The sequence below is a fragment of the Embleya sp. NPDC001921 genome (genome assembly GCF_053594475.1).
Genome location: NZ_JBSFEO010000048.1, coordinates 1 through 90,462 on the forward strand (window position 1 = coordinate 1; position 90,462 = coordinate 90,462).

Here is a 90,462-nt window from a genome sequence, read left to right on the forward strand (position 1 = left end):
TCCAGGCCATGATCGCGGCCGAGCACCCCTTCTTCGCCGAACTCGCCAAGGCCGAGTCCATCGACACACACGCCCTGCCCACCGGCCACTGGCCGATGTTCTCGCGACCCACGGAACTCGCGGCACTGCTCGACGAGATCGCCGGCTGACACCGTCGGCGGAGCCCGCCGGCGCATGGGGGTGGACCAAGCCCACCTGCAATCGACGGACCCGAAGTCCTGCCCGAACGCCTCGTCGGCCGCGGCCCACCCCACCGGCATCCCGGCGGCCAGGGTCCGCGCGAGCATGACGCGGGCGATCTCGGGTTCGGTCGCGAAGGTTCTCTCGGCGGGATCCGCGCCGCCTCGCACCGATCCCGGTCGCCCGTCCAGGATTTGGGCAGGTAGAGCTCACGGTCGATCAACGCCCGTCCCCGGCGGGAGGCGTACACGGCGAACACGCCTGTCCGGCAGTTGTCGATCTTTCCGGACGTGCCGGTGTATTGACGTCCGACGCCGGCGGACGTTACGCCATCTTGACGAAGCCCGTGTCGTCGACGATCCGGACTCCGTCCGGCTTCCCGAGACGTTCCGCGACGAACTCCTCCACGTCGTCGCGGAGTTCGACCGGTCCCCACGGCGTGGATGCCAACGTGGTGGCGCCCGGAGGCCTGGCCCGGGAAGCCGTACCGTCGCGCCGACGAACGGGGCGCCGTACGCACTACCGAACGCACGTCCGAGGCCTTGCCCGAGCGTTCCCCAGCCCCTGCTCGACCACCGGCCCGCGTTCGAACACGCCCACCTCGAATGCCCACGGGTCGCGGCCACCGACGACACCGGGGCGCTGGAGCACGCCCGGGCGGCGCGGACGAGCGCCATGTGAACCCTGCTCACCGCCCGTGAGGAAGCCGGCGCCGCCGGGGTCGAGGACCGCGACGCCCTCAAGAAGGCTGCCCTGGCCGTCCTGGCCTGGCTCCGCTCCTACCGGCCGACGTCACCTCCGGCCGACGTCACCTCCGGCCGCCGCATCCCGGCGCCGTCCGGGCCGTCTTCGGGTGCCCGGATCGGTCGCGGTCACCGGCTCCGGGCGTAGTGCGCTCGGGCCTTGGCCCGGTTGCCGCACTCGGCCATCGAGCACCACCGCCGCCGCCCGTTCTTCGACACGTCCGCGAACCAGAGCGTGCACTCCGGGTTCGCGCAGCGCCTGATCCGCTCCGGATCCGCGGTGCGGAGCAACTCCAGGTAGGCGCGCGCCACTTCCCAGGCCGGCCGCCATGCCGGGTCGACGACGTCCACCTGCTCGGTCGGGCCCTGCGCGCCGAGTCCGAGGCGGACCGTCCCGCGCGCGAGGACCGCGTCCAGGTCCTGGTACGCCCCTTCCTCCAGCGCGGCGCGGATCGCCTCCCGGGTGGCGACGAGTGCGTCGCGCACCGCGTCGAGGACCGTCTCGGACGTGGTGTCGGGCGTGGTGTCGGGGTGTCCGTCCAAGGCGTGTTCGGCCAGCCAGACCCGCAGCAGGGCCGGGTCGTCCAGGTGGTCGTGCAGGGCGCCGTGTAGCGGCAGGCGGGTGTTCACGAGGTCAAGCGCCAGGGGTTCGCCGGTCAGCGGCCTGATATCCATGCCGACCAATCTAACCGATGAATGGGTGTTGACAGGTTAGATTCTCGCAATCTAATGTCTAGGCATCGCGCTAGACGTTAGAAATGAGGGGGGTGGCCGCAGTGCCGCGCATCGGCAGTACCGGAGCAGGGCTGGCAGCCATGACCGTGTCGTTCGGCCTCAACTTCTCCGCCGGGGTGTTCTTCGCACCGGTCGCGGAGGACTACGGCATCGGCGCCGGGACACTCGCGGTCGCGGCGGCGGTGTCCACGGCGGTCACCGGCGCCGCCCAGCCGCTGGTCGGCGTCCTGCTCGACCGGCTCGGCGCGAAGCGGGTGATCGTCGCGGCGCTCCTGCTGCTGTCGGCGAGCTACCTGGCGCTCGGCGCGGCGCGCGGCGCCGGGCAGTTCGTGGCGGCGTACGTGGTTCTCGGCGGCCTCGGCTTCGCGGGTTCCTCCAGCCTCGCCGTCAGCACCCTGATCGCCCGGGCCGAAGGCGACCGTGCGGCACCGGCGTTGGCCCGCGCCGCGATCGGCATCAACCTCGGGCAACTGGTCGTCCCGTGGGCGGCGGCCGGGCTGTTCGGACCGTTGGGGACGCGCGGTACGTACGTGGCGATCGGAGCGGCGGGGCTCGCCGCCACCGCGGTGCTCGCGGCGGCGGTCCCGACGGACCGTCAGGCCGCAGCCGTGCCAGGTGCTTCCGGCGCTTCCGGGGCTTCCGGCGCTTCCCCCGCGACCGGGCAAGCGGGGCCGGGCCTACCGAAGCCGAAGCGGCAATCGCTGCGCGGCCGCGGGCGCATCCTCGCCGCGTTCGGGCTGCATGCCGCGACCTTGTACGCGATGGTCCTGCTGCTCCCCAAGCACGCCGTCGAACTGGGCTGGTCGGCCGCGGCCGGCGGCAGCCTGGTCGCGGTGGCCGCCGCCGCTGCCGCGGTGTCGTCCGCGGTGACCGCGCGCCTTGTCGGCCACACCGCGCCCGAACGCCTGCTGCCCGTCATGCACGTGCTGCGCGCCGCTTCCCTCGTGCTCGCGGCGGCGGCTCCCGACCCGCGGCTGCTCGTCGTCGCCGCCGTGCTGTTCGGTGCGGCGTCGTTCACGGTGATCCCGCTGACCATGGCGGTCGTCACCCGCGGCCTCGACCCGGCACGCCTGGGCCGCACGCTCGCCCCCGCCTGGATGGTCCACCAGGGCTCGGCCGGACTCGGCCTCGCCCTGGCCGCCGCCGGACATGCGGCCACCGGCGGCTACCGCGCCTATTTCGCGGCCGGCGTCGGGCTCAGCCTGCTCGCCGCCGTCCTGACCTCGACTGCCGAGAGCGCGGCGCGTACCGCCGCGCGCACCACCGCTTCAACCGCATCCCTCGCATCCTCCGCATCCACTTCGTGACCCGGAAAGGGACGATCCCCATGAACGCCGTGACCACCCCCGCAACCCCCGCCACCCCCACCGCCGCCGACCGCGCCATCCGCCACGCCACCGTGGAGATCGACGGACTGAACGTCTTCTACCGCGAGGCCGGCGACCCGGCGAACCCCACGCTGCTCCTGCTGCACGGCTTCCCGTCCAGTTCCGCGATGTACCGCGACCTGATCGGCGAACTCGCCGACGCGTACCACCTGGTGGCCCCCGACCACATCGGTTTCGGACAGTCGGACGCGCCGGCCGTGGACGCCTTCCCGTACAGCTTCGACAAGTTGACCGAGGTCACCCTCAAGCTCGTCGACCACCTCGGCCTGGACCGGTTCGCGCTGTACATCCAGGACTACGGCGCCCCCATCGGCCTGCGGATCGCCGCCGCGCACCCCGAGCGGATCACCGCGCTGGTCAGCCAGAGCGGCAACGCCTATCTGGAGGGCTTCACCCCGTTCTGGGACGTGCTCTTCGCGCACGCCAAGGACCGCGAGACGCACGAGCCCGCAGTGCGCGAGCTGCTGACCGCCGAGGCCACCAAGTGGCAGCACACGCACGGCATCCCGGCGGACCGCCTGGCCCGGGTGGCACCGGACGCCTGGGTCCTGGACCAGGCGTACCTGGACCGACCCGGCAACAAGGAGATCCAACTGCAGCTGTTCTGGGACTACCAGTTCAACCTGGACGGCTACCCGGCCTTCCAGGAGTACTTCCGCACCCACCGGCCGCCGACGCTGGTCGCGTGGGGCGCGGGCGACGAGATCTTCGGCCCGGACGGGGCCCGCGCGTTCGCCCGCGACCTGCCCGACGCGGAGATCCACCTCCTCGACGCCGGACACTTCGCGCTCGCCACCCACACCCCGGAGATCGCGGCCCTGATCCGCGACTTCCTCGGGCGCACCATCTCCTGACCGGCACGCACACGCACATACCCACGCACACGGCGCCGCGTCCGGCCACCCAGGCCGGACGCGGCGCCGCATCGCGCCAGGACGCGTCCGGGGGACCTTCGCACCACTCACGGCACCACTCACGGCACCCGGCACGTCACCTCGCGGCGTTACCGGACCCCGCGAATACGACCGAGAGCACGAACCTCGGCCCCGCACCCTGCGATACGACGCACCAGGCACGCGAGCGACACCAGAATCCCCCAGACACGCCCTGGCCGGCCAACGAGCGCGCCTCGACCCGACCGAACGCCGACGCACGGGACGGGTGCGGCCGTCGCAGAATCGACGGTGGACAGGCCCGGAGCACACGCCTGCCTCGAACTCGCCGACAGCACCGGCGCCGAGGTCACCGTCGTCCCGTTCGACCCGCCGGACCCCGCAACGGCATGCCGGTGGCCTGAACCGCGGTCGTCGACGACGGGCCACCCTGCCCGAGGGCACCGAGGACACCCTGTACCCGGACGAGGAGAGCCCCGGACGGGGAGAGCCCCGGACGACGGCCACCTGTTCGCCGTGATCACCTCCGCCGGCAACGTCTCACAACTCCGCGGCCACGAACCCTGACCAACCCGCGAGACGCGACACCGGGCACGGGCGCCTCCCGGGTGCGGTCGGGCGCCTCCTCCCCCGCCGGAAGGAGACGCCCACCCACCACACGCCATCCCTCCCCGGTCGGGAACAGGAGGAACGGCGCGCCACCATGCCTGCCCCACCCGCAACGACCCGCACGCGCCCAACCGGGTGAAACCCCGACACCATCGCCCGGGCCCGCGTCAGCCCGCAGCCGGCCGAGCCCCCTCGCCGAACAAGGGGCACAGGGCCCGCGGCGGGCCCAGGGGACGGTCGGCGACCAGGTCCACCAACGCGGCGCGGCGGGCGGGGTACGGCACGCCGGCCGTCGAGCGCATCGATCACAACTCCACGCGGGGCCCGGTCGGGGCGCCGAGCGCGCCGACGGCGTAGGCGATCAACGCGTCCGCAGTCTCGGCGGTGGTTTCCTCGGGGCTGTCGGCGAGGGCGGTCACGACGGTGAGGGCGACCCAGCCGAAGCGGACGCGCCGCAGCGGGACGGGCAGATCGGCCAGCGCGCGGCCGAGCTCGGCGTCGAAGGCGGCACGGTGCAGAGCGGCCTGCCGGGCGAGCAGGCCGCGCCAGGGCTCGGTGGCACGCGCCAGGGCGGCGAGGAATCTCAAGTACGTCGGACCCCAGCTCTCCTGGCTGCGGACCTCTTCGAGCGGGCGGACGAACGCCTCCACGACCGCGTGCAGCGGCGGCGTTCCGGCGGCGGAGTCCAGCGCCGCGAGGTGGCGGTCGCGCCGCGCCGCGAGCGCTGTCATGCGGTGTGCGAGCACCGCTTCGACCAGGGTCAACTTCGACCCGAAGTGGTAGTGCGCGGCGGCGACGTTGACGCCGGCCCGGGCGTTGATCGCGCGCATCGAGGCCGCCTCGACCCCGGCGGCGGCGATGGCGTGCTCCGCGGCCTCGATCAGCCGCTCCCGGGTGGCGGTCCTGTCGGGGGCCGCCTCGGACGGCTCGGAGGGCCCGGCCACTCCCGCCGTGGAGTCGGGTCGGTCCGCCCGCTTCTGCCTGGTCATCGATGTCGCTCCCGCTCTGACGTGCTTGCCGACGTCCGACGGACATGCTAGACCATCACCTGTTTCCATCAGGTGATGGAAACAGGTAATGGAAAGGAAGCGTCCATGCAATCCGATCCGACAACCGAGCCGCCGCCGCGCGGCGGCCACCGCACACCGACGTCCACCATGGGCAGGCTCTACGACGTGTGGTCCGAGCCGAAGGGCCGTGCCATCGAAGTGGCGCCGCGCACCTGGCAGGTCACCGCGGGCGTGGTCAACAGCGCGGTGGTCGAGACCGACGCCGGCTTGGTGGTGGTCGACACCGGTATGCGCCACGACGGGCCGGAGCTGTTGCGGCTGATCCGCACCGTCACCGACGCCCCGCTGCACACCGTCGTCTACAGCCACGCGCACATCGACCACGCGTTCGGCCACGGCCCGCTCCTCGCCGAGGCGGCCGAGCACGGGAACCCTCGCCCGCGCGTGGTGGCACACCGAGCGACGCTGGACCGGTTCCGTCGGTACGTGCGCACCGCCGAGTTCAACACCACGCTCAATGCCCGCCACTCCGGCGGGTCGCGCACCTGGTGGCCGCGCGAGGACTCCGACGTCATCTGGCCGGACACGCTGTACGACGACGCCCTGACCCTGCGCGTCGGCGGCGAGGACCTCCATCTGCACCACGCCCGCGGCGAGACCGACGACGCGACATGGGTATGGATCCCCGGCCGCCGAGTCGTGTGCGTCGGCGACCTGTGGAACGGCGTCTGCCCCAACGCCGGCAACCCGCAGAAGGTCCAACGCTACGCCGAGGAATGGGCCGACGCCTTCGACCGCATCGCCGCCCTCGACGCCGACGCCCTGATCCCCGGCCACTCGATGCCGCTGCTCGGGGCCGACACGATCCGGGAGCGCCTGGGACACGCCGCCGACCTCCTGCGCCACATCGTCGGGCACACCCTCGCCGGACTCAACGCGGGACTACGCCCGGACGCCATCCTGGACGGCCTGCGCATACCCGAGCACCTGGTCCGTCGACCGTACCTGCAACCCCTGCACGACCGGCCGGAGTTCATCGCGGCCAACGTGGTCCGGCAGTACGGCGGCTGGTGGAACGGCTACGCCGCCGACCTGCTGCCCGCCCCGCGCGAACACATCGCCGCCGCGATCGCGGAACTCGCGGGCGGAGCGGACATCCTGGCGGCCCGCGCTCGGCAACTCCTGGACAGCGATCTGCAACTGGCCTGCCACCTGGCCGAGTTGGCGGTACTCGCCGCGCCGGACAACACCGGCGCGCACCAGGCCGCCGCGGACGCGTTCACGGCCCGTTTCACCATCGAACCCTCCTTCATGGGCCGCGGCATCTACCGGTCCGCCGCCGACGCCTCCCGCCGAGCCCTCGGCGACCTCGGCGCGACGGCGCCCGACGGCGCAGCCGGCGAGGAGGACACCGCATGAACCCCGCCCACGACCTCACCGGACACGTCGCCCTGGTCACCGGCGCCGCGAGCGGCATCGGCCGCGCAACCGCGGTGCGTCTCGCCGACGCGGGCGCCACGGTGACATGCGCCGACCTCGACACCCGCGGAGCTGCGGAGACCGCCCACGCGATCTGCGCCGCACACGGCTCCGGTCGGGCCCGCTCCCACGCGATCGACGTCACTGCCGCCGATTCCGTCGACGCCCTCGTCGACGGCACGGCCGCGCGCCACGGCCGCCTGGACGTCATGGTCAACGTCGCCGGCATCTCGCACGCCCGCCGCGTCCTCGACACCGACGAAGCCGACCTGGACCGCGTACTCGCCGTCAACCTCAAGGGCGTCTTCTTCGGCTGCCGAGCCGCCGCCCGCGTCATGACCACCCAACGCGGCGGCAGCATCATCAACGTCGCCTCCAGCGCCATCGACACCCTGCGCCCCAACGTCGCCTGCTACGCCATGTCCAAAGCCGCCGTCGCCCAACTCACCAAAACCCTCGCCATCGAGGTCGGCCCCGAGGGCATCCGCGTCAACGCCGTCGCCCCCGGCGTCATCGACACACCCATGACCGCGGGCATCCCCCACGACCGCAACATCGAAGCCGCGGCGCTGCGCCGCATCGGGGAACCCGACGACGTGGCATGGGCCATCTGCTACCTGGCCTCCCCCGCCGCCGCTTTCATCACCGGCCAGGTACTGCGGATCAACGGCGGCACCACCATGCCGGGGTGACCACCCGCCCGAAGGCTTGGAGCGCGCCGCGCGAAGCCACCCCGTTCGATCGGGGCCCGTCGGAAGCCTCGCCGTCCCACCTCGGACGCCGACCCCGAACCACCCCCGACCCTCGCCCGGCCCCTGGCCCTGGACGACGCGGAAGAGAACCTCGACCCCGCCACCGGCCCGAACGGCGGCGGGGTCCGGCCGAGACGTGGGACAACGAAGAATCATGGTCGGCGGGCGGGATCTCCCCGCCCACCGACCATGCGAGGCGCCGAATGGGCGGCCAGGGCCTGTGCGAGCCCCCGCGCCGGGTGCGCGACGCCGGGCCCGGTGGGGGCTACATCCGCCACTCCTGGCTCGCCGCGCCGTTGCAGTCGAGGATGACCAGGCGTGTCCCGTTGCCGATGGTGGGTGCCGTCAGACAACGGTTGGCGGTGGTGTTGCGGATGCGGTGGATCGCGTAGCGGTGGATGTCCCAGGAGGTGACCTCGACGACCCAGCGCTGGCCGGCGCGGCGGGTGTCGCACGGCTGCTGGACGAGCGTGGCACCTGGTGCCGTCGAACCGCCTTCGAGGTCGAGGCACTTGCGGGAGTGGGTGGCCACCAACTGGGAGGCGTAGCCGTCGGGCAGGGTGTGGGCGTACCACTCCTGGTGGGGGCCGGCCACGAAGTCCCACAGCCAGACCGGCACCGCGGAGTCGGTGGACGCGAACCACACGTCCATGACCCTGCCGCTCAGCGGGTTGCTCACCGGGCGGGTCATCGACCACTCCTGGGCGCTCTTGGCGGCGCACGGCGCCTGGTGCACAGACGCGCCTTCCGGGAGCGTGCCGGCGGCTTCGAGGCACAGGTGGCTGTTGCCGTTGACGAGGCGGTACAGGGGCCGGCCCCAGCCGTCGTGGCGGACCACGAACGGCTCCCATGCCTGGCTGGAGCCGTTGTGACACGGGGTCTGCCGGACGCGCGCGCCTGGGGCGCGGCTGCCGCCCTCGACGTCCATGCACATGCGGCTGTGCGAGGCCATGATCTGCCACGTGTAGCGGTTCGAGGGGCGTGGGAGGAACTGCCAACGCTGGTTCTGCCCACCGTGGAAGGGCCAGAGCCGCACCCCGGCGCCGGATGCCATCGACGAGTTCTCCACTTCCGCGACCGCGCTGGAGCCTGGGCTCCCGAGATAGCCGGCGGTGGGCCAGAGCGGCTGGTCTGCCGCGGAGGCGGGGAGTGCGCCCGCCGTCGTCATCAGGGCGAGGAGCATGGCCATCACTGCCGCCCACAGGCAAGCGGAGCGCGGTGCGCGACGCCTCCGCCGTAGTTGTTCGTTCATCGGCCGTCCCTTCGGCGAGGGGCCGCCGAAAGCGGCCCGTTCGGAGGGGACGTGGACCGGCGAAGCAGGATCTCTCCATGTCCACCGGAAATTTTTTCCCGGGCTCTATCGCCGTCACCGAGTGAACCCGACCAAGCGCTGCCGGATACCGAGCTGCGGGTCGCCGAGTACCTCACCTGCGATGTGCGCGGCGAGCCTCCCGGCTCTGGGCAGGTCGCCCCATCGGACCCCCCTCACCGCCGAGATGAACCGGAACGGCGCGGGCACAGACCCACCGAGTAATCGAACGCCACCGCCCGCGGGCGCGGGGGGTCGCCGAGCGTTGCGGGCCCCGGCAACAACAGGCATCGAATGTGGGTTCCAGGGGTCGCTCGCCGCGGCACCGACTCCGCATCGTGACGCCGCCGCCTGTCGGCTACATCGTGTTGCCGTCGTCAAGGCCGGCGATGACGCTGACGTCCGCTTCGGACAGGCCCAGGGCCCTGGCAATCTCCCAGGTGAGAGACGGCTCCGGGTTGTGCCTTCCGTTGCGAAGCATGTGGATGGTGGACATCGATCGTGCGGTTTCCCTCGCCATCACCCCGACCGGAATCCCGCGCAGGTCCATCAGCCCGGTGAGCACCCTTGCGAACGGATGTGGCTCCAGCCGCCCGGCGGGGGCAGCGGCAGGACCGAGGACCACGTCGCCGATCTTGGCCTGGAATCGGACCAGTCGGTCACCCGCAAACCCGACCTTGGCGACAAAAGGCAGGCTCTCCCCACCGCCGGAACCGACCGTGCCCGGCACCGACACCTCGGTGAAGCTTGAAGGGTGACCGTGGTGATCACTCTCGATCTCCAGGGGAAGACCCGGCTCGACGTGGCCGACCTTCCAGTCGCGGTTCCACCAGGGAAGGTCCTGCAACACCTCGTTGAAGAAAGGGGGCAGAACGGTGAGATCCACCGGGTCCGGAGGGTTCTTGTGACCTCCCCGGATGACGTCGGGCCAGTACGTCAATGCCGCGATCACGTCCACCGTCAGCGTGCGGTTGGCAATCTCCATGGCCGCACTCTCCCACCGGTCGACCGAGCACTAGCCAGTACATGGTCGAGACCGACAGTCTGTGGGCTGCGGAGACGATCCGGAGGCGAGGTCGCGAACGGCCGGCCGGCCCACGATTTCGCCGCGGGCACGACATCAACCGCCGGGTCGGCGCGAGTTGCGACGCCGGGCAACGTGGGGCGAGCCCCTCGCGGCGATCCTCGACTCACTCGATTCCGGAGTCATTTGGTGATCACCCGGTCCACGAGTGTCGACCGGAAACGACGGCGTTGCCGAGGGGGTGGCGAGAAAAATGGAAGGCGGGTGCCAACGGGTTGTTGACAGGATGTCCGCGCTCAACTCCCGATGGGAAAGGACCCGACGACCGTGGCTCGTGCCATCACGCTGATCCGCTCCGCCTCCCTGTCCGACATCGCCGAGTATGCCTATGCGGCCACGGCTCCCGCCGACTCCCGCCTGATCTTCCTCGCAGGGGCGTGTCCCCTCAACGACGACGGCTCGACGGCAGCGATCGGGGACTACGCGGGTCAGGCGTTGAAGGCAGTCGAGAACATGCAGGCTGCTCTCACCGCCTCCGGCGCGTCGCTCCAGGACGTCATCAGTACCAGGGTTCTCGTCGCATCGGCCCGGCGGGAGGATTTGGTGGCTGCCTGGGAGGTAGTCCGGGACTCGTTCGCTGACCATGACGTCCCCAGTACCTTGATGGGCGTCACCGTGCTCGGCTACAAGGACCAGCTCGTCGAGATCGAGGCCGTAGCCGCCGTACTCGACTCTTGAGGCCCATTGCCACGCCGCGGCGACCGAGCCGGCTGGACCGGAAGTACGTGCTCAGCCGGATCGCACCGAGTCGCGGTTGGTGCGGACCGGGATCCGGCCGTGGCGATCGACCCGCGGCGTCGACAACCGTCCCGTCCCCAACGGCTTCTCGGGCGGGTATCGGCAGCGGCTGTTCCCACGCCGGAATCGCATACGCCCCACGATCACGGCGCGGTGGGCGGAGTGCGTCCACGTGACGGACCACGGTCGCGTTTCGCATGCGGGCAGGCGCTCAGGGCGTCCAGCCGGTACCGCGACGTCACTGTCGACACCGTCGTAATCGCCTGCGTGCCACCCGCATCGGACCCGGAAGGGTGTGCGCGGATGAGCGATGCGAGGCGTCACGGCGCGGCCCCGTCGTGAACTCCCCTTCGAGCCTTAGTTGTTGCGGCCGCCCGATGGGTGGCTGTGACGGAGCGGCGCCGGGCGGCGGGCCGGCGATCAACGTGTTCACCGACTCGCCCTTGTCGGGCGCGAACGCGGCGATGTAGACGAGCCGGGCGACCTTGTCGTGGTTGCCCGCCTCGGTCACCACGACGCCGCCGTACGAGTGGCCGACCAGGGTGACCGGGCCCGGCATCGCGTCGATGACCGTCCGGGTGGCGGTCACGTCGCCCTCGAGCGAGAGGGTGGGGTTTCGCACGACGGCGACGTTGTGGCCGTCGTCCTTGAGCGCCTCGTACACCCCCTGCCAGCCGGAGCCGTCCACGAAACCGCCGTGGACCGGCACGACGTCTCCGCGCGCTGCGTTGTCGCTCATCATTCCTCCCGGTGTCCTTCGGGCCGGCAACCGCGGCCCGTGTCGGAACACTGGGAACGAGCGCGTTCCCCAGGCTTCCGTCATGTGACGTAGATCCGGGAAATCACCCGTCCGGCAGACGTTCCAGGGCGTCTCGCAATGCCGCGCGGGAGGTCACGCCGAGCTTCGGGAACACTTGGTGCAGGTGGGTGGAGACGGTGCGGGGCGAGAGGAACAACTTCTCGCCGATCTGCTTGTTCGTCAGTCCTGCGGCCGCCAGGCTCGCGACTTCCCGCTGCTGCGGCGTCAGTGCGGCTGCGTCGGGACCGGCCGGGGCGCGCACCGGTTCGCCGCAGGCGCGCAGTTCGTGGTTGGCGCGCTCGACCCACGGGGCCGCGCCGAGGCGTTCGAACGCTCCGACCGCTCCCCGCAGTTGCGCGCGGGCCTGGACCGGGGAGCGGCCGCGCCGCAGCCGCTCGCCCCGGTACAGACGGATGCGTGCTCGAAGGGCCGGCGTTCGGCGTTCTCGACGGCGAGCGCTTGGCGGAACAAAGCCTCGGCGGCCTCGTCGTCCTCGGTGCCCAGCCCGGCGGCAGCCAGGAGCACCATGCGCAGCCGGGGCGAGGAGCTGTCCAGGCCGGCCTCCTCGGCCGCCCTGACATGGGCGCGGGCCTGGTCGCGTCTGCCGGTTCGGGCGGCGGCCTCCGCGAGGTCGAGGAGGGTCCACAGTGCGTGCGGGACGCACGGAGGCAGTTCGCCGGGCGGGGCGATCATCTTCGCGAGCTGGTAGGCGTCCTCGAAATCGCCGTGCCCGAGGGCATACAGGGCTTTGGCGTGCAGGATGTAGGACCGGACGCTTTCGGCGCGGCGGGGTACCGACCACAGTTCCATCCGGTCGGTCAGGTCCTGCAGCGCCGCGTGGTCGCCGCACGCCGCTGCGGTGCAGGCGAGCAGGAAGTGCCCCGGGCAGGCCAACATCGAGTAGTCGTACCGGTCGCACAGGTCCAGGGCCTCGCGGGCGATCCGGCGCAGCTCCGGCCACTGCCCGGTGTGCCAGGCGTGGTTGCCGAGGAGGAACAGCGCGTCGATGGCGGCGGTGATGTTCTCGCCGCGGCGTCCGGCGAGTGCGACGCGGCGCAGCGCCTCGGCACAGCCGTCCAGCCGGTCCAGGTAGGCGCCGGCGATGGCGACGCGGACGATGTGCAACGGGTCGGTGTGGTGGGCGAGTTCCGCGATCGCCGTGTCGAGCCGGGCCAGGTCCGCGGGGGACGTGCGGGCGGGGTCGGCGAATGTGCCGCGTGTGGTCGCCAGGAGTGCGGGGACGGCGGTGTACTTGGCGGCAGCGGCAGCGGCGTCGAAGCCGGCCCACAGCTCGGGGCGGCCGCCGAAGAAGCACATCAGCAGCAGGGTGTGCATCGCCTCGGCGAGAGTGGCGTCGGTCGGGTCGTACGGCTCGGGTTGCAGGTCGATGGCGCCGACGAGCAGGCGGTGCGCGGTGTCGATGTCGCCGGAGCCGTTGAGCAGGTACGCCGATGCCGCGATGGCGGCGGCGAGCGAGTCGTGGCCCGGGGCGGCGTGGCGGGCGTCGTCCAGCAGGCGCGGGACGTCGCGCAGGTCGCCGGTGAGGTTGGCGCCGAGGTAGGCCGCCTTGGCCGGCCGCCGTGCCCGCTGTGGCGCGGCCGGGCTGAGGCCGGCGGAACGCAGGAGCGCGGCAATGGCGTTGGGGCCGTCGCCGCGGCGGGCGCTGATGTTCGCGGCCTCCTCGAGCAGGTCGGCGACGTGTGCGTCGGGTTCCTCCGCGGCCTGCGCGAGGTGCCAGGCGCGCTGTTCGGGGACGCCGGTCCACGCGTCGGCGAGCGCGCGGTGCACGCCGCGCCTCTGGTGGCTGGTGGACAGGTCGACCACGACCGAGCGGATGAGCGAGTGCCCGAAGGCGAGGCGTCCGGTCGCGTCGTCGACGTGGACGAGGCGGGCGCGCTCGGCGGGCGCCAGGTGCTTGAGGTGGCAGCGTCCTGCGACCGCCCGGCGCACGACCAGCAGGTTTCCGGTGCCTTCCAGTGCCGCGACCAGGAGGAGGTGTCGGGTGGCTGCGGGGAGCGCGGTGATCCGGGACGCGAACGTCGCTTGAAGACGTTGGGTCAGCGGGATGCGCACGGGCAGGGGCTGGGCGGCGGCCCGCTGGGAGTCGGTGAGGGCGGCCGGGAGTTCCAGCAGGGCGAGCGGGTTGCCCTCGGCGTCGGCCATCAGCCGTCGGCGTACGCGTGGAGCCAGGGACGGGAAGCGCAGCCGGAGCAGTTCGTCGGACGCCGCCTCGCTGAGCGGGCGCAGTTCGTGCGCCGGAAGGCCGCTGTGGTCGAAGAAGGACTCGTGTCCCAGCCGAACCGACGCCACCATGGCCGCACGGGTGCCGGTGAGCCGGCGCGCGACCTGCCCGAGGACCACGGCGCTCGCCGGGTCCAGCCATTGCGCGTCGTCCAGGACCAGCAGGGTGGGCCGGTCCCGCGACAGTGGGACGACCAGGGACACCACGGCGTCGGCGACCGCATCGGGTCCGGGCGCGGCAACCCGTTCGAGGTCCGGGGCGGCGGCGGGCACGGGTACCACCGGCGCATGCGACCACGCTTCGGGGGACGCCGCGAGCAATTGGCGCAGCGCGCCGTAGCCCGTCCGGGCTCGGTACTGCACGCCCACCGTGTGCAGCACCCGCATTCCCGCTGCTTCGGCGTCGCGTGCGAGCGCCGCGAGCAGCGCCGTCTTGCCGATGCCCGGGTCCCCGAGCAGCACCAGGGCGCCACCGGAATGCGGGACGTGTGCCAGGAAGGCGCCCAGGCGCGCGCTGTCCGCCTCGCGTCCGACCAGTGCTGCCTCGCTTTCGCGCTCCGTCATCGCCCCTCCCCGACAGTCGCGAACGCGCGGACCTCCCCGGCGAACAGCCCGGGTTCCTCAAGATGCCCGAAGTGCCCGCTCCGCTCCAGTACCAGCAGCCGCGACGCCGGGATCAGGTTGTGGAGATCCTCGGCCCACCGTACCCCGCACACGACGTCGAACCGCCCGGCGATCACCAGCGTGGGCACGGTCAGGCCGGCCAGGGCGGCGTGGTCGTCGACGACGTCGGGGGCTCCGTGCTCGTCCGGCCCGGAGATGTACGTCGCGCGCAGCCCGTCCCGGAAGGGAGCCCACCGTTCGGCGTCGTCCCAGTAGCCGGCGATGTAGGCGGGCAACACGCCCTTGGCGGCCGCGAGCATGTCCGCGTCGGAGGCGATGGCCGGGACCCCGGCGAACGCGTCCAGCACCGGACCGAGTTCGGGTGGCACCAAGCAGTGCAAGGGAGCGGACCAGGCGGCCACGCACGGTCTTCCTCGGCATGAGCGTTCCCGTGCCCGTCCGTCCTCCGTTGTCGTGGGGAGTGTCAGGCAGTCGGGACACTACGACCGCTGCGGAGCACCCACCAGCACGAACCTTCCGGATGCACGCGATGCCTAGGAAGCCTGCACTCGCTGCGGACCGAACCCGACGGTGTGGCGCGCCATACGGCGGGCCGTATGGGCCAGTTGGCAGCCGACCGGCGGCGCACCGGGACCCCACCACCCACGGGAAAGCCCTTGACTCCGGATGACCCGGCCTGGAACGTGTGCCGGCTACACTGCGCATCGACGCTACATCGACTGGCGGCGGTTCCTGGTGAAAGCGCCGGGGTGTACGGAGACGCCGACGAGGCCATGGCGGTCCAACGTCCGCCTCGCCCCGTAGGACACGGTCCGAATCCCGTTACCGCGCAGACGAGGCTGGAGCCAACTCCTGGCAAGCACTGTCAGTCGTGGAATGTCGTGGTCTCCCCCAGCGCGGCACGTCCGGTGTCGATGTGGTTCACCGGTGCGGAGTCGTCGGCGTATCCGAACGAGATCCCGACGAGCAGTTTCCCCGCGGCGGCGCCGAGTTCGGTGCGTACGTCGTCGGCGTAGAAGCTCAGTAGCCCCTGCGGGCAGCTCGCCACGCCGTACGCGGTCATCGCCAGCAGAAGCGTCTGCATGTAGGCGCCGACGTCGCCGGCCAGCCGTGCGTTGTCCTGTTCGGCGACGAAAAGGAACGCGACGTGCGGTGCGCCGTAGAAGTTCAGGCTCTCGGCGTCATAGGCCGTGCGGGCCGCGTGGTCGTCTTGGTCGATGCCCAGGGTCCCGTAGAGCCGGCTGCCGAAGGCGGCCCGTCGCTCCTGCTGTACCGGCGAGTAGATGTCGTCGTCGTACGGAAAGTCGACCGATGTGCGTCGCGCGGCGTGAGCCATCCGAAGGGACGCCGCCAGGCGGTCGCGCGGTGCGCCGCTGACGACCTCCACCCGCCACGGCTGGGCGTTGGAGTTGGACGGTGCCGCGCCGGCCAGCGAGAAGATCGCGCGCATCGTCTCCTCGGGCACAGGCTCGGACCGAAAGGCGCGCGTGGCGCGTCGGCTGCGGATCAACTTCTCCGCGTAGCTGCTCAGTTCGGTGCGGTCGGTCCGGGTCATGGGACTCCTCCGGGAGAATCAAGGTAAACGTAAGCGTTTCCTTCGAGTCGACCGTAGTCCCACGCGCGGAGCAAAGTAAACGCGACCGTATGCTTTCCTCATGGATGTGACGAGTGACACGACGAGACGACCGGGTCGCGGGGCGAGGGAGCGCATCCTGGCCGCCGCCGCCCGGCTGTTCGCGGAACAGGGGATCTCCGCTACCGGCATGGAGCAGATCGCCGGGGAGGCGCCGGTGTCCAAGCGCACGCTCTACGCCCATTTCCGCTCCAGGGACGAGCTGGCGATTGCCCACCTGCAGGCGCTCGTCTCGTCGGGGAACACCATGGAGACCGTGTTGACCCGTGAGGACCTCAGTCCTCGCGAACGGATCCACCACCTGTTCGATCAGCCGATCACGGACACGTCCGCGGTGCGCGGGTGCCCGTTCATCGACGCGGCGGCGGAGTTCCCCGACCCGAGCCATCCGATTCACGCCTACGCCCGCGAACAGAAGCTCCGGATGGTGCAGTTGGTCACCGATCTGGTGGCGGAACTGGGCTGCCGCGAACCCGTCGCACTCGCCGAGCAGTTGGTGACCCTCGCGGACGGAGCGGCGAGCCGTGCCATGGTGCTGAACCAGGCGGACTACGGCCGGCACGCCCGCGCGGCCGCGGCAACCCTTCTGGAACATGCCCTCACCTTGCCGTTCGGCCTCTCTGAATCCGCCCCGCTCAGGTAGGACGCGACGTACTGGTCGACCGCCGGCGCTCGAGGCCGCGAAGGCATCGGGGGCCGAGGCAGGCGACATGTCGGTGGTGCAGTCCGGCGGCGTGGGTGCGCGCCTCTTCCCGCGCTTCGGTCGGGTCGACGTCGTGGACCACCGTGCGGGATGCGGGCCGCCGTCCGGAACGGCGACGACACCGGTGATCCATTCCCCGTTGGCGCAGCACGTACCCGGAAGGGGTTTCCACGTGGCGGGTGCCGAAGAAGGCGCGAATGCGGCTCTCAGGCGCGGGCCGGGTAGCCTGTGCGGTGTCGCCGCGGGGCCGCGGGGTCGACCCATGGCCAAGGGCCCGACCCGGGTGCCACCGGGTCAGGCCCTCGCGATGCAATCGGTGAGCCCGGCCGTCCGGACATCGGCCGGGCTCACGATGTGAGCGGCCGAAACGTCCGGGCCCGTGCGGCTACTGCATGAACGTCCCTACACAGGCGACGATCGCCACCAGTAACCCGCTCAATCCGAGCGCGACCTGCCATCTTTCGAATCGGGACCAACGCTCCCGGCGCGATTCCACGCCGTGATCCGTCACTCATTCACCTCCGTCCGGGCATGGCGACGCCGGGCAGCCCCCGGGGGTGGCTGCCCGGCGTCGAGTCGTCGCTCCGACGGGGGATGCGGAGCCACCACTATTCTGACAGAGGCCAGGCGGGCCGACGCCTCGAAATACATTCCGACGGCATCTCCCGCTGCCGTCGGTGTGATGTCGCGAACCGAGGAGCGATGTCCACGGTCCACGACGGCCCGGTCCGGGTCGTCGTACGCGGGGCACGCGCGTAAGTCGGTGGCTCCCTGTCGGCGCGTGGCCGCTCGATCGGTACCCTCGACGCACGGGACCCTGCTGTGCGCCTCGCCTTCCGAGCCGCCGGGACCGCGCCCGCGCCTGCCGCACGCACGCGCGTTGGGAAACCGGCGAACGGATGACTCCCGTTCCGTGCGCAGCAGCATCGCAGCACGCTCGACCTCGATGCTGCAGCACCCGCCCGCTTGTCAAGCCAACTCCCCCGCCGTGAAACGAAGTCGAGCACTCTGTGGCGTGTGGGAGCGTGGCCCCGTCCGCGCGCGGATGGCTCGCGTCCCTGTACGGGACCGGCTCGGGCCCTGGATTCGCGGGATGTTCCGCCAAGGGTCGCCAGTGGAGCCGAAGCCTGGCGCGCACGCTGCGAACGCGCGTTCGTCGTGTGAAGCTGGAGGTGGGCGACGGCGTGAAGTACTCGAGCGGTGGTACGGCGTCGATGGCTGTGACTGCCCCTCGAGGCGGTACCAGCGCTTCTCCGAACAAGGAGGCGGCCATGACGAAGCAGCGCAGCAGGAGCAAAACCATCCCGGAGGAGTTCGACGGACTGATCGTGGAATTTCGCGGTCTGCTCGACAAGTACCCCAGCGCGGCCCGGCACTTCTCGCTCGCGTATTACCCCGAAGGTGACATAGGGGATTCGGGGACGACAACGACGGCGGGGATCTCTCAGCCCGTTTTCGAATGCACGAAAGACGCGGACGGATTCGTCGTGTGCAGGCGCGTCCACAAGCAGTGACCGTACCTGATGTTCGCGACGGCGCCGATCCCGCGAGTTTCGCGTGAGCGGACCCCGGCGGTGGGGCGAGGTGGCGACCGGGCGTCCGTCGCCCCAACGCGAACTCCGGCCGCGCATCCCCCTGTACGGCCCGCCGGGGACGCCGGCGACACCGCCCCGCGCGGCCGGAGCAGCCGGCTGATCGTCACGCACGGCGGACGGGTCGAGGGCGATCGTGTCGAGGGCGGTGGCCGGCCTTCGGCCGATCGCGGTCGTGTCGGACCTGGTGCCCGACATGTCCCTGTCACGCACGTGGACGTGGACGTGGACGTGGACGTGCAAGGGTTCACGGTTGCGCAACCGCTTCACGGCCCGGGCGAGTGAGCGGACCCGGCCGGCGACGTCCGCGAGACCGCACCACGTTTCGGCTTCTTCATTGCCAACCTCCCACCCCGACTCGGACGACACGACCCGGTCGACATCGCCACGCGAAGCCGTGGGGAAACCACACGGCGAGACGATCTTCGCGTCTCCTGCCCGTCGAAGATGCCATGGGTGGTCGGGACTTCGAGCACCTCGTGGCATACCCGCGCCGCCCGTCGGGTGTTCCCTCGTTCCCGCACAGTGTGGTCATTACGGTGTGCGCCATTCCCGCATGGTGTGCGTCATTTCCTCACGGTGTGCGATTCGTTCGGAAGGCGGCGTCGAACGAGGCGTCGGGCGGTTGGATGGCGGCCAGGGAGCGTACGAACGCGAGCGCGTCGGGTGCTCCGATCAGACGGTCCATACCGGCGTCCTCCCACTCGATCGAGATCGGTCCGGAGTAGCCGACCGAGTTGAGTGCCCGGAAGCAGTCCTGCCAGGGCACGTCGCCGCGGCCGGTGGAGACGAAGTCCCAGCTCCGGCGCAGGTCTCCCCACGGCAGGTGGGAACCCAGACGACCGCGTCGGCCGTCGCCGCCGCGCAGCCGGGTGTCCTTGCAGTCCACGTGGTAGAGGCGGTCGCGGAAGTCGACGATGAAGGCGATCGGGTCCAGTCCCTGCCACAACAGGTGGGAGGGGTCCCAGTTCAGGCCGAGGGCGGGCCGGCGGTCGACCGCCTCGAGCATGCGCGCCGTCGTCCAGTAGTCGTAGGCGAGTTCTCCCGGGTGCACTTCGGCGGCGAACCGCACGCCGGTCTCGTCGAAGGTGTCCAGGATCGGGTTCCAGCGGTCGGCGAAGTCGGTGAAGCCCTCCGCGATCTGCTGCGGGGATACCGGGGGGAACATCGCCACGGTGTGCCAGATGGCCGAGCCGGTGAATCCCACCACGGTCTCGACGCCCAGTCGGGCGGCGGCTCGCGCGGTGTCCTGGATCTCTCGGGCGGCCCTGCGGCGCACCCCCTCGGGCGAACCGTCGCCCCACACGTGCGTGGGCAGGATGGCGCGGTGGCGCTCGTCGATGATCGCGTCGCATACCGCCTGTCCGACCAAGTGGTTGGATATGGCCCACGTCCGCAACCCGTACTTGTTCAGGATCGCCAGGCGGCCGTCCACGTAGTCCTCCTCGGCGAGGGCTCGTCGGACATCGAAGTGATCGCCCCAGCAGGCGATTTCGAGGCCGTCATAGCCCCAGTCGGCGGCGAGTCGGCACACCTGCTCGAAGGGCAGGTCCGCCCATTGACCGGTGAACAGCGTGATGGGGCGAGGCATGGTCGTCCTTCCCGGGGGCGCGTCGCGGAGTCCGCGTCGCGCGGGAGCGGGCGGGTGCGGGGTGGCCGCGCGACGGGGCCGGTGCATCCGACGCCCTCCCGCTCTTTCGGTGGATTCGAGGGCAGCAGCCTCCACTCGACCGCTTAGTTTGTCCATAGACAGGAATAAGTTTGTTTTCATTCGTGAAAACTCTTCTTGGCAGAAGCGGAATCCACTACATTCCTGGCGGAACACGGCTGTCGGAACCCGACGAAGGCGGGAAGGAACGTAACGCCGTGTTCACGCACTCCCACGACCCCACCGGCCCCCGATGCCGCGCGCGCACCTGCGGGACGCGTGGCGTTCGATCCCGATGGCGGCGTGCCGAAGCCGTCGAGCGAGTGACCGCGTCCACGACGTCGTCGACCCCGCCGGCGCCACGTACGAACGAGGAGATGTGATGACGGGACTGCCCGAACCGGGGAGCGAACGCAGACCGAAGGCGCGTCGACGGGTCGAGCCCACCGGGCCCGAGGCGCCCGCCCCGGATCACGCCCCGAATCACGCGCCGTCCACGTCGCCGATATCTGCGGCGCCCGAGCACGCGGGTCGAGTCGGGGTGTGGCTGGTGGGTGTTCGCGGGTCCGTCGCCGTGACCACGATCTGCGGGGCGCTCGCGGCCTCGGCCTGCCACGCGCCGCCGCTGGGGTGCGTCACCGCCACCACGCCCTTCGCGCGATGTGCCCTGGTCGACTTCCGTGATCTGGTGTTCGGCGGGCACGACGTGGACACGATCGGGCTCCGCGCCCGCGCACAGCGGCTCGTCGCGGACGGGGTGCTCCCGCACGGCTTGCCGGACCGGGTGGGGGCCGGCCTCGACGCGATCGACGCGCGCGTGCGTCCGGGCGTGGCCGCCGCCGACCCGCGGCCCCAGGCCGATCAGATCGCGGAACTGGTCCGCGATATACAGGAGTTCGCCCGGGCGCAGGACCTGACGCGGGTGGTCGTGGTACATCTCGCGTCCACCGAGCCGCTGCCGAGGCCGCACCCCGCCCACGCAAGCGCGGCCGCGTTGGGCGCTGCCCTGGAGACCGGCGTCGACGTGCTGCCGCCGAGTGCGCGCTACGCGTGGGCGGCCGCGCTGGCGGGCTGCGCGTTCGTCGACTTCACGCCGTCGGCGGGCGCGCGAATACCGGGCGTCGCCGAGCTGTTCGTCGCGCGCGGCCTGCCGTACGCGGGAAGCGACGGCAAAACCGGGGAGACCCTGCTCAAGAGCGTCCTGGCGCCCATGTTCGCCCAGCGCGCCCTGCGCGTCACGTCATGGTCGGGCACGAACCTCCTCGGCGGAGGCGACGGCGAAACCCTCTCCTCGCCCGAACGGGCCGCGGCGAAGGTCGAGTCCAAGGACCGGGCGCTGCGTTCGCTCCTGGGCCGGCCGGTGGGCGGCGGGGTGCACATCCACAACGTGCCGGAGCTGGGAGAGTGGAAGACCGCCTGGGACCACGTGAGCTTCGAGGGCTTTCTCGGTACCCGGATGAACCTCCAGTTCACCTGGACCGGTTGTGACTCCGCGCTGGCGGCGCCGCTGGTGCTGGACCTCGTCCGCCTGGCGGCGCGCGCCCACGCGGTGGGTTGCGCGGGACCACTGCGCGAACTCGCCTTCTACTTCAAGGACCCGGTCGGAAGCGACGAACACGCGCTGTCCGCGCAGTACGAGACCTTGCTCTCCTGGGCCCGGGAACGGCTGGCGACGGGCCGAAAGGCGACGCGATGAGCGCGGCCGAGCGCCCACGCGCGCGTATCGGCGGCCCGGGCGACGGCATCCCGACCGAATCCGCCGCGGACGACACCACGCCCGGGGCGGGCATACCGCCGAACGCACGCTTGGTGCCCGCCCCGGAACCGGCGGCAGGATCGCTCGCCGACCGCGCCGACGGCGGCGACCGCGGCGACCGACCGGGGATCACCGCCCGGTTGCGAGCCTACGCGGAACTCGTCCGGGTGTCGGCCGCGCTGAGCGTGCCCGGCGACGTGCTGGTCGGCGCGGCCGCGTCCGGCCGCCTGCCGCACGGCCGAACGGCGGCCCTGCCGCTCGCTTCGGTATGCCTGTACTGGGCGGGAATGGCGCTCAACGACTACGCGGACCGCACCTCGGATGCCGACGAACGACCGCATCGCCCCATCCCCTCGGGCCGGGTCGCGCCCGGGGGCGCGTTGGGGGCGGCCGTCGGTCTCACGGCCACGGGCCTCGCCCTGGGATCGTGGGCCGGCGGACGGCGTCGGCTGCCGGCGCTGCTGGGCCTGGCGGGCGCGGTGTGGACGTACGACCTGATCTGGAAGGGCACGCCGTTCGCCCCGGCGGGCATGGCGCTCGCGCGCGGGCTGGACGTGCTGGTCGGCGCGGACCCGGCGCGCTGCGCGCTCGCCGCCCCGAGCGCCGCGGTCGTGGCCCTGCACACGTACGGCCTGACCGCGTTGAGCCGCCACGAGGAACACGGCACGACACCGGAGCCCCCCGCCCGTGCCCTGGCCACCGCCGCGGCGACCGCGATCGCCGCCGCCGGGATCGGGCACGGCCGTCGCACCGGCGACGTGAAACCGGCGGACCGGGGCGGGGCGACACCCGCGTCGGCCGCCGCGCTGATCGCGTACGCGGCCACCTACGGCCGTCCACTGCTGCGGGCGAGCGCCACCCCCCACGCCCCGGCGATCCGGGCGGCCGTCGGCGGCGGCGTCCTGGCCCTGATCCCGCTGCAGGCCGCCCTGTTGTCCCGACTCGGTCGACCCGGCGCCGCACTCGCGCTGTCCGCGTCCTGGCCCCTCGCCCGCGCCCTCACCCGACACGTATCACCCACCTGAGCGAGGCGAACCCGCCCGTCGCCGGCCCGAACCCGGACCCGAACCCGGACCCGAACCCGAACCGGGACCCGAACCCGAGCCCGAACCGGGCCCCGGACCACACCCGATCCCAGCGGAGGAGGAAGTCCCCGTGAGATTCGCCTACGGCACCAACGGTTTCGCCGACCATCGCATCGGCGACGTGCTCGAGATACTCGCCGACCTCGGCTACGACGGGGTCGCGTTGACACTCGACCACCACCACCTGGACCCCTTCACCCCCGGATTGGCCTCCCGCGTCGCGGGAGTGGCCGCGAGGCTGGACCGGCTCGGCCTGTCGGTCGTGGTCGAGACCGGCGCACGCTACCTCCTCGACCCCTGGCGCAAGCACCGGCCCACCCTGCTCGACGACACCGCCGGGGCGGACCGACGCGTGGACCTGTTGGCGCGCGCGGTGCGCGTCGCGGCCGAACTCGGCGCCCCCGTCGTGTCGTTGTGGAGCGGCCGAGCCCCCCGCGACGTCGACCCGCGGGCCTGTTGGGAGCGCCTGACCGCGGGCTGCGCGCGGGTCCTGACCCAAGCGCAGGCACACGGCGTGAGCCTGGGCTTCGAGCCCGAACCCGGAATGTTCGTCGACACCCTCGACCGCTACGAGGAACTGTGGCGGCGCCTGGGCCGCCCCGAACACCTCGGCCTGACCCTGGACATCGGACACTGCCGCTGCCTGGAGCCGCTACCGGTGCCCGACTGCGTGGCACAGGCCGGCCCACACCTGGTCAATGTACAGATCGAGGACATGCGCCGCGGCGTGCACGAACACCTGGAGTTCGGGCAGGGCGACATCGACTTCCCGCCCGTCCTGCACGCCCTGGCGAACACCGGCTACGACGGGCTGGTCGGCGTCGAACTGCCGCGCCACAGCCACGCCGCCACCGAGACCGCCCGCCGCTCGATCGCCTTCCTGCGCGCGGTCGAAAAGGAGATCGCCGGATGAGGCACCCGGAGCACCGCGAAGCGCACACCGGTACACCGACCGCGACGCGGCCGGCGGCCGACCCTCGACCGCCCGAACCGCACCTCGACGCGCTGCGCGCGGCGTTCGAGGCCGGCGTCCGCCCCGAACGACGGGACTGGCCCGCCCGAACGGCGGCGAACCCCGCCCGCCTGGCCGCCGGTTTCGCCTCGGCGGGCCGAGCCTGCGGACGCGCGGACCTCGCCGGGGTCGCGGGCTGGACCTGCGACGACGCCGCGCGCGTCCTGCTGCTGCACGCCGTCGCCCGCGGCCGGGACGGCAGCCCCGCGCCCGTCGACCCGACCGCCCTGGTCCGCGCTCTGTACGACCGCGGCGACCCGTGCGAACGCCGCGCGGTGCTGCGGGCCCTGCCCTACCTGCCCGACGTCGACCCGGCAACGGCGCGCGACCTGGTCGAGGACGCCCTGCGGACCAACGACCACCGTCTGATCGCCGCCGCGATGGGTCCCTGCGCCCGGGTCCTGGACGCCGCCGCGTGGCGGCACGGAGTCCTCAAGTGCCTCTTCGTCGGCCTCCCCCCGACCCCCACCGTCGCCGACCTGGCCCAACGCGCCGACGCCGAACTCGCCCGCATCCTCCGCGACCTCGGCCGAGAGCGAACCGCCGCCGGACGGCCCTCACCCGCCGGCCTCGAATCGATCGCCACCGCCTTCGCACCGTAGCCGAGGAGCCTCACCGATGCGCGTCTTCGACCCCCACATCCACATGACCTCGCGCACCACGGACGACTACCGCGCCCTGCGCGACGCCGGCATCCGGGCCCTGGTCGAACCGGCCTTCTGGCTCGGCCAACCCCGCACGTCCGTCGCGTCCTTCGTCGACTACTTCCAGAGCCTCCTGGGCTGGGAGCCGTTCCGCGCCGCCCAGTACACGATCGAGCACTTCTGCGCCATCGCCCTCAACCCGAAGGAGGCGAACGACCCCCGCTGCGCACCCGTCCTGGACCTCCTCCCCGAGTTCCTCGCCAAGGACCGCGTCGTCGCCGTGGGCGAGATCGGCTTCGACTCGATGACCGACGCCGAGGAGCACGCCTTCACCCACCAGCTCGCCCTCGCGGTCGAGTTCGAACTGCCCGCCCTGATCCACACCCCCCACCGGGACAAGCCGGCCGGCGTCCGGCACACCCTCGACCTGATCCGCGACAGCGCCATCGAGCCCGGCCGCGTCCTGATCGACCACCTCAACGAGATGACCGTCGAACTCGTCGCGGACACCGGCTGCTGGATGGGCTTCTCCGTGTACCCCGACACCAAGATGACCCCGCAACGGGTCGTGGAGGTCCTGCGCGCCATCGGCCCCGACCGCGTGGTGGTCGACTCCGCCGCCGACTGGGGGCACAGCGATCCCCTGTCCACCGTGCACACCGGCCGCGCCATGCTCGCGGCCGGCTGGAGCGCGGACCAGGTCGACCAGGTCCTGTGGCGCAACCCCGTCGCCTTCTACGCCCAGAGCAACCGCCTCGACCTCCCCGCCCCGGACGCCCTCGTCCGCGCTCGACCCGGCGACACCCACGAGGGCAACTCCATCCTGCGCGGAGCGCGCGCATGAGGTTCCGACACCACGACGGCACCCTCGTCCACGCCGCCTACTGCACCAACGTCCACGCCGCCGAGGACCTCGACGGCGTCCTCGAACAACTCGGCCGCTTCTGCGAACCCGTACGGACCGAACTCGACCTCGACACGCTCGGAGTCGGCCTGTGGCTCGCCCGCCCCGTCGCCACCGCGCTGACCCGGGACCACGCCGCGATCGAACGCCTGCGCCGCGAACTCGCCCTGCGCGGGCTCGAAGTGGTCACCCTCAACGCCTTCCCCTACACCGGTTTCCAGCACGACGTCGTCAAACACACCGTGTACAGCCCCGACTGGGCCGACCCCGCCCGGCTGGCGTACACGCTCGACTGCGCCCGCATCCTCGCCCACCTGCTCCCCGACGACGCCGCCCGAGGCAGCGTGTCCACGCTGCCGCTCGCCTGGCGCACGCCGTGGCCGGCCGAACGCTCCGCCGCCGCCCGACGCGCCCTCGACCAGCTCGCCGCCGGCCTCGAACACATCGAATCGCGCCACGGCCGGCGCATCCGCGTCGGCCTGGAACCCGAGCCCGGCTGCGTCCTGGAGACCACCGACCAGGCCGTCGCCGCACTGCGCGGCACCGACCCCGATCGGATCGGCGTCTGCCTCGACACGTGCCACCTCGCCGTCGGCTTCGAGGATCCGCACACGGCCCTGGCCACGCTCGAGAACGCCGGCATACCCGTGGTCAAATCCCAGGCCTCGTGCGCCCTCCACGCCCAGGCACCAGCCCCCGACATCCTCCGCCCCTACGCCGAACCACGCTTCCTCCACCAGACCCGCGAAGCCGGCACCCCACCGCTCGCGGTCGACGACCTGCCCCGGGCCCTCGCCGGCGGCCTTCCCGGCAACGCGCCCTGGCGCGTCCACTACCACCTCCCCCTCCACGGCCGACCGCGCGCGCCGCTGACGGCCACCCACGACGTGCTCGACCGCGCCCTGGAAGGTCTGTTCGCCGGCTCCCGCGCGCGCACCGACCACATCGAGGTCGAGACCTACACCTGGCCGGTCCTGGACGACACCGGGCCGCCGGCCCCCCGGGCCCTGGTCGCCGGCATCGCCGCCGAACTCGCCGCACTGCGCGCGGCCCTGCTCGACCTGGGCCTGAAACCCGCCGACCGGAAGGGAACCTGATGCCCCGTCTGCTGGTCCTGGACGTCGTCGGACTCACCCCCCGCCTGCTCGCCCACATGCCCGCGCTGCGCCGCATCGCCGACAGCGGCTTCCAGGCCCGCCTGGACCCGGTGCTGCCCGCGGTGACCTGCTCCGTGCAATCCACCTTCCTCACCGGCGACCTCCCGCGCGAGCACGGCATCGTCGGCAACGGCTGGTACTTCCGCGAACTCGGCGAGGTACTCCTGTGGCGGCAGCACAACCGCCTCGTGGCGGGCGAGAAGATCTGGGAGGCGGCCCGACGCGTACGCCCCGACTACACCGTCGCCAACATGGGCTGGTGGTACGCCATGGGCGCCGACGTCGACTGGACGCTCACCCCCCGGCCGATCTACTACTCCGACGGCCGCAAGGAACCCGACTGCTACACCGATCCGCCCGAGCTGCACGACGAACTCACCGCCCTCCTGGGCACCTTCCCCCTCTTCCACTACTGGGGACCGACCGCCTCCATCCGCTCCTCGCAATGGATCGTCGACGCGACCGCATACGTGCTGCGCAGGCACCGGCCCGATCTGACCCTCGCCTACCTGCCGCACCTGGACTACGACCTCCAACGGCACGGCCCCGATGCCCCCGAGGCGATCCGGGCCGCGCGCGAGATCGACACCGCGCTGGCCCCACTCCTGCGCCGGGCCGCCGAGAGCGGCTGCACCGTCGTCGTGCTCAGCGAATACGGCATCACCCGCGCACGCCGGCCCGTCGACGTCAACCGCGTGCTGCGCCGCGCGAGTCTGCTGCGCGTGCACACCCAGGACGGCATGGAGTACCTGGACCCGTGGACCTCGCGGGCCTTCGCGGTGGCCGACCACCAGATCGCCCACGTGTACGTCCGCGACCCGGCCGACCGTCCCCGCGTCGCCGCCCTGCTCGCGGAACAACCGGGCGTGGCCGAGGTCTTGGACACCGACGGCAGACGCGAGTACGGGCTCGACCACGACCGGGCCGGCGACCTGGTGGTGGTCGCCGAGCCCGAGGCATGGTTCACGTACTACTACTGGCTCGACGACGAGCGTGCCCCCGACTTCGCCCGCCAGGTCGAGATCCACCGCAAACCCGGCTACGACCCGGCCGAACTGTTCTGGGACCCCGCCGACCCCCACGTCAAACTCAAGGCGGGCGTGGCGCTGGCCCGCAAGCGACTCGGGCTGCGCTACCGCATGGCCGTCGTCCCGCTCGACCCCGCCCCGGTACGGGGAACCCACGGACGACTCCCCACCGACGCGGCGGACGCCCCGCTCCTGCTGTGCAGCGACCCCACCGCCGAACGCGACACGGTGCACGCGACCCAGGTCAAGGCCCTGCTGCTCGAACTGGGCCTGGCGAACCCGTAGGCGACGGGTCGCCGGCACACGGGTCGGCAACTCCGGCGTGGTGGTGCGACTTCGTGAGCTCTCGCCCCCGGCGGCATCACCACGACCACATAGTTTGTCCATCATCTGGAAGAAGTTGGATTTCTTCTGGGAAAACTCTTCTTCACACAGGAAGAACGCACTACATTCCTGGCCAAGCACCGGCCGTCCGGGCCGGACCATGCGAAGGGACGCATCCGTGACCACGCAGTTCGACGGTCCGAGCGCAAGCGCAGGCATCGGGGTCGGCATGGTCGGCTACTCGTTCATGGGTCGTACGCACTCCCAGGCGTGGCGCACCGTGAACGCCTTCTTCGACCTGGCGCGGGCACCGACGATGGTCGCCCTCGCCGGACGCGACCGCGCCGCGGCGACGACCGCCGCGCGACGCCTGGGCTGGAACGCCGCCCTCACCGATTGGCGCGCGCTGATCGAGCGCGACGACATCGAGATCGTCGACATCTGCACCCCCGGCGCCTCGCACGCCGAGATCGCCGTCGCCGCCCTCGCCGCCGGCAAGCACGTCCTGTGCGAGAAGCCGCTGGCCAACACGGTCGCCGAGGCCGAGGCCATGGTGGCCGCCGCCGACGAGGCCGCCACCCGCGGCGTGCGCGCCATGGTCGGGTTCAACTACCGCCGCGTACCCGCCGTCACCCTCGCCCGCGATCTCGTCGCGGAGGGACGCCTGGGCGAGATACGCCACGTGCGTGCCCAGTACCTCCAGGACTGGATCGTCGATCCCCAACACCCACTGGTGTGGCGGCTCGCCAAGGACGAGGCGGGCTCCGGCGCGCTCGGCGACATCGGCGCGCACATCATCGACACCGCCCAGTTCGTCACCGGCCAACTCCTCACCGGGGTCAGCGCACTCACCGAGACGTTCGTCCGCCGACGCCCGGTGGCCGAACTCACCGCCGTCCACGGCGACGTCGACGTGGACGACGCCGCGCTGTTCATCGGCCGGCTCTCCGGCGGTGCCCTGGCCTCGTTCGAGGCCACCCGCTTCGCCACCGGGCGCAAGAACAGCCTGCGCATCGAGGTCAACGGCTCGGCCGGCAGCATCGCCTTCGACTTCGAGGCGATGAACGAACTGTGGTTCGCCGACCGCACCGACGACGCCCGCACCGCCGGCTTCCGCCGCATCCTGGTCACCGAGCCCGAACACCCCTACGCCGGCGCCTGGTGGCCGGCCGGCCACCTGCTCGGCTACGAGCACACGTTCACGCACCAGGCGGCGGACCTGCTCACCGCGATCACCGAAAGGCGCGACCCGACCCCCACCTTCGCCGACGGACTCCAGGTCCAGCGGGTCCTGGCGGCCGTCGAGGCCAGTGCCCAGGGCGGCAACGGATGGGTACCGATCCCGACCGGTCGGCTCGCGGCATCCGTGGGAGGTCTTCGATGACGCTGCTGTCGGTGACCGGAATCCGCAAGGAATTCACCGGTGTTCGCGTCCTGCACGACGTCGACCTCGACGTGGGGGCCGGCGAGGTCCACGCGGTCGTGGGGGAGAACGGCGCGGGCAAGTCGACCCTGATGAAGATCCTCGCCGGCGTGCACACCCCCGACGCCGGCACCATCGCCGTCGACGGCACACAGGTCGCCTTCTCCCATCCCGCCCGCGCCCAGGCCGCCGGCATCGCGATCATCCACCAGGAGTTCACCCTCCTGCCGGAACGCACGGTCGCCGAGAACGTCTTCCTCGGTCGCGAACCCACTCGGCGCGGCCTGGTCGACCGTGGCGCCATGGAGCAGGCCACCACCCGACTCCTGGCCGAACTGTCCGAGACCTCGTTCGGCCCGCGAACGCCCGTCCGCCGCCTGTCGGTTGCTCAGCAGCAGGTCGTCGAGATCGTCAAGGCGTTGTCCACCGACGCCCGCGTGCTGATCATGGACGAGCCCACCGCCGCACTCGCCGACCACGAGGTCGAGCGGCTCTACGCGCTCGTGCGCCGGCTCACCGGACGCGGCCTGGGCATCCTGTACATCTCGCACCGCCTGCGCGAGGTCTTCGACCTGTCGACCCGCGTCACCGTGATCAAGGACGGCCGGCGCGTGGCCACCCTGGCGACCGCGACGACCGACGAGGACACCGTCGTACGCCTGATGGTCGGCCGCGAACTCGGCGCCTACTATCCCCCACGCGCCGGCGCCGCGGACGTCGGCAAGGTGCGCCTCGCCGTCACCGGAGCCGGAAACGCCAAGCTGGCCGCCATCGACCTCGAACTGCGCGCCGGTCAGGTCGTGGGCATCGCGGGACTCCAGGGATCCGGGCGAACGTCGCTGGCCCGAGCCCTGTTCGGCGCGACGCCGTTCACCACCGGCACCATGCGTGTCGACGGCAAAGAGCTGCGTCCGCGCGATCCGCGCGAGGCCATCCGCGCCGGCATCGCGCTCGTCAGCGAGGATCGCAAGGGCGAGGGACTCGCCCTGCGCCAATCCGTACGCGACAACACCCTGCTCGTCGAACGGGCGGTGTTCTCCCGCCCGTTGCGTGCCCGCCCCGCCCCGGCCGTCGCCGAACTGCTGGCCCGCGTGGCCCTGCGCGCCCGCGGCGAGGACCAGCAGGTGCGCTACCTGTCCGGCGGCAACCAACAAAAGGTCGTCATCGCCAAGTGGCTCGGGGTGCGCCCGGGAGTGCTCGTCTTCGACGAGCCCACGCGTGGCGTCGACGTCGGCGCCAAGGCCGCCATCCACGAACTCGTCCGCGAACTGGCACGCGAGGGCATGGCGGTGCTCATGGTCTCGTCCGAACTCCCCGAGGTGATCGGGATGAGCGACCGCGTGCTCGTCATGTCCGAAGGCAGGATCGCCGGCGAACTGCCCGCCGGCCCGACCGAAGAAGAGATCATGCGCCTCGCCACCGCCGGTCGCGTGGCCGCCGGGGCCGCCGGGGCCGCCACGTGAACGCCCAGGCCCTCGCACCCCGAACCCGCACCGCGAAATCCGCCCTCCCCGGCCGGTTCGCAGACCCCACCAGTGTCGTCTACCTGGCCCTGCTGGGCGTCATCCTCCTCGGCTGGATCACCGTCACCGCCCGCGGCGGCTCCTTCCTCACACTCGACAACACCGTCGGCATCCTGCAGAACTCCGTCGTCCTGGGCCTGATCGCCGTCGGCCAGAGCGTCGTCGTCCTCACCGGCTCCCTGGACCTGTCCGTCGCCTACCTGGTCAGCATCGCCACCCTCGTCGCCGCCGAGACCATGGACGGCTCCGACGGCAACATCGTCCCCGCGATCGCCGCCGTGCTCGCCTTCTCCGTCGCGGTCGGCCTCGCCAACGGCCTCATCGTCACCAAACTGGGGGTCAACGCGTTCATCGCCACCCTCGGCGTCGGCTTCATCCTGCGCGGCTGGATCGAGGACACCTACTCCGGACCCGCCGGAAAGGTCCCCGAGTCCTTCCAACGCCTGGGCTTCGACCGCATGGGCCCGATCCCCGTCTCCGCGTTCCTGCTCCTGGCGGTCGCCGTCGCCGTCTGGTTCGTGCTGCGCCGCACCCGGCTGGGCTATCACATGTACGCCGTCGGCGGCGACGAACAGACCGCCCGCCTGTCGGGCGTGCGCACCCACCGCGTGATCATCGCCGCGCACGTGTTGTGTGCGGTATGCGCCGGGCTGGCCGGGCTGTTCCTCGCCGCCCGGCTGGGCGCCGGCTCACCGTGGGCCGGCACCGAGGCGCGCTACGACCTCACCTCCATCGCCGCGGTCGTGCTCGGCGGCACCGCGCTCGCCGGCGGGCGCGGCGGGGTCACCGGCACCATCGGCGGCGTGCTGATGCTCGCCGTCCTGGACAGCGTCTTCAACCAGATCGGCGTCGACCCCTTCTTCCAGAACGTGGTGCGCGGCGTCGTCATCATCGTCGCGGTCGCGCTCTACGCCCGCCGAGGCAGCACCAAGGGGGTCGCGTCGTGATGGTCCACACCCTGGACAAGCGGCGCCGGGCACCGCACACGTCCGCCGATCCGCACCTCGTGGCCCGCGCCACACCCGCACGACGGTTCGCCGCCTCGCTGCGCGCCGGCGCGCCGGTGTACCTGCTCCTCGCGGTGTTGCTGCTCGCACTGGGCATCGAGGACCCGACCTTCTTCCAGCCCGATCCCTTCCTCGCCTTCCTCAAGCGCTCGGCGCCACTGGTGGTCCTCGCCGCCGGCCAGTACCTCGTGATCGTCTCCGGCGGCTACGACCTGTCCGTGGGCGCGCTCGTCACGGTCGGCGTCGTGGTCACCGCGGAGACCTACCACGCCTTCCCCGGCGCGCACTGGACGATCGTCGTGGCCGTCCTGCTCATCGGCGGCGCGTTCGTCGGCCTGATCAACGGGCTCGTGACCACGGTGCTGCGGGTGCCCTCGTTCATCGCGACACTCGGCATGACCCTGATCCTCGAAGGCGCCGTCTTCTACTGGACCCAGGGCTCCCCGAGCGGCATCCTGCCCGACGACTTCCGCCGGATCGGCCGCAGCATCGCCTTCGGATCCGTGCCCTGGGCCGTGCTGGTGTGCGTCGCGGTGGGTGTCGTCGCGGTCGTGCTCATGCGATCCAACTTCGGCCGCACCCTGGTCGCCACCGGCGACAACGCCGAGGCCGCGGGACTGGCCGGAGTGCGCGTGATGCGGGTACGCGTCCTCGCGTTCGTCCTGTCCGGCACGGCCGCCGCGGTCGCGGCGATCCTCGTCGGCGGCTTCTCCGGGGTCTCCGCCCAGGCCGGGCGGGGCTACGAGTTCGAGGCCATCACCGCCGTGGTCCTCGGCGGCGTCGCACTCGGCGGCGGCAGCGGCTCGGTGGTCGCGGCGATGGCCGGCGCGCTGTCCCTGCAGACCCTGTTCACCCTGCTCAACCTGCGCGGGGTCTCCAACGCCCTGGAGACCACCGTCCAGGGCGTCATCGTCATCAGCGCCGTCGCGCTGGGGGCCGTCGACTGGTCCCGGCTCCGTGCCCGCGTGTCCGCCCACCTGTCCTTCCTGTCCCGACCCTCCCGAGGAGAATCACGATGAGACACAGACTGTCCGTCGGCCTGACCGTCGCGGCCGCCCTGCTGGCCACGGCGTCCTGTTCCAGCGACAAGGCCGACTCCTCGTCGGCGACCAAGGCCCCCGGCGTCCCCGGCGCGTCCGCCCCCGGAGCGAGTCCCGACAAGGGCGATTCCGGCGACTCGAAGTTCTTCGTACAGGCGGACTACGACCGCCAGTTGGCGCTCCTGAAGGCGACCCCGCAGGGCCCAGCGGACAAGCCCTGGGAGCAGGTGCTCGACCCGCGGCAGATGGTCGACACCACGCAGTACAAGAAGGACGGCCCGTACGAGATCTGCTTCTCCAACGCGAGCGTCGCCAACAACTGGCGCCAGACCGGCCTCAAGAACATCCAGGCCGAGGCCGCCACCCACCCCGAGATCGCCAAGTTCACCGTCCTGGACGCCCAGGGCAAGGACGACAAGCAGATCTCCGACATCCAGGAACTCGCGGGCAAGGGCTGCTCCGCGCTGATCGTCTCGCCCAACACCACCGCCACGCTCACCCCGGCCGTCAAGGCCGCGTGCGGAAAGATCCCGGTCGTCGTCTTCGACCGAGGCGTCAGCACCGACTGCCCGGTCACCTTCGTCAACCCCGTCGGCGGCTACGCCTTCGGCGACACCGGCGCCAAGTTCCTGAAGGAGAAGGTCAAGCCCGGCGGGAAGATCCTCGCGCTGCGGATCCTGCCCGGCGTCGACGTCCTGGAGAACCGCTGGGCCGCGGGCAAGCGTGTGCTGGAGCAGGGCGGACTCGACGTCGTCGACGTCAAGTTCACCGACGGCGACCCGGCCAAGACCAAGGCCGTCGTCAGCGACGCCATCCAGCGCCACGGCACCATCGACGGCGTCTGGATGGACGCCGGCGACACCGCCGTCGCGGCCGTCGAGGCGTTCGAGGACGCGGGCAAGAAGGTCCCGCCGATCACCGGCGAGGACCAGCAGCAGTTCCTGGAGGTCTGGAAGAAGAAGAACCTCACCGCGATCGCCCCGACGTACCCCTCGTACCAGTGGCGCACTCCGATCATCGCGGCGCTGAGGATCCTCAAGGGCGAACCGGTACCCAAGGAATGGAAGCTGCCGCAGCCCACCATCACGGCCGACAACCGCGATCAGTACCTCAAGCCCGGCATGCCGCCGCTGCACTACGCGATGTGCGGCTGCGAGACGTTGCCCGGCTATCCCGCCAAGTGGGGCGGCAAGTAGTCGAGCGAGTCGGGGCGATCGTCTCGTCGCCCCGACTCCGGTCGGTCACCGATCCTGCAGCTTCTTCGATCCCGCGACGACAAGGAGCACGGACATGCGTGCGCTCGGTGTGAACACCTGGATCTGGGCTTCCCCGCTCACCGACGGCGACCTCCTCCGACTCGCGCCCCGCATCCGTGAGTTCGGCGCGGACGTGGTCGAACTCCCGCTGGAGCAGCCGGATGACTGGAGCCCGGCCAAGGTCCGCGAAATCCTGCTCGACCACGACCTGACCGCGGCCTCCGTCGCGGCCGTCATGCCCCCGGGCCGCGACCTCGTCGCCACCGACGCGGTGGGCCTGGGTCGTACCCGCGACTACCTGCGCCGCTGCGTCGACGCCGCCGCCGAGGTCGGCGCGCCCGTCGTCGCCGGCCCCATGTACGCGGCGGTCGGCCGCACCTGGCGCACGACCGAGGCCGAACGCGCCCGCCTCCTCGACGAGTTCCGCGACGGCCTCGCCCCGATCGTCGAACACGCCCGCTCCGCCGGCGTCCTCCTGGCCGTCGAACCCCTCAACCGGTACGAGACCAGCGTGCTCAACACCGTCGCGCAAACCCTGGAAGCCATCGCCGAACTCCCCGCCGACGCCGTCGGCATCGCCCTGGACACCTACCACCAGAACATCGAGGAACACCACCTCGTCGGCGCCGTCCAAGCGGCGGCGGGCCGGATCGCGCACGTGCAGGTATGCGCGAACGACCGCGGCACGCCCGGCACCGACCACCTCGACTGGCCCGGCTTCCTGACCGCCCTGGCGGCAGCCGGCCATCAAGGTCCGCTCTGCATCGAGTCGTTCACCGCGCACAACGCCTCGATCGCGGTGGCCGCCTCCATCTGGAGACCCCTCGCGGCCACCCAGGACGCGATCGCCCGCGACGGCATCGCCTTCCTGCGCGCGACCCTCGCCGCGCTCTGACCCGTACGGCACCTCGCCCGGTCCGACCAACCGGCCACGGAAAACCCTCGCACCGTCCCGCTCGCCCGCGACCCGCGCGGCACGAGCAGCGCACCCCTGCGCGAAACGAGGAGAACCCATGCGCTCGATCGGTCCACCCCGTCACCTACCCGCCTCGCGATCCGTGCGATCACTCGGAGCCGTCCTCGCGATGGCCCTGGCCCTGTTCACCCTGACGCCCGTTCCCCAGGCCCAGGCACACGCAACCTTCCGCGCGCTGCTGTTCACCGAGGCCGTCGGCTACGTCCACGAGTCGATCCCGGCCGGCATCAAGATGTTCCAGGACGAGGCCGAGGCGAACCACTACGAGGTCGTGCAGTCCAACGACTCCGCCGTCTTCAACGACGCGAACCTCGCCGGCTTCGACGTCATCGTCATGCTGCAGAACTCGGGCATGGTCTGGGACACCGAGGCCCAGCGCCAGGCCCTGCAGAAGTACGTCCACTCCGGCAAGGGCATCGTGGCCCTGCACAACGCCACCGACATGGGTATCGACAACGAATTCCCGTGGTGGGACAACCTGGTCAACGGCGGCGCCCACATGCCCGCCCACTCGCCCGGAGTCCTGCCCGGCACCGCCAAGGTCGCCGACCGCGTACACCCCTCGACCAAGGACCTGCCGGAGCGCTGGTCCCGCAGCGAGGAGTGGTACAACTTCGACAAGAACCCCCGGGGCAACGTGCACGTCCTGGTGACGGCGGACGAGAGCACCTACGACCCGGGCCCGTCCAGGATGGGCGCCGACCACCCGATCTCGTGGTGTCGCAACGCCGAGGGCGGCCGGATCTGGGCCACGGCCATGGGCCACACCGCCTCCTCCTACGCGGAACCCGATCTGCGCAAGCACATCATCGGCGGCCTCAAGTGGGCGGCCGGCAACGTACCCGGCGACTGCGGGCCCACGGTGTGGAGCAGTTTCGAGAAGGTCGCCCTCGACGAGAACACCGTCGACCCCATGCAGCTCTCCGTCGCTCCCGACGGGCGCGTGTTCTACATCCAGCGCGCCGGCGAGGTGAAGGTCTACAAGCCGGACACGCACAGCACGGTCACCGCGGCCAAGCTCGACGTGTACACGGGCGGCGAGGACGGCCTCGTCGGCATGGTTCTGGATCCCGGCTTCGCGCAGAACAAGTGGATCTACCTCTACTACGCACCCAAGAACGCCGCCGCGGATGTCAACCGACTGTCCCGGTTCACCGTCACGGGCGACACGATCGACCCCGCGAGCGAGAAGACCGTCATCGAGGTGCCCGCGTACCGCGACCGGACCTTCCCCGAGCCCGGACACACCGGCGGCGCCCTCGACTTCGGCCCCGACGGCAGTCTCTACCTGGGCACCGGCGACGACACGCCGCCCAACCTCGATGCGGCGTGGCAGGGCTACGCGCCGCTCGACTGGCGACCGGGCAAGTCCATGCTCGACGCGGCGCGCACCGCGGGGAACACCAACGACCTGCGCGGCAAGATTCTGCGGATCAAGCCCAAGGCCGACGGCGGATACGACATCCCGACCGGGAACCTGTTCGCCCCGGGCACGGACAAGACCCGGCCGGAGGTCTACGCGATGGGCTTCCGCAACCCCTTCCGCTTCCGCGTCGACCAGGGCACCGGCCGGCTGCATGTGGCCGACTACGGGCCCGACCGCGGCCTGCCCACCACCGACCGGGGGCCCGAGGGATTGGTCGAGTACAACGTCATCGCGCAGCCCGGCAACTTCGGCTGGCCGTTCTGCCACGGCAACAACCAGCCCTACGCGCCCTACAACCCCGACAACGGGGCCGTGGGGGCGAAGTTCGACTGCGCCGCCCCGACGAACCCCTCGCCCAACAACACCGGACTGACCCGGCTCCCGGCCGTGCAGATGCCGCAGATCTGGTACGGCTACGGCGCCTCCCCCGAGTTCCCCGAGATGGGCAGCGGCGGTAGCGCGCCGATGGCCGGCCCCGTCTACCGCTACGACCCGAACAACCCCTCGACCACGAAGTTCCCGGCCTACTACGACGGCGCCGGCTTCTTCTACGAGTGGGCGCGCGGCTTCATCCGGGAGATCCGCTTCGACGCGTCGAACAAGCTCCACAAGATCAACGACTTCCTGCCGACGGCGCGGCTCGCCAAGCCGATGGACATGACCTTCGGCCCCGACGGCTCGATGTACGTGCTCGACTGGGGCAGGGACTTCGGTGGCGGCAACAACGACTCCGGTCTCTACCGGATCGACTACACCCAGGGCCGGCGCCAACCCGTCGCCGTGGCGAACGGAACGCCGACCAACGGCCCGGCACCACTGACGGTCGCGTTCTCCAGCGACGGTACGCACGATCCCAACAACATCCCGATCACCTACGCGTGGGACTTCGAGAGCGACGGCACCATCGACTCCACCGACCCGAACCCCACCCACGTCTACACCGCCGTCGGCGCCTTCAACGCGCAACTGAAGGTCACCAACACGACCGGTGACACCGGCTTCGCCAACGTATCCGTCACCGTGGGCAACACCGCGCCCACGATCAAGCTGGACCTTCCGGCCGACGGCGGCTTCATCGAATTCGGCGACCGCGTGCCCTACAAGGTCACGGTCACCGATCCCGAGGACGGAGTGATCGACTGCACCAAGGTCATCGTCAACCCCGCTCTGGGGCACGACGACCACGCGCACCACACCACCGACATCCCCGGCTGCGAAGGCACCATCGACACCGGTGACCTGGGCGGACACCCCGAAGGCGCCAATCTCTACTACATCGTCAGTGCCAAGTACACCGACAAGGGCGCCTCCGGCGCGCCCCCGCTGACCTCGCACACCCGCGCCATGCTCCACCCCCGGCACAAGCAGGCCGAGTACTTCACCGCACAGTCCGGGACCCGGCTGATCAACGAGCCGGGCGCGGAGAACGGCAAACGCCTCGGCGACATCAGCGACAACGACTGGATCATGTTCGACCCGGCGAACCTGGCCGGCACCAAGTCGCTTCGCTACCGGCTGTCCTCGCCCACGGGCGGCGGGTCCATCGAGTTGCGCGCGGACTCTCCCACCGGAACGCTCCTGGGCAGCACACCCGTACCGGCCACCGGCGGCTGGAACGACTACCGGATCACCCCCGGCGTGCCACTCACCGCGCTCGCCGGAACGCACAAGCTCTACGTGGTGTTCAAGACGCCGACGAACCACGCCTACGACCTGGACGCGGTCCTGTTCGATCCCGAGGTGGTCGCCGGCGACATCCAGGCGGGCCTGTACACCCTGACGGCCGAGCACAGCGGCAAGAACATGACCGTGCAGGGGGCCTCGTCGGCCGAGTCCGCGCCGATCGTGCAACAGGCAGCGGGCGCCGGCAAGGAACAGAAGTGGCAGGTCGACCCGGTCGGTGACGGCTCGTACACGATCAAGTCGGCGATCGACGGCAAGTGCCTGGAGGTCCCCGGCTGGTCCACCCGACTCGACGTGCAACTCGTGCAGTACACGTGCAACAACGGCGGCAACCAACGCTGGAAGCCCGCGGTGAGCCCCCGTGCCGGCACATTCGCGCTGGCCAACGTCGCGAGCAAGCTGTGTGCGGACGTCGCCGGCGTAGGCACGCAGGACGGCGCCAAGGTCGTGCAGTGGACCTGCAACGGCGCGGCCAACCAGAACTGGAGGTTCGCCAGGGTCGCCACGGACACCCAGGCACCGGTGACCAACGCGACGCCCGATCCGGCGCAGCCCACGGGCAAGGACGGTTGGTACACGGCGGCTCCCGTCAACGTCACGCTCGCCGGCGTCGACGAGGCGGGCGGGTCCGGGGTCGCTTCCACCGAGTACGACCTGGACGGCGCCGGGTGGGCCGCGTACGACGGAACCCCGGTGAGCGTCGGCGGCGACGGCGAACACAAGCTCCGGTACCGCTCGAAGGACAAGGCGGGCAACACCGAGGAGGGCCGGGAACTGGTGGTCAGGGTCGACGCCACGGCTCCGTTGACCACGGCGGGATTCGCGGCGCCGGGAGACAGCGGCTGGCACCGGGGAGCGATACCCGTCACGCTGACCGCCGTCGACGCGTCCTCGAAGGTCGCGGGAATCGAATTCGCGCTGGACGGCGGCGCCTGGACGCCCTACTCGGACAGCCCGGTGTCGGTGTCCGGCGACGGGGAGCACGTGCTGCGCTACCGCGGTGTCGACCGGGCCGGACTCGTCGAGCCGGACAAGGCCGCGACGATCAAGATCGACGGGACCAAGCCCGTGCTGTTGGTCGCCGGGGTCGCCGACGGCGCGCTCTACGGCGACGCGCAGGACGTGCGGGTGAGTTGGGAGGCGATCGATCCGACCTCGGGCGTCAAGACGCTCGCGGGCACGCTCGACGCGAAGCCCTTCACATCCGGCACCGTTCAACCGTTGTTCGCCCTGAGCCTGGGGCAGCACACGGTCGACGTCTCGGCGGCGGACAACGCGGGCAACACGACGACGACCGCGGTCCGCTTCACGGTGACCACGTCGATGCGCGACATGCAGAACCTCGTCGACCGTTTCCGTGGCACGGGATGGTTGTCCGCGACGGCCAGGACGAAGCTCACCCGACAGATCGAGAAGGCCCGGGTGGCCGAGGCGCAGGGCCGGGACGACCGGGCGATGGCCGAACTCGGCAAGCTCAAGACCCTCGTCGCCGACCCGAAGGTGGTCCCGAACGCGGATGTGCGCACGGTGATCACCCGCGATGCGAATCGGGTGATCGCCGACATCGGAGGGTGATCGCTGCCTGAACAGGGCGTAATACCCTCAAAGCCGTAGCGGTTCGCGATGACGCGCGCCGGCTCGCCGCGAAGTCGCGGCCCCGTTCCGACGGGGTCGCGGCCTTCGCGGTACCGTCGGCACAACTTTGTTATCGAAATGGAAAAAGTTGATGATGCGCCACGCGAACGACGGAAAATCAGGACAAAAGTCCAGTGCCGGTCACCACGTGCCCGTCACCCGTGACGACCCCGGGAAAGGCTCGGCGGGATCGTCGCGGGACGTGGACGATGTGATCCCACCGGATCACGAGGGGGACGAGGGGGACGAGGCCATGGAAACGCAGTTCGGACCGGAGAACCGGCACCAGGCGCACCTGCTGGAGTTGTTGCGCGACCACGGGCCACGGTCCCGGAGCGAACTCGGCGACGCCGTACAGATCTCACGCTCCAAACTGGCCGTCGAGATCGATCGGCTCGTCGAATTGGGCCTGGTGGAGCCGGCCGGACTCGCGGCCTCGCGTGGCGGGCGACGCTCGGGCATCGTACGTATCGCATCCGCGACGCGGTTCGTCGGCGTCGACATCGGCGCGACGTCGATCGATGTCGCGGTCACCAACGGCGAGTTGGAAGTGCTCGGCCATCTGACCGAGCCGTGCGACGTGCGCGGCGGCCCCGCGGCGGTGCTCGACCGGGTATTCGCGCTCGTCGACAAACTGCGCGAGGACGACCCGTTCCCACGAGTCCACGGAGTGGGCATCGGCGTCCCGGGACCGGTGAGCTTTCGTGAGGGCATGCCGGTGATCCCACCGATCATGCCCGGCTGGGACCGTTTCCCGATCCGGGACGTGGTCGGCCGACGACTGGACTGCCCCGTCCTCGTGGACAACGACGTGAACATCATGGCCCTGGGGGAACGCCACGCCGGCGTCGCCCGGTCGATCGACGATCTCCTGCTGGTCAAGATCGGTACGGGCATCGGGTGCGGCATCGTCGTCGGCGGCCGGATCTACCGAGGCGTCTCCGGCAGCGCCGGCGACATCGGCCACATCCGACTCGACGAGTCCGGACCGATGTGCGTGTGCGGCAACGCCGGCTGCCTGGAGTCCTACTTCTCCGGCTGGGCCCTGGCCCGTGAGGCCGAAGCGGCGGCCGCGTCGGGCGCCTCTCCCTTCCTCGCCCGCAGGTCCGCCGAGAACGGGCCCCTCTCCGCCCGCGACGTCGGCGACGCGGTCACCGCCGGCGACCCCGGCGCGGTGACCATCGTGCGTGAGGGCGCCGCCCGACTCGGCCGGGTGATCGCCGCGCTCGTGAGCTTCTTCAACCCCGCGATGGTGATCATCGGGGGCGGTGTGGCCGGGCTCGGCCACCCGCTGCTCGCCGAGATCCGCAGCGTCGTGTATCGCCAGTCGTTGCCCCTGGCGACGGAGAACCTGCCCATCGTGCTGTCCGAACTGGGCGGCGCCGCAGGCGTCGTCGGAGCGACACACCTGATCAGCGACCACGTCCTGACCATCGCGTGAGAACCCCGATTGCCGGACCGCCACGCCGAACAAGCGTCAACCTCCGAGCGCACGCGTCCCCGAGTGCCGAACTCTCCGCGCTGTTCCGGTAATCGGGGCGCGGTCACGGGACCGGCACCAGCTTGCCGGGGCGCACCCGGTGATGCCGGCCCGGTACGCCCGCACTGCCTCCGGCGGAGGGTGGACGTCGTCGATCGGGACGCGCCGTCCACGGCGAGTTGCTTTCGGCGGCGGACAGGTCAGTGGGGGGTCGGTGCCGGTGCGGGGATCGGCCACCGGCGACCGCCGACGGCCTCGCCCGCCCAGAGGTACTGCTCCTCGGCGGTGATCGTGACGCCGTGGTCCCAGCGGCGGATCCGGCCCGCGCGCTCCCATGCGTCCCAGGCCTCCTCGATCTCGTCGACCAGGCGCCGCGCACCGCCCTGCCCCGCGCGGACCCGGCCGTCGGGCAACGTGGTCGCCACCGCCCACGACCCGGCGCAGTCGTGGACCCACACGTTCACACCGTCCACGTCGGTGTCGGTGGCGTACACGACATCGGGGAGCGCGACGCGCAACGCCCACAGCAGATCGCGGTCCGTGTGCAACGGCGCAACGTCCCGCGCGAGCAGGCGTTCGTCCTCCGCGGCACGTTGCGCCCGAACCTCGTCGAACTCCGGGTCCGCAGCGATGTCGCGGGCCGGCATGAACCGGGCCAGGCCCTGCAACCACCCCGTCGCCGAGCGGCCGTCCTTGGCGACCGTCACCGCGAAATGCCCCAACCGGCCCCAGGGGAACACCAGATCCCCGCCCGGGCGCTGCTCGATCCAGGTCCAGGGGACGTGGTCGACGGCGTAGGTGGCGATCACGCGGTCGTACGGGGCGGTTTCGGACCGGCCGAGCGCGCCGTCGCCCAGGACGACCGTGACCGTCTCGGCGAGGCCCGCGCGGGTCAGGGTGTCTCGGGCGCGGGCCGCGAGGTCGGAGGCGGTCTCCACCGTGGTGACGTGGCCGGCCGAACCGACGCGGTGCGCGAGGAGTGCGGCGTTCCAGCCGCTACCCGCACCCAATTCCAGGACCCGGTGGCCGGGTTCGACGTCGAGCACGTCCAGCATGCCCGCCACCACCGACGTGCAGGACAGACTCGAGGACGGGCGGCCGGCGGTGATCTCGGTGATCGCCGCGTCGTACGGGCCGGCGGCCTGCCGGGGTGGCCTCGGGCGCAGTGGCAGACGAGCCGAGCCGATCCCATCCGGGATCGGCCGAAGGCGGCCACCGGAGACGATGCGCGGGCGGTGCCTCAGAACTCCCCGTGCCCACTGGTGGAACCCCCGCTGCGGGCAATGGCCGTGACGACGGTGAACAAGACGGTCACACCGAGCCACAACAGGACCGCGGACAGATCGAGGGACATCGCGATATCGGTCCTGCCGTCGCCGAAGTACACGTTCATCAGGCCCCATACGGAGGTGTCCTCGGCCCGGATCAGAGCGTAGACGAGTTCCCCCACGACGGCCGCGACCCAGAGGGAGCCGGCGACGGAGGCGCCCACCCGGACGGCGGAGCTGTCGGAGTTGCTCATGGCGAAGGCGTCCCCTTTCCCGGGACTTTCCCCTGACGCACGTGTCCGGCCGAGGGCTCGGGCACCGGGCGCGGCAAAGCACGATCGGCGAGGCCGGCGTCATGTTCCGAGCGCCGACCGATCGAACGGACCGAGGCGCACGACGTGCGGGGCGCGCCCGGCGGAGAGGTGGCGGTGCTCCGGTAACTTTAGGGCGAATCCCGCCCCACGCACAGGACTTCGGCAGTTCGTGAAGCGGAGTGACCGGACCCGTTCGGGAGCCTGCGGGATGGCTCGTCGGGTACCGATGGAGCGGGGCGAGCGCCGCCCGACCGCACCTGCGCGAAGAAGGTGCCTGGCGGGGTTGAGTTCTCGTGGGTGTGCCGGCGACGGAATGCGGTTCGCCCTGGTCGGCCCCGACCCCTGTGCCGCTCCGATGAGAGTCCTCGGCGGTTCCACCCGCCGAACTGGCCCACCTCCACGCACGCGTACTCGCGCAGGGCTGCCAACCCGAACAAAGATCAGACCGGCGTGTCAACCATCCGCAAGCCCTTGGCTGTCGGTCCCGGTCTTGAGCCCGCCCACGATCAGGCCGGTCAGCGCGTCGACCACATCATCCACGGACGCTCGCCCGCGGTTCAGTTCGGCGGCGAGCGCCTCGGCCGCACCCAGCACGCCGGCACAGCACAGCCGAAGGGCCTCGGGCTCAAGGTGCGCGTGCGGCCGCAGCGCGGCGGCCATCAGGTCCGCATAGTTGTCGGTCATCTCCTGCCTGCCCGCCTCCATGTCCGGATTGCCCTTCAGCGCCGCGGAAACGGCGTTGAGCTCCGGCATGTCGGTGGCGCAGGCGAAGTACGCGGCGCTGATGACGCGGGCGACCTCCTCCGCGGCGGGCGCGGCGTCTTGCAATGCCTGGGTGACCGAGGCCCGGTGGCGTTCGTCGAGGCGCCGGTAGAGCGCGAGCAGCAGGCCGGGGCGGGTGCCGAAGTGGTCGTACACGATCGGCCTGCTGACGCCCGCGGCCTCGGCAAGGGTGACCAGCGTGAGCCCGTCGGCGCCCTGGGTGCGCACGATCGCCACGGCGGTGTCGAGCAACTGCTCCCGCCTGGCCGGCTTGGACATGCGGGTCGGTGTGGTCGCCATGTTCCTCCCTTGCTGTCGCCTTCCAGGCTATGCTACAAAACGTAGGTTACAAAATGTAGGTTAGCGATTGCGAAGGAGACTCACCATGGGGCAACCCAACTCGGTTCTGATCCTGGGCGGTTCGGGGCAGGCGGGTGCGGGCGCCGCCGCCGTGCTGCGCCGTTGGCACCCGGAACTGCCCCTGACGATCGCGGGCCGCGACATCGGCCGCGCGCAGCGGGTCGCCGACGAACTCGGCGCGGCCACAGCCGCGACCATCGACCTGCGGCGCGGGGATCTGGGCCTGCCGACCGACGGAGAATATCTGGCGGTCGTCGCCGCGCTGTGGGACAACCGGCTGCAGGGGCTGCGGTACGCGCAGGAGCGCGGGTTGCCCTACCTGAGCATCTCCAGCGGCCTGGTGGACATCGCACCGGAGATCGTCGCGAGCGCCCAACGGCCGAGCGGTCCACCGGTCTTGGTGGCGAGTCACTTCTGCGCGGGGATCGGTGTTCTCGCGACGCTGTACGCCACCAGGGAGTTCGAACGGATCGACACGATCCGGATCGGCGCCGTCCTGGACGAGTCGGATGCCGGCGGCCCGGCGGGGCTGGCGGATCTGGAGCGATGGGCCACCGCCACCTCGGCCGGACTGGTACGCCGTGACGGCGTGTTCACGTGGGTCGCCGAACCCGATGCACGGACGGATGTGCCAAGTACCGACGGGACTCTCGTGCCCGGCCAGAGCATCGCCATCCTCGACGTGCCGAGTCTTGCCCTGGCGACGGGAGCACCGAACGTCCGCTTCGACTTCGCCGTCGGTGAGTCCGAGCGTCGGCGACGCGGCGGCCCTGCCTCCGTCGAGGTCCGGATCGACGTCGAAGGAACCGGCCCAGGAGGACAACCGCGCGGCTTGCACCGCTACCTCGTCCATCCGGAAGGGCAGCGACCGCTGACCGCGCTGGGCATCGCCCTCGGTGTCGAGCGACTGCTCGGGCTGCGCGGCGAAGCCGTACCGCCGGGCGTCCACACCCCCGAGGCACTGATCGACGCGTCCTACGCGGCCGAGCGTTTGGCGGAAATCGGCGCCGAGTTCGTCGACGCGCCCGGCGACAAGTGAACGCCTGTCACTGAAGGGGCGAGCCGCCACACGACCCGGGTAGTCCACGCCTGCCGGTTCGCGCCGAAGGGTGGCCGGGGGAGGTCTTTCTCGGGCCCTGGGGCCCGGGACGCACACTGGGCACGGACACGGCGGCGCGGGCGGTGCCGACCCGGCGGGCGCCGCCCCTCCACCGTGCCCCTCTCGCCCTCGCCTGTCAGCCCGCGAAACGAAATACCCGTTGCCCGCCCGTGCCACCGGCGCGGTGCGGCTCCGGCGCGTCGGTGAGTCCGGATCACGATCGGGTCGATCCGGCCCGGCCGTTCCCGACGAGCGGTTCGAGGACGATGACGGGGATGCGGCGGTCGGTGTTGCGCTGGTATTCGGCGTAGTCGGGGTACGCGTCGACGGCGCGCGCCCACCACTGGGCCTTCTCGTCGCCGGAGACCTCGCGCGCCCGGTACGTGCGGGTGGTCCTCCCGTCCTGGATCGCGACGACGGGCTCGGCAAGCACGCCGGCGAACCACTGCGGATTGGTCGCAGTGCCGCCGTTGGACGCGACGGCCGCGTAGCGGCCCTCGTGTTCGACGCGCATGACCGGGGTCTTGCGCAGCTTGCCGGTCTTGGCACCTCGGTAGGTCATCAGCACCGTGGGCAGGTCCTTGATCGTGACGCCGTCGGTTGTGCCGGTGCGGTGGACCTGGTCGACGTGGTCGCGGACCCACGCCGGACCGCTCGGTTCGTACTCACCGGTGAGTCCGCCCCCGCCGCCCGTCGGGTCGGCGGGGCGCCTGGTGTCGACATTGCGGGTCAGGGCGGTGAGAAGGCTGGGCAGTTCGGTGGCCGTGCCGACGGGCAGGCCGGCCACGGTCTCCTCCGCCAGGGTCACCCACACCTGCTTGACCTGCTCGGCCAATGCCCGGCCGGCGTCGGTGAGTTCGACCACGCTCGCGCGCTTGTCGGACGCGTCGGGGGTGCGGCGGATGTGACCGGCGGCTTCGAGCTTGCGGGTCATGATGGTGACACTCGGCGGCTCGCACCCGAGCGCCTGGCTGATCCGGGCCTGGATCATCGGCCCGGTCCGGGCGAGTTCGAGGAGCAGCACCTCCTGCCCGGGATGCAGCCCGAGCGGTGCCAACAACGTGGCAGCCCGGGTCCGATGACGCAGGCTCAGGAGACGGACAGCCTGGTTGAGTTCGTCGGCGTACGAGAAGTCCACGGGATCCCCCTTGATTGGTTATGCGGATAACGTTATGCGCATAACCAATCTTCGGCAAGACCCGGTCGCCTGGACAACCGCTGCATCTGCCAGGAGCCCCGCCGCGTTATCCGCCCGGCCCGGGCGATCTCCTCACCTACCCTCAAGCCGTTCATGGAGGTCCTCGGCGAATCGCGTCCGGTAGACGCCGTGGACGATGGCTCCGGGAGACTGGTAGCCCCTGTGCTCGGGGTCCGAGACATCTTCGTCCCACGGCGCCACGCCTTCCGGAAGCAGCGGAGCACGGCCCAGATACATCCGGGCGACTTCTTCCAGCCGTAGTTCTCCCACAATCACCGAGTTCCACAGCCCGCGGCCCTGCCCGACCACCCACATGCACAGGTCTTCGGTGCCGTCTTCGGACCAGACGTCCCCATCCACGCTCACGCCTTCCGCGAAGTCGGCCAGCGATTCCGCCGCGGACTCGTATGCGAGCGCGAAGGCTTCAAGCACTTCCCGCGACTGGGACTCCAACCACGACTCCAGGGCAGACAGACGCGGTCGTGTCGTTTCCAGGGCCTCCCAGAACCAACCAGAAACCTGATCCGGTCCCATCTCGGCTCCTGTGTCGACGGCCGCGGTGCTCGCCCGACCGTACAGCGCGGTGGATTTCCCTGGACACTCCCGGGCCTCATCGTCGGCGAATGGCGCGGACCAACCCTGTGCCGTCACCGCCGCTCGTTCACAGCGTCCAGGCGTACGCGCGCCCATCGGGGCGGTACGGCGGACGTGTTGGCCGGACGGCGGACCGCGAGGCGGTTCGGTCCGCGTCGGCAGGTGCGGGGCCGGGCGGGACGCCTCGTATCCGCGCGCGCCCGTGCTGTCCGATGGCGGCTCAGCGGTTGTCGAACAGGGCGATGGTGTCCGCGTCGGCGAAGTGCGGCGTTTCCGCTTCCGTGACCATGAGGGCGGCGATTCCGGCACGGGGCGCCATGGGCGGGATCGTGCGCGGTTTGAAGTCCGTGGCGCGCAGGAGTCGCCCGTTGTCCTGGTAGGGCTTGTTGGTCAGTGGCCCGGCGTGGACGGTGGTTCCGCCCGCCTCGCGGACAGCGCGACCGGCGACGGCCTTGGCGTCCCACTCGTGGCGCAGGATGGGCTTGAGGAGAGCCCCCGTGACGGGGCCGAGCGCCCCTTCGGTGGCTCCCATGCCCAGGGAGGTGAGCCAGACGACGCGGGGCGCGGCCGAGGCGATCTGACGGGCGCCGTCGATGAGGATCGCCGGGTCCTGTTTCTTGGTGATGCCCAGGGCGCTGATGACGACGTCGGCGCCCTCGATGGCGGTGGCGACCGTGCCGGCGTCGGTGACGTCCGCCCGGACCACCCGCAGGTTCCCGGAGGCGGGCGTCTCCAGTTGCTCCGGTCGGCGGGCGAGGGCGGTGACGTGGTGCCCGCGCTCCAGGGCGCGCGCGATCACCAGCCGGCCGGTCGGTCCGGTGGAGCCGAGTACTGCTATCTTCACGATGATCTCCGGTGCTGACGGGAAGGGGATGAACAGGCCTGCGTGGCAAGGCACTTGGCGTCGCGGGTCGGTCGATTCCCGGGGCGGTCGATTTTTCGGTCGGTCGATTCCCGGGGCAGACGATTCCCGGGGCGGACGCGGACCGGAGCGGACGCGGACCGGGTGATTCGGGTCAGCGGGGGTCGGACAGGACGTCGACGGTTTGGGTGTGCAGGCCGGGAGCGGTGGCCAGGAAGTCGGCGGCGGCCGGGCTCCACGGCTCTCCGCGGGTGTCGGTGACCGTGCCGCCGGCCTCGGCGACCAGCAGCGCGCCGGGCAGCAGGCCCGAGCGCACGTCGGAGAACTGCCAGAAGGCGTCCATGCGGCCCGACGCGACGTGGATGAGCTGCAGCGTCGCCGGCACCGAGACCCGCACGACCAGGGCGTTGATCAGCATGGCGGTCACCGTGGCGCCCATGCGGCGGAGCGCTGCCTCGTCCTCACCCGGCTTGGCCTGGCCGGTGCCCACCAACGCGGCGCGCAGGTCGGTCTTGGCGGAGGGGCGCAGCGGCACACCGTCGAGGAAGGCCCCCTTGTCGCGCAGCGCGGTGTACGTGTCGCCGACCAGCGGCAGGTGGACCACGGTCAGCAGCGGGGCGTTGTCGCGTACCAGCGTGGCGGTCACCGCCCACTCGCCCATGCCGTGGATGTGGTTGATGTTGCCCTCGGCCGTGTCCACCACCCACCACTCGCCCTCGGGCAGCGCGCCGCCGGCCAGTTCGTCCTCGACCCACCGGGACCCGGGACGCGCCTGGAGCAGCGGCTGCTTGACGAGCGTCAGGACGGCCTCGTCGTTGGCGTGGATGGCGCGGACGATCTCGTCGAGGTCACCGGGGCGCGCGCCCGTGTCGTAGCGCTCCCGCAGGAGTTTCCCGGCCGCCTCGACCACGGTCACGGCGCGTTCCAGGACCGCTTCGAGCTCGGTGGCGTCGGCGGGGACGGTGCGGGGGTCGGGGAGGGTGTTCATGGTCGCTCCTGACGCGGAAAGGGAGGGGATTCACGGCCTGTCGGCCGCTCGCTTTCGACGTTAGAACCAGGCATCATTAACTTCAAATGCAACCTTGTTACGTCTGGATTTACTGTGATGCAACTGGATTTGAATCTGCTCACCGCGCTCGACGCCCTGCTGGAGGAGGGCAGCGTGACGGACGCCGCCGCCCGCCTCCACGTCTCGACCCCGGCGATGAGCCGGACCCTGGGCCGCATCCGACGGGCCACCGGTGACCAGATCCTGGTCCGTACCGGCCGAACCATGACTCCCACCCCCCATGCCCTGGCCCTGCGCGCGACCGTGCACGACCTGGTCCAGCAGGCCCGGTCGGTCCTCTCCCCCCACACGGACGTCGACCCGGCGTCCCTGGACCGCACGTTCGTCCTGAAATGGCACGACGCCCTGGCCGCGGCGGCCGGCCCCGCCCTGCTCCGTTCCTTGCGCGCCCAGGCACCCGGCGTGCGGCTGCGCTTCCTGGCCGAAGCAGCCACCGACACCCACGACCCGCGACGAGGAGAGGTCGACCTCGAAGCCGGAGCCGGCGCACCGGCGTCGCCCGAGATCCGCCACGAAATCGTGGGCCACGACCGGCTCGTCCTCGCCCTGCGCCCCGCCCACCCCCTGTGCCGCGGCCCGCTCACCGTCGAGGACTACGCGGCCGCCGAACACGTCACGGTCTCCCGCCGGGGACGGCTGCGCGACCCCATCGACGACGCGTTGGAGGCTCTGGGCATGAGCCGACGGGTCGTGGCCGCCGCCCCCACCAACGCCACGGCCCTGCAGTTCGTCCGCCACCTCGACCTCGTCGCGGCCGTACCCCGCATCGTCGGCCGCCCCGCCCTGGAGGACCTCGACCTGCGCAGCCGGCCCCTGCCGCTGACCATGCCCGCCATCCCCATCCACCTCGCCTGGCACCAGCGCTACGACAACGACCCCGCCCACGCCTGGTTGCGCGAACAGGCCCGCGTCGCCCTGCACCACGCCTGCGACCCCACCGACGGCGACTGCGACACCGCGGGACACGCGCCCTCCCCCGGCTCGGACTGAACGAGGCGGGACCAACTCCGCTGATTCCGAGGCGGTTCCGAGGCGGTTCCGCCCCTCGACACCGGCCGGGGTGGTGCGCTTCCGGCGAACGGGCGATATCCAGCAAAGGGGATCCACGCCGCGTGCCCGGTCGCTACCATGGAGTGATGGTAGGGCCGACCAACGCGGTGCCCGAGTACGGCGCCGAGTAGCGGCCGGCCGTATGTCGTCGCCGTCCGGGGGGGGAGACGCGGTGGTCGTCGAGATTGAGCGCAAGTTCCTGTTGGTCGCCTCGGGGAGCCTTCGGCACCCGGTCCTCGACGCCGCGGAGCGGGTGAACCTCGAACAGATCTACCTCGAGGTGAGCACCCACGCGGAGGAGCGAATCAGGCGCAAGGAGGGCAAGGGGGCGGTTCACTACGCCCACACCGTCCTGAGGCCGCTGCGCCCCGGAGTGCGCGAGATCGAAGAGGTGGAGATCACCGGCGATCAGTACGACGAATTGCGCGAAGCCATGATCCCGGTCGACGACCCGTGACGAAGGAGCGCTGGTTCTTCACGTGGCGCGGCCGGTTGTTCGAACTCGACGACATTCGCGAACCCGCGTCCCGCGCCTGTCGCATCCTGGAGATCGAACTCGACGACGAACGGCAAGAGGTAATCCTGCCGGATTTCCTGCGCATAGAGCGGGAAGTCACCGGAGTTCCGCAGTTCTCGAACGCCGACATCGCGCGAGGGTGAAGTCGTGGTCTCCGCCATGCATCCCGCGGCTTCGGTCGCCAACCTCGCCGAACAGGAGGAGATGCACGCGGGCGGCCGCCAGGGCGCCCTCGCCGACGCGCTCGCTCCGTTCGAGCAGCGACGAGTCGTCGGCGAACTCCTGCGGACGATCCTTGCCGGCGAGGCCGGATTGGCCGCCGTCGCGGCGAAGTCGTACCGCCATCCGAACGGCTTCTCGAAAGTCGTCCTCGCCTCGGGTCCGCATCACCAGTTGAGATTGCACATCTGGTGGAGGCGCGAGGCGACCCGGCACGACACCGCCAATGTGCACAATCACCGTTGGGACTTCTCCTCGTTGTTGCTCACCGGAGGCTACCGCTACCAGCAGTTCGTTCCCCTGGACTGCTCGCCCCGGACGGCGACTGGTTCGTGTTCCGAGCCGACGGGTCCCGTCTGGGGTACGTGCGACTGGATCTCACCGCCACCGGCGCGGACCGCACGATCGGCTTCGACGAACTCGTCCGGAACCACGCGTCGCGGATCCTGGGGGTGGACGTCTCGTACGTGGGCCTGGTCGCGTGCGAACGGGTCGACGACACGGTGGTGCTCGTCGCGGTCGCCACCGTCCGGCCGGCGCAGGTCACGCTCCCCGGCGACCGGCAGTTGCGCGTGTTGAGCTTCGCGGACGCGGTTGCCCGGGGGACCGATATCGACCACGCGGCCCACCTGGTCACGGCACGCGACTGGTGCCGGGCGGCCGGCTCGGCCACCGACCTGACGATGTCGATCCAGCGCGCGTTCGCGATGTCCGTCGCCTACCTGGACAGCCACCTGTCGATCGAGAACGGTCAGTGGGGATGGAACCAGTACCAGGACGGCCGATCCATCGGCGTGCTGTCCACGGCCGAAGCCCTGCTCGCGCACATCTACGCCGGGGCCAAGGGGAATTCGTCACCCGACCGGCGCAAACGCTCGAGGCCGTACAAACCCGGACGGCGGTTGGCGGGTGCGTAGTTCGCTGATCGGCGGCCAGAGCAGCCTGTCGATCATCGAGAGCACCGCCGCGTCACTGATGGCCCTGCGCGAAGCCGGCCGCTCGGCCGCGGATCCCACGATCGCCCGAGGGATCGCCTGGTTGGAGGCTCGGCAACGGACGGACGGCGGTTGGTCGTCGTCGCCGGCGGACGACCGGTCGATGGTCTTTCCGACCACTGTCGCGGTTCGGGCCCTGGCCGGTTTCGGCCGGATGGACGCCATGGCCAGAGGCGTTTCCTGGTTGCGCCACGCACAGTGCCCCAACGGCGGCTGGGGCGCGTCCGCACGCGCCACCGACAGCAACGGGACCCCGTCCGCCGCGTACACGGGCTACGCGATCGTCGCCCTGCTCGCCGCCCGGTCGCCGGCCACCGACCCGGCCGTGGTCTCCGGCTGCGACCATTTGATCGAGACGTTCGACGCCTTCAAGGACGAGCCGTGGGAGTCGACCACGGCCAACACCTCCGTCGACCCCTCCCGTTCGATCCGCATGGACTACCGGCACTTCGGCACGCCATGGGCGTTGACGGCGCTGAGCCTCGCGGGACACGGCCTCGACGAGGCGATCATGCTGGACGGGGTCCGTCGGCCGGCGGGATGTTCACGCAGGAACCGCCGCCGGACCTCGACGTAGCGGGTCGGCGTGGGCCCGGTGAACGCCCGGAACTCGTGGCCGAAGTGGGCTGGTCGAAGTGGCCCGCGCCACCGGCGAGGTCGCCGTCAGCGGACGGCGAGCTGGGCCCAGACGATTTGGCCGGGGTGGAGGGCGACGGCGCCCCACGCGGTGCTGAGTGCGTCGACGAGCCGGAGGCCGCGGCCATGGACGCTGTCGTCGTGCTCGGGTGTCGCCCAGTCGCGTTCGACGTGTGCGCGGTCGAAGCCGGGGCCGTTGTCGACGATCGTGAGACGGACGAAGGACCCGCCTTCGTCGCTGGCGTTCAGGGCCAGGGTGACCAGGGCGGGGGTGCCGCCGTGGCGGATGGCGTTGCTGGCGAGTTCGGTGGCGATCAGGCAAAGGTCCTCGTCGAGGTCGCCCAGGCCCCATCGGCCGAGGTGTGCGCTGATCCAGGCGCGCAGGTCGCCGGGGGCCCGGCGGTCGCGGGGGAGATATCTGCTGTGGTGTCGCGCGGTATTCGACGCGGCCGGCGGCGGGGGCGGCATGCGGTTCTCCGAGACGCGGATCGCGGGCATGGGGAACTCCTCGGTGGAACTGGGCGATGCCCGCGTGGAGCGTTGCGTGGTCCGAACGCGCGGCGGGGCCGATCGGAGATCGGACGCGGGCCTCAAAAGTCCTATAGAAAGAACATAGTATACGAACTGCCCCGTTGTCGACATTTTTGACCGAATGGATCACTTGCCCAGGTCGGGAGGCGGACGGAGCAGGGTCGAGCCATCCGCACGCCGAAGAGATATCGCATACGATGAACGGATGGGACGCAAGAACTGGGCCGAACAACTGCCCGTCGTCAAGAGCAAGGCGGATCTCGTCTACGAGAGTCTGCGCAAGGCCATCGCCCAAGGCGACATCCGGCCGGGTGAGCGCGTCAACATGGACGAGCTCGCCCGTACGCTCGGAGTGAGCAAGATCCCCATCCGGGAGGCCGTCAAGCGCCTGGAGGCCGACGGGCTGCTGGTGTCGCGGGTCCACTCGGGCGTCACCGTGGCGACCATCGACGTCACGGAGATGCGCGGCGTCTTCCTCGCCCGTGAGGCGATCGAGGCGCTGATCGCCCGACTCGCGGCCGAGCACGTCACCGACGGGCTGCTGGCGGATCTCGAGGGTGCCCAGGACGCCATGCGCGAGGCGCTGGACCAGGGCGCGGTCGAGCGCCTGCCGGAACTGAACTCGCAGTTCCATCGCGCGCTCGCACTGGCCGGCGGCTACCGCGTCCTGGGCGACCTGACCGAGCAACTCCTGCTGACGGTGCGCCGGTTCCGCATCACGGCGCCGATGGACGCGGCGAACTGGCACCAGGTCGTCGCCGAGCACGACGCGATCCTCGACGCGCTGCGCCGCCGCGATCCGCAGGCCGCCGAGGAGGCTGCACGGACGCACATCAGTTCCCAGGCCGCCCACGAGGTGGACCCCGACACCTGAGCCGCGCCGACCGCGGCTCGGACGCACCGCGCGCCGGCGGTGCGCGAGCCCGGCCGGACGGCGGCACGGATCCATCGGTGGCCGGTCACGGGCATTGGTTCAGGGGAGGCAGACCCATCGCCTCCCGTTGGCCGTCGCGCAGCAGGCCCGCCGGGCTGACGACGGACGCACCGGCGTCCAGGACCAGTTCCGAGCCGGTGAGCAGGGCCGCGGCGGGCGAGACGGCGAACGCGACGGCGTCGGCGACGTCGGCGGGTTCGGCGATCATCCGCAGCGGGTTGCTCTGCCGAAGTCGCTCGAGGTCCCCTTCGGGGCCGAGCCTGCCCTCGGTGGCGGGGGTGCGTACCCAGCCCGGGGACAGGGTGACGAAGACGATGCCGTACCGGCCGTAGTCGACGGCGAGTTGGCGGTTGAGCGCGGCCACCGCGCCCTTGGCGGCGGCGTAGGCGGGCAGACCCGGAGCCGCGGTCCGGTGCAGGACGGATCCGATGGTGACCACGACCCCCGATCCGGCCTCGATCATCGCGGGCAGCACCTCCCGTACGCACAGGAACACCGAGGTGAGGTTGCTCGCCAGCACCGCTTCCCACTCCCCCTCGCCGGTGACGTGCAGGGGGCTGCCCTGGGTGACGCCGGCGCACGCGACCAGCACGTCGACACGGCCGCATTCGGCGACCACCTGTCGCATTGCCTCGCCCACCTGCTCGGCGTCGGTGACGTCGGCGCGGTGAAAGGCGATGCCGTCCTGGCCGGGGTCGACGACGTCGATGCCGGCGACGCGCAGTCCGTCCGAGGCCAGGCGGGCGGCGACGGCGCGGCCGATGCCGCCCGCCACTCCGGTGATCAATGCGGTTCGGGTCGTCACGTGTGGACGCCTTTCGTCGAGGGGGCTTGCGGGCGGACCATCCACCCTGGAAGGTATACGATATTCTAAATCTGCTCATCCGGCATCTCTGGAGGCACCGTGCACCCCGCCGATCTCAGGTCCGCCCTGCGTTCTCGACGGCTTCTGGCCATCGTCCGGGGTCGCGACCCCCAGGCCGCCCTCGACACGGTCCTGACGCTGTTCGCCGCCGGGGTCGACATCGTCGAGGTGTCGCTGACCACGCCCGGCGCGCCGGCGGTCATCGAGCGGGCGCGCGCGGCGCTGGGGCCCGATGCCGCGCTGGGCGCGGGCACCGTCGTGACCGCCGCCGACGCCCTCCTGGCGGCTCGCGCCGGGGCCGGCTTCGTGGTCACCCCCGGCGGGACCGCGGCCGTGACCTGCGCCCGCTCGCTCGATCTGCCGGTACTGGCCGGGGCACTGACTCCCGGCGAGGTGGCCGCGGTGATCGCGGCGGGCGCCACCGCCGTCAAGCTCTTCCCCGCGGGTCTGGGCGGACCGGCCCACCTGCGGGCCCTGCGCGATCCCTTCCCCGATGTCGGCTTCATCCCCGTGGGTGGCATCGACACCGCGGCCGCCCGCGATTTCCTGGCGGCGGGCGCCCTGGCCGTCGGAGTCGGAGGCCCCCTCGTCGGCGGCGCCGCCGACACCGGGGTCGACGCCGGTCTGTCCGAGCGGATCGCCCTCTTTCGCGCTCTCGCCTCGGAGTCACCGTGCCCGACGTCCTGACCATCGGGGAGGCGATGGCGTCCCTGCGCGCCGACCGACCGCTGCACCTGGGCGGGGCGCTGCACCTGTCCGTGGCCGGCGCGGAGGCCAACGTCGCCGTCGGCCTGTCCCGACTCGGCCACCGGGTGCGGTGGGTGGGCGTCAACGGGGCCGACGAGTTCGGCCGACTGGTGCTGCGGACCCTGCGCGCCGAGAACGTGGACGTCTCGCACGCCGCACTCGACGAACACGCCCCCACCGGATTGGTGGTCTTCGAGCCGCGCGTGGCCGACCTCGTCCGGGTCGGCTACTACCGCAGCGGGTCGGCGGGCTCGCGGCTGCACCCACGCCACATCGCGGCGGCTCTCGACGAGGGCGCGCGCGTCGTGCACCTCACGGGCGTCACCGCGGCCCTGGGGCCCGGTCCGCGCGGTGCGGTCGAGGCCGCGGTCCGATCCTCGGCGCTGGTGTGCCTGGACGTGAACTACCGGGCGAGGCTGTGGTCCGCCCACGACGCCGCCGAGGTCCTGCGACCGCTGGCGGAGCACGTGGACGTGCTGGTGGCCTCCGACGACGAACTCGCCCTCGTTTGTCCCGAGCGTGCGCGCCGCGAGAGCGAACGGGTCGAGTCGCTCCTGGCGATCGGGGTGCGGGAGGTGGTGATCAAACGCGGGGCGGACGGCGCCGAGGTGTTCACCTCCGCCGGAGCGACGTCGCGTCCCGCCGTGCGCGTGCCCGTCAAGGACACCGTCGGCGCGGGCGACGCCTTCGTCGCGGGCTACCTGTCCGGGATCCTGGACGGCCTGCGGGTGGCCGACCGTCTGGAGCGGGCGGTGACCACGGGCGCCTTCGCGGTCGCCGCCGCCGGAGACTGGGAGGGGCTTCCCTACCGCGAGGAACTCGACCTCCTGCGCGCGGCCCCCGGCAGCACGCTGCGCTGACCGTGGCGCGCGGCACCCGGCGACGCCGGCCGCGAGGTCACCGACACCCGTCGTGAGTCGACGGAACCCCAGGGCATCCGCCCGCCCGACGCGACGATACCGGGCGGGCGGATGTCGTCGTCGAAGCGCCGGCGGACGAAGTCCACCGGCTCACCCGTCGGCGGAGTCGAACGGCCCGCCGGCATCCCCGGCCCCGCGACAGGAGCGCCTTCCTCGATCCGGCGGGCGCCCGACGAGGACCACGATGCGGCGAGCCACGGCGACCGGCCCCGCCATCCCACGACCGCACCGGAGGGTCCCGGCGCGCCTCGTGGGTCCGACGCGCCCACGACGAACCGCCTCGGCCCCGCACAGCCGGGCGTCCGGGCCCCGCCCGCGCCCGATGCTTGACCCGCGACCGCATCGGGTACTCCCGCTTTTCAGCATCGGGTACTCCCGCTTTTCAGCCAGGTCACACGGGCGGGTGAACTCGCAGGAAACGAATCGGCAACATGCCCTAGCCAACATTTCGTATATCGCATACCTTCTGTCTGTGCCGATCTTCGCGGCGTGGTCTGGAGGTGACCGATCCGATGAGTCCGACGAGTACGACAGCAGCCGCAAAAGGACCGATGAACGACCCGACCGCCCGATCGGCCACCCGCCGCCGCACGATGATCGCCGCCACGGTCGGAACGGTCATGGAGTGGTACGACTTCAACCTCTACGGCCTGGCGGCCGCGCTGGTGTGGGGCCCGGTCTTCTTCGGCTCCTCCTCGACCGGGGCCACTTTGGCCTCGTTCGTCACCTTCGCGGTCGGCTTCGCGGCCCGCCCCCTGGGCGGTGTGTTGTTCGGACACCTGGGCGACCGCCTCGGCCGCCGACGCGTCCTGGTGATCACCCTGCTCGCGATGGGCCTCTCGACCGCCCTGATCGGCCTTTTGCCCACCCACGCCGCGGCCGGCGTCCTGGCACCCGTGCTGCTGGTGATCCTTCGGGTCTGCCAAGGCGTCGCCGTCGGCGGGGAGTTCGCCGGCGCCACCCTGTTGACCGTGGAGAACGCGCCGGCCGGCCGCCGCGGCCTGTTCGGCGCGATCCCCGCGATGGGCACCGGCGCGGGCTTCGTCCTGGCGAGCGCCGTCTTCGGACTCGTCTCCCTGCTGCCCGAGGACGCCTTCCTCGCCTGGGGCTGGCGCGTACCGTTCCTGCTCAGCTTCGCCCTGGTGCTGTTCGGCGTGTGGATGCGTCGAGGCGTGCCGGAGACCCCGGTCTTCGATGCGCTGGAACGACGCCGCGAGACGGTCCGCTTCCCCCTGCGCGTCGTCCTGAGCCGGCACCCGCGCGCCGTGATCCGCACCCTGGCCATCACCGTGTCCGGCTTCGTCTGGGGCTACCTGGTCCAGGCGTTCGCCCTCGCGTACGCCACCCGCGACCTGCACCTGGCGAAGTCGACGATGTTGTGGACGGTGGCCCTGGCCTCCACGTTGGAGATCGTCGCCATCCCGTTCTGGGGACGCCTCTCCGACCGTTTCGGACGCCGGGCCGTCGTCGGCGCCGGCCTCGCGTGCACGGTGGCGTACGTCCTCCCGTTCTTCTGGCTGCTCCAGACCCGGAGCATCCCCCTGATCCTGCTCGCGATGATCCTGGCGATCCCCGTCTGCAAGGACATGGTCTTCGGCCCCCAGGCGGCCCTGCTGGCCGAACAGTTCGACGCCCGGGTCCGCTACAGCGGCATCAGCGTCGGCCGCGAGTTCGGCGGCGCCCTGTTCGGCGGCACCGCCCCGTTCATCGGCACCGCCCTGGTCGCCGCCACCGGTTCCGTCGTCCCCGTGGCGCTCTACGTCATGGCCGCCTGCCTGGTCACCGCGATCGCCGTCCTCGGTGGACGCGAGACCGCCCACGACGACCACCCCTCCACCGCCTGAACCCGACCGGGAACGGCACCGACCACCCCGCAGGAGAACACCCGTGACAAACCCGCCCCTGCGCATCGCCAAAATCGAGGCACGCGCGCTCTCGGCCGGCTTCGACGAACTCTACGACTCGCCCGAACAGGTGCCGGACTGGCTGCGCTACCCCGCCGCCAGCCACCGCGTCCTGCCCCGGCACGGCCAGTACGCCACCCTCGTCGAAGTACACGCCGAGGACGGCACCATCGGCATCGGCGAGTGCTACGGGCTGCCCTCCCCGCAGGTCACCGCCACCGTCGTGGCCACCGTCCTGGCCCCGCTCCTGATCGGCCAGGACGCCCTGGCCACCACCGCCGTGTGGGAACGCCTGTACCAGGGCCAGGCCGCCGGCGGCCACAACCGCGGCTTCTACCTCGAAGCCATGGCGGGCGTCGACCTCGCCCTGTGGGACCTGCGCGGCAAGCTCGCGAACACCCCCGTCCACCGTCTCCTCGGCGGCCCGGTCCGCGACCGGATCCAGTGCTACGCCAGCCCCGTGGCACTGCACGCCTACCCCCAGGAATCCGCCGTCCAGGCCCTGGACTACGTCGCCGACGGCTTCACGGCCCTCAAGGTCAAGATCGGCCGCGGCGCCCGCGTCGACCGCGCCCACCTGGCCGCCGTACGCGCCGCGGTCGGCGACGACGTCGAGATCCTCACCGACGCCAACTGCGCCTACGACCTGGACGAGGCCACCCGCGTCGGCGCCGTCCTCGCCGACCTCGGCATCGCCTGGTTCGAGGAGCCCCTCCAGGTCGACGACCTCGCCAACCTCGCCGAACTGCGCCGCCGCACCGGACTGACGATCGTCAACGGCGAGACCCACTTCACCCGCTTCGACCTGCGCGACTCGCTCACCGCCGGCGCCATCGACGTGTTCATGCCCAACGTCGCCCGCAGCGGCGGCATCACCGAGGCGATGCGCCTGGTCGCCCTGGCCTCCGCGTTCCACGTCGACATCGCACCCCACGGCGTCGGTTCCGGCGTCAGCCTGTGCGCGGCGCTACAACTGTGCGCCGTCACCCCCAACCTGCGCACCTACGAGTACAACCGGCTGCCCAATCCCCTTCGCGAGCGCATCCTGCTGGACCCGCCGCAGTTCCGCGGCGGCACCCTGAGCGTCCCGCAGGGCCCCGGCCTCGGCTTCCGCCTCGACGAGGACGTCGTCGACCGCTACACCGTCGCCAAGTTCTGAACCGGCCGCCTCCCCGGCGCCACGAATTCGCACACCCATCCACAAGGAGACACCGACCATGGCACCCCTGCGCCGCAGACTCGCCCTCGCCGCCCTGGCCGCGACCTGCCTGATATCGGCCTCGGCCTGCTCCTCCGACACCGGCTCCTCCGCCGGCGGGAATGGCCGGGCCACCGTCAAGTTCTGGTCGATGCCCTATTGGATCGGGCAGAACGACAAGGTCAAGCAACTCGTCGACGAGTTCAACGCCTCCCAGACCAAGGTGAACGTCGAACTGACCCAGCTCGAGTGGAAGGACGGCCGCGAGAAGATCAAGCTGGCCGTGGCCGCCGGCAAGGGCCCCGACGTGTGGCTGATGAACAACGGCCTGGAACTCGACTACCTCAAGTCCAACACCCTCGCCCCGCTGGACGCCCTGGGCTACACGCCCGCGGACCTCGACAGGTTCCTGCCGCTCTCCCGGATCGACGAATACAACGGCAAGATGTACGGCGCGCCGCTCTACTTCGACGTCGACGTCATGCTCTACCGCACCGACATCCTCAAGCAGTACGGCTTCGACGCCCCGCCCAAGACCTGGGACGAACTCAAGTCCACCGCCGCCGCGATCACCACCAAGTCCGCCGCCGCGGGCAAGAAGGTCAGCGGCTGGCAGTTCAAGGGCATGGACGACCACCTCAACGCGATCAACGCGACCTGGGAGAGCTTCCTGTGCCAGGCGGGGGGAAGCCTGACCACACCGGACTTCAAGTCCTCCACGCAGGATTCCGAAGCCGGCAGGACGGCGATGAACTACATGCGCTCGTTCTACACCGACAAGATCTCCCCCGTCGGCACCAGCGCCCTCAACGGATTCATCAGCGGCGAGGTCGCGATGTTCCCGTTCTTCCAGTCCGTCGTCGGCAACGTCCGGGCGGGCGGCGACAAGGTCGCCGGGAAGTGGGCCCTCGCCCCGATGCCCACCGGACCCAAGAGCGGCTGCTCGATGGTCGGCGGCCACAGCCTGGTCGCCAACGCCAAGGGCGGCGACCTCGCCGCCGCCGGGACCTTCATGCGCTGGTTGGCCTCCCCCGAACGCAGCGCCCAGTACATGGACTTCCACGCGATCTTCCCCTACGACCCCACCAAGGTCGACCCGACCGTCAAGGGAACCGTCGAGCAGAAGATCGCCGCCGACCCCAACTGGACGGCCATCGTCGAGCAACTCGGGCGCAACACCCCCGACCTGGTGCTGCAGGACCGGCACGCCTTCCAGGCCCGCTGGGACGCCCAAAAGGCGTTGGTCGTCGCCGGCGTCAACGGCCAAAGCCCCGTCGACAAGGCCCTCAAGTCCATCGACGACCAGGTCGACCAGGCCCTGACCAACGAGAAGTAGCCCACCGATGACCACTCTCACCGATCTCCCGGGGAAACCTCCCCCCACCGGCAGCACGAGTGCTCCGCGCCGGATCCCGCACCTGCCCGGCCGGCCCCGCAAACGCAGGCGCCGCAGCGGCGCCCTGGCCGGCTGGCTGTCCGTCGCACCCGCGCTCGTCGTCATCCTCGGGTTCACCTTCTACCCGATGGTGCAGTCGATGTTCTACAGCACCGAACACTGGAACCTGCTGGGCCCCAAGACCAACGTCGGCGCGGACAACTACCGCACCATCCTGGCCCCGGGCACCTTCCGCGACAGCCTGATCAACACCGTGGTGTTCACCGCCTTCACCCTGGTCGGCACCTACGTCCTGGCCCTGGCAACGGCGATCGCCGCCAATCGTGAACTCGCCTCCGCGCGATTCGTGCGCACCGTCACCGTGTTGCCGGCCGTCATCCCGATGGTGGTGGCCGGCCTCGTCTGGAAGTGGCTGTACGAACCCGACCACGGGCTGGTCAACTCCCTGGCCGCCCTGGTCGGTTCCGACGGAGCCCGCTGGCTCTTCGACCACGACCTCGCCCTGCCCGCGATCGCCGTCGTCAGCATCTGGAAGGACTTCGGGATCTACGCCCTGATCCTGCTCGGCGGCCTCCAGCGCATCCCCGACGAGTTGTACGAGTCCGCCACCATCGACCGCGCGGGCCCCTGGCGGCAGTTCCGCTCCATCACGCTGCCGATGCTCCGCCCGGCGAGCGCCGCGGTGCTCCTGCTGCTGCTGTTCAACTCCTTCAAGGTGTTCGACCAGGTCTGGGTGATGACCGAGGGCGGCCCCGGCAACGCCACCCTCACCGTCGTCACCTTCATCTACACGCGCCTGCTCACCGACGTCGGCGTCGCCTGCGCCGCCTCCGTCGTGCTGTTCCTGATCCTGCTGGCCGTCACCTTGATCAGGACCTGGCTCACCTCCGCGGAGGAATCGTGAAACACCGCACCCACCGCCTGGCCCCCGCGCTGTGGCTCACCGCCGCCTCCCTCTTCGCCGGCCTGCCCGTCCTGTGGATGACCCTCACCTCCTTCCAGTCCATGGACCAACTCGTGGGCACCGGAAGTCATTTGGTCCCGGACCGCGTGACATTCGACGCCTACGGCGAGGTCGTCCGCAGCTACCCGTTCGGGCGGTGGTTCCTCAACTCCGTGATCGTCGCGGTCGCCGTGGTCGCCGGCAACCTCGTCTTCGACACCCTCGCCGCCTACGGACTCAGCCGCATCCGCTTTCGCGGACGCCAGGCCGTGCTCACCCTCATCCTCGCCACCTTGATGATCCCCACCCAGGTCGTCCTGGTCCCGCTCTACCTCGTCATGCGAGACCTCGACTGGATCGACACCTACTGGGCGCTGATCGTGCCCTTCCTCGCCAGCCCCACCGGCATCTTCCTGCTGCGCCAACACTTCGTCACCCTCCCCGTGCAACTCGACGAGGCCGCGGCCATCGACGGCGCCGGGCGCATGCGCACCCTGGTCAGCGTCCTGCTCCCCAACTCCTGGGCCGCGCTGGGCACCGTCGCGGTCCTCAAGTTCATGTGGACCTGGGGCGAGTTCGCCTGGCCCTCGCTGGTCACCAACAACGAACTCCTGCGCACCGTCCCCGTCGGACTCGCCAGATTCCAGAACCAGTTCGACCCGCGCTGGGACCTCCTGATGGCCGGCTCCGTCCTGGCCGCGATCCCCGTCGTCGCCGGCTTCGTCCTCCTCCAACGCTTCTTCGTCCGCGGCCTGACCAACGGCGCGGTCAAGGAATAGGCCCACCCGTCCGCCTCCCCTCGCCGTTGCCGCCTCCGCTGCGAACAGGCCCGGCACGCACGGGAGGTCGTCGTCCCGTGCGTGCGGCGCCTGCCGCGCAGGCAGACCATTCCCTGTCCCGAAGGAGAAGCCCCATGACCTCGCCGAGTCCGTCCCGCCCCAGCCGCCGATCGGTTCTGCGCGGCGTCGCCGCGGCCGGAGCCGCCACCGCGCTGACGTCCCTGATCACCCCCCACACCGCACAAGCCGCCACCTCGGGCACCTACACGATCCGATTCCACGACGGACGCAGGCAAACCATTCTCGGCCTCGGCTTCGAAATCCAGTCCGACTCGATCGGCTCCGGCAACGACGGGCTCCCCGACCTGGTCAGCGGCGTACCGTACGACCTCACCCTCTCCGAACGCGACCGCTTCTACCGGGAGATGCTCAAGGCCGGGCGATCCGACCGGGGATTCCGCTACTGCCGGCTCGCCATGGGCCTGTACTACCGCGGCCTGGATCCCACCCGCACCCTCATGAAGGGCCGCTACCCGGGACAGACCGCGCTTCTCGCCGACATGATCCGGCGCGCGGGTATCGAGGGCACCTCCGTCGAATACTGGTCGCCCGCACCCGGCTGGAAGAACAACGACTCCTATATCGGCGGCAGGCTCAAGTCGTTCGACCCCGCCTTCCTCTCCCGGTTCGGCGACGCCCTGGTCGCGGACCTCGACTACCTCGTCCAGGGCGGCGTGCCCGTGTCCATGTGGGGTCTGCAGAACGAACCCCGCTACGCCACGCGGTACTCGTCCTGTCAGTACACGCCCGCCGAGTACCTGGCGGCGTTCAAGGCGAGCGCGGCCAAGGTGCGCGCCGCGCATCCGGGCGTCATGATCACCGCGGACAGCCTGGACGGCTGGAGCGGCGACATCGGCAAGGCCCTCGCCGCCGACCCCCGGGCACTCGACCTGGTCGACGCGTGGACCTACCACCACATCGGAGCGGACAGCGACAAGCAGGTCTACCAGGACTGGACGTCCGGCGCCGCGGGCAAGCCCGTCTTCAACAACGAGTTCGAGTACCTCGAGCCGCCGAAGGACGAGACGCAGGCCGACCGCAGGACCATCAACACCGCACAGTCGATCATGAGCTGGATGACCTTCCAGAACGCCCCCACCTGGTTCTGGCTGCACGCCCTCAAGCCCACCACCAACTCCGAGTCCCCCCACTACTCCCTCGGCTTCTGGCGTCCCCCGCACGACACCGACTTCACCCGCTTCCCCGACCTGCCCGTGGGGCACTGGACGTGGAACCCGCGCAACTGGAACGGTGTCGCCGGCTTCGTCAAGTACATGCCGTGGAACTCGGTCCGCCACCACGTCGAGGAACCGGCCATCCTCGCGGACCAACGGATCATGGCGTGGAAGACACCCACCGGCAAGCCCGTCTTCGCGATCACCAACCGCTCGACCACACAGTCGTTCACCTACACCATCGACACCCGGACCGCGGCCCGCTTCGAGGGACACCGCTACGGTCCGCGCACCAACGATCAAGCACTCGGCGGCATGAACGGCCCGCGCATGACCATCGTCGTTCCTCCGCTGTCGATCGAATTCTGGGTCCGCACACCGTAGTTCGTATCTGCGCACCGCTCCTGGCAGTGGCGCCACACGACGCCGCAACGCACGGGTTTGCCCATCTCGCCGCAAGGCGAACGTACGGATGGCGCGAGACTTCCTCGGTGGCATCCGAAACCTCACCGTCCTCCGACGACCGTGCCGTCATCTCGTACGACGACGAGGTCGCCGCGGCCTCCCCCCGCTGACCGCGGTCCGGCCACCGAAGCACCGGCTCGGCGTCGTCGCGGCGCAAACGCCCGCGCGGCGGATGACGGATCCGGGGTCAGGGCTTCCACAGGACCGCGGCGAGCTGCGTGGCGGGGAAATCGTAGGAGACTGCGGTGACCGCCGTCCCGGGGGGCGCGAGGTACAACTCGCATCCCTGCACCTCCTCGCCGCTCGCGAAGCTTTTCGTGTCGAGCGCTTCGCACATCCCGAACCGGCCGAAGATCATCGCGCCGCCGACGCTGCGGCCGTTGGTGTCGAGTCCGTTCAGCTCGGCGTCCGGTTGGGCGTATGTCATGTCCGCGTTCGAGACGTTGCGGTACTTCACACGCACGTAGTACGGCGTCGTGCCCGCGACGGAATCGGACACGTCGATACCCGACCGGGTCAGGTGTTCCATCGAACCCTTCTCGATCTCCAGGACGGTGACCTGCACGTTGCCCTTGACGGCGTCGGCCTCGAACGGGCTGGTTCGCCGCGCGCCCGCCGGCGGCCCGGCGGGAACAGGGGTCGAGTCGGGCGCCGTCGGAGCGGGCGCGCGTTCTCGCGCCTGATTCGGTGTGCGCGGGTGTGTGTACCGCGCTCCGTGGTGCCGGCTGTGGAACCGTGCCCCGGTTCAGCCGGTGACCACGACGATGCCGAGGAATCCGCCCTTGCGGTGGTAGCGCGGTGCGTCCCGGAGTTCGTCGAGGGAGACGTTCGGCCGGGTCACGGCGTCTTGCTGTAGCCGAGCGCCTCGACGATGCGCCCATCGCGGACCTGCATGAGGTTGACGCCGGCCACGGACACGGACGCTGCATGCGCGGCGCCGAACACCTCGCTCGCTTCGCCCTGCCGGAAGGTGACATGCCACTTGATGACCGCGCGGTCGCCGAAGACGAACACCTCGTCGGGGGCGAAATCGGTGTTGTGGTCCGCGGCCAGGTCCCGCCAGAAGCGAAGACAGGCTTCCATGCCTTCGTACCGGGTGCCGTCCGGTGCGGGCTGAACGCTCACCATCACGCAGTCGTCGGCGACCAGGTCCGACAGCAGGGCCGGGTCGTGCCGGGTGAAGGCGTCGTTGAACAGGTCGATGACCTCGATGGTCGTCCTCTTGCCGGGGCTCGTGGTGGTCGTCACGTTCGATCCGGTGCTCACGGTGGTTGCTCCGTTCCTGGTAGGTATGGGCCGCGGACGGCAACACCACCGTCCCCGATCCGCAGGAGCGGACGGAAACAACGGATTGCTGGGGCCCCACAACGACCACTTGTGACACGGCCGGACGCGCCGCTCCGCCTCACCGCGGCCGACCGTGCCGGCGATCAAGGCGCGGACCGAGCGGCCGTTAGAGTTCCCCCATGATCGACGTGGAGGTACGCCATCTCGAGTCCTTCATCGCGGTCGCCCGCGAAGGCGGCATCACCCGCGCCGCCGATCGACTCCACTTGACCCAGCAGGCCGTCTCCGCCCACGTCAAGCACCTCGAACGGGCTCTCAAGGTCACCCTCCTGATACGCACGCACCGAGGTGTGGTCCTCACCCCCGCCGCCGAGGAACTCGTGGCGGGCGGGAAGGCGATCCTGGCCGATCTGGCGCAGCTCGCCGAACGGGTACGCAGGATCGCCGCCGAGCGGACCGGCACACTGCGCCTGGCGTTCTGCCCGTATTCCATGAACCTCTTCGCGGCCCGGGCCGCGGAAGCCGTCGAGGCGACGGTACCGGGGGCCACCGTCGAACTGGTCAGCGTACGAACACCCCGCGAAGAACTCGCGCTTCTCGACGCAGGGGACGCGGACGCCGCGTTCATGTGGCTGCCGGTCGGCGACGTCGGCCTGCGCCACGCCCCGGTACGCACCGACAAACGCGTTGTGGCGCTGCCCTCCGGGCACCGTCTCGCCGAGCGCGAGCGGGTGACCCTCGCCGACCTCGCGGACGAACCCGTCGTGTCCCCCGACATGTTCACCTCCGCGGAAGCCGAACGCCACTGGATCGTCGACCCGCGCCCCGACGGCTCACCGGCGCCGCGCGGCCCCAGAGTCGCCCAGATCGAGGAGTGCCTGCTCATGGTCGCCCGCGGCCGCGGCATCTGGCTGGCCCCGGAGCCGCTCGCCCACTCGGTCCCCTCCATGAACATCCGGTGGATCCCGGTAGCCGACGCCGACCCGATCGAACTGGCCGTCGCCTGGACCGACCATGGCCCCGAAGACCTCATCGCCACCATGGTCGCCGAAGTCCGCGCCCTCGTCGCGGAACCCATCGCCGACGTCGCCTAGGGCAACGCGCCGGAAATGGCGGCTCCGGCACCGGTCGAGCTGGCCTCCCGCGAACCGGACCATGCCGACCGGTGGTGGCGCGTCCACACGGCGTCCACGCCGAACACGCCCTGTCCGAGGGCGTGTTCGGGGTGCCGACCTCCTCGGTGGGCGAGGCTGTCGTAGTCGCGCCGCCAATCCACCCGCGCGGCGGCGGACCCGGCGTGGATCTCGGCCGCGAACCCCCGGCCCGCCACCACCGTAAGCCGACACTCGTACGCCGGCGCCCTTCCCATCGACAAGGCAGGGACCACTGCCGGGCGCGAGCCATACCGGTCAGACTGGATGATGGTCGGCGACCGCGCCGAGTTCGATGCCGTGTTCCAGCAGGGCTTTCATGGCGCACAGGGCTGTGGCGAATCCGCCGACGGTGTCGTTCACCCAGCGCACGGCATCATCTCCCGAGCCCTCGAAACCGGTCTCGGTGACCTCGACGAACGTGGCTCCCGCGGCGCGTGGAGTGAACCGCAACTCGACGGTGGTCGGCTGCCCGTAGTTGCCCCACTCGAACCGGATCAGCCGGGCCTCCTGGACCTCCTCGACCCGGACTTCGGCCGATGCGCCGTACGTCTCCCACTCCCAGCGCAACTCGGCCCCCGCAACCATCGGCCCGCTGCTCTTGCTGTACCAGAATCGGGAAGTCACGTTCGGGTCGGCGAAAGCACGGAACACCTCCTCGGCGGGCTTGCGAACGATCATGCAGGCGTACGCGGAAGGGGCGCGCGAGAGCGTGAGGTCAGGCATCTCCATACGGATAAGCATGCACCACGGGCACCCTTGCCCCCAGGATTCGGAGCTACTCGTCCAGGACCGCTACGGCGTTCGCGCTCAGACCGAGAAGGCCCGCAGCGCATCGCCGGACGGATCGGCAGCCCGGTTGTCCGTGCCGGCGCCGTCGCGCAGGGCCATGCGGCTCAGCCGCCCGCTGTTGGGGATGCCGACGCCGGCGGCGTTGGCGGTGACGTGGCCGGCGTCGAGGGTGAACCGGCCGGCGTTGTGGCAACCGACAATGGCACCCGAGTGTCCAGCGGACCGGCGATGGTCGCCGGGTGCCGGGTGCCGGGTGCCGGGTGCCGGGTGCCGATCCGCCTCGTTGGCCGTTTCTCACGGTCACCCGCAGGTCCCGGCCGTGGGAGTACGCCACGTAGTCCTGGAACAGGTAGGGGACTTCGTCGGCCAGGCTGCCGTGTACGTCCTCCAGTATCGTCGCGTCGCGCGCCAGGAACACTTTGCGGCCGCGCTGGCCGCGCACCGCCTTGACCACGCACGGCTCCGGCACGCCCGCCGCGATCGCCTCGTGCATGGGGGCGGTGACGTAGGTGCGGGCGTCGGGCACCGGCAGCCCGGCCAGCGCCAACTCCTGCGGTTGCCAGAACTTGTCGACCGACGCCGGCAGCGCGCCGATCGGGTTGACCAGCACAACGCCCATGGCCTGCAGGTGCCGCAACAGCGTCACCTCCACGTCGCAGCTCAGTTGCGGCGTCGACATCCGGGAGTACACCACCCGGGGCGGCGCCAACTCGGTACCGTCCACGCCGTCGAGCGTCAGCCGTCGCCCGCGCACCCCAACAGACCTGCGAGGTCTTCACAACCGCACACTGCGACCCGAACTCCCGCGTGAACGCCTCCACCAGGACCTCGGTCACCCGGCGCCGGTCCAACCCCGGGCCCACGAGCAACCTCAGCGCCGCATCGGCGGTACCGACGGGGTCGTCAGGGTCGTCAGGGTCGTCAGGGTCGTCAGGGTCGTCGGCACCAGGATCCACCACTTGCCCCACAGCACGCTCCTGGGTTCGAGTCCTCACCTTTCCCATCGAACCCCGGTTTCCCGCGCCCGGGAGAGGGCAATCCGCCGCGCCGACAAGACCGACGATCGACCGTCGACGGCAACCCACGCGCCGCTCGTGCGCTGCGCGGGCGGCGACCCCGGTCGACCGTCCACCGGCACGTCCGTCACCAACGCGTCGGCAGGCGCGGTTCATTCGCCCGCGGTGTCCTGGGCCTCCCAGCGAAGCAGGTCCCCCGGTTGGCAGTCGAGCACCTCGCAGAGCGCAGCGAGCGTCGCAAAGCGCACCGCCTTGGCGCGGCCGTTCTTGAGTACCGCCAGGTTGGCGGGCGTGATCCCCACGCGGTCCGCGAGCTCGCCCACGGACATCTTCCGCCTGGCCAGCATCACGTCGATGTCGACGGCGATCGGCATCAGATCACCTCGTCCAACTCGGCCTGCATTCGGGCCGCTTCGACGTCGCGGGCGACGGCCTGGGCGAGCAGCTTGCGCAGCACGAGCACGATGAGCGCGACACCCAGAATGGCCACGCCGATCCCGGCCATGATGCCCGTGACGCCCGGGTCGTCCCGCTGGTCGGGCGCGTTGACGGCGGTCACCGCGAACCACACGAGCGCGGCCGCGACGATGGCCCCGATGATGCCGTCCACGTAGCGGAAGGCGGCGTGGGAGAACACCGTTCCGCGTTGCACCATCGTCACCAGCCGCCAGACGCAGCCCATGGCGACCTGGGCCGTGCCGATGCCCAGGATCGTGATCACGCGCAGCGTGGTCAGTGGGAGCGAACCGTCCTCCTGGTCCTTCCCACCGACCAGCGCCCACACCATCAAGACCTGTACGAGCACGCTGCCGGTGAACACCACCGCGAGCACGGCGTGCAGCGCGCGCACTGTCAGCTTTCCCACGGCACATCCTCCCATCGAATCACGATGGGAATCTATCGAATATCGATAGATGAGGCAAGGTTCGGAGCGGCGGCGGCCTCGCACCCTGTCGGGATGCCGCCGCCCCCACGAACAAACGGAGCCGGCCGGTGGTGGGTCGGGGCAAGCTCGGGCCTGTGTGTCTGTCGTGGGTCGGGATTCCTTGTTCCGGCAGCTCCACGGAATTGCTCCGCAGCAAACGGTGGCAGGAGGCCGCTCGTCACCCGAACTCCCCCGAGTATTTTGGAGTTCCTACCGGGACGCCCCTCCACGGGTCCGCACATCCGTACGTCGAGAATCTCCACGAACCGGGGGAAACCCAGTTGCACACGATCGAAGGTGCCGGACTGTGACAACCGAGTTCAAGCCGTTCGGGCCGAAAGCCGGGAGGTCGAACAAGATGCTGGACGTGTGCGTCGTCGGCGCGGGTGTCACCGGCATCACGACCGCGATCGTCCTGCGGCTGCTCGGCCATGACGTTCGGATCATTGCCGAACAGGTGATGCCCGACACGCCCGAGACTTCCGCCATGCCGGATCCCGAGTTCGCTTCGCTCTTCCCGGCGGCGTCGATCATCCCGCACACGGTCGACGTCGACGATCTGGAATGGCATGTCGAAGTTGCGCGGCAGTTCTTCGGCGCGTTGAACCTGGGCGCAGAAGCAGGCGTCCGGGTGCAGCGGCATTTCGAGCTGTTCGAGGACCGAACGCCGGTCCCTCCCTACGCGCCACGAATGATGGGCTTCGAGCGCCTCCCCGAGGACGGGACGAGCCAAGACGGCGTTCCCCGACGTCACGGTTGCGATCGCGTGTGGGGTTGGAGCTTCGACTGCTTCTTCGCGGAGATGCCGGCGTACCGCCGTTGGCTGACAGCCCAGCTGCGTGACCTCGGTTGTTCCATCGAGACGCGTCGCCTTGGTCCTGGCGACGTCGACCGCATCGGTGCGGACGTCATCGTCAACTGCGCCGGATTCGGATCGGCACGCCTCTTCGGCCTGCGGCACGAGTTGACGCTCGTGAAGGGGGTCCTCCTGTACGTCGATCCTCCCAACGCGGCGCTCGTCCGGGGCCGGGCTCGGATCGCGAGCTACAACTACACGCCGACACCCGCCCTCTACTCCTCCGACTCCGCATCAGGTCTCGCGGGACGAGCCGACGTCTACTTCTATCCGCGTGTGGACAGTTGGGTCCTCGGGGGCACCCGCCTGAGAGGAACTCTCGATGACGCCGGCGCGTGGATCGGCGACGAAATCGTGGGGCCGACTCGGCGAATCGGCGCCGTCGATGTACCCGCTGCCATGATCGACCTGAACCGCGAGCTGATCGTTGGCCTCACGGGGGTTGATGTCCGCGATCGGTCGATGCGGGCTGTCGTCGGCTATCGCTGCGCGCGCGACCCTGCTCGTGGCGGCGTCCGTCTCGAGGCCGAGTCCCGCAATGAACCGGTAGTCGTGCACAACTACGGACACGGCGGCAGCGGTGTGACGTTGTCGTGGAGCTGTGCCGTGCGAGTCGCCGCGATGCTCGGTGGGCTCGAAACCTCAACGGAACCGGCACTCTTGCGACAGCCGATTCACCGCCTCTTGTGCGAAATGGTCGTCGGCGTCCTTGAAGACTTCGAAGCGGGAGACGCCTGACGAGCACGGACTTGCCCGCAGGCGTCCCGGTGTTCGTCCGAGGCAATGTGGATGCGGATGACGACCTGTCCGGCGCCGCGTTGTTGCGAAGCGTCGACTTCGAGCCCTGGGTCGGGGTCGAGCCCGGGGGCGAGGTCGGGGTCGAGCCCGGGGGCGAGGTCGGGGTCGAGCCCGGGGGCGAGGTCGGGGTCGAGCCCGGGGGCGGAATCGGGGTCGACTTCGAGCCCGGGTCGAGGTCGCGGTGGAGCAGATCGCGAAGGCATCGCGCCCATGCCGCCGGGGTCGTAGATCGCCATGAGGAGTTGCGCCGCGCTCCCGGCCGGTCGCGTGGCCGACGTTTGCGCGGCCCTGACCCACCCGCCGGGATGACCCACCCTCGACACGCTCGGGCCCGAGTGGCCGCACGAGGAGCCGCGCCTTGCGGCGGTTCATCCGGCTCGCGAACAGGGGTTGCACCTTCCGTAGCGGTATGTGTTCCAGTGGACTCACCCCGCTCCGCCCAGGAAAGGCCCTGTCCATGTACGCGTCCTTCATCCCGCCCCGCCGGGTCAAGATCGGTCACGCGGCGGCCTTCGCCGGTACTACACCGCGGACGATCCGCCACTACCACGAAATCGGCCTGCTTCCCGAGCCCGAGCGCGGCGCTGACGACCGCCGCCGCTACGGCTACGACGACATGATCCGACTGTTGTGGATCCTCAAGATGGCCGACGCCGGGATCGCCTTGGGCGACATCCGCGACGCCTTCACCACCTCCACGGCCTCCGACGACACCGACAGCGAGGACGGCATCGAGGCCACGCTGGAGCGGCTGGAGAATGCCCTCTCCGAACAGGAAGCGGAACTGCGTCGGCAAAGGACCGCCGTACAGCGCATGCGTACCGAGGGCAGCCGAATGGGCCTGCTCCCCGACATCGTCACCGACCGCCTCAAGAGCCTGCCCGAGAGCCTGCGCCAGGCGGACCTGGACACGTTGCTGGTCACCGAGCGGATCTTCGGCCCGCTCGGAGCGGCCGTCCAGGCCACCCGCTTCATCGCCCTGGCCTCCTACCCCGACCTGCGGGCCGAATCCGACCGCCTCGACGCCACCGAGCAGGCACTTGACGACACCGTCGCCGTCGACGATCCGCGCGTGGCCCAAGTGGCCGCCCAGCGGCACGCCTTCGAAAGCGCCTTGCTGACCGTCATCGAGGAGTCCGGGCCGGCGAAGGACGAAGAGGCCCTGTTCGACGCCTGGGACACCATGCAGCCCGACACCGCCGATGGCAAGGAGGAGGCCGACAACATTGCCGGGCCACGGGAGGGAGGCGGCATGAGCGTGCTCGAGGCGGTCGGCCGGATGCCGTACGACCTCTCCCCGGCCCGCCTGCGCTGCATGGAACTGGCCGAGGAACTCTCCGCCCGGGACTGAACCCGCCCCCTTCCTGAGCTTGGCTCTGCAGCCGATCCGAAAATCAATGCTCGGAATAACGCGGCGCGGTCGTCGCGTCCATCGCGCGCACTTCGGTTTGCGGCGGATTCGTGTATCGATCCGCTACGTCACCGCGCATGAAAAATCGGTTCGGCTGTGGACGCGTGCCGACTAGCGTCGGCGCATGTACTCGATCGAGTTCCGCCGGGTCTCCTACGCTCCCTCATGGTCGGTCGAGGGCGGGGGTATCAAGGTGTTGGAGTACCTGGTCGACGGCGTCTCGTTCCTGGAATTGGTCCGCCGTGCGGAACTTCCCGACGCCTTGGTGGAGCAGGCGGAGCGCGCCGACGAATTTGCTCCGGACCCCGCGCCGCTGCTCGCCGGGGCGTACATGTACGCCCAGGGTTTCACCCTGGAGCACCTGCTCGGCGGAAAACCGGACGTGGTCCCGCACGGCGCGGAGGAAGGCGAGACCATACTGCTCGGATGCGACTGCGGCATCTTCGACTGCTGGGCGCTGACCGCGACGATCACCACCGGAGAAGACACCGTGACGTGGTCAAACCTGCGTAACACCTACCGCGACTGGAATTACGACTCCATCGGAACCCTCACCTTTTCCCGGCGGCGATACGAGACCTCTTGGCGCGCTGCACGATTCGATGGATGACCACGGCTCAACCACCGACCGCGACGGACCCGTTCACCCGGCCGGGATCGGAAACGGGCGTGCGAGTCACCCGGAACGACCGCTCGGGGGTACGGTCCAGCGGCGCATCACTCCGGTTCGCCGGTCGGCAGGTTTTCGATCTCGTAGGCCGCCGACGAGGTACGACAACGAGTGTCGATCGGCGTGGGCCGGTAAGTGGATGGGCGGACGCTTCAGGGGTGCGCCGCATTAGGGTGGGGCGGGGTTGTCGCAAGAAATGAGGAGACGGTCGTGGTGGGCGAACCGAACGTCGAGGCGTCGGGGGACGTGCCGCTTTTCCGATGCCGCCGGTGACCGAGCAGGCTCTGCGGGTGGCGGTGCTCTCGCTCGAGCCGGCTGCGGCCGTTCGCTTCGAGCAGGAGTTCCACGGGGCCTGGCGGGAGGCCGTTCAGACGGACAGCACCGTGCCCATGCACACGTTCCTGCGTCGCTGGGCGGTGTTCGTCGCGTTGCGACATGTGCCCGCTCGCGCGCGGCGGCTGCGCGAACTCGAGCAGGCGATCGCGGACGCGGAGACGCTGGTGGCCGCCCGGCCCGCCGCCGCCGAGCTCGCCGCGATGTTGGACGAGGCCGCCCGCGAAGCCGCCGCGTGAGCGACTGGACCTGGGAGTACGAACCCGACGCCGACCACGTTGAATGAACTCCCGCCCAATCCCGTCCACGCCGGTCAGGCCGGCGAGTCGTCCTGGGCCTTCGCGGCCCACGGACCCACAGGATCGGGGCCTGCACCCGGCAGGCAATGCACGGCGATCGCCTCCTCCGCACGTCCACGCCCGATCAACATGCGGGCCGGGACCACGCGGCCGTTGCCGGCGGCGGCGTATCCGATTTGGTCACCGTCTCCACGCCTACCAGGACCGTGGGCGCTGCCGGCCAGGGCGCGGATCAGCGAGCGAGCAACCGGTTGGGATGTGCTGGATGGTGCATCGGATGAGCACGATGCCCGGCGCAGCGGAGTCCGTCGACGCAGGGCTCGGTTGCCAAGACGCGTCGTATTGGGCACTATCCACGTCGTGACTACACGAAAGGGCGGTCAGCCCTCCGGTCGGTGACCGACTCGTGGTGGGTGCGCGACGGCGGTGTCGCCTGCGATCATCCCATCCTTCTCGATCACGCGCTCATCCTCCGCGACCGCTTCGGACATGGTCAGTGGCCGGGGTTCGGCGATCTTCTTCCCCATGCTCGCCCCGGCGGTTCCCGCCCCGTCTTCGTCGGCGGCGGTGCAGATGCCCTGGCGAGGCGCGGCACGACAGCCAAGGTGTCGTTCATCCTACGGGGATCGAACTCGCCGACCACGTCGAGGACTTGCTCCTCACTCCGGATCCTGTCCGCGGTGGCGGGTTTCGGGATCTCCACGACCGGCTCGCCACCTGCTCGCCGATCGACGTCGCGGACGAGTTCGGCGCCGAGATCCGCCGCCGCCTCCTGCCGTCCGGCGGCCTGCGCCGATTGGGCCGGGAGTCGGCGGAACACGGCACCTGTCGAGCCGCGGTGAAGATCGGCCTGGTACTCCAGACCCTGGGCGGGGACACGCGCGACCGTGAACCGCTGCTCCTACCGGGAACATTGGACGAACTCGCCCGGTACGCCGCCATCGCACTCCACCGCTCCCAGCCGGACGGAGACCAAGCCGTCCACACACTGGCTCAACGTGTAGCCGGCCGGGGACGCATCCACGCGGTCCGGACGCTGCGCGACACCACCGACCCCGAGGCCGCCGAACACCTTCGCAGCGCCCGGACACATCAGCAGGACAAGCCCCGGGAGACAAGCCCGTGACCGCAACTCCCCACCGTCTGGCGCCCTACGCCTCTCTGCCCGACCGCTATGGCGATCAGCAGGTAGCTGCATCGACCGTCGACGCCCACGGACGCATCGTCACCCTGCTCGTCCCGCCGGGCGCGACATGCAACCAACGTGTGCCCCCGGAGCAGCACCGGCCCTGCGACGCACTGATCGTGGTGATGGACGGCAGCGACGTCCATGAAGTGCACTTGCCGGACCTCGACATGCGCTTCCCCAGGATCGACTCGCTGGGCAGCGGCTTCGTCCTCGCCGCCGCGCGCTGCCGCATGCCCTCCGGGCCACCGGCGGCCACCTTCGAAGCCCTCGAAAGAGAAATCCCTCACAATGCACTCATCGTGGGCAACGACGGCACACCGCTGACGACATTCCACGCGGGTGACGACGTCCAGCACCTGCTCACGGACAAGCACGACAACATCTGGACCGGCTACGGCGACGAGGCCGTCGTCTGCGCGCAACTCCCCGCGAACCGGCGCCGCGCTCGCAGCTCCGCGATCACGCCCCGGCCCGCGCCGCGGATGACCATGCCGATGCCCGGTCTCGTCCGCTGGACCCGCGACGGCTCTCCCGCCTGGTACGCGACGCTCGACCCCATCGGCCCTGGTACTTGGGCCGACTGCTATGCCGTCAACGTCGGGTCCGACCAGACCTGGGCCTACCCTTACACCGGATTCCCTCTCGTGGAGATCGATGCCATCGGCATCCACCGGATCCGACGGACACCGATCCCGTTCGCGTCCGCCGTGCTGGTCGACGGCGACAACGTCGCCTTCCTCGCCGCTGACACCGGGCCGCGCAAGATTCCGGGCCACTACACCGTCACGCTCACCCAAGGCCGGAACGGCCCTCTCGAGCCTGTGGCATCAGCCTCGCTCCGGCTCCCGGATGGAACGCGGCCCGCCACATGGGCTCGCCGCACCGTCTGCCGCGACGATCAGGCCTGGCTGCAGTTCCACGACCACCGCACCTGGTACCGCATCGAACTCTGACCACCGGCATGCAAGGTGGACCCGGCGTCGGCGCCCTCGACCGTCGGGACTCACCGCGGACAGCACCGCCTCGTCGATGAGAAACCGGCAGTGTGCAGGGGCGTCCAGGGCCGCGGTGACGTCCGGCAGAAGCAAGAAATCCACCGGCCCCACCGGGACCCCGACCCGGACCCCGGTCCGCTCCGCGGCCCCACCACCGCACCCATCGACCCGAACCGCCACCGGCCACCCGGCACATCGAACCGGCCCCGACGGCCACCACGGACACCACGGACACCACCAGGACACCCCGACACAAGACCGGCAGCACCGGCAGCACCGCTGCTCCCGAAACCCGGAACCCGGGCACCGGGTCTGGGAGTCGGGCACGGGCACGGGGCAGAGCGCGGCGCCGGCCGGCTGACGCGCCGAGGAGCACTTCCGGCCGGGCGCGGTTTTCACATGAGTGTCCGGGGTGAGGCGCCTCGCCGGTCGGGACCCGAACGACGGCGAACAGCCGCGTGGTTGAAGGAATCGGGTCGGGCTCGGGTCGCGCCGGGCGGTTCAGCGCGGGGGGCGGCCCGCTGTCCAGGCGCCGAGGAGGAGCCCGGTGTGGTCGGCGAGTTGGGCCGGTGTCAGGGGGTCCCCGGTCTCCAGGATGACGGCGACGACAGGGCCGGCGAGTTGGGCGGCGGCCAGCGGCGGAGTGGGCATGGCGGGGGCGTGCGGACGTACGCGAGCGAGCACGGCCGAGGTGGCGGTGCCGACGAGGTCGGCGGCGCGGACGAGATCGCGTACCGCGCTGTCGTGCTGCGCTTCGCCCAGCAGTGCCCGGTAGGCGAGGCCGGCCGGCGAGGTGGTGAGGAAGGTGGTCAGCGCTTCGAGGAAGGCGAGGAGGTCGTCGGCGGGACGGGCCTGCGGCTCGACGGCCAATTCGTGGGCGGCGTCGGATGTGCTCGCCTCCAGCAGGATCTCGGCCTTGGTGGACCACCACCGGTAGACGGTCTGGCGCCCGACTCCGGCGCGCTCCGCGATGCCCTTCATGGTCATCGCCGCGTACCCCTGCTCGACGAGCATGTCGTCGACGGCGTGGAGAACGGCGATCCGCGCCGATTCGCTGCGGGGGCGTCCGGGTGTGGCCGGTCCGTGGGCTGTGCGTGACATGCGACCAGCTTATCAAGACACGATGCCTCGAAATGATGCTAGCCTCATATCGAGGCACGATGCCTCGAAATTGAGGCGGGGCGCCACAGGCATGTCCCGCCGTCCCCGAACACCACAGGGAAACCCCATGAAGACAACCCACCGCTGTACGGTGCTGGCCCGGCACCACCTCACCCCCCGCACGGTCAGACTCACCCTGGGCGGCCCGACCCTCACCGGCGTTACTCCCCTGCCGGCCCAGGACATCGAGGTGCTGCTCGCCGACGCCCGCGGAAGCCGGGTCAAGCGGCACTACACCATCCGGTACGCCCGCCCGCAGGCCGGCGAGTGGGACATCGACGCGGTCCTGCACCCCGGCGGCGGCCCGGGCAGCACCTGGGCGGCGAGCGCCGAACCCGGTTCCCCCGTGGAATTCGTCGGCCCCCGAGGGAAACTGCGACTCCGGCCCGCCGAGGGCCATCTGTTCGTCGGCGACGAAGCCTCCCTGCCGGCGATCGCGGCCCTGACCGAGGCGCTGCCGGCCGGCCAGGAGGCCGCCGTCGTCGTCGAGACCGAGTCTGCCGCCGACCGGGTCCCGATCGCGGCGGGCCGGGTGCGCTGGCTCGAGCGCGACGGCGTCCCGGCCGGCGACCCGCGGGCGCTTCTCGCCGCGGTCGCACAGGAGTTCCGGGCGGGCCGCTTCGAACAGGTCTACCTCCTCACCGAGGCCCACGCGGCGCGGGCGCTCCGCGAACTCGCGCACGGCGCGGGCGTCCGACCCGACCACGTCTTCGCCAAGGGCTACTGGACCGCCGACCGCCGCCCCGCCCTCACGCCGCGGAACCCGACGTGACCCCAACGGCGCCAAAATCACCGGGCGGACCGACGAAGCGACAGGTCACGGCGGCCTTCCGAGGACTGCTGGTCGTCCGGCTGCTCGGCGCCCTGGCCAACGGCGTCATGCTGCCCTTCGTCATCCTGTGGGCGCATCGTGTCGGCGGGCTGAGCGGAGCGGCGGCCGGCGCGCTGTTCCTCGTCCAGGCCGTCGGCGAGTTCACCGGCGGTCTGGCGGGCGGCGCCCTGGCCGACCGCATCGGCCACCGCCGCATGCTGCTGCTGTCCACCACCGGGATGGCCCTCGGCTACGGCAGCCTCTTCCTGGTGCACCACCCGATACCCGCCCTCGGTCTGTTCCTCGCCGCGGGGCTCTTCGAGTCGGCGTTCCACCCCACGATCGCGGCGCTCATCGGCGACCTGCACGCCGATGAGGACCTCGCCCACGCGTTCGGCCTGACCCGCGTGGTGGCAAGCGTCGGTGGGGTGATCGGCCCGATCCTCGGAGCCGCAGCCGTCACCTTCTCGCTGTCGGGCGTCTTCGCCGCGGCAGGCGTCCTGCTCGTCGGCGCAGCCCTGACGGTACTCGTCGTCGTTCCCCCCGACCGCGTCATCGGCCCGGAGACGGCCGAGAAGGACACCGGGGAGAACGCCGCGCAGGTGTACGGCGCAGTCACCGGGATCCTGCGCGACCGCAGACTGGCACTGCTCATCCTCGGCGGCAGCCTGCTCAGCATCACCTTCACCTGGTGGGAAGCCGACGGCCTGGTACTCCTGCGCGAACTCCACCCCCTGGGCGCCACCGCCTACGCGGCCCTGTTCGCCATCGACGCCCTCGCCATCATCGTGTTCCAACTCCCCATCACCCGCTGGACCCGCCGACACGACACCGGTCGCCTGCTCTTCCTCGGCGCCGCGCTCCAGGGCGCGGGCCTCGCGGGATTCGCCGCCGCCGGACTCGGCTACCCCGCCCTCGTCACAGCCGTCCTCGTCACCTCCCTCGGCATGATGATCTCCGGCCCCGCCACCTCGGCCTTCATCACCCGCCACGCCCCACCGGGACGCAGTGCCACCTACCAGGCCGCCCTGTCCACCACACAGGACATCGGCACCGCGATCGGCCCCACCTCCGGACTCGCCCTCGCCCGCATCGCCACTCCCGCCCTGGTATGGATCTCGGCGCTCCCCCTGGGCCTCCTCGCCGGCCTCGCCACCGCCCGCGCCACCCGCACGCCCTCACGACCGGCCCCCGAAACCGCGACGGCCCGCAGCGCACACCCGTCGTGAAACACGAGCCTCGGGACGTGTCCGTACCGACCCTGTCTCCCATCCGCTGGTGCGGTGCGGGTCCGCCGGTGCTCACGAACCGGGAAGTGGCCCGGGGCGTGTCCGTCTCGCTGACACATGGTCTTGTCGGCGGACCACTGCTCCGGGGCTGCCCCGGTTTCCCGATGCCTACCCACACCGGGCAGTCCGACGTGCAGTCTTCATGACGCGTGGGTCTCGACGCGTGGGTCTCGCGGGGGCCTCGCGCGCGCGAGGTCCCCGCGACAGGATCAGAGGGTGAGGACGAGTTTGCCCTGGAGGTGGCCGGCGTCGAGCAGGCGGTGTGCGTCGGCGACGCGTTCGAAGGGGAACGTCTCCTGGACGTGGACCCGGAGCCCGCCCTGTTCGACCAGTTCGACGAGACCTCGCAGGGCGACCGGGTCGGGGTCGACCGCGATGCCGCTGAAGCGCATCCCGGCCGCCTCGTACGCGGCGATCAGCCCCGCGTCGTCCTCGGCGACCGCCGTCACCAAGTGACCGCCCGGGCGCAGTACGGCGAGGGAGCCTTCGACGGTGTCGCCGCCGATCGTGTCGAGTACGACGTCGACGTCGCGGACGGCCTCGGCGAAGTCGACCCTGGTGTAGTCGATCACTTCGTCGGCGCCGAACTGCTCGACGAAGTCCCGCTTGTCGCCGCCGGCGGTCGTGATCACATGCGCGCCCAGTGCTTTCGCGATCTGGATCGCGACGTGGCCGACTCCGCCGCCTCCGCCGTGGATCAAAACCCGGTCGCCCTCGCCGACGCCGGCGAGGTCGACCAGGCCCTGCCACGCCGTCAGCCCGACGATCGGCAGCGCCGCCGCCTCGACGTGCGAGAGCGACGCCGGCTTGTGTACCAGGTGCAGCCCCCGCCCAACTCCTCTGGGCACCAAGGGAATTCCCGGACCCGGGCGGGGCCGGCGACTCCGACCCCGCCCGCAGCGTCCCCGCAGTCGCCGTACCAGCAACCCCGGCACCCCTCATCACGCCGACCGCACCGTCCACACCACCCGCACCGGCGTCACGGGCAGGAGATGCGCACCTCGTCCCCCTTCGCGTCCGCCGCGGCGCTCGGCGCGCCCTCCAACGTGGCGCTCGCGACTTCGTAGTTGCCGTCCTGCCATTCGCCGGAGGCCTTGCTCATCGCCTCGGCGTTGGCTTGGTACAGGTCCCGCCATTCCCGCAGCGGGCGCGCCTCGTTCGGGTCGGTCGGCAAGGCGACGCCCTTGATGCGCGTTGTCAGCGCGGCAAGTTCCGTACTCGCCTGGGACAGACTCAGACCGACCGCGTTCAGGTCCTGATCGGCGACGGCCTGGTTGAGTTCGGTGACCCGTCGCGTGATGCCGTCGATCTTGTCGCCACAGATCCTGTTCACCGTCTCGACGTACGCCGCGCCCGTCTGCGCCGGCTTGCCGTCGTCCCTGGGACCCGAATCCCCGCCGGCACGCGGGTTGTCGACCCCTCCCCCGCTCCCGCCGTCGCCCGTCACGTCAAGCGGGCCGATGCCCAACGCGACCAGCACGCTGAGCACGGTCGCGAGCGTACCCACCAGTGTGAGGACCAGCATGAGCCTGCCGTGTCCCTCCTCGCGTCTGCGCTCGCCCCCGGGCGGCGGCATCTGCTGCGGATACGACTGATAGGGCTGTTCGTGTCGATAACGCATTCTGTCTCCGGATCCCCGCGTTTCCCAAAGCTTCGATGCCCCGCGCGCGTGCGCGCCGGGTGGACTTCAGGCCGTGCCGGATCCCGCCCAGTCGTCCGCAGGACCCCCCTCGCGGAAACCGCCGACTGGACCGGGCCCCCCGCTCCGACCCCTGTGTGACTTGTGTGGGGTATTCGCGTCGTCGACCCGGGCCGAAGCCGTATCGACGTCGATGTCCGGATGGACGGCACCGCACCGGTGACGGTTCCCGGAGCGGGCCCTCGGAGATCACGACGAGGGATGACCATCGGTGAAACCCCGGCCACAGATGCCCGAACCAAGACATGGCACCCATATCCGCTGCTCACTCACGGAACCACACCGTTCGTCCAACCGCGGTAAGGACGGTTCTCGACCGTCCACGCCACGGACCCGGATCCGGCTTGCGTGGGGGGCGTGTTGGGCATGGTAAGCTTGTCGGCCGTGTCGGGGGACGGCCGTTGGGGATGCGGCCCGCAATGTCGACCGCAACGGAATAGGTCCCGGCAACGCGCTGATCACGCTCATGAGCCTCCGCACGGCACGACATGCACGGAACCGTGGACGAGCATCGACCCCGCCCGAACGGTGGGGATGCGTCCGTTCGCCGGTTGCACACAGCGTATTGACGCTCACGCTCCGCGGTTACTAGGGTGCGGTCAGTAGCCGCTCGGAAGGTGGTTCGCGATGCCCGGTGATCACGGCGGTTCGCCCGCTCCGATTCAGCCTCCGCAGCCGGAGCCCGATCCGACTCCGGGTGATCCGTCCAAGGACGGCAGTACGCCTCCCGGGCCCGGTCAGCGGCGCAAGCCGTGACCGTGGTCGGATCCGACTCCCTGGCGGCGCTGTTGGCACAAAAGGGTGTGTTGCCGGACGGGTGGCGGCCGATGTTCGAGCGAGTCGCGCGGGGGGAGTTCGTCCCCGATCGGGTCTGGCCGGAGGACGGCGACGTCGTCGTCGACCGCCGCCGTGATCCGAAGGCGTGGCGGGCGGCGGTGTATTCGGATCGTGCGTTGGTGACCCGGTGGGACGACGGCCGGCACAAAGGCGACGACGCGGGGCGGTTGGCGACATCGTCGGCGTCGGCGCCCTCGACCGTCGCCGAGATGCTGTTCGACCTCGATGCCCACCCGGGCATGCGGGTGTTGGAGATCGGGACCGGGACCGGGTACAGCGCCGCGCTGCTGGCCGCGCGCGGCTGCGACGTCGTCTCGGTCGAGATCGACCCCGAACTCGCACATCAGGCCAGGGCGAACCTGGCGCGGGCCGGGTACGGCGACGCCGTCCGGGTCGTCACCGGCGACGGTGTCCTGGGGCATTCGGCCTGGGGCCCGTACGACCGGGTCCAAGTCACCGCCGGCGTGCGCCGCATCCCCGCGGCGTGGATCGAGCAGGCGAGGCCGGGCGCGGTGATCGTCATGCCCTGGGGCACCGACTACACCACCGGGGACTGCGCCCTGCGCCTGGTCGTCGACGAGGACGGACGGTGCGCGAGTGGGCCGTTCACGATGGCCACCGCGTTCATGAAACTCCGGTGGCAACGCCCCGATCGCCACCACTACGGCGCCGCGTCGCTCCCCTCCGACTGGGCTGGTGCCGCCGCCGCGTCCACGACCTCGCTCGGCTGGAACGACGTGGTCGCCGGGCCGTTCGACCCCGTCGGCTTCGTCCTGGGGCTGCACGTACCCCACTGCCTCGCCCAACCCGTCCCGAACGGACACGACGGCGGAACCCTGTGGCTGCACGCCGCGGACACCGGCCACGGCCATTCCACCGCCGCCGCCGGATTCGCCCTCGGCCACACCCCCCATGTTCTACAGAGCGGGCCGCGACACCTGTGGGACGAGGTTCAGGCGGCGTGGTGCTGGTGGGACGGGCAAGGACGCCCCACCGTCCACGACTTCGGCCTCACCGCCACCATCACCAAGGCCGCCGACAGGACCGTCGACACGGCCGTCGTCGAGCAACTCGCGTGGTACCGCGACCGAAACCACCCACTCGCCCCGGCGATGCCCGACCAACACCCCGCCGGAGCGGCCTACTGAGCACCGGGACGCGTAAACGCCTACGCCGGCCACGCAACGAACCGGGCGCTGACTGAAGACCTGCCGGACGCGGCATGCGCAGCAAAGGTGGCGGAGCCCGACGATCGGGACTGGAAGTCGGAACTGCCACCGATGAAGGGGCCGACGCAGACGAACTGCCCCAACGTCGCGGCCATGGCCGACAGTGGCGGAGGATTGATCGTGTTCGGTGTCCGTGAGACGCGGAAGGCGGCGAGCGGGCGCGCCGATGTGTGGGCGGGGTCGACGAGGCGTACGAGCGGGCGCTGCGCTCGGTGGCGATCACCGCGCGTCAAACGGGCATGGAACTCGCTTCGAAAGAGGGACAGTTCGCCGAACGCTGCAGCACGCTCCCGCCTGTGCGGCGGACTCGTCACCACGGCCTTCGCTCCGTTCCACGGCCCTTCGGGTCGAAGTACCGGATCGGGCGAAGGCCGCTGACGTCTCGGCTCATCGGCGAAGGCTCGGACATGCGACGCACCCGGACCGGGCTGCCGGTACAGCGCCCTGAAGGTCGAACGACCAGCGGACGTTCGATTGACCTCTACTGACGTCGATCACGCCGTGAACACCGTGTACACCAGGTACATCACCACGAATACGCCCGTCGTGACCCTCGCCGAAACGGCCGCGGTCTTCTTGGGCAGTCCCCTGGCGAGCAACTCCGAAAGCCCCCAGTGCATGGGGCCGACGCCGAGGACGCAGATCGTGGTCAACTCCCGGAAGGTCAGGGGCTTCCCGTCCTCGAAGTGCGTTGGCAACCCCCAGAACACCATCAACGCCAGGCCCCACAGCAAGCCGATGACCTCCGCCACGGCCCAACCCCACCCGCCTGAGGGCCGGTCCACTCGCGGCGGCTCGTCCACCGGGGGTGTGCGGCCGCCGGCGTCGGGGAGCGTGGCGACGCCCACCGGCGCCGGCAGGGTCCGCGCGGTGGCCGTGTGCCCGTGGGGAGTTGCCGCGGTCCCGGGCTCGGTGGTGCCGGGCTCGGTGGTGCCGGGCTCGGTGGTGCCGGGCTCGGTGGTGCCGGGCTCGGTGGTGCCGGGCTCGGCAGAGGCGCTCAGCAGGCCTGCGGTCGCGCGCAGGATGGCCTGGGTGACCGCCGGCGGCAGCCAGCCCGCGTCCGCTCCGACGTGGGTGGGCGGGGCGGGAACCATCGCGCGGGCCGCGCCCGCGGCGGGACGGGCTGCGGGGTCCTTGGCGAGCGCGGCGTCGAGCAGCGGTACGAGCGAGCCGGGCAGACCGGCCAGGTCGGGGTCGCGTGTCGTCAGGTTCGCGAACAGGACCGGCAGGGAGTCGCCGGGGAACGGGGGGCGCCCGGTGCCGGCGTGGGCCAGGACCGCGCCGGCTGAGAATATGTCACTCTCGGGTCCGACGTCGGAGCGTTCGAACTGCTCCGGCGACATGAACCCCCAAGTCCCCACGGTCTGCCCGGTCCGGGTCAGGCCGGTCGCGCCGGACAGGCGGGCGATCCCGAAGTCGATGACCTTCGGGCCGTCGACTCCCAGGATGATGTTCGACGGTTTGATGTCCCGGTGCACCAGACCGGCCGCGTGCACCCCGGCCAACGCCGTGAACAGACCTGCCGCCAGCTCCAGCAAAGACGCCTCGGGCAGCGGACCGAACCGCGCCACCGCCTCGCCCAGCGAGATCCCCGGAACGAACTCGGTAGCAAGCCAAGGCAGTTCCGCATCAGGGTCGGCGTCGACCACCGCCGCGGTGAACGCCGCGCCGACGTTGCGGGCGGCATCGACCTCGCGGACGAACCGGCGCCGGAACTCGGCCTGCCCGCCGTCCAGCAACTCCGGCCGCACCACCTTGACCGCCACCGCCGCACCGTCCGCGCCCCGGCCCAGGAACACCCTGCCCATGCCCCCGGAGCCCAACACCCCCACCAGCCGGAACCGATCCACCCGGCGCGGATCCTCGGCACTCAATGGCTGCATGTGATACCCCCGTTGGTCGGCCGGCCCTGAACTGCTCAGCCTGCCTCGTCGCATGACACGAGCGCAGAGCATCGCACGCACGGCCCCCGCGGCTCCACTGGACGGCTGCACCGGTCCAGGCAACGCTGTGCGATTCCGGGCTTGGACACGTTCCGGGTCGTTGCCGGACTGCGCAATGCGGCCACCCCGCCCCGGACATCGGGACCGGTGTGTCCCGGGCGCAGAACTCGGCCCGGTGTTGCCCGTGGGGACCGAAGTCGACGATCGGGACACATTCGACGATGATGAACCCCCGCGCCCTCGTCTCGGCGGGCACGGCGTAGGGCCCGGGTCGGTCGGCGGTGGGTTCCCGGTCGCGAGCTTTCTTCGAACCGCCGACGGGTCCCCGTTCTACACACCCCACGCCTGGCGGACAGCGCGCAGGCGCTCGCGAGAGTCCTCGATCCAGTCGGCGTTCGCGGAGCCGAGGCGCAGTGGGATCCGCACACGGATCCCGGTCCATCGGCCGCCCCGCCGCGACCTCCGCCTCGGCCGGTTCCCACAGCCGATACTGCACCCGGTAGACGTACTCCCCGCCGAGTTCGCGCAGCCGCGAGCGGCGTTCGTAGGCCAACAGATCCGGATCGAGTCCGCGGACCACGCCGCCCGCCACGATCAGCAACTCGGCGCGCAGACCCTCGTGTTGCCCGTCGTCGGGCAACGCGGCCAGGCGATGGGCCCAGATTCGGGCGAGTTCGCGTCGGTCCTCGTCGGGCAACGCCCGCAACCACGCGGTGCCGGCGGTGCCGGGCCCCGTCATGGTGCCGTTGCGGCCCGCGGCCCGCATCACCGCGTCCGCCAGACCCGCCATATCCCCGCGCACAGCGAAGTCGGCGTACTCGGCGGTTTGTTCGGCCAACACACCCTCGTCCCGCATCCAGTCCACGCCACCGAGACTGGACACCCGTCCCGACACACCCCGCCGGCAGGTACGCGCGACATCACCACCGACGCGGCGGGCGTCATCGGCGCCGCGGTCGAGACCTGGGGCCGCGTCGACATCCCGGTCAACAACGCGGGCATCTCCGGCGGTGGGGAGATCGACGCCATCCCCGACGCCGAGTTCCGCCGCATGGTCGACGTGCACTACTGGGGCGCCGTCGAGATGATCCGCGCCCGCGTGGCCGATCATGCGGGCCCAAGGGTACGGACGCGTCGTCAACTCGTCGTCGACGTCGGTCCTGGGCATCCCGCACACCAGCCACTACATCTCGGCCAAGGCCGGCGTCCTCGGTCTGACCCGAGCCCTCGCACAGGACGGCCTGGCCCATGGGATCAAGGTCAACGCGATCATGCCGACCGCGTACACCCGGCTGACCGCCGAGATCCCCGACGACGGACTGCGGGCCCTCCTCGAACACTTCTGCAAGGCCGACTACGGCCCGCCGTTCGTCGCGGTGCTCGCGGACGAGAACGCCCCGTGCACCGGCGAGACGTTCAGCGTGGGCGCGGGCCGCGCCGCGCGAGTCTTCCCGGGAATGGCGCCCGGCTACATCTCCCCCGATCCCGGCTCCGCGACGCCCGGCGAATACCTCGCCGACTTCGACCGGATCCTCGCGACCGAGGACCACATCGTGGCGAACCAGTGCCATGGACCAAGTGGTCCTCTCCGCCAAAATGCTCGGCATCGACGCCGGCACACCGACCGTCGGCGCGTAGAACCGCCCTCCCGCCCTCCCGCCCTCCCGTCGATTTCGGCGAGGATCGTTTCGGACGACGACCCGGCGGACGGCGACTCGGAGGCGGTCCGATCGAAGAAGCTCGGGTGGTTCCGGCCGCGGATGGGTGGGGCATTATGTGATCCGAATATTCGTGCAGGACGGTCCGTGTTGTGCGCGATCTCCGCAATCAAGATCCGACGGGTTTCCGGTGTTGTTGGTGAAGATGCTGACACCGACCGCCCCCGTCGGAAGCGAGATCGGAATATCGACTTGCTGCTCCACCACGCCCTTGTCGTCGGGCCTGAGCAGGCTCTCGTAGAGGTTGATCGAGTCCTCGGGCACGTCACCGCCGGCTGCCATGGCGTTGACGTATACCTCGATACTCGACCAGGATTCGACTCCGTCGGCATGAATTCGAAAGCTCAGCTTGATGTCCGGCGGAGGTCCGGTGAGTTTGACGTCGCTGATGGTCGGGCGACCGTTGCCGCCGGCGGCTGCGGCGGCGCCGACCACAGCCACGCTGAGAGCGACCATATAGAAGATCACGCCGAGGATGAGCACAATGGTTTCCCAGAGGATGCCCCTGCGGGTGGGGCGGATCAACAACGCCACGATGCTGCACACGATAGCGAGATGGCGCAGAGCGAGACCACATGGATTGGCCAAGACTCGTTGTTGAGAGCAACGAATACGATGTCGCTGGTAAGTCCGAGGGCGGTCATGACGCCCGCGACGGTGACAAGGGCACCGGCCAGGATCTTGGCGACGTCGTCCAGGCATTTTCCGACCGCCGCCTGTTTTTCGTGAGGCAGGGAATCGGATTCTTGCGCGCAATCCATTTCCTTCTCCCTGCTCGTGCGAGTCTCCTCGTCAGGGCCTCCGGCACATTGGATTTCCATGCTGCCGGGAGTCTCTCGTCGGCAATACTGGATTCGGTCGGAGACTCCCGCGCCCGAGGGTGCGCCGAACAGCGCAACGAATATTCGACGCCAAGGCGGACCCGGCACCCGACGACAGCCACATCTCCACCGTCTCGGTGCCCGCGACGTGCCGCGGGGTCGCGTTCGGGGATACGCCGGGCGAAATATCGACGCCGGGCAGGCGTACCACCACGGAGAGCGGAACCGCGGTGGCGCGGATCCGGGCCGACGGCCGGAACGAATTTCCGGCACCCGGGACCGCCGCGCTCGGCGGTCCAACGTGCTTGGGCGGTCCAACGTGCGTCGGCGTCGGAGGTCAGGTCACGCCGCGAGGGGCATCCCGAAGACGCGGCCGGTGTCGGTGAGGGCCAGGAGGCGGGCCACGACGGGGGTCGGGTCGTGAAGGAACACGGTGGCGTTCAGGGTTGCGGCGCGCCTGCGTGCGCGCAGGAGGACGCCCAGACCGGTGCAGTCACAGAAGCGGACCGCGTTCATGTCTACGTGGACTTCGCCGGCGTGGTGGTTCAGGCACTCGTGGAGGGCGCGTTCGAGGTCGGGTGCGGAGTCGATGTCGATCTCGCCCACGGGTGTGACCACGGCCCGGGGGCCGGCCAGGACGACGGAAACGGTGAAATCGGAACAGAAATCGGAACAGATGGGCATCGGAGTTCTTCCTCACGTCGGTGAAGGTGTCCGGCCCGGGGAGACCGCGGGTACACGGCGGCGCCCGCTCTCCATTCATTCCCTATCGGGTTCATCGCTGTCAACCACGCGAGCGCACGGGCGCGGTGTCCTCGTCCGGGTGAGTTCGGCGTGACCCGGCCACCTTCCGCCGCGACCGCGGTGCCCCGTCGCCGGCGATCGGACCGTTGCGCCCGAGGCGGTGAAGGGGTTCGGTTCACCCGGCGGTTGTTAACCAAACGGGTCGACCCGTAAGGTAAGGCCATGAGTTCCTCTCCTCCCCTCAAGGGGCGTCCCAGGGATCCCCGGTCGCACGCGGCGATCATCGGCGCGACCGTGGCTCTGGTGGTCGAGGTCGGCTACGCGGCGACCTCGATCGGGGCCGTGGCCGCACGCGCCGGGGTCGGCAAGGACACCATCTATCGGCGGTGGTCGGGGAAGCCGGAACTGGTCTTCGAGGCCGTGTTCACCACCACCGACGACGCCCCGATCCCGAACACCGGCACACTCACCGGGGACCTGACCGAACTGCTCGAATCCCTGATCGACGAGTTCCGCTCACCGGCCGGCGGCGCGGCGCTGCCGGGGCTGCTCGCCGACTTCGCCGCCGATCCGGCCCTGAGGACACGTATCCGCACGGATTTCCTGGCCCCGTCGAAGGACCGACTGGCGGTCGTCTTCGACCGGGCAGCACGGCGCGGCGAGATCGCCGCCGAGACGCCGGTCGACCTGGTCCTGGACACGTTGGCCGGAGCGGTGTTCTTCCATGTCGCGCTGGTCGGCGAATCCCCGACGCCCCGACTGGCCGGCCGACTGGCCGCGATGATCTCGCGCGGCATCGAGATCCGCTGAACTCCCGCCCCACACCGGAGGTTTCCGTGCCAAAGACCGCCATCATCACCCCCACGACCCCCGCGACCCCGGCCGGCCGCCGCTGGCCGCTGTGGACAGCCGCCGCCCTCGCCGCGGGCATCACCGGACTTCACCTGTTCGGCACCTCCGAGTTCGTCGACCCCCTGCTCGGCGCCGACGACCTCGACGACTCCGTCGTCCAGCTCTTCCGCGTGCTGTGGCACCTGTGCTCACTGCTGCTCGCCGCCCTCGCGGTCACCCTGGCCTGGGCCGCACGCGCCGAACGAACGGCCGCACGGCCGGTCCTGGCCCTCGCCTGGTTCATCGCCGCCGCGTTCACCTGCGTGTTCTTCGCCGTCAATGTGGCGGCCTTCGGCGGCGCGGTGTTCACCCTGCCCCAGTGGACCCTGTTCGTACCGCTGCTCGTACTCATACCGCTGTCCCGCTGACCGGGCCGCCGGCACGGCAACACGCGGCCGGGTCGGAGGGCAGTAGTAGACCGAGCGCACTGCGACGAGATCGAGTTCGCGCCGCTTGTTGCGCACGACCCGGACCAGGTCGCGCCGTCCAACGACGCGGGCAGGGACAGTTCAAGCTGGAACTCGGCCGGATCGACGCGGAAGAGCGGCACCGCGCGCCGGTTCAAGGACAGATCCTTGGGGAGGATGCCGCCGGTGACCGGGACCAGGACCAGGAACCGGAACGCGAACGGCACCGGGCCTGGTGCACCGGGGTGGCGGCCGGGCAGGCTAGTTTGCTCGGGTGACTCTCCTTGATGATGTAGCCGAGCGCGACGGCTGGCGGTGCTGGGTGTGCGACGAACCGGTCGACCCCGACGAGTCGGTGAACGACCCGCGCGGGCCCAGTGTCGACAGCCGGACCGCCGACCGGAAGGCCAAGGTCGCCGAGCGGCTCGCGCACCGCGGGTGCAACACCCGCAAGGGCGCGGTCAAGGTGGTCATCCCCTGGCCGGATCGCCTGTACGTGGTCGAACCCGCGCCGCTGATCACCGTTGCCGGGAGGCTGGAGCGCAAAGGCGGCCGCGAGATGGTGGGCCGGTGTCCGACCAGGAAGGACGCCCAGGAGGCGGCGGATTGGTTGGTGGACCGGTTCTCCCGGCTGGTACCGGGGCTGCCGGTGACCGCCGACATCGAGGCGGGCGGCGGTCAGTTCCTCGTCGTCCTGGCCACCGGCCGCCGCTGACCGCCTGCCGCCTCGACCGCCCCGAAGCGGGTGTCGCGCGGGTGGGGCTCGGTCGCGGCCGGCCCCCAACCGGGCCCGGCCCGCCCCCGCCCCGGT

General features: G+C 70.8%; 83 protein-coding genes and 5 pseudogenes. 53 read left to right on the plus strand and 35 right to left on the minus strand.

Going from position 1 to position 90,462, the window contains the following annotated elements; genetic code table 11:
- Window positions 1-218: 218 nt before the first annotated feature.
- Window positions 219-615: pseudogene (locus ACWCPW_RS40170) on the minus strand (IS701 family transposase); the annotation flags it as partial.
- 437 nt (window positions 616-1,052) lie between these two features.
- Window positions 1,053-1,598, minus strand: a complete 546-nt coding sequence (locus tag ACWCPW_RS40175) for a CGNR zinc finger domain-containing protein (protein ID WP_449766553.1) — start codon at window positions 1,596-1,598, stop codon at window positions 1,053-1,055.
- 140 nt (window positions 1,599-1,738) lie between these two features.
- On the opposite strand from ACWCPW_RS40175, the gene ACWCPW_RS40180 reads away from it, so the two are divergent.
- Both ACWCPW_RS40180 and ACWCPW_RS40185 read left to right on the plus strand, forming a co-directional pair.
- A complete protein-coding gene (locus ACWCPW_RS40180; protein WP_449766554.1) occupies window positions 1,739-2,965 on the plus strand; it encodes an MFS transporter in 1,227 nt (408 codons plus the stop codon).
- Between the two features lie 20 nt (window positions 2,966-2,985).
- Window positions 2,986-3,900 (plus strand): alpha/beta fold hydrolase, encoded by a 915-nt coding sequence (locus ACWCPW_RS40185; RefSeq protein ID WP_449766555.1) that lies wholly within the window; start codon window positions 2,986-2,988, stop codon window positions 3,898-3,900.
- Between the two features lie 815 nt (window positions 3,901-4,715).
- Here the strand turns inward: ACWCPW_RS40185 and ACWCPW_RS40190 are convergent.
- Window positions 4,716-4,850: a hypothetical protein gene (locus tag ACWCPW_RS40190; protein WP_449766556.1), complete on the minus strand. Its 135-nt coding sequence runs from the start codon at window positions 4,848-4,850 to the stop codon at window positions 4,716-4,718.
- A gap of 3 nt (window positions 4,851-4,853) precedes the next feature.
- On the minus strand, window positions 4,854-5,537 hold the full coding sequence (locus tag ACWCPW_RS40195; RefSeq protein ID WP_449766557.1) for a TetR/AcrR family transcriptional regulator: 684 nt from the start codon (window positions 5,535-5,537) through the stop codon (window positions 4,854-4,856).
- 105 nt (window positions 5,538-5,642) lie between these two features.
- Here ACWCPW_RS40195 and ACWCPW_RS40200 point away from each other — a divergent pair, with 105 nt between their 5' ends.
- Complete coding sequence (locus ACWCPW_RS40200; RefSeq protein WP_449766558.1) at window positions 5,643-6,977, plus strand: alkyl sulfatase dimerization domain-containing protein; 1,335 nt, start codon at window positions 5,643-5,645, stop codon at window positions 6,975-6,977.
- Complete coding sequence (locus ACWCPW_RS40205) at window positions 6,974-7,729, plus strand: SDR family NAD(P)-dependent oxidoreductase (RefSeq protein WP_449766559.1); 756 nt, start codon at window positions 6,974-6,976, stop codon at window positions 7,727-7,729. Before ACWCPW_RS40200 ends, ACWCPW_RS40205 begins: the two co-directional genes overlap by 4 nt.
- Window positions 7,730-8,054: 325 nt before the next feature.
- Here ACWCPW_RS40205 and ACWCPW_RS40210 read toward each other — a convergent pair whose 3' ends face one another.
- Complete coding sequence (locus ACWCPW_RS40210) at window positions 8,055-8,978, minus strand: RICIN domain-containing protein (RefSeq protein WP_449766560.1); 924 nt, start codon at window positions 8,976-8,978, stop codon at window positions 8,055-8,057.
- 478 nt (window positions 8,979-9,456) lie between these two features.
- Window positions 9,457-10,083 (minus strand): XRE family transcriptional regulator, encoded by a 627-nt coding sequence (locus ACWCPW_RS40215; RefSeq protein ID WP_449766561.1) that lies wholly within the window; start codon window positions 10,081-10,083, stop codon window positions 9,457-9,459.
- Window positions 10,084-10,449: 366 nt separating this feature from the next.
- On the opposite strand from ACWCPW_RS40215, the gene ACWCPW_RS40220 reads away from it, so the two are divergent.
- The gene (locus ACWCPW_RS40220) at window positions 10,450-10,860 is read left to right on the plus strand and encodes a RidA family protein (RefSeq protein ID WP_030721195.1); all 411 of its coding nucleotides are present in this window, start codon (window positions 10,450-10,452) and stop codon (window positions 10,858-10,860) included.
- A gap of 298 nt (window positions 10,861-11,158) precedes the next feature.
- Here the strand turns inward: ACWCPW_RS40220 and ACWCPW_RS40225 are convergent, their stop codons facing one another.
- The 5 genes from ACWCPW_RS40225 to ACWCPW_RS40245 form a co-directional block, all read right to left on the minus strand.
- Window positions 11,159-11,659 carry an esterase/lipase family protein gene (locus ACWCPW_RS40225; RefSeq protein WP_449766562.1) on the minus strand — a complete coding sequence of 167 codons (501 nt, stop codon included), beginning with the start codon at window positions 11,657-11,659 and terminating at the stop codon, window positions 11,159-11,161.
- A 103-nt stretch (window positions 11,660-11,762) separates the two neighbouring features.
- Window positions 11,763-11,981, minus strand: coding sequence for a helix-turn-helix domain-containing protein (locus ACWCPW_RS40230; RefSeq protein ID WP_449766563.1), 219 nt, complete (start codon window positions 11,979-11,981; stop codon window positions 11,763-11,765).
- Entirely contained in the window at window positions 11,945-14,524 is a 2,580-nt protein-coding gene (locus tag ACWCPW_RS40235) for an AAA family ATPase (protein ID WP_449766564.1), read from the minus strand. Before ACWCPW_RS40235 ends, ACWCPW_RS40230 begins: the two co-directional genes overlap by 37 nt.
- Window positions 14,521-14,985 carry an alpha/beta fold hydrolase gene (locus tag ACWCPW_RS40240; RefSeq protein ID WP_449766565.1) on the minus strand — a complete coding sequence of 155 codons (465 nt, stop codon included), beginning with the start codon at window positions 14,983-14,985 and terminating at the stop codon, window positions 14,521-14,523. Before ACWCPW_RS40240 ends, ACWCPW_RS40235 begins: the two co-directional genes overlap by 4 nt.
- Before the next feature lie 464 nt (window positions 14,986-15,449).
- Window positions 15,450-16,139, minus strand: a complete 690-nt coding sequence (locus ACWCPW_RS40245) for a nitroreductase (protein WP_449766566.1) — start codon at window positions 16,137-16,139, stop codon at window positions 15,450-15,452.
- A 100-nt stretch (window positions 16,140-16,239) separates the two neighbouring features.
- Between ACWCPW_RS40245 and ACWCPW_RS40250 the strand changes: the two genes are divergently transcribed.
- On the plus strand, window positions 16,240-16,860 hold the full coding sequence (locus tag ACWCPW_RS40250; RefSeq protein ID WP_449766567.1) for a TetR/AcrR family transcriptional regulator: 621 nt from the start codon (window positions 16,240-16,242) through the stop codon (window positions 16,858-16,860).
- Between the two features lie 1,331 nt (window positions 16,861-18,191).
- Window positions 18,192-18,434 carry a hypothetical protein gene (locus tag ACWCPW_RS40255; RefSeq protein WP_449766568.1) on the plus strand — a complete coding sequence of 81 codons (243 nt, stop codon included), beginning with the start codon at window positions 18,192-18,194 and terminating at the stop codon, window positions 18,432-18,434.
- Window positions 18,435-19,086: 652 nt separating this feature from the next.
- On the opposite strand, the gene ACWCPW_RS40260 is transcribed toward ACWCPW_RS40255, so the two are convergent.
- A complete protein-coding gene (locus tag ACWCPW_RS40260) occupies window positions 19,087-20,103 on the minus strand; it encodes a sugar phosphate isomerase/epimerase family protein (RefSeq protein ID WP_449766569.1) in 1,017 nt (338 codons plus the stop codon).
- A 439-nt stretch (window positions 20,104-20,542) separates the two neighbouring features.
- On the opposite strand from ACWCPW_RS40260, the gene ACWCPW_RS40265 reads away from it, so the two are divergent.
- The 16 genes and pseudogenes from ACWCPW_RS40265 (at window position 20,543) to ACWCPW_RS40340 (ending at window position 41,480) form a co-directional block, all read left to right on the plus strand.
- Window positions 20,543-21,856, plus strand: coding sequence for an inositol-3-phosphate synthase (locus tag ACWCPW_RS40265; RefSeq protein ID WP_449766570.1), 1,314 nt, complete (start codon window positions 20,543-20,545; stop codon window positions 21,854-21,856).
- Complete coding sequence (locus ACWCPW_RS40270) at window positions 21,853-22,941, plus strand: SCO3242 family prenyltransferase (protein WP_449766571.1); 1,089 nt, start codon at window positions 21,853-21,855, stop codon at window positions 22,939-22,941. The genes ACWCPW_RS40265 and ACWCPW_RS40270 overlap by 4 nt, the downstream gene beginning before the upstream one ends.
- A 130-nt stretch (window positions 22,942-23,071) precedes the next feature.
- Window positions 23,072-23,914, plus strand: a complete 843-nt coding sequence (locus ACWCPW_RS40275; RefSeq protein WP_449766572.1) for a sugar phosphate isomerase/epimerase family protein — start codon at window positions 23,072-23,074, stop codon at window positions 23,912-23,914.
- Window positions 23,911-24,615 carry an EboA domain-containing protein gene (locus ACWCPW_RS40280; protein WP_449766573.1) on the plus strand — a complete coding sequence of 235 codons (705 nt, stop codon included), beginning with the start codon at window positions 23,911-23,913 and terminating at the stop codon, window positions 24,613-24,615. The genes ACWCPW_RS40275 and ACWCPW_RS40280 overlap by 4 nt, the downstream gene beginning before the upstream one ends.
- A 16-nt stretch (window positions 24,616-24,631) precedes the next feature.
- Window positions 24,632-25,501, plus strand: coding sequence for a TatD family hydrolase (locus ACWCPW_RS40285; protein WP_449766574.1), 870 nt, complete (start codon window positions 24,632-24,634; stop codon window positions 25,499-25,501).
- Window positions 25,498-26,658: a metabolite traffic protein EboE gene (gene eboE / locus ACWCPW_RS40290; protein ID WP_449766575.1), complete on the plus strand. Its 1,161-nt coding sequence runs from the start codon at window positions 25,498-25,500 to the stop codon at window positions 26,656-26,658. Before ACWCPW_RS40285 ends, eboE begins: the two co-directional genes overlap by 4 nt.
- Complete coding sequence (locus tag ACWCPW_RS40295; RefSeq protein WP_449766576.1) at window positions 26,658-28,031, plus strand: alkaline phosphatase family protein; 1,374 nt, start codon at window positions 26,658-26,660, stop codon at window positions 28,029-28,031. The genes eboE and ACWCPW_RS40295 overlap by 1 nt, the downstream gene beginning before the upstream one ends.
- Before the next feature lie 199 nt (window positions 28,032-28,230).
- A complete protein-coding gene (locus ACWCPW_RS40300; RefSeq protein ID WP_449766577.1) occupies window positions 28,231-29,454 on the plus strand; it encodes a Gfo/Idh/MocA family protein in 1,224 nt (407 codons plus the stop codon).
- Window positions 29,451-30,956, plus strand: coding sequence for a sugar ABC transporter ATP-binding protein (locus ACWCPW_RS40305; RefSeq protein WP_449766578.1), 1,506 nt, complete (start codon window positions 29,451-29,453; stop codon window positions 30,954-30,956). The genes ACWCPW_RS40300 and ACWCPW_RS40305 overlap by 4 nt, the downstream gene beginning before the upstream one ends.
- Window positions 30,953-31,963 (plus strand): ABC transporter permease, encoded by a 1,011-nt coding sequence (locus tag ACWCPW_RS40310; protein WP_449766579.1) that lies wholly within the window; start codon window positions 30,953-30,955, stop codon window positions 31,961-31,963. The genes ACWCPW_RS40305 and ACWCPW_RS40310 overlap by 4 nt, the downstream gene beginning before the upstream one ends.
- Window positions 31,963-33,042: an ABC transporter permease gene (locus ACWCPW_RS40315; RefSeq protein WP_449766580.1), complete on the plus strand. Its 1,080-nt coding sequence runs from the start codon at window positions 31,963-31,965 to the stop codon at window positions 33,040-33,042. Before ACWCPW_RS40310 ends, ACWCPW_RS40315 begins: the two co-directional genes overlap by 1 nt.
- On the plus strand, window positions 33,039-34,259 hold the full coding sequence (locus ACWCPW_RS40320; RefSeq protein WP_449766581.1) for a substrate-binding domain-containing protein: 1,221 nt from the start codon (window positions 33,039-33,041) through the stop codon (window positions 34,257-34,259). The genes ACWCPW_RS40315 and ACWCPW_RS40320 overlap by 4 nt, the downstream gene beginning before the upstream one ends.
- 94 nt (window positions 34,260-34,353) lie before the next feature.
- On the plus strand, window positions 34,354-35,214 hold the full coding sequence (locus ACWCPW_RS40325; protein WP_449766582.1) for a sugar phosphate isomerase/epimerase family protein: 861 nt from the start codon (window positions 34,354-34,356) through the stop codon (window positions 35,212-35,214).
- A 190-nt stretch (window positions 35,215-35,404) separates the two neighbouring features.
- A pseudogene (locus ACWCPW_RS40330) lies at window positions 35,405-38,905 on the plus strand (ThuA domain-containing protein); the annotation flags it as partial.
- 21 nt (window positions 38,906-38,926) lie between these two features.
- A complete protein-coding gene (locus ACWCPW_RS40335; RefSeq protein WP_449766630.1) occupies window positions 38,927-39,979 on the plus strand; it encodes an OmpL47-type beta-barrel domain-containing protein in 1,053 nt (350 codons plus the stop codon).
- Between the two features lie 313 nt (window positions 39,980-40,292).
- Window positions 40,293-41,480, plus strand: coding sequence for an ROK family transcriptional regulator (locus tag ACWCPW_RS40340; RefSeq protein WP_331772261.1), 1,188 nt, complete (start codon window positions 40,293-40,295; stop codon window positions 41,478-41,480).
- A 239-nt stretch (window positions 41,481-41,719) separates the two neighbouring features.
- On the opposite strand, the gene ACWCPW_RS40345 is transcribed toward ACWCPW_RS40340, so the two are convergent.
- The 3 genes from ACWCPW_RS40345 to ACWCPW_RS40355 form a co-directional block, all read right to left on the minus strand.
- Window positions 41,720-42,844, minus strand: coding sequence for a methyltransferase domain-containing protein (locus ACWCPW_RS40345; RefSeq protein ID WP_449766583.1), 1,125 nt, complete (start codon window positions 42,842-42,844; stop codon window positions 41,720-41,722).
- A complete protein-coding gene (locus ACWCPW_RS40350) occupies window positions 42,760-43,041 on the minus strand; it encodes a hypothetical protein (RefSeq protein WP_449766584.1) in 282 nt (93 codons plus the stop codon). The genes ACWCPW_RS40345 and ACWCPW_RS40350 overlap by 85 nt, the downstream gene beginning before the upstream one ends.
- Window positions 43,042-43,554: 513 nt before the next feature.
- Window positions 43,555-44,163, minus strand: coding sequence for a TetR/AcrR family transcriptional regulator (locus ACWCPW_RS40355; protein ID WP_449766585.1), 609 nt, complete (start codon window positions 44,161-44,163; stop codon window positions 43,555-43,557).
- An 85-nt stretch (window positions 44,164-44,248) separates the two neighbouring features.
- Here ACWCPW_RS40355 and ACWCPW_RS40360 point away from each other — a divergent pair, with 85 nt between their 5' ends.
- Window positions 44,249-45,262, plus strand: coding sequence for a saccharopine dehydrogenase (locus ACWCPW_RS40360; protein WP_449766586.1), 1,014 nt, complete (start codon window positions 44,249-44,251; stop codon window positions 45,260-45,262).
- 274 nt (window positions 45,263-45,536) lie between these two features.
- Here the strand turns inward: ACWCPW_RS40360 and ACWCPW_RS40365 are convergent, their stop codons facing one another.
- From ACWCPW_RS40365 to ACWCPW_RS40380, 4 genes are all read right to left on the minus strand, one after another.
- Window positions 45,537-46,460, minus strand: a complete 924-nt coding sequence (locus tag ACWCPW_RS40365; RefSeq protein ID WP_449766587.1) for a nitroreductase/quinone reductase family protein — start codon at window positions 46,458-46,460, stop codon at window positions 45,537-45,539.
- A gap of 132 nt (window positions 46,461-46,592) precedes the next feature.
- Window positions 46,593-47,054 (minus strand): hypothetical protein, encoded by a 462-nt coding sequence (locus ACWCPW_RS40370; RefSeq protein ID WP_449766588.1) that lies wholly within the window; start codon window positions 47,052-47,054, stop codon window positions 46,593-46,595.
- A 280-nt stretch (window positions 47,055-47,334) separates the two neighbouring features.
- Window positions 47,335-47,958 (minus strand): NAD(P)-dependent oxidoreductase, encoded by a 624-nt coding sequence (locus tag ACWCPW_RS40375; RefSeq protein ID WP_449766589.1) that lies wholly within the window; start codon window positions 47,956-47,958, stop codon window positions 47,335-47,337.
- A 172-nt stretch (window positions 47,959-48,130) separates the two neighbouring features.
- Window positions 48,131-48,964, minus strand: a complete 834-nt coding sequence (locus tag ACWCPW_RS40380; protein ID WP_449766590.1) for an inositol monophosphatase family protein — start codon at window positions 48,962-48,964, stop codon at window positions 48,131-48,133.
- A gap of 117 nt (window positions 48,965-49,081) precedes the next feature.
- On the opposite strand from ACWCPW_RS40380, the gene ACWCPW_RS40385 reads away from it, so the two are divergent.
- The 5 genes from ACWCPW_RS40385 to ACWCPW_RS40405 all read left to right on the plus strand — a co-directional run bounded on the left by ACWCPW_RS40385 (window position 49,082) and on the right by ACWCPW_RS40405 (window position 52,403).
- Window positions 49,082-50,035, plus strand: coding sequence for a LysR family transcriptional regulator (locus tag ACWCPW_RS40385; protein WP_449766591.1), 954 nt, complete (start codon window positions 49,082-49,084; stop codon window positions 50,033-50,035).
- Between the two features lie 232 nt (window positions 50,036-50,267).
- On the plus strand, window positions 50,268-50,552 hold the full coding sequence (locus ACWCPW_RS40390) for a hypothetical protein (protein WP_449766592.1): 285 nt from the start codon (window positions 50,268-50,270) through the stop codon (window positions 50,550-50,552).
- A complete protein-coding gene (locus tag ACWCPW_RS40395; RefSeq protein WP_449766593.1) occupies window positions 50,549-50,755 on the plus strand; it encodes a hypothetical protein in 207 nt (68 codons plus the stop codon). The genes ACWCPW_RS40390 and ACWCPW_RS40395 overlap by 4 nt, the downstream gene beginning before the upstream one ends.
- A gap of 441 nt (window positions 50,756-51,196) precedes the next feature.
- A complete protein-coding gene (locus tag ACWCPW_RS40400; protein ID WP_449766594.1) occupies window positions 51,197-51,748 on the plus strand; it encodes a hypothetical protein in 552 nt (183 codons plus the stop codon).
- Window positions 51,741-52,403 (plus strand): prenyltransferase/squalene oxidase repeat-containing protein, encoded by a 663-nt coding sequence (locus ACWCPW_RS40405; protein ID WP_449766595.1) that lies wholly within the window; start codon window positions 51,741-51,743, stop codon window positions 52,401-52,403. The genes ACWCPW_RS40400 and ACWCPW_RS40405 overlap by 8 nt, the downstream gene beginning before the upstream one ends.
- Before the next feature lie 86 nt (window positions 52,404-52,489).
- Here the strand turns inward: ACWCPW_RS40405 and ACWCPW_RS40410 are convergent, their stop codons facing one another.
- Window positions 52,490-52,960, minus strand: a complete 471-nt coding sequence (locus tag ACWCPW_RS40410) for an ATP-binding protein (RefSeq protein WP_449766596.1) — start codon at window positions 52,958-52,960, stop codon at window positions 52,490-52,492.
- Between the two features lie 238 nt (window positions 52,961-53,198).
- Here ACWCPW_RS40410 and ACWCPW_RS40415 point away from each other — a divergent pair, with 238 nt between their 5' ends.
- The gene (locus ACWCPW_RS40415; protein WP_449766597.1) at window positions 53,199-53,867 is read left to right on the plus strand and encodes a GntR family transcriptional regulator; all 669 of its coding nucleotides are present in this window, start codon (window positions 53,199-53,201) and stop codon (window positions 53,865-53,867) included.
- A gap of 85 nt (window positions 53,868-53,952) precedes the next feature.
- On the opposite strand, the gene ACWCPW_RS40420 is transcribed toward ACWCPW_RS40415, so the two are convergent.
- A complete protein-coding gene (locus tag ACWCPW_RS40420) occupies window positions 53,953-54,732 on the minus strand; it encodes an SDR family NAD(P)-dependent oxidoreductase (protein WP_449766598.1) in 780 nt (259 codons plus the stop codon).
- Between the two features lie 99 nt (window positions 54,733-54,831).
- Between ACWCPW_RS40420 and ACWCPW_RS40425 the strand changes: the two genes are divergently transcribed.
- The 8 genes from ACWCPW_RS40425 (at window position 54,832) to ACWCPW_RS40460 (ending at window position 64,298) form a co-directional block, all read left to right on the plus strand.
- Complete coding sequence (locus ACWCPW_RS40425; protein ID WP_449766599.1) at window positions 54,832-55,479, plus strand: bifunctional 4-hydroxy-2-oxoglutarate aldolase/2-dehydro-3-deoxy-phosphogluconate aldolase; 648 nt, start codon at window positions 54,832-54,834, stop codon at window positions 55,477-55,479.
- Window positions 55,464-56,399, plus strand: a complete 936-nt coding sequence (locus ACWCPW_RS40430) for a sugar kinase (protein ID WP_449766600.1) — start codon at window positions 55,464-55,466, stop codon at window positions 56,397-56,399. Before ACWCPW_RS40425 ends, ACWCPW_RS40430 begins: the two co-directional genes overlap by 16 nt.
- Window positions 56,400-57,010: 611 nt before the next feature.
- Window positions 57,011-58,303: an MFS transporter gene (locus tag ACWCPW_RS40435; RefSeq protein WP_449766601.1), complete on the plus strand. Its 1,293-nt coding sequence runs from the start codon at window positions 57,011-57,013 to the stop codon at window positions 58,301-58,303.
- 43 nt (window positions 58,304-58,346) lie between these two features.
- Window positions 58,347-59,522 carry a mandelate racemase/muconate lactonizing enzyme family protein gene (locus ACWCPW_RS40440; RefSeq protein WP_449766602.1) on the plus strand — a complete coding sequence of 392 codons (1,176 nt, stop codon included), beginning with the start codon at window positions 58,347-58,349 and terminating at the stop codon, window positions 59,520-59,522.
- A 58-nt stretch (window positions 59,523-59,580) separates the two neighbouring features.
- Entirely contained in the window at window positions 59,581-60,897 is a 1,317-nt protein-coding gene (locus ACWCPW_RS40445) for an ABC transporter substrate-binding protein (protein ID WP_449766603.1), read from the plus strand.
- A 7-nt stretch (window positions 60,898-60,904) separates the two neighbouring features.
- Window positions 60,905-61,861 (plus strand): carbohydrate ABC transporter permease, encoded by a 957-nt coding sequence (locus ACWCPW_RS40450; protein WP_449766604.1) that lies wholly within the window; start codon window positions 60,905-60,907, stop codon window positions 61,859-61,861.
- A complete protein-coding gene (locus ACWCPW_RS40455) occupies window positions 61,858-62,679 on the plus strand; it encodes a carbohydrate ABC transporter permease (RefSeq protein ID WP_449766605.1) in 822 nt (273 codons plus the stop codon). The genes ACWCPW_RS40450 and ACWCPW_RS40455 overlap by 4 nt, the downstream gene beginning before the upstream one ends.
- A gap of 134 nt (window positions 62,680-62,813) precedes the next feature.
- A complete protein-coding gene (locus ACWCPW_RS40460) occupies window positions 62,814-64,298 on the plus strand; it encodes a twin-arginine translocation signal domain-containing protein (protein WP_449766606.1) in 1,485 nt (494 codons plus the stop codon).
- 268 nt (window positions 64,299-64,566) lie between these two features.
- Here ACWCPW_RS40460 and ACWCPW_RS40465 read toward each other — a convergent pair whose 3' ends face one another.
- Together ACWCPW_RS40465 and ACWCPW_RS40470 are read right to left on the minus strand one after the other, a co-directional pair.
- The gene (locus ACWCPW_RS40465; RefSeq protein WP_449766607.1) at window positions 64,567-64,944 is read right to left on the minus strand and encodes a hypothetical protein; all 378 of its coding nucleotides are present in this window, start codon (window positions 64,942-64,944) and stop codon (window positions 64,567-64,569) included.
- A gap of 272 nt (window positions 64,945-65,216) precedes the next feature.
- On the minus strand, window positions 65,217-65,645 hold the full coding sequence (locus ACWCPW_RS40470) for a nuclear transport factor 2 family protein (protein WP_449766608.1): 429 nt from the start codon (window positions 65,643-65,645) through the stop codon (window positions 65,217-65,219).
- 200 nt (window positions 65,646-65,845) lie between these two features.
- On the opposite strand from ACWCPW_RS40470, the gene ACWCPW_RS40475 reads away from it, so the two are divergent.
- The gene (locus ACWCPW_RS40475) at window positions 65,846-66,760 is read left to right on the plus strand and encodes a LysR substrate-binding domain-containing protein (RefSeq protein ID WP_449766609.1); all 915 of its coding nucleotides are present in this window, start codon (window positions 65,846-65,848) and stop codon (window positions 66,758-66,760) included.
- Window positions 66,761-67,075: 315 nt separating this feature from the next.
- Here ACWCPW_RS40475 and ACWCPW_RS40480 read toward each other — a convergent pair whose 3' ends face one another.
- The 4 genes from ACWCPW_RS40480 to ACWCPW_RS40495 form a co-directional block, all read right to left on the minus strand.
- Entirely contained in the window at window positions 67,076-67,549 is a 474-nt protein-coding gene (locus ACWCPW_RS40480; protein ID WP_449766610.1) for an SRPBCC family protein, read from the minus strand.
- A gap of 46 nt (window positions 67,550-67,595) precedes the next feature.
- Window positions 67,596-68,333: an ATP-grasp domain-containing protein gene (locus tag ACWCPW_RS40485; RefSeq protein WP_449766611.1), complete on the minus strand. Its 738-nt coding sequence runs from the start codon at window positions 68,331-68,333 to the stop codon at window positions 67,596-67,598.
- Window positions 68,334-68,777: 444 nt separating this feature from the next.
- A complete protein-coding gene (locus ACWCPW_RS40490; protein ID WP_449766612.1) occupies window positions 68,778-68,999 on the minus strand; it encodes a helix-turn-helix domain-containing protein in 222 nt (73 codons plus the stop codon).
- A complete protein-coding gene (locus tag ACWCPW_RS40495) occupies window positions 68,999-69,490 on the minus strand; it encodes a DUF2975 domain-containing protein (protein ID WP_449766613.1) in 492 nt (163 codons plus the stop codon). Before ACWCPW_RS40495 ends, ACWCPW_RS40490 begins: the two co-directional genes overlap by 1 nt.
- 367 nt (window positions 69,491-69,857) lie before the next feature.
- Between ACWCPW_RS40495 and ACWCPW_RS40500 the strand changes: the two genes are divergently transcribed.
- From ACWCPW_RS40500 to ACWCPW_RS40515, 4 genes are all read left to right on the plus strand, one after another.
- Complete coding sequence (locus ACWCPW_RS40500; RefSeq protein ID WP_449766614.1) at window positions 69,858-71,144, plus strand: FAD-dependent oxidoreductase; 1,287 nt, start codon at window positions 69,858-69,860, stop codon at window positions 71,142-71,144.
- Window positions 71,145-71,661: 517 nt separating this feature from the next.
- Entirely contained in the window at window positions 71,662-72,555 is an 894-nt protein-coding gene (locus ACWCPW_RS40505) for a MerR family transcriptional regulator (protein WP_449766631.1), read from the plus strand.
- Between the two features lie 184 nt (window positions 72,556-72,739).
- Window positions 72,740-73,225 (plus strand): hypothetical protein, encoded by a 486-nt coding sequence (locus tag ACWCPW_RS40510; RefSeq protein WP_449766615.1) that lies wholly within the window; start codon window positions 72,740-72,742, stop codon window positions 73,223-73,225.
- A 320-nt stretch (window positions 73,226-73,545) separates the two neighbouring features.
- Window positions 73,546-73,857: a hypothetical protein gene (locus ACWCPW_RS40515; protein ID WP_449766616.1), complete on the plus strand. Its 312-nt coding sequence runs from the start codon at window positions 73,546-73,548 to the stop codon at window positions 73,855-73,857.
- Between the two features lie 440 nt (window positions 73,858-74,297).
- Here ACWCPW_RS40515 and ACWCPW_RS40520 read toward each other — a convergent pair whose 3' ends face one another.
- Window positions 74,298-74,444 carry a hypothetical protein gene (locus ACWCPW_RS40520; RefSeq protein ID WP_449766617.1) on the minus strand — a complete coding sequence of 49 codons (147 nt, stop codon included), beginning with the start codon at window positions 74,442-74,444 and terminating at the stop codon, window positions 74,298-74,300.
- A 125-nt stretch (window positions 74,445-74,569) separates the two neighbouring features.
- Between ACWCPW_RS40520 and ACWCPW_RS40525 the strand changes: the two genes are divergently transcribed.
- A complete protein-coding gene (locus ACWCPW_RS40525) occupies window positions 74,570-75,043 on the plus strand; it encodes a hypothetical protein (protein WP_449766618.1) in 474 nt (157 codons plus the stop codon).
- A complete protein-coding gene (locus tag ACWCPW_RS40530; RefSeq protein WP_449766619.1) occupies window positions 75,040-76,059 on the plus strand; it encodes a hypothetical protein in 1,020 nt (339 codons plus the stop codon). Before ACWCPW_RS40525 ends, ACWCPW_RS40530 begins: the two co-directional genes overlap by 4 nt.
- Window positions 76,060-76,602: 543 nt before the next feature.
- On the opposite strand, the gene ACWCPW_RS40535 is transcribed toward ACWCPW_RS40530, so the two are convergent.
- On the minus strand, window positions 76,603-77,202 hold the full coding sequence (locus ACWCPW_RS40535) for a TetR/AcrR family transcriptional regulator (protein ID WP_449766620.1): 600 nt from the start codon (window positions 77,200-77,202) through the stop codon (window positions 76,603-76,605).
- Window positions 77,203-77,329: 127 nt separating this feature from the next.
- On the opposite strand from ACWCPW_RS40535, the gene ACWCPW_RS40540 reads away from it, so the two are divergent.
- Both ACWCPW_RS40540 and ACWCPW_RS40545 read left to right on the plus strand, forming a co-directional pair.
- Window positions 77,330-78,034, plus strand: coding sequence for a siderophore-interacting protein (locus ACWCPW_RS40540; RefSeq protein ID WP_449766621.1), 705 nt, complete (start codon window positions 77,330-77,332; stop codon window positions 78,032-78,034).
- Entirely contained in the window at window positions 78,031-79,302 is a 1,272-nt protein-coding gene (locus ACWCPW_RS40545) for an MFS transporter (RefSeq protein WP_449766622.1), read from the plus strand. The genes ACWCPW_RS40540 and ACWCPW_RS40545 overlap by 4 nt, the downstream gene beginning before the upstream one ends.
- 269 nt (window positions 79,303-79,571) lie before the next feature.
- Here ACWCPW_RS40545 and ACWCPW_RS40550 read toward each other — a convergent pair.
- Window positions 79,572-80,240 (minus strand): annotated as a pseudogene (locus tag ACWCPW_RS40550) (NADP-dependent oxidoreductase); the annotation flags it as partial.
- 101 nt (window positions 80,241-80,341) lie between these two features.
- Complete coding sequence (locus ACWCPW_RS40555) at window positions 80,342-80,983, minus strand: iron-sulfur cluster assembly scaffold protein (protein ID WP_449766623.1); 642 nt, start codon at window positions 80,981-80,983, stop codon at window positions 80,342-80,344.
- Window positions 80,984-81,813: 830 nt separating this feature from the next.
- Between ACWCPW_RS40555 and ACWCPW_RS40560 the strand changes: the two genes are divergently transcribed.
- Window positions 81,814-83,046, plus strand: a complete 1,233-nt coding sequence (locus ACWCPW_RS40560) for a methyltransferase domain-containing protein (RefSeq protein WP_449766624.1) — start codon at window positions 81,814-81,816, stop codon at window positions 83,044-83,046.
- Between the two features lie 575 nt (window positions 83,047-83,621).
- On the opposite strand, the gene ACWCPW_RS40565 is transcribed toward ACWCPW_RS40560, so the two are convergent.
- Window positions 83,622-85,010 (minus strand): protein kinase domain-containing protein, encoded by a 1,389-nt coding sequence (locus ACWCPW_RS40565; protein WP_449766625.1) that lies wholly within the window; start codon window positions 85,008-85,010, stop codon window positions 83,622-83,624.
- 712 nt (window positions 85,011-85,722) lie between these two features.
- Between ACWCPW_RS40565 and ACWCPW_RS40570 the strand changes: the two are divergent.
- Both ACWCPW_RS40570 and ACWCPW_RS40575 read left to right on the plus strand, forming a co-directional pair.
- Window positions 85,723-86,154: pseudogene (locus tag ACWCPW_RS40570) on the plus strand (SDR family NAD(P)-dependent oxidoreductase); the annotation flags it as partial.
- A 25-nt stretch (window positions 86,155-86,179) separates the two neighbouring features.
- Window positions 86,180-86,371 (plus strand): annotated as a pseudogene (locus ACWCPW_RS40575) (SDR family NAD(P)-dependent oxidoreductase); the annotation flags it as partial.
- A 471-nt stretch (window positions 86,372-86,842) separates the two neighbouring features.
- Here the strand turns inward: ACWCPW_RS40575 and ACWCPW_RS40580 are convergent.
- From ACWCPW_RS40580 to ACWCPW_RS40590, 3 genes are all read right to left on the minus strand, one after another.
- Window positions 86,843-87,322 (minus strand): hypothetical protein, encoded by a 480-nt coding sequence (locus tag ACWCPW_RS40580; RefSeq protein ID WP_449766632.1) that lies wholly within the window; start codon window positions 87,320-87,322, stop codon window positions 86,843-86,845.
- On the minus strand, window positions 87,310-87,549 hold the full coding sequence (locus tag ACWCPW_RS40585; protein ID WP_449766633.1) for a hypothetical protein: 240 nt from the start codon (window positions 87,547-87,549) through the stop codon (window positions 87,310-87,312). Before ACWCPW_RS40585 ends, ACWCPW_RS40580 begins: the two co-directional genes overlap by 13 nt.
- 402 nt (window positions 87,550-87,951) lie before the next feature.
- Window positions 87,952-88,293, minus strand: a complete 342-nt coding sequence (locus ACWCPW_RS40590; RefSeq protein WP_449766626.1) for an STAS domain-containing protein — start codon at window positions 88,291-88,293, stop codon at window positions 87,952-87,954.
- A gap of 282 nt (window positions 88,294-88,575) precedes the next feature.
- On the opposite strand from ACWCPW_RS40590, the gene ACWCPW_RS40595 reads away from it, so the two are divergent.
- The 3 genes from ACWCPW_RS40595 (at window position 88,576) to ACWCPW_RS40605 (ending at window position 90,366) form a co-directional block, all read left to right on the plus strand.
- Window positions 88,576-89,163 (plus strand): TetR/AcrR family transcriptional regulator, encoded by a 588-nt coding sequence (locus ACWCPW_RS40595; RefSeq protein WP_449766627.1) that lies wholly within the window; start codon window positions 88,576-88,578, stop codon window positions 89,161-89,163.
- A gap of 26 nt (window positions 89,164-89,189) precedes the next feature.
- Entirely contained in the window at window positions 89,190-89,612 is a 423-nt protein-coding gene (locus ACWCPW_RS40600) for a hypothetical protein (protein ID WP_449766628.1), read from the plus strand.
- Between the two features lie 313 nt (window positions 89,613-89,925).
- Window positions 89,926-90,366, plus strand: coding sequence for a hypothetical protein (locus ACWCPW_RS40605; RefSeq protein ID WP_449766629.1), 441 nt, complete (start codon window positions 89,926-89,928; stop codon window positions 90,364-90,366).
- Window positions 90,367-90,462 lie beyond the last annotated feature (96 nt).

Coding starts and splice junctions, on each gene's coding strand:
- ACWCPW_RS40215 (WP_449766561.1), bottom strand. CDS start 10,083: ATGGAGATTGCCAACCGCACGCTGACGGTGGACGTGATCGCGGCATTG.
- ACWCPW_RS40260 (WP_449766569.1), bottom strand. CDS start 20,103: ATGCCTCGCCCCATCACGCTGTTCACCGGTCAATGGGCGGACCTGCCC.
- ACWCPW_RS40180 (WP_449766554.1), top strand. CDS start 1,739: ATGACCGTGTCGTTCGGCCTCAACTTCTCCGCCGGGGTGTTCTTCGCA.
- ACWCPW_RS40415 (WP_449766597.1), top strand. CDS start 53,199: ATGGGACGCAAGAACTGGGCCGAACAACTGCCCGTCGTCAAGAGCAAG.
- ACWCPW_RS40450 (WP_449766604.1), top strand. CDS start 60,905: ATGACCACTCTCACCGATCTCCCGGGGAAACCTCCCCCCACCGGCAGC.
- ACWCPW_RS40505 (WP_449766631.1), top strand. CDS start 71,662: ATGTACGCGTCCTTCATCCCGCCCCGCCGGGTCAAGATCGGTCACGCG.
- ACWCPW_RS40325 (WP_449766582.1), top strand. CDS start 34,354: ATGCGTGCGCTCGGTGTGAACACCTGGATCTGGGCTTCCCCGCTCACC.
- ACWCPW_RS40370 (WP_449766588.1), bottom strand. CDS start 47,054: ATGGGACCGGATCAGGTTTCTGGTTGGTTCTGGGAGGCCCTGGAAACG.
- ACWCPW_RS40285 (WP_449766574.1), top strand. CDS start 24,632: ATGCGCGTCTTCGACCCCCACATCCACATGACCTCGCGCACCACGGAC.
- ACWCPW_RS40535 (WP_449766620.1), bottom strand. CDS start 77,202: ATGTCACGCACAGCCCACGGACCGGCCACACCCGGACGCCCCCGCAGC.
- ACWCPW_RS40360 (WP_449766586.1), top strand. CDS start 44,249: ATGGGGCAACCCAACTCGGTTCTGATCCTGGGCGGTTCGGGGCAGGCG.
- ACWCPW_RS40175 (WP_449766553.1), bottom strand. CDS start 1,598: ATGGATATCAGGCCGCTGACCGGCGAACCCCTGGCGCTTGACCTCGTG.
- ACWCPW_RS40305 (WP_449766578.1), top strand. CDS start 29,451: ATGACGCTGCTGTCGGTGACCGGAATCCGCAAGGAATTCACCGGTGTT.
- eboE (WP_449766575.1), top strand. CDS start 25,498: ATGAGGTTCCGACACCACGACGGCACCCTCGTCCACGCCGCCTACTGC.
- ACWCPW_RS40245 (WP_449766566.1), bottom strand. CDS start 16,139: ATGACCCGGACCGACCGCACCGAACTGAGCAGCTACGCGGAGAAGTTG.
- ACWCPW_RS40200 (WP_449766558.1), top strand. CDS start 5,643: ATGCAATCCGATCCGACAACCGAGCCGCCGCCGCGCGGCGGCCACCGC.
- ACWCPW_RS40205 (WP_449766559.1), top strand. CDS start 6,974: ATGAACCCCGCCCACGACCTCACCGGACACGTCGCCCTGGTCACCGGC.
- ACWCPW_RS40540 (WP_449766621.1), top strand. CDS start 77,330: ATGAAGACAACCCACCGCTGTACGGTGCTGGCCCGGCACCACCTCACC.
- ACWCPW_RS40320 (WP_449766581.1), top strand. CDS start 33,039: ATGAGACACAGACTGTCCGTCGGCCTGACCGTCGCGGCCGCCCTGCTG.
- ACWCPW_RS40565 (WP_449766625.1), bottom strand. CDS start 85,010: ATGCAGCCATTGAGTGCCGAGGATCCGCGCCGGGTGGATCGGTTCCGG.
- ACWCPW_RS40380 (WP_449766590.1), bottom strand. CDS start 48,964: ATGAACACCCTCCCCGACCCCCGCACCGTCCCCGCCGACGCCACCGAG.
- ACWCPW_RS40355 (WP_449766585.1), bottom strand. CDS start 44,163: ATGGCGACCACACCGACCCGCATGTCCAAGCCGGCCAGGCGGGAGCAG.
- ACWCPW_RS40250 (WP_449766567.1), top strand. CDS start 16,240: ATGGATGTGACGAGTGACACGACGAGACGACCGGGTCGCGGGGCGAGG.
- ACWCPW_RS40445 (WP_449766603.1), top strand. CDS start 59,581: ATGGCACCCCTGCGCCGCAGACTCGCCCTCGCCGCCCTGGCCGCGACC.
- ACWCPW_RS40435 (WP_449766601.1), top strand. CDS start 57,011: ATGAACGACCCGACCGCCCGATCGGCCACCCGCCGCCGCACGATGATC.
- ACWCPW_RS40280 (WP_449766573.1), top strand. CDS start 23,911: ATGAGGCACCCGGAGCACCGCGAAGCGCACACCGGTACACCGACCGCG.
- ACWCPW_RS40585 (WP_449766633.1), bottom strand. CDS start 87,549: ATGGATTGCGCGCAAGAATCCGATTCCCTGCCTCACGAAAAACAGGCG.
- ACWCPW_RS40555 (WP_449766623.1), bottom strand. CDS start 80,983: ATGCGTTATCGACACGAACAGCCCTATCAGTCGTATCCGCAGCAGATG.
- ACWCPW_RS40190 (WP_449766556.1), bottom strand. CDS start 4,850: ATGCGCTCGACGGCCGGCGTGCCGTACCCCGCCCGCCGCGCCGCGTTG.
- ACWCPW_RS40480 (WP_449766610.1), bottom strand. CDS start 67,549: ATGGAGATGCCTGACCTCACGCTCTCGCGCGCCCCTTCCGCGTACGCC.
- ACWCPW_RS40410 (WP_449766596.1), bottom strand. CDS start 52,960: ATGCCCGCGATCCGCGTCTCGGAGAACCGCATGCCGCCCCCGCCGCCG.
- ACWCPW_RS40590 (WP_449766626.1), bottom strand. CDS start 88,293: ATGCCCATCTGTTCCGATTTCTGTTCCGATTTCACCGTTTCCGTCGTC.
- ACWCPW_RS40255 (WP_449766568.1), top strand. CDS start 18,192: ATGACGAAGCAGCGCAGCAGGAGCAAAACCATCCCGGAGGAGTTCGAC.
- ACWCPW_RS40490 (WP_449766612.1), bottom strand. CDS start 68,999: ATGCCGATCGCCGTCGACATCGACGTGATGCTGGCCAGGCGGAAGATG.
- ACWCPW_RS40270 (WP_449766571.1), top strand. CDS start 21,853: ATGAGCGCGGCCGAGCGCCCACGCGCGCGTATCGGCGGCCCGGGCGAC.
- ACWCPW_RS40475 (WP_449766609.1), top strand. CDS start 65,846: ATGATCGACGTGGAGGTACGCCATCTCGAGTCCTTCATCGCGGTCGCC.
- ACWCPW_RS40265 (WP_449766570.1), top strand. CDS start 20,543: ATGACGGGACTGCCCGAACCGGGGAGCGAACGCAGACCGAAGGCGCGT.
- ACWCPW_RS40225 (WP_449766562.1), bottom strand. CDS start 11,659: ATGAGCGACAACGCAGCGCGCGGAGACGTCGTGCCGGTCCACGGCGGT.
- ACWCPW_RS40195 (WP_449766557.1), bottom strand. CDS start 5,537: ATGACCAGGCAGAAGCGGGCGGACCGACCCGACTCCACGGCGGGAGTG.
- ACWCPW_RS40340 (WP_331772261.1), top strand. CDS start 40,293: ATGGAAACGCAGTTCGGACCGGAGAACCGGCACCAGGCGCACCTGCTG.
- ACWCPW_RS40520 (WP_449766617.1), bottom strand. CDS start 74,444: ATGGGGAAGAAGATCGCCGAACCCCGGCCACTGACCATGTCCGAAGCG.
- ACWCPW_RS40185 (WP_449766555.1), top strand. CDS start 2,986: ATGAACGCCGTGACCACCCCCGCAACCCCCGCCACCCCCACCGCCGCC.
- ACWCPW_RS40235 (WP_449766564.1), bottom strand. CDS start 14,524: ATGACGGAGCGCGAAAGCGAGGCAGCACTGGTCGGACGCGAGGCGGAC.
- ACWCPW_RS40385 (WP_449766591.1), top strand. CDS start 49,082: ATGCAACTGGATTTGAATCTGCTCACCGCGCTCGACGCCCTGCTGGAG.
- ACWCPW_RS40510 (WP_449766615.1), top strand. CDS start 72,740: ATGTACTCGATCGAGTTCCGCCGGGTCTCCTACGCTCCCTCATGGTCG.
- ACWCPW_RS40595 (WP_449766627.1), top strand. CDS start 88,576: ATGAGTTCCTCTCCTCCCCTCAAGGGGCGTCCCAGGGATCCCCGGTCG.
- ACWCPW_RS40295 (WP_449766576.1), top strand. CDS start 26,658: ATGCCCCGTCTGCTGGTCCTGGACGTCGTCGGACTCACCCCCCGCCTG.
- ACWCPW_RS40515 (WP_449766616.1), top strand. CDS start 73,546: ATGCCGCCGGTGACCGAGCAGGCTCTGCGGGTGGCGGTGCTCTCGCTC.
- ACWCPW_RS40315 (WP_449766580.1), top strand. CDS start 31,963: ATGGTCCACACCCTGGACAAGCGGCGCCGGGCACCGCACACGTCCGCC.
- ACWCPW_RS40210 (WP_449766560.1), bottom strand. CDS start 8,978: ATGGCCATGCTCCTCGCCCTGATGACGACGGCGGGCGCACTCCCCGCC.
- ACWCPW_RS40460 (WP_449766606.1), top strand. CDS start 62,814: ATGACCTCGCCGAGTCCGTCCCGCCCCAGCCGCCGATCGGTTCTGCGC.
- ACWCPW_RS40350 (WP_449766584.1), bottom strand. CDS start 43,041: ATGAGCAACTCCGACAGCTCCGCCGTCCGGGTGGGCGCCTCCGTCGCC.
- ACWCPW_RS40300 (WP_449766577.1), top strand. CDS start 28,231: ATGCGAAGGGACGCATCCGTGACCACGCAGTTCGACGGTCCGAGCGCA.